General features: G+C 67.2%; 79 protein-coding genes and 3 tRNA genes (1 of these 82 cut by a window edge). 59 read left to right on the top strand and 23 right to left on the bottom strand.

Features of this window, described 5'->3' with window-relative positions:
• Positions 1 to 656 precede the first annotated feature (656 nt).
• The 3 genes from ACTCB7_RS11080 to ACTCB7_RS11070 all read left to right on the top strand — a co-directional run bounded on the left by ACTCB7_RS11080 (position 657) and on the right by ACTCB7_RS11070 (position 4264).
• The gene (locus ACTCB7_RS11080) at positions 657 to 1601 is read left to right on the top strand and encodes a cobyrinic acid a,c-diamide synthase (protein ID WP_463006718.1); all 945 of its coding nucleotides are present in this window, start codon (positions 657 to 659) and stop codon (positions 1599 to 1601) included.
• Between the two features lie 43 nt (positions 1602 to 1644).
• The gene (locus ACTCB7_RS11075; RefSeq protein WP_463006717.1) at positions 1645 to 2808 is read left to right on the top strand and encodes a toxic anion resistance protein; all 1164 of its coding nucleotides are present in this window, start codon (positions 1645 to 1647) and stop codon (positions 2806 to 2808) included.
• Positions 2809 to 2995: 187 nt separating this feature from the next.
• Positions 2996 to 4264 carry a malic enzyme-like NAD(P)-binding protein gene (locus tag ACTCB7_RS11070; protein ID WP_163649726.1) on the top strand — a complete coding sequence of 423 codons (1269 nt, stop codon included), beginning with the start codon at positions 2996 to 2998 and terminating at the stop codon, positions 4262 to 4264.
• Between the two features lie 62 nt (positions 4265 to 4326).
• Here the strand turns inward: ACTCB7_RS11070 and ACTCB7_RS11065 are convergent, their stop codons facing one another.
• Positions 4327 to 5097 carry a DUF481 domain-containing protein gene (locus ACTCB7_RS11065; RefSeq protein WP_463006716.1) on the bottom strand — a complete coding sequence of 257 codons (771 nt, stop codon included), beginning with the start codon at positions 5095 to 5097 and terminating at the stop codon, positions 4327 to 4329.
• A gap of 96 nt (positions 5098 to 5193) precedes the next feature.
• Positions 5194 to 7725, bottom strand: coding sequence for a penicillin-binding protein 1A (locus ACTCB7_RS11060; protein WP_463006715.1), 2532 nt, complete (start codon positions 7723 to 7725; stop codon positions 5194 to 5196).
• Between the two features lie 228 nt (positions 7726 to 7953).
• On the opposite strand from ACTCB7_RS11060, the gene pilM reads away from it, so the two are divergent.
• The 13 genes from pilM to eno all read left to right on the top strand — a co-directional run bounded on the left by pilM (position 7954) and on the right by eno (position 25540).
• A complete protein-coding gene (gene pilM / locus ACTCB7_RS11055) occupies positions 7954 to 9015 on the top strand; it encodes a type IV pilus assembly protein PilM (RefSeq protein ID WP_463006714.1) in 1062 nt (353 codons plus the stop codon).
• Positions 9012 to 9596 (top strand): PilN domain-containing protein, encoded by a 585-nt coding sequence (locus tag ACTCB7_RS11050; RefSeq protein WP_463006713.1) that lies wholly within the window; start codon positions 9012 to 9014, stop codon positions 9594 to 9596. The genes pilM and ACTCB7_RS11050 overlap by 4 nt, the downstream gene beginning before the upstream one ends.
• Complete coding sequence (locus tag ACTCB7_RS11045; RefSeq protein ID WP_463006712.1) at positions 9593 to 10240, top strand: type IV pilus inner membrane component PilO; 648 nt, start codon at positions 9593 to 9595, stop codon at positions 10238 to 10240. The genes ACTCB7_RS11050 and ACTCB7_RS11045 overlap by 4 nt, the downstream gene beginning before the upstream one ends.
• The gene (locus ACTCB7_RS11040; protein ID WP_463006711.1) at positions 10237 to 10827 is read left to right on the top strand and encodes a pilus assembly protein PilP; all 591 of its coding nucleotides are present in this window, start codon (positions 10237 to 10239) and stop codon (positions 10825 to 10827) included. The genes ACTCB7_RS11045 and ACTCB7_RS11040 overlap by 4 nt, the downstream gene beginning before the upstream one ends.
• The gene (locus tag ACTCB7_RS11035; protein WP_224416505.1) at positions 10824 to 12857 is read left to right on the top strand and encodes a type IV pilus secretin PilQ; all 2034 of its coding nucleotides are present in this window, start codon (positions 10824 to 10826) and stop codon (positions 12855 to 12857) included. Before ACTCB7_RS11040 ends, ACTCB7_RS11035 begins: the two co-directional genes overlap by 4 nt.
• The gene (gene aroK / locus ACTCB7_RS11030) at positions 12857 to 13399 is read left to right on the top strand and encodes a shikimate kinase AroK (protein WP_163649734.1); all 543 of its coding nucleotides are present in this window, start codon (positions 12857 to 12859) and stop codon (positions 13397 to 13399) included. The genes ACTCB7_RS11035 and aroK overlap by 1 nt, the downstream gene beginning before the upstream one ends.
• A 4-nt stretch (positions 13400 to 13403) precedes the next feature.
• A complete protein-coding gene (aroB, locus tag ACTCB7_RS11025; RefSeq protein ID WP_163649735.1) occupies positions 13404 to 14513 on the top strand; it encodes a 3-dehydroquinate synthase in 1110 nt (369 codons plus the stop codon).
• Positions 14514 to 14924: 411 nt separating this feature from the next.
• Positions 14925 to 19376: a glutamate synthase large subunit gene (gltB, locus tag ACTCB7_RS11020; RefSeq protein ID WP_463006710.1), complete on the top strand. Its 4452-nt coding sequence runs from the start codon at positions 14925 to 14927 to the stop codon at positions 19374 to 19376.
• Positions 19377 to 19414: 38 nt separating this feature from the next.
• On the top strand, positions 19415 to 20833 hold the full coding sequence (locus ACTCB7_RS11015) for an FAD-dependent oxidoreductase (RefSeq protein WP_463006709.1): 1419 nt from the start codon (positions 19415 to 19417) through the stop codon (positions 20831 to 20833).
• A 143-nt stretch (positions 20834 to 20976) separates the two neighbouring features.
• Entirely contained in the window at positions 20977 to 21525 is a 549-nt protein-coding gene (locus tag ACTCB7_RS11010; RefSeq protein WP_163649738.1) for a cupin domain-containing protein, read from the top strand.
• A gap of 124 nt (positions 21526 to 21649) precedes the next feature.
• Positions 21650 to 23305: a CTP synthase gene (locus ACTCB7_RS11005; RefSeq protein ID WP_163649739.1), complete on the top strand. Its 1656-nt coding sequence runs from the start codon at positions 21650 to 21652 to the stop codon at positions 23303 to 23305.
• A 7-nt stretch (positions 23306 to 23312) separates the two neighbouring features.
• Entirely contained in the window at positions 23313 to 24167 is an 855-nt protein-coding gene (gene kdsA / locus ACTCB7_RS11000) for a 3-deoxy-8-phosphooctulonate synthase (protein WP_163649740.1), read from the top strand.
• A 77-nt stretch (positions 24168 to 24244) separates the two neighbouring features.
• Entirely contained in the window at positions 24245 to 25540 is a 1296-nt protein-coding gene (gene eno, locus ACTCB7_RS10995; protein WP_163649741.1) for a phosphopyruvate hydratase, read from the top strand.
• A 488-nt stretch (positions 25541 to 26028) separates the two neighbouring features.
• Here the strand turns inward: eno and fdxA are convergent, their stop codons facing one another.
• Both fdxA and mutS read right to left on the bottom strand, forming a co-directional pair.
• On the bottom strand, positions 26029 to 26352 hold the full coding sequence (gene fdxA, locus ACTCB7_RS10990) for a ferredoxin FdxA (protein ID WP_163649742.1): 324 nt from the start codon (positions 26350 to 26352) through the stop codon (positions 26029 to 26031).
• A gap of 193 nt (positions 26353 to 26545) precedes the next feature.
• Positions 26546 to 29134 (bottom strand): DNA mismatch repair protein MutS, encoded by a 2589-nt coding sequence (gene mutS / locus ACTCB7_RS10985; protein ID WP_463006708.1) that lies wholly within the window; start codon positions 29132 to 29134, stop codon positions 26546 to 26548.
• Between the two features lie 163 nt (positions 29135 to 29297).
• Between mutS and ACTCB7_RS10980 the strand changes: the two genes are divergently transcribed.
• From ACTCB7_RS10980 to ACTCB7_RS10940, 9 genes are all read left to right on the top strand, one after another.
• The gene (locus ACTCB7_RS10980) at positions 29298 to 29837 is read left to right on the top strand and encodes a CinA family protein (RefSeq protein WP_463006707.1); all 540 of its coding nucleotides are present in this window, start codon (positions 29298 to 29300) and stop codon (positions 29835 to 29837) included.
• Between the two features lie 120 nt (positions 29838 to 29957).
• Positions 29958 to 31025, top strand: coding sequence for a recombinase RecA (gene recA / locus ACTCB7_RS10975; RefSeq protein ID WP_224420125.1), 1068 nt, complete (start codon positions 29958 to 29960; stop codon positions 31023 to 31025).
• A gap of 9 nt (positions 31026 to 31034) precedes the next feature.
• A complete protein-coding gene (locus ACTCB7_RS10970; protein WP_463006706.1) occupies positions 31035 to 31493 on the top strand; it encodes a regulatory protein RecX in 459 nt (152 codons plus the stop codon).
• A 283-nt stretch (positions 31494 to 31776) separates the two neighbouring features.
• Positions 31777 to 34386: an alanine--tRNA ligase gene (gene alaS, locus ACTCB7_RS10965; RefSeq protein ID WP_463006705.1), complete on the top strand. Its 2610-nt coding sequence runs from the start codon at positions 31777 to 31779 to the stop codon at positions 34384 to 34386.
• Between the two features lie 114 nt (positions 34387 to 34500).
• On the top strand, positions 34501 to 35751 hold the full coding sequence (locus ACTCB7_RS10960; RefSeq protein ID WP_224420123.1) for an aspartate kinase: 1251 nt from the start codon (positions 34501 to 34503) through the stop codon (positions 35749 to 35751).
• Between the two features lie 212 nt (positions 35752 to 35963).
• A complete protein-coding gene (gene csrA / locus ACTCB7_RS10955; protein WP_224420122.1) occupies positions 35964 to 36161 on the top strand; it encodes a carbon storage regulator CsrA in 198 nt (65 codons plus the stop codon).
• A gap of 175 nt (positions 36162 to 36336) precedes the next feature.
• Positions 36337 to 36429: transfer RNA gene (locus ACTCB7_RS10950), tRNA-Ser, on the top strand.
• Positions 36430 to 36453: 24 nt separating this feature from the next.
• A tRNA-Arg gene (locus ACTCB7_RS10945) sits at positions 36454 to 36530 on the top strand.
• Between the two features lie 111 nt (positions 36531 to 36641).
• Positions 36642 to 36718, top strand: a tRNA-Arg gene (locus ACTCB7_RS10940).
• A 174-nt stretch (positions 36719 to 36892) separates the two neighbouring features.
• On the opposite strand, the gene ACTCB7_RS10935 is transcribed toward ACTCB7_RS10940, so the two are convergent.
• The 3 genes from ACTCB7_RS10935 to ACTCB7_RS10925 form a co-directional block, all read right to left on the bottom strand.
• A complete protein-coding gene (locus ACTCB7_RS10935) occupies positions 36893 to 37870 on the bottom strand; it encodes a tRNA dihydrouridine synthase (RefSeq protein WP_463006719.1) in 978 nt (325 codons plus the stop codon).
• A gap of 124 nt (positions 37871 to 37994) precedes the next feature.
• Positions 37995 to 38615, bottom strand: coding sequence for an IMPACT family protein (locus tag ACTCB7_RS10930; protein WP_463006704.1), 621 nt, complete (start codon positions 38613 to 38615; stop codon positions 37995 to 37997).
• The gene (locus tag ACTCB7_RS10925; protein WP_463006703.1) at positions 38615 to 39088 is read right to left on the bottom strand and encodes a LexA family protein; all 474 of its coding nucleotides are present in this window, start codon (positions 39086 to 39088) and stop codon (positions 38615 to 38617) included. The genes ACTCB7_RS10930 and ACTCB7_RS10925 overlap by 1 nt, the downstream gene beginning before the upstream one ends.
• A 172-nt stretch (positions 39089 to 39260) precedes the next feature.
• Here ACTCB7_RS10925 and ccmA point away from each other — a divergent pair, with 172 nt between their 5' ends.
• The 14 genes from ccmA (at position 39261) to ACTCB7_RS10855 (ending at position 54769) form a co-directional block, all read left to right on the top strand.
• A complete protein-coding gene (gene ccmA / locus ACTCB7_RS10920) occupies positions 39261 to 39893 on the top strand; it encodes a cytochrome c biogenesis heme-transporting ATPase CcmA (protein ID WP_463006702.1) in 633 nt (210 codons plus the stop codon).
• Positions 39893 to 40591 carry a heme exporter protein CcmB gene (gene ccmB, locus ACTCB7_RS10915; RefSeq protein WP_463006701.1) on the top strand — a complete coding sequence of 233 codons (699 nt, stop codon included), beginning with the start codon at positions 39893 to 39895 and terminating at the stop codon, positions 40589 to 40591. Before ccmA ends, ccmB begins: the two co-directional genes overlap by 1 nt.
• A 76-nt stretch (positions 40592 to 40667) precedes the next feature.
• Positions 40668 to 41396 carry a c-type cytochrome gene (locus ACTCB7_RS10910; RefSeq protein ID WP_463006700.1) on the top strand — a complete coding sequence of 243 codons (729 nt, stop codon included), beginning with the start codon at positions 40668 to 40670 and terminating at the stop codon, positions 41394 to 41396.
• 50 nt (positions 41397 to 41446) lie between these two features.
• Positions 41447 to 42178: a heme ABC transporter permease gene (locus ACTCB7_RS10905; protein ID WP_463006699.1), complete on the top strand. Its 732-nt coding sequence runs from the start codon at positions 41447 to 41449 to the stop codon at positions 42176 to 42178.
• A gap of 237 nt (positions 42179 to 42415) precedes the next feature.
• Complete coding sequence (ccmD, locus tag ACTCB7_RS10900; protein WP_224416521.1) at positions 42416 to 42643, top strand: heme exporter protein CcmD; 228 nt, start codon at positions 42416 to 42418, stop codon at positions 42641 to 42643.
• Positions 42640 to 43095, top strand: a complete 456-nt coding sequence (gene ccmE, locus ACTCB7_RS10895; protein ID WP_224416522.1) for a cytochrome c maturation protein CcmE — start codon at positions 42640 to 42642, stop codon at positions 43093 to 43095. The genes ccmD and ccmE overlap by 4 nt, the downstream gene beginning before the upstream one ends.
• A gap of 14 nt (positions 43096 to 43109) precedes the next feature.
• Positions 43110 to 45092, top strand: a complete 1983-nt coding sequence (locus ACTCB7_RS10890) for a heme lyase CcmF/NrfE family subunit (RefSeq protein WP_463006698.1) — start codon at positions 43110 to 43112, stop codon at positions 45090 to 45092.
• Positions 45089 to 45622 carry a DsbE family thiol:disulfide interchange protein gene (locus tag ACTCB7_RS10885; protein WP_463006697.1) on the top strand — a complete coding sequence of 178 codons (534 nt, stop codon included), beginning with the start codon at positions 45089 to 45091 and terminating at the stop codon, positions 45620 to 45622. Before ACTCB7_RS10890 ends, ACTCB7_RS10885 begins: the two co-directional genes overlap by 4 nt.
• Positions 45607 to 46083 carry a cytochrome c-type biogenesis protein gene (locus tag ACTCB7_RS10880; RefSeq protein ID WP_463006696.1) on the top strand — a complete coding sequence of 159 codons (477 nt, stop codon included), beginning with the start codon at positions 45607 to 45609 and terminating at the stop codon, positions 46081 to 46083. Before ACTCB7_RS10885 ends, ACTCB7_RS10880 begins: the two co-directional genes overlap by 16 nt.
• A complete protein-coding gene (ccmI, locus tag ACTCB7_RS10875) occupies positions 46080 to 47300 on the top strand; it encodes a c-type cytochrome biogenesis protein CcmI (RefSeq protein WP_463006695.1) in 1221 nt (406 codons plus the stop codon). Before ACTCB7_RS10880 ends, ccmI begins: the two co-directional genes overlap by 4 nt.
• A gap of 92 nt (positions 47301 to 47392) precedes the next feature.
• A complete protein-coding gene (gene smc, locus ACTCB7_RS10870) occupies positions 47393 to 50887 on the top strand; it encodes a chromosome segregation protein SMC (RefSeq protein WP_463006694.1) in 3495 nt (1164 codons plus the stop codon).
• A 188-nt stretch (positions 50888 to 51075) separates the two neighbouring features.
• The gene (locus ACTCB7_RS10865; RefSeq protein WP_463006693.1) at positions 51076 to 52329 is read left to right on the top strand and encodes a cell division protein ZipA; all 1254 of its coding nucleotides are present in this window, start codon (positions 51076 to 51078) and stop codon (positions 52327 to 52329) included.
• Between the two features lie 125 nt (positions 52330 to 52454).
• Complete coding sequence (gene ligA / locus ACTCB7_RS10860) at positions 52455 to 54506, top strand: NAD-dependent DNA ligase LigA (RefSeq protein ID WP_463006692.1); 2052 nt, start codon at positions 52455 to 52457, stop codon at positions 54504 to 54506.
• Complete coding sequence (locus tag ACTCB7_RS10855; protein ID WP_463006691.1) at positions 54503 to 54769, top strand: YheU family protein; 267 nt, start codon at positions 54503 to 54505, stop codon at positions 54767 to 54769. The genes ligA and ACTCB7_RS10855 overlap by 4 nt, the downstream gene beginning before the upstream one ends.
• 219 nt (positions 54770 to 54988) lie before the next feature.
• Here ACTCB7_RS10855 and ACTCB7_RS10850 read toward each other — a convergent pair whose 3' ends face one another.
• The 3 genes from ACTCB7_RS10850 to ACTCB7_RS10840 are packed head-to-tail and all read right to left on the bottom strand — an operon-like array spanning position 54989 to position 57961.
• The gene (locus ACTCB7_RS10850) at positions 54989 to 56080 is read right to left on the bottom strand and encodes an ABC transporter permease (RefSeq protein ID WP_463006690.1); all 1092 of its coding nucleotides are present in this window, start codon (positions 56078 to 56080) and stop codon (positions 54989 to 54991) included.
• Positions 56077 to 57018, bottom strand: coding sequence for an ABC transporter ATP-binding protein (locus tag ACTCB7_RS10845; RefSeq protein ID WP_205596259.1), 942 nt, complete (start codon positions 57016 to 57018; stop codon positions 56077 to 56079). The genes ACTCB7_RS10850 and ACTCB7_RS10845 overlap by 4 nt, the downstream gene beginning before the upstream one ends.
• Positions 57008 to 57961, bottom strand: a complete 954-nt coding sequence (locus ACTCB7_RS10840; RefSeq protein ID WP_463006689.1) for an HlyD family secretion protein — start codon at positions 57959 to 57961, stop codon at positions 57008 to 57010. The genes ACTCB7_RS10845 and ACTCB7_RS10840 overlap by 11 nt, the downstream gene beginning before the upstream one ends.
• 272 nt (positions 57962 to 58233) lie before the next feature.
• Between ACTCB7_RS10840 and ACTCB7_RS10835 the strand changes: the two genes are divergently transcribed.
• Complete coding sequence (locus ACTCB7_RS10835; RefSeq protein WP_463006688.1) at positions 58234 to 59388, top strand: patatin-like phospholipase family protein; 1155 nt, start codon at positions 58234 to 58236, stop codon at positions 59386 to 59388.
• 46 nt (positions 59389 to 59434) lie between these two features.
• The gene (locus tag ACTCB7_RS10830; RefSeq protein WP_224416534.1) at positions 59435 to 60238 is read left to right on the top strand and encodes a 3-hydroxybutyrate dehydrogenase; all 804 of its coding nucleotides are present in this window, start codon (positions 59435 to 59437) and stop codon (positions 60236 to 60238) included.
• Between the two features lie 27 nt (positions 60239 to 60265).
• On the opposite strand, the gene mnmC is transcribed toward ACTCB7_RS10830, so the two are convergent.
• From mnmC to ACTCB7_RS10800, 6 genes are all read right to left on the bottom strand, one after another.
• Positions 60266 to 62293, bottom strand: coding sequence for a bifunctional tRNA (5-methylaminomethyl-2-thiouridine)(34)-methyltransferase MnmC2/FAD-dependent 5-carboxymethylaminomethyl-2-thiouridine(34) oxidoreductase MnmC1 (gene mnmC, locus ACTCB7_RS10825; protein ID WP_463006687.1), 2028 nt, complete (start codon positions 62291 to 62293; stop codon positions 60266 to 60268).
• Positions 62294 to 62466: 173 nt separating this feature from the next.
• Positions 62467 to 63501, bottom strand: coding sequence for a patatin-like phospholipase family protein (locus tag ACTCB7_RS10820; protein WP_163649769.1), 1035 nt, complete (start codon positions 63499 to 63501; stop codon positions 62467 to 62469).
• A complete protein-coding gene (locus ACTCB7_RS10815) occupies positions 63498 to 64634 on the bottom strand; it encodes an alpha/beta fold hydrolase (protein ID WP_163649835.1) in 1137 nt (378 codons plus the stop codon). The genes ACTCB7_RS10820 and ACTCB7_RS10815 overlap by 4 nt, the downstream gene beginning before the upstream one ends.
• Positions 64635 to 64649: 15 nt before the next feature.
• A complete protein-coding gene (locus ACTCB7_RS10810) occupies positions 64650 to 66488 on the bottom strand; it encodes a PHA/PHB synthase family protein (RefSeq protein ID WP_463006686.1) in 1839 nt (612 codons plus the stop codon).
• Positions 66489 to 66644: 156 nt separating this feature from the next.
• Entirely contained in the window at positions 66645 to 66944 is a 300-nt protein-coding gene (locus ACTCB7_RS10805) for a YciI family protein (RefSeq protein ID WP_163649771.1), read from the bottom strand.
• Positions 66945 to 66977: 33 nt separating this feature from the next.
• Positions 66978 to 67529, bottom strand: coding sequence for a septation protein A (locus tag ACTCB7_RS10800; RefSeq protein ID WP_163649772.1), 552 nt, complete (start codon positions 67527 to 67529; stop codon positions 66978 to 66980).
• An 88-nt stretch (positions 67530 to 67617) separates the two neighbouring features.
• Here ACTCB7_RS10800 and ACTCB7_RS10795 point away from each other — a divergent pair, with 88 nt between their 5' ends.
• Both ACTCB7_RS10795 and ACTCB7_RS10790 read left to right on the top strand, forming a co-directional pair.
• Entirely contained in the window at positions 67618 to 68517 is a 900-nt protein-coding gene (locus tag ACTCB7_RS10795; protein ID WP_463006685.1) for a PHP domain-containing protein, read from the top strand.
• A 69-nt stretch (positions 68518 to 68586) separates the two neighbouring features.
• Entirely contained in the window at positions 68587 to 69210 is a 624-nt protein-coding gene (locus ACTCB7_RS10790) for an L-threonylcarbamoyladenylate synthase (protein ID WP_463006684.1), read from the top strand.
• A 57-nt stretch (positions 69211 to 69267) separates the two neighbouring features.
• On the opposite strand, the gene ACTCB7_RS10785 is transcribed toward ACTCB7_RS10790, so the two are convergent.
• Together ACTCB7_RS10785 and ACTCB7_RS10780 are read right to left on the bottom strand one after the other, a co-directional pair.
• Positions 69268 to 70140: an ion transporter gene (locus ACTCB7_RS10785; RefSeq protein ID WP_463006683.1), complete on the bottom strand. Its 873-nt coding sequence runs from the start codon at positions 70138 to 70140 to the stop codon at positions 69268 to 69270.
• A 15-nt stretch (positions 70141 to 70155) separates the two neighbouring features.
• The gene (locus ACTCB7_RS10780; RefSeq protein WP_463006682.1) at positions 70156 to 71028 is read right to left on the bottom strand and encodes a CYTH domain-containing protein; all 873 of its coding nucleotides are present in this window, start codon (positions 71026 to 71028) and stop codon (positions 70156 to 70158) included.
• Between the two features lie 102 nt (positions 71029 to 71130).
• Here ACTCB7_RS10780 and ACTCB7_RS10775 point away from each other — a divergent pair, with 102 nt between their 5' ends.
• The 6 genes from ACTCB7_RS10775 (at position 71131) to glrR (ending at position 79075) form a co-directional block, all read left to right on the top strand.
• Entirely contained in the window at positions 71131 to 71811 is a 681-nt protein-coding gene (locus tag ACTCB7_RS10775; RefSeq protein ID WP_163649777.1) for a TIGR00153 family protein, read from the top strand.
• 52 nt (positions 71812 to 71863) lie between these two features.
• Positions 71864 to 73135 (top strand): inorganic phosphate transporter, encoded by a 1272-nt coding sequence (locus ACTCB7_RS10770; protein WP_224420102.1) that lies wholly within the window; start codon positions 71864 to 71866, stop codon positions 73133 to 73135.
• A gap of 323 nt (positions 73136 to 73458) precedes the next feature.
• Positions 73459 to 74772: an amino-acid N-acetyltransferase gene (argA, locus tag ACTCB7_RS10765; RefSeq protein ID WP_463006681.1), complete on the top strand. Its 1314-nt coding sequence runs from the start codon at positions 73459 to 73461 to the stop codon at positions 74770 to 74772.
• Positions 74773 to 75611: 839 nt separating this feature from the next.
• Positions 75612 to 77111: a sensor histidine kinase gene (locus ACTCB7_RS10760; protein WP_463006680.1), complete on the top strand. Its 1500-nt coding sequence runs from the start codon at positions 75612 to 75614 to the stop codon at positions 77109 to 77111.
• A gap of 4 nt (positions 77112 to 77115) precedes the next feature.
• Positions 77116 to 77640, top strand: coding sequence for a hypothetical protein (locus ACTCB7_RS10755; protein ID WP_163649781.1), 525 nt, complete (start codon positions 77116 to 77118; stop codon positions 77638 to 77640).
• A 52-nt stretch (positions 77641 to 77692) separates the two neighbouring features.
• Positions 77693 to 79075, top strand: a complete 1383-nt coding sequence (gene glrR, locus ACTCB7_RS10750; RefSeq protein WP_463006679.1) for a two-component system response regulator GlrR — start codon at positions 77693 to 77695, stop codon at positions 79073 to 79075.
• 11 nt (positions 79076 to 79086) lie between these two features.
• On the opposite strand, the gene xseA is transcribed toward glrR, so the two are convergent.
• Positions 79087 to 80412, bottom strand: a complete 1326-nt coding sequence (gene xseA, locus ACTCB7_RS10745) for an exodeoxyribonuclease VII large subunit (protein ID WP_463006678.1) — start codon at positions 80410 to 80412, stop codon at positions 79087 to 79089.
• Positions 80413 to 80668: 256 nt separating this feature from the next.
• Between xseA and guaB the strand changes: the two genes are divergently transcribed.
• The 5 genes from guaB (at position 80669) to ACTCB7_RS10720 (ending at position 89367) form a co-directional block, all read left to right on the top strand.
• The gene (gene guaB, locus ACTCB7_RS10740) at positions 80669 to 82138 is read left to right on the top strand and encodes an IMP dehydrogenase (protein WP_463006677.1); all 1470 of its coding nucleotides are present in this window, start codon (positions 80669 to 80671) and stop codon (positions 82136 to 82138) included.
• Positions 82139 to 82323: 185 nt separating this feature from the next.
• A complete protein-coding gene (gene guaA, locus ACTCB7_RS10735; RefSeq protein ID WP_463006676.1) occupies positions 82324 to 83898 on the top strand; it encodes a glutamine-hydrolyzing GMP synthase in 1575 nt (524 codons plus the stop codon).
• A gap of 75 nt (positions 83899 to 83973) precedes the next feature.
• Positions 83974 to 84978, top strand: a complete 1005-nt coding sequence (locus tag ACTCB7_RS10730) for a virulence RhuM family protein (protein ID WP_463006675.1) — start codon at positions 83974 to 83976, stop codon at positions 84976 to 84978.
• Between the two features lie 82 nt (positions 84979 to 85060).
• Positions 85061 to 86668: a site-specific DNA-methyltransferase gene (locus ACTCB7_RS10725; RefSeq protein ID WP_463006674.1), complete on the top strand. Its 1608-nt coding sequence runs from the start codon at positions 85061 to 85063 to the stop codon at positions 86666 to 86668.
• Between the two features lie 11 nt (positions 86669 to 86679).
• A complete protein-coding gene (locus ACTCB7_RS10720; protein ID WP_463006673.1) occupies positions 86680 to 89367 on the top strand; it encodes a DEAD/DEAH box helicase in 2688 nt (895 codons plus the stop codon).
• Positions 89368 to 89539: 172 nt separating this feature from the next.
• Here the strand turns inward: ACTCB7_RS10720 and ACTCB7_RS10715 are convergent, their stop codons facing one another.
• Together ACTCB7_RS10715 and ACTCB7_RS10710 are read right to left on the bottom strand one after the other, a co-directional pair.
• On the bottom strand, positions 89540 to 90781 hold the full coding sequence (locus tag ACTCB7_RS10715; RefSeq protein WP_463006672.1) for an NAD(P)/FAD-dependent oxidoreductase: 1242 nt from the start codon (positions 90779 to 90781) through the stop codon (positions 89540 to 89542).
• Positions 90782 to 91584: 803 nt separating this feature from the next.
• On the bottom strand, positions 91585 to 92136 hold the full coding sequence (locus tag ACTCB7_RS10710; protein ID WP_463006671.1) for a hypothetical protein: 552 nt from the start codon (positions 92134 to 92136) through the stop codon (positions 91585 to 91587).
• A gap of 423 nt (positions 92137 to 92559) precedes the next feature.
• On the opposite strand from ACTCB7_RS10710, the gene ACTCB7_RS10705 reads away from it, so the two are divergent.
• The 3 genes from ACTCB7_RS10705 (at position 92560) to tmpT (ending at position 95886) form a co-directional block, all read left to right on the top strand.
• Complete coding sequence (locus ACTCB7_RS10705; protein WP_163649788.1) at positions 92560 to 93132, top strand: cytochrome b/b6 domain-containing protein; 573 nt, start codon at positions 92560 to 92562, stop codon at positions 93130 to 93132.
• A 284-nt stretch (positions 93133 to 93416) separates the two neighbouring features.
• Positions 93417 to 95123 (top strand): mechanosensitive ion channel family protein, encoded by a 1707-nt coding sequence (locus tag ACTCB7_RS10700; protein WP_463006670.1) that lies wholly within the window; start codon positions 93417 to 93419, stop codon positions 95121 to 95123.
• A 91-nt stretch (positions 95124 to 95214) separates the two neighbouring features.
• On the top strand, positions 95215 to 95886 hold the full coding sequence (tmpT, locus tag ACTCB7_RS10695; RefSeq protein ID WP_463006669.1) for a thiopurine S-methyltransferase: 672 nt from the start codon (positions 95215 to 95217) through the stop codon (positions 95884 to 95886).
• Positions 95887 to 95927: 41 nt separating this feature from the next.
• Here the strand turns inward: tmpT and ACTCB7_RS10690 are convergent, their stop codons facing one another.
• Positions 95928 to 97916, bottom strand: coding sequence for a methyl-accepting chemotaxis protein (locus tag ACTCB7_RS10690; RefSeq protein WP_463006668.1), 1989 nt, complete (start codon positions 97914 to 97916; stop codon positions 95928 to 95930).
• Between the two features lie 313 nt (positions 97917 to 98229).
• On the opposite strand from ACTCB7_RS10690, the gene yghU reads away from it, so the two are divergent.
• Positions 98230 to 99099, top strand: coding sequence for a glutathione-dependent disulfide-bond oxidoreductase (gene yghU, locus ACTCB7_RS10685; protein WP_463006667.1), 870 nt, complete (start codon positions 98230 to 98232; stop codon positions 99097 to 99099).
• 63 nt (positions 99100 to 99162) lie between these two features.
• On the opposite strand, the gene ACTCB7_RS10680 is transcribed toward yghU, so the two are convergent.
• A complete protein-coding gene (locus ACTCB7_RS10680) occupies positions 99163 to 99933 on the bottom strand; it encodes an HAD-IIA family hydrolase (RefSeq protein ID WP_224416567.1) in 771 nt (256 codons plus the stop codon).
• Between the two features lie 187 nt (positions 99934 to 100120).
• On the opposite strand from ACTCB7_RS10680, the gene ACTCB7_RS10675 reads away from it, so the two are divergent.
• Positions 100121 to 100570: the start of a dicarboxylate/amino acid:cation symporter gene (locus ACTCB7_RS10675; protein ID WP_463006666.1), read on the top strand. 810 nt of this gene lie beyond the right edge of the window; 450 of the gene's 1260 nt are visible here — the first part of the coding sequence; its start codon is at positions 100121 to 100123; the stop codon falls past the right edge of the window.

Genomic DNA, 100570 nt, shown 5'->3' with positions numbered 1-100570 from the left:
GAAGCTGGCACGCATCGCCTTTTCACTGATGAAGCATGAGACGGGATATCGCCCTCCAAGCCCCATCAAGGCTTGACGGGCAACATAGAATCTCCCACAAAAGGGCCGGTTCTCCGGTGCAATCGGGCACCACCTTGTGGGAGGGGATTCATCCCCGACGACGGGTCCGGTGGCAGGTGCATCGCGACTGAAGTCGCTCCCACAAAAGGGCCGGTTCTCCGGTGCAAGCGGGCGCCACCTTGTGGGAGGGGGTTCATCCCCGACGGCGGGGTCCGGTGGCAGGTGCATCGCGACTGAAGTCGCTCCCACAAAAGGGCCGATTCTCCGGTGCAATCGGGCACCACCTTGTGGGAGGGGATTCATCCCCGACGGCGGGTCCGGTGGCGGGTGCATCGCGACTGAAGCCACTCCCACAAAAGGCCGGTTCTCCGGTGCAATCGGTCACCACCTTGTGGGAGGGGATTCATCCCCGACGGCGGGGTCCGGTGGCGGGGCCATAGCGACTGAAGTTGCGCCCACGGCTAGGCTCCGGATGATTCTACCGGGAGATCACAACTGGCTGCGATAGGCTCACGGACGACGCCGGGCGGCTTTATTGCGACCAGACGCTTCCTCTACAATCAGGATTCCTTCCCTTTTCGGCGGGCCCGCGGCGTATGCTGGCATTTCTTCAAGGTCTGGCCTACGGGCTGTTCGTGACCTGTCTACCCTGGTTTCTGATCGGCATGGTCGAGCCGCGCCTGGCGCTGGCGGAGCCCCATCCCAACCGCCTGCAGGTGATCCTGCGCTACTGGCTGCTGGTGCCGTTCATCGCCTTTCTGATCTGGCTGACCTCGCTGTGGGGCGGCTTCGGCCCGTCGCTGCTCGGCTGGCTGGCCGGGCTGGGGGCGATCGCCGTCGAGCTGCCGCTGGAGCGCCGCTGGCGCGGCTGGCTGGCTCGCCGCCGGGAGCGCCGGCGGGCAGCGCGGGAGGCGGCCGAGGCGGCGAATCGGCGCGCCGAGCAGGCCCGCCAGGCCCACGAGAAGGGCGTGCAGACCCTCGACCCCGACCACCCGCCGTCCGATGCCGACGACCTGGTGCTGGCACTGGCCGACGCCAAGCGGCAGCTGCAGACCGCCGGCCGCGACGACTTCGCCGTTCAGGCCGACCGGCTCTACAGCCGCTACCGGCATGTGCTGGACGTGCTGGGCGAGCGTTTCGCCGTCGAGGAGCTGACTTTCCAGCGTGCCCGCTCGCTGATCCGCGAGGTGTCGCTGGGCGCGGTGGACAACCTGACCGCCATGGCCTCCCAGGCGCGGGGCGTGTCCGAGGTCGACGGCGAGTTCGTGCGGCGGCGCCTGAGCGAGGAGAGCGTGCACTTGACGGTGGCCGAGCGGCTGGCCCTGAAGCGCCGCCTGGAGCTGCTCGAGCAGACCGAGCGTCATCTGCGTGAACTGGCCGCCCGCAACGAGTCGGCGCTGACTGCACTGGACGATGCCGCCGTGGCGCTGGCGCGCGTGGAGACGCAGCGCCCGCAGGCCTCGGTGGCCGCCGACCGGGCGCTGAACGAGCTGCGCCGCTTCGCCGCCGGGGCGGCGCGTTACGGACGCGGTGCGCAATGACGCCGTGCCCCCGTTCCCTGTTCCCTCGTGAAGGAGTTTCGCCATGACCGATGCGCGTCAGCCCGATGACCGTCCGCTGGCCCTGCCCGCGATCGAGACGCTGGAAAGTCGCTTCGCCCCCGATGAGGCCGCGGGGGCCGACGACCGACTGGCCGCCGAGGCCGAGGCCTTCGTCGCGGCGCTGATGACCCCGGAAAGCGGTGCGGCGGGCCAGCGCGAGGCGATCGACGCCCTGGGGCTCGAGCTGCAGCGCCAGGCGGCGCACCAGAGCGAGATGCTCAAGACGCCGCTGCGCCGGCTGGCCCATCAGGGCGACGAGGGCGGCCCGGTGGCCGCGTCGCTGCTGCAGTTGCGCGAGCGCATGACGGCGCTGGATCCGCAGCACCATTCGCTGGGCGGCGGGCGCTGGGACAAGCTGATGGCGCGGCTGCCCGGCGTGGGCAGCCGGCTGACCCGCTACTTCCAGAAGTTCGAGAACGCCCAGCAGGCGCTCGACGCCATCATCCACGACCTGGAGGGCGGGCGCGACATGCTGCGGCGCGACAACCTGACCCTCTCCGACGACCAGACGGCGCTGCGCGAGACCCTCGGGCAGCTCGACCAACAGGTCGCGCTGGGGCGGCTGATCGACGAACGCCTCGAGCGGCGAAGCCTGGCGCTGGACGAGGCCGACCCGCAGCGGGCCTTCATCGAGGAGGAGCTGCTGTTTCCGCTGCGCCAGCGGCTGGTCGACCTGCAGCAGCAGCGCGCGGTGAGCCAGCAGGGGGTGCTGGCGCTGGAGGTGGTGATCCGCAACAACCGCGAGCTGATGCGCGGCGTCGACCGGGCCATCAATGTCACCGTCGCCGCCCTCAACGTGGCGGTCACCGTGGCGCTGGCGCTGGCCAACCAGCGCCTGGTGCTGGACCGCGTCGAGGCGCTCAACAGCGCCACCTCGTCGATGATAGCCGGCACCGCCCGGGCGCTGCGCAGCCAGGGCGTGGAGATCCAGACCCGCGCCTCGTCGGCGATGCTCGACCAGCAGGCGCTGACGGAGGCCTTCAGCGACGTGATGGCGGCGCTCGACGATGTCGCCCGCTACCGGCGCGAGGCGCTGCCGCGGCTCGATACGCAGATCGATCGGCTCGAGGCCCTGGCGCAGCAGGGGGATGCGGCCATCGCCCGCCACGAGCAGGGCAATCGGCAGTCGCCCGATGCGACGATATAGGCTCGCCGGCCTTGAATAAGCTTCACGTTATGCCTGGCGAGTCAGGCATAACGCTTTTCGAATAACTGGAAACTATTTCAAACTATCGCTTAAATGCCTTTCATAACAGCAAGTTGCGTCGAGTTGTTCGATTAGACTTTTTTCTATATTCTGGCCGGCACATCCCATGACCGACCGGATACCGAGCATGACCGACGCCAAGAAGCAAGCGGCGCTTGACTATCACGCCCAACCGATCCCCGGAAAGCTGTCCGTCGAGATCACCAAGCCGACCGACTCCGCCAAGCACCTCGCCATGGCCTACAGCCCGGGCGTGGCGGAGCCGTGCCGCGAAATCGCCAGGGACCCCGAGAACGCCTACCGCTACACCGGCAAGGGCAACCTGGTGGCGGTCATCTCCGACGGCAGCGCGATTCTCGGCCTGGGCAATCTGGGGCCGCTGGCCAGCAAGCCGGTCATGGAGGGCAAGGGGGTGCTGTTCAAGCGCTTCGCCGGCATCAACTCGGTGGACATCGAGGTCGACGCCGAGAGCCCGCAGGCGTTCATCGACACCGTGACGCGCATCGCCGACACCTGGGGCGGCATCAACCTCGAGGACATCAAGGCGCCGGAATGCTTCGAGATCGAGCGCGCGCTGATCGAGCAGTGCAACATCCCGGTGTTCCACGACGACCAGCACGGCACCGCCATCGTCACCGCGGCGGGCATGCTCAATGCGCTGGACATCGCCGGCAAGTCGCTGGAGGAGGCGCGGATCGTCTGCCTGGGCGCCGGCTCGGCGGCCATCGCCTGCATGAAGCTGCTGGTCTCCTGCGGGGCGAAGGCCGAGAACATCTTCATGCTCGACCGCAAGGGCGTAATCCACAGCGGCCGTGACGATCTCAACCAGTACAAGGCGATGTTCGCCACCGAGACCGACAAGCGCACCCTGGACGAGGCGATCGACGGCGCCGACGTGTTCGTCGGCCTGTCCGGCCCCAACCTGCTCTCGCCCGATCAGCTGCGCCGGATGGCCGCCAATCCGGTGGTCTTCGCCTGCTCCAACCCCGATCCGGAGATCCATCCGGAGGTCGCCCATGAGACCCGCGACGACGTGATCATGGCCACCGGGCGTTCCGACTATCCCAACCAGGTCAACAACGTGCTGGGCTTCCCGTTCATCTTCCGCGGGGCGCTGGATGTTCGCGCGACCTGCATCAACGAGGCGATGAAGATCGCCGCGGTGAACGCCATCAAGGATCTGGCGCGCGAGCCGGTGCCGCAGGCGGTGCTCGACGCCTACGAGGTGGAGTCGCTGTCGTTCGGACGCGGTTACATCATCCCCACGCCGCTGGATGCGCGGCTGCTCGACCGGGTCTCCTCGGCGGTCGCCCAGGCGGCGGTGGATACCGGCGTGGCGCGGCGCTCCTACCCGGCGCACTATCCGCTGGAGAGCGTGGCCGACGTCTACGGCTGATCCCGCCGCGGCGCCTCGCCTGCCCCCTCCGACAGCCGGCCCTGTGCCGGCTGTCGGCGTTTCTACCAGCGGTAGAGCAGCGAGGCCGCGGTGGTCAGGTCGGTGTCGGAGGCACTGGCCTCGGGCGGGTTGGAGTTGTTCTTGATCTCGTGGGAGAGGCGCAGGGCCAGGTGGGCATTGAGCTGGGCGGTGATCGCCGAGAACACCCGCGTGGTGACGTTGGCGTCGGTGCCCTCGACGGAGAGTTCCTGCTGGAAGTTCGAGCCTTCGCTGAACTGCCACTGGTAGTCCAGTGCGCCGTAGCCCACGGCCAGGTCCTTGTCGGCGCCGTTTGCCAGTGCGTCGTGGCGGTAGCCGGGACCGGCCTCGAGCGACAGCGTGTGGGTCGGCCCCGCGAGCAGCTGCCGGCCGTAGCCGATGATGGTGGTGAACTGGTAGTCGTAGCCGCTGAAGCGGTCCTTTTCCCAGCGCGTGAAGCCGAACAGGTAGTGCGGGCCGTCGAGATCGTAGCGTTCACGGCCGGCCGCCAGGTACTGCTCGGCGCTGGCATTGCCGTTCTCCTTCACCTGGCGGGTCTCGCCGCGCAGGGTGTGGGTCAGCGTGCCGGTGATCCAGGTCAGCCGCCCCTTGGCGATCAGCGTCTCGCTGTCGGTGTTGCCGGAGAGATTGGTGTAGCCCAGCTCGGCCTGACCGCTGAAGTCGGGCGCATCGTCACCGGGCCGGGGCGGTGCGTAGAACAGCGATTCCTTCGCCAGTGCCGGCGGTATCGCCACCAGTAGTGCCAGCCCCACGCCCGGGAGCGCTGTGCGCCACAAGCGGGTTCGCCACGACATGTCGGGGCTCCTGTAGTTGCGACTGTGCCGCGGCGGCGTGAGTCACGCCGCCGCGGTGGAGAGGGGCAGGGCCCGGGCGGGCCCGCGACCCGCGTGTCAGAAGATGGCTTCGTAGGTACCGGTGCCCTGGGCGCCGCTGCTGTCTTCCAGCTGCTGGTCGATGCGACGCGGCGCGAAGTCGGGCAGGTTGTCCTTGCGGAAGAGTTCCTCGATGCCGCCGGGCTGGTCGTCATGCAGGCGCTGGCCGGTCTGCGGATCGATGCGGGCGGTGACGATGTCGTCGGGGCGCTCCGGCACGGTTTCCGGGGTGCCCTCGAGCGCCGGGCGCATGAACGCCTTCCAGATCGGCAGGGCGGCCTGGGAGCCGTACTCGCCGGTGCTGGAGTTGTCGTCCTTGCCGACCCACACGGTGGCCACCACCTGCATGTTGAAGCCCGAGAACCAGGCATCGCGCTGGTCGTTGGTGGTGCCGGTCTTGCCGACGATGTCGCTGCGGTCGAGGTCCAGGGCGCCGCGGCCGGTGCCCTTCTCGATCACGTCGCGCATGATGTCGCGCAGGATGTACAGCGCATCGGGGTCGACCACCCGCGGGGCGAGCGGATAGGTCTTGCCGTCGATCTGCGTCTGGGTGGCATCCTCGGCGCAGTCGCGGCAGGCCACCTGCGGGGTGGTCTCGAGAATCGGCTGGTCGGCGTCGGTCTTGTCGACGCGCTGGATGTACCAGGGCGAGACATTGAAGCCGCCGTTGGCGAGAATCGCGTAGGCGTTGGCCACCTCCAGCGGAGTCAGCGAGGCGCTGCCCAGCGCCAGCGACAGCCCCTGGGGCAGGCGCGCCTTGTCGAAGCCGAAGTTCTCGAGGAAGGTCAGGGCCTTCTCCAGGCCCAGCGACTGCAGGATGCGGATGGTCACCAGGTTGCGCGACTGGTACAGGCCGACGCGCAGCCGGGTCGGCCCGAGGAACTCGCCCTCGGCGTTCTCGGGCCGCCAGTCGTCGCCGCTGAACTGCTGCATGACCACCGGGGCGTCGTTGATGATGGTGGCGGCGGTCATGCCGCCCTCCTGGAGGGCGGCCAGGTAGACGAACGGCTTGAAGTTGGAACCCACCTGGCGCTGGGCCTGGGTCGCGCGGTTGAACTTGCTGGCGTTGAAGCTGAAGCCGCCCTGCAGGGCGCGGATGGCCCCGGTCTGCGGGTCGAGCACCACGATCGCCGCCTCGGCGCCGGGCTGCTGGGCCAGCCGCCAGTCGCCGCCGTCGGTCTGCATGATGCGCACCAGGGCGCCGCGCTTGGCGATTTCGCCGGCACTGGCGGGCACGTCGCCGCGCCACTTGGGGCTGTGGTATTCGCGCGCCCACTTCAGGCCGTCCCAGGGCAGGGTCCTGACCGTGCCGTCGCGGGTCAGCACGCGCATCTCGCGGTCCTCGCTGGCGACCACGATGGCCGGCTTCAGCGGGCCGTAGGCGGGCGTGCGCTCGAGCACCTTCAGCCAGTTGCTGACGTCGCCGTCCACGCCCTCGACCCGGGCCTGGCTGCTCTGGGCCGCCTGGCGGGCGGTCTTCCTGACCTCGGGGGAGGCCGCGAGCTCCTCCTCGAGCCCGCTCTTCTGGGTCTGGTCCTGGGCCTCGACGAGGCTGGGCGGGATGTCGGTCTGCTCGGGACCGCGCCAGCCGTGGCGGCGGTCATAGGCGATCAGCCCCTCGATCAGCGCCTGGCGGGCGTCCTGCTGCAGCGGGCCGTCGAGGGTGGTGGTGACAGTGTAGCCGCCGGAGTAGGCGTCCTCCTTGCCGAAGTGGTTGACCGCGAACTGGCGCGCCATCTCGGCGACATAGGGCGCCTGGACATCGACCTGGGTGTCATGCTGGCGTGCGCTGATCGGCTCCTTCACCGCCTGCTGGTAGGCGGACGGGTCGATGTAGCCCAGCTCGCGCATGCGATAGAGGATCCAGTTGCGGCGGATCAGCGAGCGCTCGGGGTTGGTCAACGGGTTGAGCGCGGAGGGCGCCTTGGGCAGCCCGGCGATCATCGCCTTCTCGGCCAGGGTGAGCTCGTCGAGCGGCTTGTCGTAGTAGGTCTTGGCGGCGGCGGCGATGCCGTAGGCGCCGTTGCCCAGATAGATCTTGTTGACGTAGAGCTCGAAGATCTGGTCCTTCGAGAGGATCTGCTCCATCTGCAGCGACAGCAGGATCTCGCGGATCTTGCGGGTGAAGGTGCGGTCGAGCGTCAGCAGGTAGTTGCGCGCCACCTGCATGGTGATGGTGCTGCCGCCGGACTGGATGGTGCCGCCGTGGGTGACGAGCTCCAGGGCGGCGCGGACGAGCCCCTTGGGATCGACGCCGGGGTGCTCGAAGAAGCTGGCGTCCTCGGCGGCCAGGAAGGCCTCGACCATGTCCTGGGGGATGGCGCTGTAGTCGACCGGGCGGCGGCGCTGCTCGCCGAATTCGCCGATCAGCTGGTGGTCCCGGGTGACGACGCGCAGCGGTGTCTGAAGCTCGTAGCCCTGCAGCTGGTGGACGTCGGGCAGGCCGGGCGCGAAGTAGAGCGCCGCGCCGATCACGGCGAGGAGGCTGGCGGCGCCGAGTGACACGAAGAACCACAGGGTCGAGGTCAGCAGGCGTTTGAGAAGCTTCATGAAAGGGCGATATCCATGGTGTACGGGTGGCGGTCGGCCGCGATGCGCGCGTTCAATCCCTTGAGCAGCGCATTATAGGAATCCGGCGAACGACCGGCCAGCGTTGAAGGGCGACCCCGCGAGCCGTGTGTAAATGGCCTGTATATCAGGTAGTCTCGTGGCCTCGGGCGAGACGCCTGATACTGCAGCATGACAACCATAATCACCGCATCGCGCAGAGGACCATCATTGTTCGGGTTGAGCCAGTCCGGCAAGGGGCTGATCGGTATCGATATCACCTCGGCCACGGTGAAGTTGCTCGAGCTCCGGCCGGGCCGCCAGCACTTCCGTGTCGACAGCTATGCCGTGCGCCCGCTCGCCGAAGGCGCGGTGGTCGAGCGCCGTATCCGCCGCATGGAGGATGTCGTCGAGGCGATCAAGCGCGCCGTCGATCATGCCCAGCCCCATTCGCGGCGGGTCGCGGTGGCGGTGCCCGCCAGCGCGGCCATCACCAAGACCCTGACCCTGCCGGCCTCGTTGAGCGACGACGAGATCGAGGCCCGCATTCAGCTGGAATCGGACAAGCACATTCCGTTTCCGTTCAATGAGGTGGCCTTCGATTTCCAGCGGCTGGGGCTGAACGAGCGGTTCGGCGACCAGCAGGACGTGCTGCTGGTGGCCTGTCGTCAGCAGGATGTCGGCCAGCTGACCGAGGCGGTGATGCAGGCGGGACTGGAGCCGGCGGCGGTGGACGTCGAGACCTTCGCCATGGAGCGCGCCTTCGGCGAGCTGCGCCACCAGCTGCCGGCGGTGGACGAGGAGCCCGCCGTGGCCCTGGTGGACATCGGCGCCAACATGAACGCCTTTCACGTGCTGCGCGGCGACCGCATCATCTTCAGCCGGGACACGGTGTTCGGCGGGCGTCAGCTGACCGAGGCGATTCGCGGCCGCTACGGGCTGAGCTTCGAGGAGGCGGGGCTGGCCAAGAAGCGCGGCGGGCTGCCCGAGGATTATCAGGGCGAGGTGCTGACGCCCTTCATCGAGACGCTGATCCAGCAGATCGGCCGCTCGCTGCAGCTCTACTATACCGCGGGCCGGCACCCGGCCGTGAGCCGGCTGATCCTGGCCGGCGGCTCGAGCGTGATTCCCGGGCTGCGCGAGCGTCTGGCCGAAGACAGCGGCCTGACCATCGAGGTCGCCAACCCCTTCGCGCGGATGGCGATCCATTCGCGCATCGACATTCAAGCCCTGGCCAGCGACGCGCCGGCGATGCTCACCGCCTGCGGGCTGGCGATGAGGGCCGGGACATGAGCATCGAGATCAACCTGCTGCCGTGGCGCGAGGCGCGCCGCGAGCGTCGCAATCGGCGCTTTCTGGTGATTCTCGGGCTGGTCACGCTGCTGGCCGTCGCCGGCGCCTGGGGCGTGGCCACGCTCTACCAGCAGCGTCTCGACAGCCAGCAGCGGCGCAACGACTACATCCAGGCGCAGTCCCGTCGGCTCGATCAGGATATCTCGACCCTGAGTGACTTTCGCAAGACGCGCGAGCAGATGCTGACCCAGATCGACCTGATTCGCCAGCTGCAGTTCAGCCGGCCGCAGACGGTGCGGGTCTTCAACCAGCTTGCCGCCAGCCTGCAGGACGGCGTCTACTACACCCGGCTCGAGCGCGAGGGCGACATGCTGCGCCTGGGCGGCAGGGCGCGCACCAACCGGCAGGTGTCCGCGCAGATGCGTGCGCTCGAGGCGAGGCCGGTCTTCGGCGTGCCGACGCTTTCGGAAGTGCAGGCCGACGAGGGCGGCTGGCGGGCGTTCAGCCTGAGCGTGGACGAGCGGCTCGTGGACAAGCGTCCGGCGTCCCGGAGCGCGGGCAAGCAGGAGGCATCCCCATGAGGCTGGCGGCGGAGTGGCGGCGGCTGCGCGAGGTGGACTGGCGCGAGCTGGACCTGCGCGAGGCGGGCAACTGGCCGGTATCGCTGCAGGTGTTGACCTGCCTGCTGGTGGGGCTGGTGCTGTTCTGGCTGGGCTATCATTTCGTGGCCGCGCCGCGGCTGGACCGCCTCGAGCAGGCCCGGCAGCAGGAGCATGCCCTGCTCGAGCAGTACGAGACCAAGGCCTATCAGGCGGCCAACCTGCCCGCCATGCGCAGCCAGATGCAGACCCTGGAAACACGCATGGACACGCTGCTGAAGATGCTGCCCACCGGCGCCGAGGTGCCGTCGCTGCTCGACGACATCAGCGACACGGCCCGGCAGCACCACCTGACCATCGACGTCATCCGCCTGCAGGCGCCGGTCGAGAAGGCCTACTACATCGAACAGCCGTTCTCCATCCAGGTGGAGGGCGACTACCATCGCATCGCCGCCTTCCTGTCCGGTGTCGCCGCCCTGCCGCGCATCGTCACGCTGCACGACTTCACCCTGACCCCGGTGGACGACCAGGGCACTCTCAAGCTCTCGATGCTGGCCAAGACCTACAACCACCGGGCGCAGACGGCGGCCGGGGATACGGCCGACACGGCGGAGGGCGGCTCATGACGATGTGGCGCCTCCTGTTGTCGGGTGTGCTGCTGGTCGTGCTGGCCGGCTGCGGCGACGCCCGACTCGACGCCCTGGACGCCAAGCTGGCCACGCTGCGCGACCGCCCCAGTGGCAAGCTGCCGGCATTGCCCGACACCCCGGCGTATCGTCCGGTGGCCTATGAGCAGGCGGATGCCCGCAGCCCGTTCCGTCCCGAACGGCCGGATACCCGCAGCGCCGCCTCCGGCAGCGGCGACCTGACGCCGGACCTGTCGCGGCCCAAGGAGGCGCTGGAGCGCTTTCCCCTGGATGCCCTGACCCTGGTCGGCACCCTGTCGATCGGCGACCGCCACGTCGCCCTGGTGCGCGACCCCGCCGGCGAGGTGCATTCGCTGGGCGTGGGCGCGCATCTGGGCACGGACTTCGGGCGCATCGTGGCGATCGACGCCGGCCGGGTGCGACTGGTGGAGCTGGTGTCCGACGGCGGGCAGGGCTGGGACGAGCGCTGGCAGACACTGTCGCTGGGCGGCGGCGACACGAACCACGACGACACGGCGTCGCCCCGGAGCGGGGCGGCGTCGCGAGGTGACGAGAGGATCCCATGAAGGCTTTGATTCGCGGACTGCTGAGCGCCGCTCTCGTGCTGCTGGCCCTGCCGGTCATGGCGGCGTCGACGCTCACCGACCTGTCGTTCGAGCAGCGCAGCGACGGCCAGCTCGACGTGCGGCTGCACTTCGACGACCAGGTGCCCGAGGTGCGCGGCTATCGGGTCGGCTCGCCGCCGCGTCTGGCCATCGATCTGATGGACACCGTCAGCCGGCTCGATCGGCGGCGCTTCGATCTGGGCATGGCAGGGGTCGATCATGTCGTCGCCCTGTCGGCGGGCGAGCGCACGCGGCTGGTCTTCAATCTCGATCAGCCGCTGCCCTACGCCACCCACGAACAGGGCAGGACGCTGGTGCTGACGCTGGGCAAGGACGCGGCGCGGCGAGCCGGGAGTGGTGCGTCCGGGGCGGACCGGCATGCGTCGGCCTCCGGGGCGCCGACGATCGACAATATCGACTTCCGGCGCGGCGAGGATGGGGCCGGCCGCCTGGTGGTGAGTTTCGACCGTGCCGGGGTGGCGACCGATGTCAGCGAGCAGAACGGCCGTATCATCGCGAAGCTGGGCCGTGTCGATCTGCCCGCCGAGTGGAACCAGGTGCTTGATGTCGGTGATTTCGGCACGCCGATGCAGCGCGTGGTGCCGGCCAGTGACGGCGACGGCACCCGACTGAGCATCGAGACGCGCGGGGACTACGCCATGCTGTCGACCCAGAGCGGCCGGCAGCTGACCATCGAGGCGCGGCCGGTCAACCAGGCGGCGCAGCGCGAGCAGCAGAAGCAGAAATTCCCCTACACCGGCAAGAAGATCACGCTCAACTTCCAGGACATCAAGGTGCGTGAGGTGCTGTCGATCATCGGCGAGTACACCGGGCTCAACGTGGTGGCCAGCGACAGCGTGCAGGGCAGTGTCACGCTCAACCTGCAGGACGTGCCCTGGGACCAGGCGCTGGATCTGGTGCTCAAGAGCCACGGCCTGGACAGCCGGCGCGTAGGCAACGTGCTGATGGTGGCGCCGGCCGACGAGCTGGCGGCCATGGAGCGTCAGGAGCTCGAGGCGCGCCAGCAGCAGCAGGAGCTGGCGCCGCTGACCACCGCCTACATTCCGGTGCGCTATGCCAAGGCCGCGCAGCTGGCCACGCTGCTGCGCGGCGACAACGGCCTGGGCCTGCTCTCGGAGCGGGGCCGGATCAGTGTCGACGAGCGCACCAATACCCTGATCGTCCAGGAGACTGCCGAGCAGATCGAGCAGATCCGCGACACCATCAATCAGCTGGATATCCCGGTGCGCCAGGTGCAGATCGAGGCACGCATCGTCATCGCCCGCGACAAGGCGGCCCGGGAGCTGGGGGTCAACTGGGGCGTGACCTCCAACAATCAGCCGTCCGGCACCGGCAACAATGTGGTCAACACCGCCTCGACCGGCACGGGGCGTGCCTATGGCGGCCTGGCCGTGGACCTGGGCAGCGCGGCCAATCCCGGTTCGTCGTTCAACTTCGGCTACCTGTCCGGCGACGTGCTGCTGGACCTGGAGCTGCGGGCCCTGGAGAGCGAGGGCAAGAGCCAGACCATCTCTCAGCCCAAGGTGATCACCGCCAACCAGCAGCCGGCGATGATCAAGCAGGGTCAGGAGATCCCCTATCAGGAAGCCACCTCGAGCGGGGCGACCAACGTCGAGTTCAAGGAGGCGGTGCTGTCGCTGGAGGTGACGCCGCAGATCACCCCCGATGATCGGATCATCATGGATCTGACCATCAACAACGACGATGTGGCCAACACCCAGTTCAACGGCGCACCGGCCATCGACACCAATCAGATCCAGACCCAGGTGCTGGTCAACAACGGCGAAACGGTGGTGCTGGGCGGCATTCTCACCACCGAACAGCTGCACAATCTCTACAAGACCCCCCTGCTCGGTGACCTGCCGGTGCTCGGCAAGCTGTTCCGCTATACCGAACAGAGCAATGAAAAGGTAGAATTGCTGATCTTCATCACCCCGAAGATCATCGAGGACAATCTGGCGATTCGCTGATGCAGGGTTTTCCCAATCTCTTTCTGGTCGGCCCCATGGGGGCCGGCAAAAGCACCATCGGCCGCCTTCTGGCGTCCGAGTTGCAGCGCGATTTCTACGACAGCGACCATGAAATACAGGCTCGCTGTGGCGCGGATATCCCCTGGATCTTCGATATCGAGGGCGAGGCCGGCTTTCGCGAACGCGAGGTGCAGATGATCGACGAGCTCACCGGGCTCGACGGCATTGTGCTGGCCACCGGTGGCGGCGCGGTCATGAACGAGGCCAACCGCCGGGCGCTGCGCGAGCGCGGCACCGTGATCTATCTGCAGACCAGCGTCGATCAGCAGCTCAAGCGCACCGCCAAGGACCGCAACCGGCCACTGCTGCGCAACAAGGACCCGCGGGCGGTGCTCGCCGAGCTGTTCGAGCGCCGCGATCCGCTGTATCGCGCCACCGCCGATCTGGTCATCCGCACCGACCGGCGCGGGCCGCGTTCGGTGGTCAATGAAATCCTCAAGCGCGTCGAGCGCCTCGTCGACCCGCTGCAGACCAAGGTGTGACTCCATGAGCCAAGACGGCGACTCCCGCGTGCGGACCCTGAACGTCGAGCTCGGCGAGCGGCGCTACCCGATCCACATCGGCGCCGGCCTGCTCGGTGAGCCGGGGCGGTTGTGCCCGCATCTGGCCGGCCGGCAGGTGATGATCGTCACCAACGAGACGGTCGCGCCGCTGTATCTCGAGACGCTCAAGCGCGGGCTCGACGCCGACCTCGAGGTCCGCGAGGTGGTGCTGCCCGATGGCGAGGCGACCAAGACCCTGGCCAGCGTGGAGCGCATCTGGGATGCCCTGCTGGCCGCCGGCTTCAATCGGCGCTGCACGCTGGTCGCGCTGGGTGGCGGGGTCATCGGCGACATGACCGGCTTCGCCGCCGCCTGCTACCAGCGCGGCGTGGCGTTCATCCAGGTGCCGACCACGCTGCTCTCCCAGGTCGACTCCTCGGTGGGCGGCAAGACCGGTGTCAATCACCCGCGCGGCAAGAACATGATCGGTGCCTTCTGGCAGCCGCGGGCGGTGCTGATCGACACTGCAACGCTGCGTACGCTGCCCGGGCGCGAGCTCTCGGCGGGGCTGGCCGAGGTGATCAAGTACGGGCTGATCCGCGATCGCGACTTCCTCGGCTGGCTCGAGGCGCAAATGCCGGCGCTGCGCGGGCTGGACGACACGGCCCTCGGCGAGGCGATCCGCCGCAGCTGTGCGATCAAGGCCGAGGTAGTGGCCGAGGACGAGACCGAGCAGGGCGTGCGCGCGCTGCTCAATCTGGGCCACACCTTCGGCCATGCCATCGAGGCGCACCAGGGCTACGGCGTCTGGCTGCACGGCGAGGCGGTGGGTGCCGGCATGGCCATGGCCGCCGCGCTGTCTCACCGGCTGGGCTGGCTCGAGGCGGACGACGTGGCGCGTGTCGAGGCCGTGCTCGACGCGGCCGGGCTGCCCGTGGCGGCGCCGGCGGCCATGGATGCCGAGGCGTTCATCGTCCGCATGCGCCTCGACAAGAAGAATCTCGACGATCGCATTCGCCTGGTGCTGCTGCAGGCATTGGGCGATGCCTGTCTGCACGATGCGACCCCGCCGGCCGAACTGGCCGCCTTCATCGACGCCTATCCGCGTGCCTGACTCGCACCGGCCCGGCGGCACCGCAAGCCCGCTCCTGGAGCGGGTTTTTTTGTGCCTGTCGGTCGGGGGGTTCTGTCAGCATTCGCATGACTCATGCAGGATTGGCATGGGGAAGATTGTCGACAGAACGGCTGGCAGCGAGGCGCGCCAGAGTTTTCGGGATTCGATTCTAAGCCTTTGACAGGGCTGGGGTTTTTTCGAAGCTGTGCGCTAAGGTCGCGTTTTTTCGGCGGTTTATGGGTGCGGAATGTCGGTGCGAGAATTGCGCCGGCAGGCGAGAGTGGCTATTCTGGTCGGCCTTTTCACGTCAGAAAGCGGCCCGTTTAGCGGGCCAAATAACAAGAAAATAACTTTTAAAAATATCATGCTTTCTGGATGGACACAAGATCTGGATTACTGCGAGGCACGCCCATGATGAGAGGTCTCCACCAGCCTGGCGAATTCCGCGACAACTGTGGCTTCGGCCTGATTGCGCACATGGAGGGCCAGGCCAGCCACGACCTGCTGAAAACCGCCATCGAATCGTTGACGTGCATGACGCACCGCGGCGGCATCGCCGCCGATGGCAAGACCGGTGACGGCTGCGGCCTGCTGTTCAAGATGCCGGTCGACTTCATGCGCGCCCTGGCGCGGGATTCGCTGGGCGTCGAACTCGGTGCGCGCTTCGCCGTGGGCTGCGTCTTCCTGCCCGACGATGATGACCGCGAGATGCATGCTCGCGAGGTGCTGGAAGCCGAGCTCGGCAAGCGCCACGTCCGTGTGCGCGGCTGGCGCGACGTGCCGGTCGACCCCGAGGTCTGCGGCCCGATGGCGCGGGAGTGCCTGCCGCGCATCCGCCAGATCTTCGTCGAGCCCAGCGACGACCGCCTCGACCAGGCGTTCAACGTCGACCTGTTCATGGCCCGCCGTCTGGCCGAGGAAGCCCTGCGCGGCGAGGAAGACTTCTACGTCTGCTCGCTGTCGTCGAAGGTGGTGTCCTACAAGGGCCTGATGATGCCCGTGGACCTGCCGACCTTCTATCACGACCTCGGCGACGAGCGCCTGGAGACCTCGATCTGCGTCTTCCACCAGCGCTTCTCCACCAACACCGCGCCGCGCTGGCCGCTGGCCCAGCCGTTCCGCTTCCTCGCCCACAACGGCGAGATCAACACCATCGAGGCCAACCGCGGCTGGGCTAACTCGCGCAAGGAAAATTTCGTCAGCGAGCTGCTGCCCGACCTCACCGAGCTCGACGAGATCGTCAACACCGTGGGGTCCGATTCCTCGAGCATGGACAACATGCTCGAGGTGCTGCTCACCGGCGGCATGGACCTCTACAACGCCATCCGCATGATGGTGCCGCCGGCCTGGCAGAACGTCGAGACCATGGACGGCGAGCTGCGTGCCTTCTATGAATACAACTCCATGCACATGGAGCCGTGGGACGGCCCGGCGGGCCTGGTGATGACCGACGGCCGCCACGCGGTGTGCATGCTCGACCGTAACGGCCTGCGTCCGGCGCGCTGGGTGATCACCGACAATGGCTACATCACGCTGTCCTCCGAGATCGGCGTGCATGACTATGCCCCGGAGAGCGTCGTCGCCAAGGGCCGCGTGGGCCCCGGCCAGGTGCTCGGCATCGACACCGAGACCGGCGAGGTGCTGCATACACCCGACGTCGACAACCGCCTCAAGTCGGCCTATCCCTACAAGCGCTGGCTCAAGGAGCATGCCCACTACCTGGAGTCCGCGCTCACCGAGCTGGCGCGCTTCCAGCCCTTCGATCGCGACGTCCTGAACGTCCATCAGAAGATGTTCCAGGTCACCTTCGAGGAGCGTGACCAGCTGCTGCGCCCGCTCGCCGAGAGTGGCCAGGAGGCGGTCGGGTCGATGGGCGACGACACGCCGATGGCGGTGCTGTCGCGCCAGAGCCGGTTGCTCACCGACCACTTCCGGCAGAAGTTCGCCCAGGTCACCAACCCGCCGATCGACCCGCTGCGCGAGGCGATCGTGATGTCGCTGGAGACCTGCATCGGCGCCGAGCTCAACGTCTTCGAGGCGACGCCCGAGCACGCCAACCGCATCATCCTGACCACGCCGGTCCTCTCGCCGCGCAAGTTCACCGCGCTGGTGACCCAGGAGGACCCGGCCTTCCGCAGCCAGACGCTGGCGCTGTCCTACGACCCCGAGCGGGCGACCCTCAAGCAGGCGCTGCTGGCGCTGTGCGAACAGGCCGAGCAGGCGGCGCGCGAGGGTGTCGTGCTGCTGGTGCTCTCCGACGCCGAGCTGGAGAAGGGCAGGCTGCCGATCCACGCGGCGCTGGCCACCGGGGCGGTACACCATCATCTCGGTCGTCTGGCGCTGCGCCCGCGGGTCAACCTGGTCGTCGAGACCGGCTACGCCCGCGACGCCCACCAGATGGCGGTGCTGTTCGGGGTCGGCGCCACGGCGATCTACCCCTACCTGGCCTACCAGGTGATGGCCGACATGCACCGCAGCGGCGAGCTCACCGGCAACCCGGCGGACACCCGCGAGAACTACCGCAAGGGGCTGCAGAAGGGGCTCTACAAGATCCTCTCCAAGATGGGGATCTCGACGCTGGCCTCGTATCGCGGCTCGCAGCTGTTCGAGGCGGTGGGGCTGTCCTCCGAGATCATGGACCTGTGCTTCCCGGGCATGATGTCGCGCATCGAGGGTACCGGCTTCGCCGAGCTGCAGCTCCAGCAGGAGATGCTGGCCCGCGACGCCTGGATTCCGCGCAAGGGCATCCATCAGGGCGGGCTGGTCAAGTACGTCCACAATCACGAGTACCACGCCTACAACCCGGACATCGTCAAGGCACTGCAGGAGGCGGTTCAGCAGGGCGACTACGCCAAGTGGAAGACGTTCGCGGCGCTGGTCAACGAGCGCCCGGTGGCGACCATCCGCGATCTCCTGACCCTCAAGCCGGCCCCCGAGCCGCTGCCGCTCGACGACATCGAGCCGGTCGAGGACCTGCTGCCGCGCTTCGACAGCGCCGGCATGAGTCTCGGCGCGCTGAGTCCGGAGGCCCACGAGGCGCTGGCCCAGGCGATGAACGAGACCGGCGGGCGCTCCAACTCCGGCGAGGGCGGCGAGGATCCGGCGCGCTACGGCACCATCCGCTCCTCCAAGATCAAGCAGATCGCCTCCGGGCGCTTTGGCGTCACGCCGGCCTATCTGGTCAACGCCGAGGTGCTGCAGATCAAGGTCGCCCAGGGCGCCAAGCCCGGCGAGGGCGGCCAGCTGCCCGGCGGCAAGGTCAACGAGCTGATCGCCCGGCTGCGCTACTCGGTGCCCGGCGTGACGCTGATCTCGCCGCCGCCGCACCACGACATCTACTCGATCGAGGACCTGGCGCAGCTGATCTTCGATCTCAAGCAGGTCAACCCGGACGCCCAGGTGTCGGTGAAGCTGGTCTCCGAGCCGGGCATCGGCACCATCGCCACCGGCGTGGCCAAGGCCTACGCCGACCTGATCACCGTCTCCGGCTATGACGGCGGCACCGCGGCCAGTCCGCTGACCTCGATCAAGCATGCCGGCTCGCCCTGGGAGCTGGGCCTGCCCGAGGTGCATCAGGCGCTGCGCATCAACGGCCTGCGCGACAAGATTCGCCTGCAGACCGACGGCGGCCTGAAGACCGGCCTCGACGTGATCAAGGCGGCGATCCTCGGCGCCGAGAGCTTCGGCTTCGGCACCGCACCGATGGTCGCGCTGGGCTGCAAGTACCTGCGCATCTGTCACCTCAACAACTGCGCGACCGGTGTTGCTACCCAGCACCAGTATCTGCGTGACGAGCACTTCCGCGGTACCGTCGACATGGTCAAGCACTACTTCCGCTTCATCGCCGAGGAAGTGCGCGAGCTGATGGCCATGCTGGGCGTGAGTCGGCTCACCGACCTGATCGGCCGCACCGACCTGCTCGAGATCCTCGAGGGCGAGACCGCCGCGCAGCGCAAGCTCGACCTGACGCCGCTGCTGACCAACGACTTCGTGCCCGCCGAGGCGCCGCAGTTCTGTCAGGTCAGCCGCAACGTGCCGCACGATCCGGGCGCCAAGAACCAGGAGGTGCTGGAGACCCTGATGCCGGCGATCGAGTCGCGCTCCGGCGGCGAGTTCGAGTTCACCATCACCAACTGCGACCGCAGCGTGGGCGCCCGCGCCTCGGGCGAGATCGCCCGGCGCTACGGCGAGGCCGGCCTCGAGGAGGCGCCGGTCGTCGCCCGCTTCACCGGCGTGGCGGGACAGAGCTTCGGGGTGTGGAACGCCCGCGGCCTGCACCTCTACCTGGAGGGGGATGCCAACGACTATGTCGGCAAGGGCATGAACGGCGGCAAGGTGGTGATCGTTCCGCCCCGCGCCAGCCGCTTCAAGTCCCACGAGACGGCGATCATCGGCAACACCTGCCTGTACGGCGCCACCGGCGGCAAGCTGTTCGCCGCGGGCACCGCGGGCGAACGCCTCGCGGTGCGCAACTCCGGCGTGCATGCCGTGGTCGAGGGGGCCGGCGATCACTGCTGCGAGTACATGACCGGCGGCCTGGTCGCCGTGCTCGGCGAGACCGGGGTCAACTTCGGTGCGGGCATGACCGGCGGCTTCGCCTACGTGCTCGACCAGGACCGCACCTTCGTCGACAAGTACAACCATGAGCTGGTGGAGATTCACCGCATCAATACCGAAGCCATGGAGGCCTACCGGCGCCACCTGCGCGAGGTGATCGAGGAGTATGTCGCCGAGACCGGCTCCGCCCGCGGTCGCGAGATTCTCGACGACTTCTCCGAGTTCATCCGCCATTTCTGGCTGGTCAAGCCCAAGGCGGCAAGCCTCAACGGCCTGCTCGCCGAATCCCGCCGGCGGCCCGAGTAGCGTGAGCTGCTCCATCGAATAGGAGAGGAGAGACGACCATGGCAAACCGTCTGAACAACGACTTCCAGTTCATCGATGTCGGCCGTCAGGATCCGCAGAAGAAGGACGCGCGCAAGCGCGCCCGGGAATTCGCCGAGATCTACGACCCGTTCAAGCCCGGCGAGGCGGCCAGTCAGGCACATCGCTGCCTGCACTGCGGCAACCCCTACTGCGAGTGGAAGTGCCCGGTCCACAACTACATCCCCAACTGGCTGAAGCTGGTCAGCGAGGGCAACATCCTCGAGGCCGCCGAGCTCTCGCACCAGACCAACACCCTGCCCGAGGTGTGCGGCCGGGTGTGCCCGCAGGACCGCCTGTGCGAGGGCGACTGCACCCTCAACGACGGCTTCGGCGCGGTGACCATCGGCTCGGTTGAGAAGTACATCACCGATACCGCCTTCGCCATGGGCTGGCGCCCCGACATGTCCAAGGTGGCCTGGACCGACAAGCGCGTGGCGGTGATCGGTGCCGGTCCGGCGGGGCTGGGCTGCGCCGACATCCTGGTGCGCAACGGCGTCAAGCCGGTGGTCTATGATCGCTACCCGGAGATCGGCGGCCTTTTGACCTTCGGCATTCCCGAGTTCAAGCTCGAGAAGCACGTCATGGAGCGCCGTCGCGCGGTGTTCGAGGAGATGGGCGTCGAGTTCCGCCTCAATACCGAGATCGGCAAGGACGTCGCCATCGACGATCTGCTCGCGCAGTACGATGCGGTGTTCATGGGCATGGGCACCTACAAGTACATGCAGGGCGGCTTCCCCGGCGAAGATCTGCCCGGTGTCTACAAGGCGCTCGACTACCTGGTGGCCAACGTCAACCACTGCCTGGGCTTCGAGAAGGACCCTGCCGACTATGTGTCGATGGAAGGCCAGCGCGTGGTGGTGCTGGGCGGTGGCGACACCGCCATGGACTGCAACCGCACGGCGATCCGCCAGGGCGCGACCGGCGTGACCTGTGCCTATCGCCGCGACGAGGAGAACATGCCCGGCTCCAAGCGCGAGGTGGCCAATGCGCGTGAGGAAGGCGTGGAGTTCCTGTTCAACCGTCAGCCGGTGGCGGTGGTCGGCGAGGAACGCGTCGAGGGCGTCAAGCTGGTGCGCACGCGCCTCGGCGAGCCGGACGAGAACGGCCGCCAGCGTCCCGAGGTGGTGCCCGGCTCCGAGGAAGTGGTGGCCTGTGACACGGTGATCATCGCCTTCGGCTTCCAGCCCAGCGACATTCCCTGGTTTGCCGATCAGGGCATCGAGATCGACGAACGCGGCCGGGTGACGGCGCCCGAACACGGCCGGTTCGCCTTTCAGACCAGCAACGAGAAGGTCTTCGCCGGCGGCGACATGGTGCGTGGCTCCGACCTGGTGGTTACCGCCATCCACGAAGGGCGCCAGGCCGGCGAGGGCATCCTCGACTACCTCGGCGTGTAACGCCTTCGTGCGCATCACGCCCTTCGCGACGCCCCCGCTCCGACGGGGGCGTCGTCGTTGTGGCGTTCTGCAGTCGCCGATTTGGGGGCGGCCGCCACGCCGGCATACACTGGTCGGGGCGACAATCACGGGAGGCCGGCGACATGGACGACACACTGGGAGCCCTGGGACTGGAGATTCCCGACTGCCTTCACTTCGCGGATGACGGCGCGATTCCCAACAGCCGTCTGGCCACGCTGGTGTTTCGCGCCCACCGCGTCCCTCGCTCGGAGGGTGGCGATCGCGAACGGCTGGCGGCCCGCTTCGGTGCGCGCTTCGCCGCCAGCGGCTGGCCCGCCAGCTGGCGCGGCGAGGTGTTTGACTATCACCATTACCATTCCACCGCGCACGAGGCGTTCGGGGTGCTCTCCGGCTGGGGGCTGCTGCGCTTGGGCGGCGAGGCGGGACGTGACGTCGAGGTGCGTCGCGGCGACGTGCTGGTGCTGCCCGCCGGCACCGGGCACTGCCAGCGCGACGCCAGCGAGGACTTCCTGCTGCTGGCCGCCTATCCCGAGGACCAGCCGACGCTCGACCTGATCGGTGCCGACCCGGCCCGGCACGACGCCGCGGTGGCGCGCATCGCCGAGGTGTCGCAACCGGCTCGCGACCCGCTGGGCGGCGAGATGGCGCGCTGGTGGCCTGCCCCGGAGTGATCGCCGGGGAGGGCGTGGCGGGTCGCGTGGGCAAATTGAGCGCGCCGGGCGAATCTGCTATTCTGGCGTCCCATCCGGGCCTCGTCCCTCCAGGCCATACTGATCACGTTTCAACAGGTTCTCCATGACACGATATATCTTCGTGACCGGCGGCGTTGTGTCCTCACTCGGCAAGGGCATCGCGTCGGCCTCGCTGGCGGCGATTCTCGAGGCGCGTGGCCTCAAGGCCACCATGCTCAAGCTGGATCCGTACATCAACGTCGATCCGGGCACCATGAGCCCGTTCCAGCACGGCGAGGTGTTCGTCACCGAAGACGGCGCGGAGACCGATCTCGACCTGGGCCATTACGAGCGCTTCATCCGCACCAAGATGACCCAGGGCAACAACTTCACCACCGGCCGGGTCTACGAGCACGTGCTGCGCAAGGAGCGCCGCGGCGACTATCTGGGTGGCACCGTGCAGGTGATTCCGCACATCACCGACGAGATCAAGCGCCGCGTCTACGAGGGCGGCAAGGACTTCGACGTGGCACTGGTGGAGATCGGCGGCACGGTGGGCGACATCGAGTCGCTGCCGTTCCTCGAGTCGATTCGCCAGATTCGCAGCGAAGTCGGTGCCAACCGCGCGCTATTCATGCACCTGACGCTGGTGCCCTACATCAAGACCGCCGGCGAGACCAAGACCAAGCCGACCCAGCATAGCGTCAAGGAGCTGCGCTCGATCGGCATCCAGCCGGACATCCTGATCTGCCGCAGCGAGGTCGAGCTCGAGGAGAGCGAGCGGCGCAAGATCGCGCTGTTCACCAACGTCGAGGAGCGCGCCGTGGTGCCGCTGCAGGATGCCGACACCATCTATCGCATCCCGCTGATGCTCCACGAGCACGGTCTCGACGAGATCGTCTGCGACAAGCTGCGTCTCGAGGCCGGCCCCGCCGATCTGGCCGAGTGGATCCACGTGCTCGACGCCAAGCTCAATCCGCTCAAGTCGATCAACATCGCCATGGTCGGCAAGTACATGGAGCTGCTCGACGCCTACAAGTCGCTCAACGAGGCGCTGATCCACGCCGGCATCCAGACCCGCATCAAGGTCAACATCGACTATATCGATTCCGAGGACATCGAGCGCCACGGTACCGAACGTCTGGCCGGCAAGGACGCGATCCTGGTGCCCGGTGGCTTCGGCGAGCGCGGCGTGGAAGGCAAGATCGCCACCGCCCGCTATGCCCGCGAGAACGGTGTGCCGTACCTCGGCATCTGTCTGGGCATGCAGGTGGCGGTGATCGAGTTCGCCCGCCACGTGGCCGGCTGGGACGACGCCAACTCCACCGAGTTCACCCACGATACGCGGCACCCGGTGGTCGGCCTGATCACCGAATGGGTCAACGCCGAGGGCAGGATCGAGCTGCGCGACGAGGCCTCCGATCTCGGCGGGACCATGCGCCTGGGCGGCCAGGTCTGCCATCTTCAGGCCGGCTCGAAGGCTCGCGAGGCCTACGGCATGGATGCGATCACCGAGCGCCATCGTCACCGCTTCGAGGTCAACAACCAGTTCGTCGAGCAGCTCGAACAGGCCGGGCTGGTGGTGTCCGGCAAGAGCGTCGACAACTCCCTGGTGGAGATGATCGAGCTGCCGGAACACCCGTGGTTCGTGGCCTGCCAGTTCCATCCGGAGTTCACCTCCACGCCGCGCGACGGCCACCCGCTGTTCACCGGCTTCGTCAACGCCGCGCTGGAGCAGAAGACCAAGCGCCAGCGCGCCCAGTCCCCGACCCAGGATTGAAGCGCCGATGTCCGACATCACGCCGAAGACCCTCGAATTTGCCGGCCTCAGGGCCGGCAATTCGTTGCCGCTGATGCTGTTCGGCGGCATGAACGTGCTGGAATCCCGCGAGCTGGCCCTCGAGGTCGCCGAAACCTATGTCGACGTGACCCGCCGGCTGGGCATGCCCTACGTCTTCAAGGCCAGTTTCGACAAGGCCAATCGCAGCTCGATCCACTCCTTTCGCGGTCCCGGGCTGGAAACCGGCCTTGCGTGGCTGGCCGAGATCAAGGCACGTTTCGGCGTGCCGGTGATTACCGACGTCCATGAGCCCTGGCAGGCCGAGCCGGCGGCCGAGGTTGCCGACGTCATCCAGCTGCCGGCCTTTCTGGCCCGCCAGACTGACCTGGTGGTGGCGATGGCGCGCACCGGCGCGGTGATCAATATCAAGAAGCCGCAGTTCCTGGCCCCGCACGAGATGCGCCACATCATCAACAAGTGCCGCGAGGCCGGCAACGATCGGGTGATTCTCTGCGAGCGTGGCTCGAGCTTCGGCTACAACAATCTGGTGGTCGACATGCTGGGCTTCGGTGACATGAAGCAGACCGGCCATCCGGTGTTCTTCGACGTCACTCACTCCCTGCAGCGACCCGGCGGTCGCGCCGACAGCGCCGACGGGCGTCGTGCCCAGGTCGCCGAGCTGGCGCGTGCCGGGGTCGCCGTGGGGCTGGCCGGGCTGTTCCTCGAGGCCCACCCCGATCCCGACAACGCCAAGTGCGACGGGCCCTGTGCATTGCCGCTCGACCGGCTCGAGCCCTTCCTCGCTCAGCTCAAGGCGCTCGATGAGCTGGTCAAGGGATTCGCGCCGCTGTCGATCGACTGAACCGCCTGCCGCGCGACAGGTCACCATCGCGGAGCCGTGAAACCGCTACTCTCAACGCTGACAAAGGACGATTCACGATGAGCAAGATTGTCGATATCCAGGCCCTCGAGGTCCTCGACTCCCGGGGTAACCCGACAGTGCAGGCCGAGGTGACGCTCGACGATGGCGCCCACGGCGTGGCCTGTGCCCCGAGCGGGGCCTCCACCGGCTCCCGCGAGGCCCTGGAGCTGCGTGACGGTGACAAGAGCCGCTACCTGGGCAAGGGCGTGCTCAAGGCGGTCGAGGCGGTCAACGGCCGCATCCGCGAGGCGCTCATCGGCATGGACGCGAGCGACCAGCGGGCGCTGGACAACGCCATGCTCGAGCTCGACGGCACCGACAACAAGGCGAACCTCGGTGCCAATGCCATCCTCGCCGTGTCACTGGCCGCGGCCCGCGCCGCGGCGGTGGACAAGGGCGTGCCGCTGTACGCGCACATCGCCGAGCTCTACGGCCAGCCGGGGCAGTACCTGATGCCGGTGCCGATGATGAATATCCTCAACGGCGGCGAGCATGCCGACAACAACGTCGACATCCAGGAGTTCATGATCCAGCCGGTGGGCGCGCCGAACTTCCGCGAGGCGCTGCGCATGGGCGCCGAGGTCTTCCATGCGCTGAAGAAGGTGCTCGCGGGTCGCGGCCTGTCCACCGCGGTAGGCGACGAAGGCGGCTTCGCGCCCAACCTGGCGTCCAACGCCGAGGCCCTGGCGGTGATCAAGGAGGCCGTCGAGCAGGCCGGTTATACCCTGGGCAAGGACATCACCCTGGCGCTCGACTGTGCCTCCAGCGAGTTCTATCAGGACGGCCAGTACAACCTGGCGGGCGAGGGCAAGTCCTACGACGCCGCCGGCTTCGCCGACTACCTGGCCGGGCTGTGCGACGATTACCCGATCGTCTCCATCGAGGACGGCATGGACGAGTCCGACTGGGACGGCTGGAAGGCGCTGACCGAGAAGCTCGGCGACAAGGTGCAGCTGGTCGGCGACGACCTCTTCGTCACCAACACGCGCATTCTCAAACGCGGTATCGACGAGCAGATCGGCAATTCCATCCTGATCAAGTTCAACCAGATCGGCTCGCTCTCCGAGACGCTCGACGCCATCCGCATGGCCCAGGACGCCGGTTTCACCGCGGTGATCTCGCATCGCAGCGGCGAGACCGAGGACACCACCATCGCCGACCTGGCAGTGGCGACCTCCGCCGGCCAGATCAAGACCGGCTCGCTGTGCCGCAGCGACCGTGTCGCCAAGTACAACCGCCTGCTGGTGATCGAGCAGCAGCTCGGTGACAAGGCCCGCTACCCCGGCCTCAAGGCCATCAAGGGCCAGGGCTGAACGCTCCATCAGGTCTCACCGCGCCGCCGGCCAGCCGGCGGCGCTTCCCGCCTGTCAGTCCTTATCCATGTCGCGTGTAAGCGATCTCCTACACGGCCTGTCCGCCGGGGTGGGCAATGTCGCATGCCCACGGACCTTGTGTGATTTAACTTATTGTTCTTAAGGCTTATTCCGTCCGGATTGCGGTTCATTCGCGCTGCCGCCGTCCGCTACCCCGGTTGTGGCAATCCTGCGATGCGGCAAAATGTCCGAGGGATACGGGAAAGCGAACTCGGTTCGCGAAGGCAGGACGCCGCGGGATACGGTGGAATGCCATGGGATGCACAACGGTCCGTCGCGCCTGGCAGGACGCCATGCGGGGCAGGGAAGGGGCCGAGGGAAGCGGGCAGAGGATGTTGCCCGAAAGGGATTGTTTCGGGATCAGGCGGCCAGCGGCCGCCTTTTTTCGTTGCCTGTCCGCCCCGAGGCGGGCCCGGGGCGGGAACCGATCAGCGCTCGAGAAGCGGCTTCTTGCCGGGCTTGCCGTCCCAGTCGGTCGCGTCGGCCGGCGGATCTTTCTTCTCGGTGATGTTGGGCCACTCCTCGGCGAGTTCGGCGTTGAGCGCGATGAACTCCTGCTGGTCGTCGGGCAGTTCATCCTCGGAGTAGATGGCCTCGGCCGGGCACTCCGGCTCGCACAGTGCACAGTCGATGCATTCGTCGGGGTGGATCACCAGAAAGTTCGGCCCTTCGTAGAAGCAGTCGACCGGACAGACCTCGACGCAGTCGGTGTATTTGCACTTGATGCAGTTTTCGGTGACGACGAATGTCATGGTGTCTCCCTCGGATCATGGCGGGTCGGAGGCGACCGACATGTCCGGTACAGTCGGTCATGGCTGGTTATAAATGACGGGGCTATTATAAGGCCCTATTCTAAGTTGGCTCATTCTAGTCGCGGCCCGCCGGGAGCGGCAAGCGGGGCGATCGAACGATTGCGCATGAGGTCATGCCCGCTCGCCGTGCCGCCTAGAGCCGCTCGCGCCAGCGATAGAGCAGCTCGAGCGCCTGCCGTGGCGAGAGCTCGTCCAGCGCCAGTTCACCGAGCTCGTCGACCAGCGGATGCCGGGCGCTGGCGAACAGGTCGGGCTGCTGCGGCGCCGGCGCCGTGTCGTCGGCCCGGATCGGGCGCTGGCTCTGGTCGATCTCCTGCTGCTCCAGCCCGGTGAGCTTCTCGCGGGCCCGGGCGACCACGGCGGCGGGCACCCCCGCTAGCTGGGCCACCTGCAGGCCGTAGCTCTGGCTGGCCGGGCCTTCCTCGACACGGTGCATGAAGACGATACCGTCGCCGTGTTCAGCGGCGGTCAGGTGCACATTGCTCACGCCGTCGATCTGCTCGGCCAGCGCGGTCATCTCGAAGTAATGGGTGGCGAACAGGGTCAGGGCGCGCACGCCCGCCAGATGTTCGGCGCTCGCCCAGGCCAGTGACAGGCCGTCGAAGGTGCTGGTGCCGCGGCCGATCTCGTCCATCAGAACCAGGCTCTCGGCGGTGGCGTTGTGCAGGATGCTGGCGGTCTCGGTCATCTCGACCATGAAGGTCGAGCGCCCGCCGGCCAGGTCGTCGCTGGAGCCGATGCGGGTGAAGATGCGGTCCAGCGGGCCGATCTCGGCGCTGTCCGCCGGCACGAAGCTGCCGCAGTGGGCGAGCAGGGCGATCAGCGCCGCCTGGCGCATGTAGGTCGACTTGCCGCCCATGTTGGGGCCGGTGATCACCAGCATGTGGCGCTCGCGATCGAGCTGCAGGTCGTTGGGCACGAAGGGGGCATCGCTAACGTGCTCGACCACCGGGTGGCGTCCGCCGTGGATGGTCAGGCCGGGCGTCTCGGCGAGCCGCGGACACACCAGGTCGAGCGCCAGGGCGCGTTCGGCGAAGGCCGCCAGCACGTCGAGCGCGGCCAGGGCGCGGCCGCTGGCCTGCAGGGCGTCCAGCTCGGCGCCCAGGGTGTCGAGCAGCCCCTCGTAGAGCAGCTTCTCGCGGGCCAGGGCGCGGGACTTCGCGGACAGCGCCTTGTCCTCGAACTCCTTGAGCTCGGGGATGATGAAGCGTTCGGCGTTCTTCAGCGTCTGGCGGCGGATGTAGTCGGCCGGCGCCTCGCGGGCCTGGGCGCGGGGAATCTCGATGTAGTAGCCGTGGACGCGGTTGTAGCCGACCTTGAGGCCGGCCAGCCCGGTGCGTTCGCGCTCGCGGGTCTCCAGCCGGACCAGGTAGTCGCCGGCGTGCTCGGCCAGGCCGCGGTGCTCGTCGAGCTCGGCGTCGAAGCCCTCGGCGATCACCCCGCCGTCGCGGATCACCACCGGCGGGCTCTCGACCAGGGCGCGCGTCAGGGTCTCGGCGAGTTCCGGGTAGGGGCGAATATGGCGCTTGAGCGCGTCCAGGGCGGAGCCCTCCTCGAGCGTGGCGAGGCTCGCCTGCAGCTCGGGCAGGGCGTTGAGCGCATCGCGCAGGCGGGCCAGGTCGCGCGGGCGGGCGCTGCGCAGCGCCACGCGGGCGAGGATGCGCTCGACGTCGCCGATGTGCTTTAGCGTCTCGCGCAGGTCGAGGTAGCGCTCGCTGTCGAGCAGGCGCTGCACGGCGCCCTGGCGCGCGACGACCTGGTCGCGGCCGCGCAGCGGGCGATTGAGCCAGCGCTTGAGCAGCCGCGAGCCCATCGCCGTGGCGGTGGTGTCGAGCACGCTGGCCAGGGTGTTCTCGCTGCCGCCGCCGAGGTTGGTGTCGATCTCCAGGTTGCGGCGGCTGGCGGCGTCGATCACCACCGATTCGTCGCGGCTCTCCACGCCCAGCGCGGTGACGTGGGGCAGGCGCGAGCGCTGGGTGTCGCGGGCATAGTCGACCAGTACCCCGGCGGCGGTGATCGCGCACTCCAGATGCGCGCAGCCGAAGCCGCGCAGGTCGGCGACGCCGAACTGGTCGCACAGCAGACGGGTCGCCGTGTCGTGATCGAACAGCCAGGGACTCTGGCGCGTCAGCCCGGGGCGCTCGGCGAGGGCCGGCGGCAGCTCGGTGCCGTCGGCCACCAGCAGTTCGGCGGGGGCCAGACGGTGAATCTCGGCGAGCATGTCGGCCTCGCCGTCGACCTCCAGCACGCTGAAGCGCCCGCTGGAGAGTTCCAGCCAGGCCAGCCCCCAGCGCTCGCCCTGCGCGTGCAGGGCCAGCAGCAGGTTGTCGCGCCGGGCGTCGAGCAGCGCCTCGTCGTGCAGGGTGCCGGGGGTGACGATGCGTACCACCTGGCGCTCCACCGGCCCCTTGCTGGTCGCCGGATCGCCCATCTGCTCGCAGATCGCCACCGATTCGCCGGCCTTGACCAGTCGCGCCAGATAGCCCTCGGCGCTGTGGTAGGGTACGCCGGCCATGGGGATCGGCGCGCCCGCCGACTGGCCGCGCGCGGTGAGCGTGATGTCGAGCAGCTGCGCGGCACGCCTGGCGTCGTCGTAGAACAGCTCGTAGAAATCGCCCATCCGGTAGAAGAGCAGCACGTCGGGGTGCTCGCGCTTGATCTTCAGGTACTGGGCCATCATCGGCGTATGGCTGGTCGATTGGCTGGCAACCGCGTCTGGCATGGCGTTGGAGGCTTCCCTGTGGCGTGGGCACATCCGTCGAAGACGGCGATCGTGGCCGGCCATTCTAGCGCAGTCGGCGCGCGGGTCGACAGACCGCCGGGGCGGCGCACGGGGGTGGCGGCATCTGCTAAGCTGACGGCGCATGCACGGGGGGAGAGATGCGGTGAATCGCGAGCAGACGTTGTCGCACCTGACGATCGGGGCGCTCGCCGAGCGCCTGCAGCGGTGCTGTCTGGAGCGGGGGGTGACGCTCACCACCGCCGAGTCCTGTACCGGCGGCGGGGTGGCCAGCGCCATCACCGATATCGCCGGCAGTTCGGCGTGCTTCGAGACCGGCTATGTCACCTATTCCAATGCCGCCAAGCAACGGCTGCTGGGAGTGCCGGCGGCGATCCTGGCCGAACGGGGCGCGGTCAGCCGCGAGACCGTCGAGGCGATGGTCGCCGGGGCCTGCCGGGAGAGCGGCGCCGACCTGGCGGTGGCGATCAGTGGCGTCGCCGGCCCCGGCGGCGGCAGTGCCGAAAAGCCGGTCGGCACGGTGTGGTTCGCGTGGGGCGACACCCGGGCCTGCCGCAGCGAATGCCGGCATTTCACGGGCGACCGCCGGGCCGTTCGCGAGCAGGCCGTGCACCGGGCGCTGAGCGGGCTGCTCGAGGCCCTGGGCGCGGCCGACAGCGGTGCGACGCGGGCGACGCAGGGATAGGCGAGCGCGGTTTTTTTCGTCATAATACTGGTCAATCATACAGTGTCGGCGGGCTGCGGTTCGCGGCTTGTCCCGCCCGGGTCGCCGGCGCTGCTTTCACGGGTTTTCAGGAGGCCTTTCATGGCACAGGACGACAATCGCACCAAGGCGCTCAACGCCGCGCTGTCCCAGATCGAGCGCCAGTTCGGCAAGGGTGCCGTGATGCGCATGGGCGACGCGCCCCGGGTGGCCATGCCGGCCGTTTCCACCGGCTCGCTGGGGCTGGACATCGCGCTGGGTATCGGCGGGCTGCCCTACGGTCGCGTGGTGGAAATCTACGGGCCGGAGTCCTCGGGCAAGACCACCCTGACGCTGTCGGTGATCGCCGAGGCGCAGAAGCAGGGCAAGACCTGCGCCTTCATCGACGCCGAGCACGCCCTCGACCCGAGCTATGCCGAGAAGCTCGGCGTCAACATCGACGACCTGCTGGTCTCGCAGCCGGACACCGGCGAGCAGGCCCTCGAGATCTGCGACATGCTGGTGCGCTCCGGCGGGGTCGACGTGATCATCGTCGACTCGGTGGCGGCCCTGACGCCGCGGGCCGAGATCGAGGGCGAGATGGGCGACTCCCACGTCGGCCTGCAGGCCCGCCTGATGTCCCAGGCGCTGCGCAAGATCACCGGCAACATCAAGAACGCCAACTGCATGGTGGTGTTCATCAACCAGATCCGCATGAAGATCGGCGTGATGTTCGGCAGCCCCGAGACCACCACCGGCGGCAACGCGCTGAAGTTCTACTCCAGTGTGCGTCTGGACATCCGCCGTACCGGCTCGGTCAAGCAGGGCGACGAGGTGACGGGCAACGAGACCCGCGTCAAGGTGGTCAAGAACAAGGTCTCGCCGCCGTTCCGCCAGGCCGAGTTCCAGATCCTCTACGGCAAGGGCATCTATCATGCCGGCGAGGTGGTCGATCTGGGCGTGCAGTGCAAGCTGATCGACAAGGCGGGCGCCTGGTACAGCTACCAGGGCAGCAAGATCGGCCAGGGCAAGGCCAATGCCGCCCAGTACCTCGAGGACAACCCGGCGGTGATGGAGGAGATCGAGAGCCAGATCCGCGCCCAGCTACTCAACACGCCGGAGCCCAAGGCCAAGGAAGGCGAGGCCGAAGCGGTCGAGACACCGCTCGAGGATCGTGACGAACTCATCTAGGCGGCCGTCATGACCCCGGATTCGCTTGCCACGCCGCGCGACGACGCCATCCGCCTGCTGGCGCGTCGCGAGTACGCCGCCGCCGAGCTGCGCACCCGCCTGACCGCCAGGGGCCATGAGCCGGCGGCGGTCGAGGCGGCCCTCGCCCGGCTGGCCGAGGAGGGGCTGCAGTCGGACGCGCGCTTCGTCGAGCACTTCGTGCGCAGCCGCATCCAGCGCGGCCAGGGGCCGGTCAAGATCCGCGCCGAACTCGGCCGGCGCGGCGTGGATGGCGCACTGATCGGCGCGGCCCTGGGCGACGCCGACTGCGACTGGCATGCACTGGCCTGCGAGGTGCTGGCCAAGCGCTTCGACGGTCCCGGTGACGGGGCCCGAGAGCGGGCGCGCCGCCAGCGCTTTTTGGCCGGGCGCGGCTTCGACGCCGACCAGGTTCACCACGCCTTGGCCCATGCCTGGCACGAAACCTGACTCCCTTCTTCGCCCGAGCCTGGGCGCCGGCCAACCCCGACGCCCCCTTTCTCACACGGGTCTCCTTCCCCGTCCCGATGCGACGCGGCATCGGCGCCCTCGCGCCGCCATTGACGGCGGCGTCTTTAGTCCCCCGCTGAACGCGTTATACTAGAGCGCCTTGCGACGGCTCAGGGCGGCCTGTTCCCGTCATCTTCCGGCTCGCTTCGCGCACGTTCGGTGTCGAGGCGTCGAGTGACTGCCATGGCCGCAGCGCCCTAACGCACATTGCCACGGATTTGCTATGAAAAGCGCAGATATCAGACAGGCCTTTCTGACCTTCTTCGAGGAGCAGGGCCACACCATCGTGCCGTCGAGCTCGCTGGTGCCGGAGAACGACCCGACCCTGCTGTTCACCAATGCCGGCATGGTGCCGTTCAAGGATGTCTTCCTTGGCCGTGATCCGCGCCCCTATGTCCGCGCGACCTCGGCCCAGCGCTGCGTGCGCGCCGGCGGCAAGCACAACGACCTGGACAATGTCGGCTACACCGCGCGCCACCACACCTTCTTCGAGATGCTGGGCAACTTCAGCTTCGGTGACTACTTCAAGCGCGAGGCGATCCGCTTCGCCTGGACCTTCCTCACCGAACGCCTGGGCCTGCCGGCCGACAAGCTGTGGGTCACCGTCCACGTCAGCGACGACGAGGCCGAGCGCATCTGGAAGGACGAGATCGGCGTCGATCCCGAGCGCTTCTCCAAACTCGACGAGGACAACTTCTGGCAGATGGGCGACACCGGCCCCTGCGGCCCGAGCTCGGAGATCTTCTTCGATCACGGCCCCGAGGTGTGGGGCGGCCCTCCCGGCAGCCCGGAAGAGGACGGCGACCGCTACATCGAGATCTGGAATCTGGTGTTCATGCAGTACGATCGCGATGCCTCGGGTACCCTGACGCCGCTGCCCAAGCCGTCGATCGACACCGGCATGGGACTCGAGCGCATCGCCGCGGTGATGCAGGGCGTGCACTCCAACTACGAGATCGACCTGTTCGCCAACCTGCTCAAGGCGGCGGCGGAGATCATCGGCCACGATGACATCACCACGCCCTCGCTGCGGGTGATCGCCGACCACATTCGCTCCTGTGCCTTCCTGATCGTCGACGGCGTGCTGCCCTCCAACGAGGGGCGCGGCTACGTGCTGCGCCGGATCATCCGCCGCGCGGTGCGCCATGGCCACAAGCTCGGCGCCCGCGAGCCGTTCTTCCACAAGCTGGTGGCGGCACTCGACGCCGAGATGGGCGGGGCCTACCCGGAGCTGAGCAAGGCTCGCGAGCAGATCGAGAAGGTCCTGCTCAAGGAGGAGGAGCAGTTCGCGCGCACCCTCGACCACGGCATGGGCCTGCTCGAGGCGGCGCTGGGGGAACTCGACGGCGAGGTGCTGGCCGGCGAGACCATCTTCAAGCTCTACGACACCTACGGCTTCCCGTTCGACCTGACCGCCGACATCTGCCGTGAGCGTGGCGTGACCCTCGACGAGGCGGGCTTCGAGCGCGAGCTCGAGGCCCAGCGCGAGCGGGCCCGGGCGGCCAGTCAGTTCGGTGCCGACTACAGCGCGGCGATCGAGGTGGAGGGTGAGACCGCCTTCACCGGCTACGACCGGCTCGAGGACGAGGCGCGGATCACCGCGCTGGTCGATGGCGAGGGCAATGCGCTGGCGGCGCTGGAGGCTGGACAGAAGGGGGTGGTGGTCCTCGATCGCACCCCCTTCTACGGCGAGTCGGGCGGCCAGGCCGGCGACACCGGTTATCTCGAGGCCGACGGTGCGCGCTTCCAGGTGACCGACACCCAGAAGCAGGCCGGGCATCATCTGCACCACGGGGTGATGGTCGAGGGCGTGCTCGAGGTCGGCGGTCACGTCGCCCCGCGGGTGGATGCCTCGCTGCGGGCGGCGACCATGCGCAACCACTCGGCCACCCACCTGCTCCACGAGGCGCTCAAGCGGGTGCTGGGTGACCACGTCCAGCAGAAGGGCTCGCTGGTCACCGCCGAACGGCTGCGCTTCGACTTCAGCCACTTCGAGGCGCTGAGCGCCGAGCAGCTGGCCGAGGTAGAGGCCATCGTCAATCGCGAGATCCTCGCCAATGCCGCGACGGGCATCGAGCACATGTCGCTCGACGAGGCGAAGGCGCGCGGTGCCGCGGCGCTGTTCGAGGCCAAGTACGGCGAGGATGTGCGGGTGCTGACCATCGGCAGTGACGGCTTCTCCGTCGAGTTGTGCGGCGGCACCCACGTGGCCCGCAGTGGCGACATCGGCGCCTTCCACATCCTCGCCGAGACCGGCATCGCCGCCGGTGTGCGTCGCATCGAGGCGGTCACCGGCGAAGGCGCGCTGGCCTACTTCCGCGATCAGGAGGCGCGTCTGGCGCGAATCGGCGAGCGCCTTCGCGCCAAGCCCGAGCAGGTGGAATCGCGCATCGATGCCCTGCTCGAGCGCAACCGGACGATGGAGAAGGAGCTCGAGCGGCTCAAGGCCAAGCTGGCCAGCGCGGCCAGCAACGACGTGCTCGCCGAGGCTCGTGAGGTGGCGGGCGTCAAGGTACTGGCCAAGCAGCTCGAGGGTGTCTCCGGCAAGGAATTGCGCACCCTCATGGACCAGCTCAAGAACAAGCTGGGCTCCGGCATCCTGGTGCTCGGCGTGGCCGATGCGGACGCCGGCAAGGTCAGCCTGATCGCCGGGGTCACCGATGACCTGACCGGACGGGTCAAGGCCGGGGCGTTGGTCAATCATGTCGCCGGGCAGGTCGGCGGCAAGGGCGGCGGGCGCGCCGACATGGCCCAGGCCGGGGGCAGTCGCCCCGAGGCCCTGCCGTCGGCCCTGGCCGGCGTGCCCGACTGGGTCGCCCAGCAACTGGGCTGAGTGTTTCGCAAGGGCCGCGTGGCAGGATGTCACCGGCCCTTTCTCATGGTCGGGGCCGTGCGCTCCGGCCGGCGAAGGGTTTTCCATTCATGTTCCAACACGGATAGGCAACTCATGGCGCTATACGTACAGAAATTCGGCGGTACCTCGGTGGGCTCGGTCGAGCGCATCAAGGCCGTGGCCGAGAAGGTCAAGCGGTTCCGTGACGAAGGCCATCAGGTGGTCGTCGTCGTCTCGGCGATGAGCGGCGAGACCAACCGGCTGGTCGGGCTGGCCAACGAGATCAACGACGAGCCCACGCCGCGCGAGATGGACATGCTGGTTTCCACCGGTGAGCAGGTCACCATCTCGTTGATGGCCCTGGCCCTGCACAAGCTGGGCGTGCCGGCGACCTCGTACACCGGTTCGCAGGTGGGCATCCTCACCGACAGCGCCCACACCAAGGCGCGGATCCAGCGCATCGAGACCGATGAGATGCGCGAGGACCTGAACGACGGCAAGGTGGTCGTGGTCGCCGGCTTCCAGGGCGTCGACGAGGAGGGCAACATCACCACGCTGGGTCGCGGCGGCTCCGACACCACCGGGGTGGCGCTGGCCGCGGCGCTCCAGGCCGATGAGTGCCAGATCTACACCGATGTCGACGGCGTCTACACTACCGACCCGCGGGTGTGCTCCCGGGCCCGGCGCCTCGAGCGCATCACCGTCGAGGAGATGCTCGAGCTGGCCAGCCTGGGCTCCAAGGTCCTGCAGATTCGCGCCGTCGAGTTCGCCGGCAAGTACAATGTGCCGCTGCGTGTGCTGTCCAGTTTCGAGGATGGCCCCGGCACCCTGATCGTCGCTGATTCAGATGAAGAAGAGGATTCCATGGAAGAACCGCTGATCTCCGGTATCGCCTTCACGGCCAATGAAGCCAAGCTCACCCTGCTCAACACGCCGGATATCCCGGGGGTGGCCTCGAAGATTCTCGGCCCGATCGCCGATGCCAATATCGAAGTGGACATGATCGTCCAGAACGTGGCGCCGACCGGCAATTACACCGACTTTACCTTCACCGTCGCCAAGAGTGACTTCAAGCAGACCCAGCGGATTCTCCAGAATGAGGTGATTCCGGCGCTGGGCGAAGGGGAGCTGCGCGCCGACGACAACATCGCCAAGGTCTCCCTGGTCGGGGTCGGCATGCGCTCCCACGCCGGTGTCGCCTCCAAGATGTTCCGCGTGCTGGCCGAGGAGAACGTCAACATTCGCATGGTGTCCACCTCGGAAATCAAGATCTCGGTGGTGATCGACGAGAAGCACATGGAGCTGGCGGTTCGTGCCCTGCATGAAGCCTTCGGACTCGACAAGGATCGCGTGGAAAGCGAGTGAGCCATGCATAGGACCCGCAAGTGGTTCTACGCTGTAGGGGTGTAAGGATACACACGGTCCATAGCAGGGCTTTCATTCAACGTGACGATGAGGTCTCATTGGCCGCGTTGTTGGCCCGCAAGGAGCGTTTGGCGCATAATCAGCGCCGCGCTTCTTCTATGGACCATAGCTGTTGCGCACCCCGTTGGAAGAAGTCTGAAAGGAGATCAGCCATGCTCATCCTGACCCGCCGAGTCGGCGAGACACTCATGATCGGTGACGAAATTACCGTCACCGTGCTGGGGGTCAAGGGGAACCAGGTCCGAATCGGCGTCAACGCACCGAAGAACGTTTCCGTGCATCGCGAGGAAATCTATCAGCGTATTCAGCGCGAGCGGACGGAAAGCGACAGCGGAGAGGTCGAAACCTGATCGAGGCGGGGGATCGCGAGTCAGTCAGCATGATCGGCGTTACCCCGCAATTTCGATCTCTCGGAGCAGCAGGGAGCCTGTCGCATGGCCCCACCGCCGGACCGCCGACAGAAAAATTGCCACAAGGGTGGACAAGGCCCAGTAAAATCGGTAATCTACGCGCCGTGTTGATGAGGGAGAGATGGCCGAGTGGCTGAAGGCGCTCCCCTGCTAAGGGAGTATAGGGTTTATAGCCCTATCGAGGGTTCGAATCCCTCTCTCTCCGCCATTCAACATGTGAAGACGGTAGTGAGCGCCCGTAGCTCAGCTGGATAGAGTACCTGACTACGAATCAGGTGGTCGGAGGTTCGAATCCTCCCGGGCGCGCCATCTTCTCCGGTCGAACGCATCCGTGATGCGGAACGTTCACCAAAGACGCCATGACGCCGTCACAGAAGTTGCGTCATCGACATCGCTGACTTGATGTCGACAATCTGTAAAGCGCCCGTAGCTCAGCTGGATAGAGTACCTGACTACGAATCAGGTGGTCGGAGGTTCGAATCCTCCCGGGCGCGCCAGAATTGCATCCGCCCTCCCTCCCGGGAGGGCGGATTTCGTTGGTAACCGCGTTTTTCCTTGGCAGCTGATGGTCTGCCGGCGTCGCGAGCCGGTACCCTGTAGCGGTCGTCTCGAGGCGCGTCGCATTCTGCGGCGCGCCTCTTTTTTTGCCACCGGCCGGGCCCGGGCGGGGTTCAGACGGCCAGCGTGGCGGCTTCGTGGTGCGCCTGGGGCGATTCGCGGCAGGGAGCCTGCAAGCCGGCGAGAAACGCATCCAGCCGCGTCTCGCGGCGCAGGGTCGCGAAGCGCCGGGCCGCCTCGGCATCGCGGCCACGCATGATGTTGAGCCACTGCTTGAGCAGCGACACCACCACCTTTTCCGGCAGGTTGCGGCGCTGGTAGTCGGCATAGCGGCACAGCACCTCGGCGCGGGCCTGCCAGGGCGTGGCGGGCAGGCACTCGCCGCTGCGCTGCCAGTGGCGGATGCGGCGCGGCAGCAGCGGGTCGGCGAGCACGGCCCGGCCCAGCATCACATCCTCGCAGCCCGACAGGCTGCGAGCCTTCCAGTAGTCGGCCAGGCTCCAGATATCGCCGTTGGCGATCACCGGGATCGTCAGCCGCGAGCGGATGCGGGCGATCCATTCCCAGTGGGCGGGCGGCCGGTAGCCTTCGTTGCGGGTGCGCGCATGCACCACCAGGTGGCGGGCGCCGCCGTCCTCCGCCGCCCGGGCGCAGGCCAGGCCCAGCTGCTTGTCGGCAAAGCCCAGGCGGATCTTGGCGGTCACCGGGATGGCGCCCTCCACGGCGCCGGCCACCGCGGCGACGGCGCGCTCGACCCGCCGCGGGTCGCGCAAGAGGCTGGCCCCGCCGTCATGGCGATTGACGGTCTTGGCCGGACAGCCGAAGTTCAGGTCGAGGCTGGTGGCGCCGAGCGCGAGGGCCTGGCGGGCGTTGGCGGCCAGGGCCTGCGGGTCCGAACCCAGCAGCTGCAGGTGGACGGGGACGCCGGCGGGGGTAACGACGCAGGACTGGCGCAGTTCGGGGCAGTGCTTGTAGAAGACCCGCGGCGGCAGGCGCGCGTCGACCACGCGTACGAATTCGGTGACCGTCCAGTCCAGCCCTTCCTCTCGGGTGAGCAGGTCGCGGGTGACGGCGTCGATCACGCCTTCCATGGGGGCCAGGCCGATCCGGCCCGGATAACGTAAAGCCTGCACCGGCGAGTGCCTCCTGCCGCAACATCGGGGCGCGCTAGTCTAGCAGGCGGCGCGCGCTTGGCGGGAGGGGCGAACGGGCTTTTCAGGGGACGTCGAGCAGGCTCAGGCGCCCCTTGAGGCGGGATTCGAGTTCGGCCAGCTCCACGGGCGACTCGCTGGGCCAGCCGACGGTGAGCACCACGCCGTCGGCGGCATAGTCCGCCTGCTCGACGGGAATGGCCTGTTCGCCGAGCCAGCCGCGTGCCTGGGCCTCGCCGGCGAAGTCGACGCGCAGGCGCAGCGGACGGCGCGCCGTGAAGGTTGCCAGCGGCAGGTCCGCCAGCGCCTGCTGTACCGCCTGGGAATAGGCGCGCACCAGCCCGCCGGTGCCGAGCTTGGTGCCGCCGAAATAGCGGGTGACCACGCAGCCGATCTGGCCGATGCCGCTGCCGTCGAGCACCTGGAACATCGGGCGGCCCGCGGTACCGCCGGGTTCGCCGTCGTCGGAAAACCCGATCGCCGTCTGCTCGCCGGGCGGGCCGGCGATGAAGGCGCTGCAGTGGTGACTGGCGTCGGGGTACTGCGCCCGGGCCGCGCCCAGCAGCCGCTCGAAGGCCGCGATGTCCGGGGCATGGCACAGCCAGGCGATGAAGCGGCTGCGTTCGGTCTCGATCTCGTGGCGGTGCACCGCGTCGGGCGCGAGGGCGGGAATCGGGTACGCCATCAGGCGGCGACCTCCGATCGGCGCATCACGCCCATCACCAGCCCCAGGACCTGGATATCATCGTTCTTCAGGTAGATCGGCGGCATGGTCGCGTTGGCCGGCTGCAGGCGCACCCCGCGCTTCTCGATATAGAGCTTCTTGAGCGTGACCTCCCGATCGTTGATCAGCACCACGGCGGTCTCGCCGTTCTCGGCGCTCTCCTGGCGCTCGATGATGATGATGTCGCCGTCGTGGATGTTGCAGTCGATCATCGAGTTGCCGCGCACCCGCAGGGCGTAGGTGTTGCGGCGCACCATGCGTGAGGGAATCGACACGCTGTCGCGATCGGGGCAGGCCTCGATCGGCAGCCCGGCGGCGACCTGGCCGAGCAGCGGCACCTCGACCAGGTCGGTGGCGTCGAGCGTTTCCCAGGCGGCATCGTTGAGGGGCAGGTTGGGCAGGCGTTGCAGGTAGTGTGGCTGAGCGGACTGCATGACCGTCTCCATCGGCTGCGACGTGGGGCCGGGCGAAGCGTCTTCTGGCGCTGCCGCCCGGTGGCCAGAGCATCATAGCAAGCGCGGCAGGGACGGCAAACGCCGCTTCGCGGCTGGCTGCCAACGGCGCTTTCGGGGTAAAGTGCCGGGCGAATTCGTGCGGGAGAACGTCGTGACATTTCGTCTCGAGGCCCGGGGGCTGGCCTGTGAACGCGATGATCGATGGCTGTTTCGTGATCTCGACATCGGCGTCGGCCCCGGGGATGTGGTTCGTGTCGAGGGGCCCAACGGCAGCGGCAAGACCACGCTGCTCAAGCTGCTCGCCGGCCAGCTGCCGCTGCAGGGCGGCGAGCTGTGCTGGAACGGCGACTCCCTGCGCCGGGCCCGTCCGGCCTTTCTCGCCAACCTGCTCTACCTGGGGCACGCCCCGGGCATCAAGCCGGCGTTGAACGCCCTCGAGAACCTCGCCTGGTATCAGGCCCTGCACGGCGAGCCCGGCAGCCACCGGGCGCGCCTGGCCGCGCTCGAGACCCTGGGGCTGGCCGGTTTCGAGGAGGTGCCGGCGGCCCAGCTTTCCGCCGGGCAGCAGCGGCGCATCGCCCTGGCGCGGCTGACGCTCTCGCCGCGCCTGCTGTGGATTCTCGACGAACCGTTCACGGCCATCGATCGCCAGGGCGTGGCGGCGCTCGAGGACGCCCTGTGGAACCATGCGGCGGCCGGCGGCGCGGTGCTGCTGACCACCCATCATGAACTGCACGCGCGCGGGGCGCTGACCCGCGTGGACCTGAGCAAGGCGGGCGACTGATGCAACCCCGAACCTCCGTCGCCGGCCTGGGGCCGGCCCTGCTGGCGACGCTGCGCCGGGACCTGACCGTGGCGCTGCGTCGCCGCGGTGACCTGGTCAATCCGCCGGCCTTCTTCGCCCTGGTCATCACGCTGTTTCCGCTGGGTATCTCGCCGGCGCCCGAGCAGCTCGCCGCCATCGCCCCCGGGCTGCTGTGGGTGGCGGCGCTGCTGGCCACCCAGCTCTCTCTGGATGCCCTGTTTCGCGGCGATCACGAGGACGGCAGCCTCGAGCAGCTGCTGCTCGCGCCCCAGCCGCTGGCGGCGCTGGTGCTGGCCAAGGTGGCGGTGCACTGGCTGCTGACCGGGCTGCCTCTGGCGCTGATGGCACCATTGCTGGGCTTGCTGCTGTCACTGCCGTCGGGCAGTTACGGCGTGCTGGCGGTCTCGCTGGCGCTGGGCAGTGCCACGCTCAGCCTGATCGGGGCGATTGGTGCGGCACTGACCGTGGGCCTGGCGCGGGGCAGCGTGCTACTGTCGCTGCTGGTGTTGCCGCTGACCATCCCGGTGCTGATCTTCGGCGCCGGCGCCGTCCAGGCCGCGGCGCTGGGCGGGGATTTCGCGCCGCCCCTGGCGATGCTGGGCGCGCAGCTGGCCCTGGCGTTGATGCTGGCGCCCTGGGCGATCGCCGGCGCACTGCGCATCAGTATTCACGGTTAGGCCGGTTGCCCGGGGCGAGGCAAGGGGAGCCGCCAGTCGAGTGACCCATCAGGAATCCGACGTACGAGGACAAGGCATGTCATATCGAACCCCCGCGCTGTGGCTGGCGGGTGCCGGCCTGGCCGTCGCTCTGGGAGGCGGCGCGCTGGTCGTCTTCGGCGGCTATTACAATGTTGCCGCCAGCGATGAGCATACAGCCCCCGTCGAGTGGCTGCTGCACACGACGATGGAGAATTCGGTGGCCCGGCGGGCCGAGGGGATCGACGTGCCCGATCTCGACGATCCCGAGTCCATCGCCCGCGGGGCCGCGTCCTACGAGGCCATGTGCAGTGCCTGCCACCTGCGGCCCGGCATGGAAGATACCGTGCTGCGTACCGGCATGAATCCGCTGCCGCCGGATCTGACGCAAGGCTCCCACCTGTCTCCCGCCGAGCAGTTCTGGGTCATCAAGAACGGTATCAAGATGTCGGGGATGCCGGCCTGGGGCGCTTCGCATGACGATGAAGCGCTGTGGGAGCTGACGGCCTTTCTGCAACAGCTTCCCGGCATGAGCGATGCGCGTTATGACACGCTGGTGAAGGGGCCGGAGCGGGAAAGCGATACGTCACACCCGGCGACCGGGGGCGACGGGCATGACCACGAGCATGGTGAAATGAGCGCCATGATGGGCGAGCCGGAAACCGGCACCGGAACGGATGACGGGCACGATCATACACATGGCGACGACAATCACACCGGCGAGAATGCCCCGATGCCCGACGAGGCCGCGACACACCACCAGGAGGATGAGCCGCACGCCCATTGAGCGGTCCCCGGCGTGATGGCCCGACGCGAGGGTTTCGATTGATGAATGCAATGATACGGTGGCTGCACGGCGTCACGTCGCCCAGAACCTTCTATGCCCTCGCCGGGCGCTGGCAGCCGTGGCTGTGGGCGCTGGCGATCCTGCTGCTGGGCGCGGGCGCCGTCTGGGCGCTGCTCTTCGCGCCCGCCGACTACCAGCAGGGCGACAGCTTTCGCATCCTTTACGTGCACGTGCCGGCGGCGATCCTCGCCCAGTCGTGCTTCGTGCTGATGGCCGTGGCCGGGGCGATCTTCCTGATCTGGCGCATCAAGCTCGCCGACATGGTGGCCACGGTGATCGCGCCGTTCGGCGCGGCCATGACCGGCGTGGCGCTGTTCTCCGGCTCGGTGTGGGGCGTGCCCACCTGGGGCACCTGGTGGGTGTGGGACGCGCGGCTGACCTCGATGCTGATCCAGCTGTTTCTCTATCTGGGGGTCATTGCGCTGCGCGGCGCCTTCGCCAGCCGCGACGGCGGCGCCCGGGCGGCGTCGCTGCTGACCCTGGTCGGCGTGATCAACATCCCGATCATCAAGTATTCGGTGGACTGGTGGAACACCCTTCACCAGCCGGCCACCTTCACCTTGACCGACCGCCCGGCGATGCCCGCCGAGATGTGGCTGCCGCTGGCGGTGATGGTGCTCGGCTTCTACGCCTACTTCGTCGCGCTGACGCTGACCCGCACGCGCAGCGAGATCCTGCGCCGCGAGGGACGCAAGCGCTGGGTGCTCGAGCTGGGGAGCTGATCGGGGCGGTCGCTGCCAGCCGCGGTCGGCCGGCAGGGCATCGCCGTTGGCTTTGACGAGGACGCCGTCGGCCCAGCCCGAGTCATGGTTCATCTATCGGCAATAGCCCCGAGTCGGCCTGGGCTTGATCAAAAATGGCGACAATGGTTGTATACACTTTAAAGCCGATAAATGTATACACTTGTGGTATTCGGTAGCCGTCACCCCTGACCCGCGCGGTCGCACCGCGAGACAACCATGGCCTTCGAGTCGCTGAACGCATTCCTGAACATGGGCGGTTATGCCCCCTACGTCTGGCCCGCCTGGGGCGTGACCCTGGCGGTGCTGGTCGGCGGCGGCCTGCAGGCCGTGATCGAGCATCGTCGCCGGCTGCGGGAGCTGCGCCGTCGGCAGCGGCGCGCGGCGGCGGACGCCGCCCCACGGGAGGCCGTGCCCACGGAAGGCCGTCCCACGAGGTTCCCATGACGCCCGCGCGTAGGCGCCGCCTGGGCGTGCTGCTGGCGCTGGTGGTGCTGGCGGCCGTGGCCGCCGGCCTGCTGGGCTACGCCCTGCGCAGCAACATCAATCTCTTCTTCAGCCCGTCGCAGGTCGCCGCGGGCGAGGCGCCGGTCGGCCGCCAGATCCGTGCCGGGGGCATGGTCGAGACGGGCAGCGTGGCGCGCGATGCCGACAGCCTGGCCGTGACCTTCACGGTGACCGACTTCCAGGCCTCGCTCGAGGTCGCCTATCAGGGCATCCTGCCCGACCTGTTCCGCGAGGGGCAGGGCGTGGTGGTGGTCGGCAGGCTGGCCGACGACGGCGTCCTGCAGGCCGATCAGGTGCTGGCCAAGCACGACGAGAACTACATGCCGCCGGAAGTCGCCGACGCGCTCGCGGCGGCCGGCAAGTCACCCGCCGACTATCGGCGCACCGAGTAGCCCGGAGCCGTCGCATGCTTCTCCCGTTCATCCCGGAAGTCGGCCATTTCGCCCTGATCCTGGCGCTGATGATGGCGCTGATCCAGGCCGGGGTGCCGCTGGCCGGGGCGGCGACCCGGCGTCCGCTGTGGATGGCCTACGCCCGGCCGATGGCGCTCGGCCAGTTCGCCTTCCTGCTGGTGGCATTCGCCAGCCTCATGGCGAGCTTCCTGCTCGACGACTTCAGCGTCGCCTATGTCGCCAACAACGCCAACTCGCAGTTGCCCTGGTACTACAAGGCCACCGCGGTATGGGGTAGCCACGAGGGCTCGATGCTGCTGTGGTGCCTGATGCTGGCCGGCTGGGGATGCGCCGTGGCGGGGCTGTCCCGGCGCCTGCCCGCGGCCCTGATGGCGCGCGTGCTGGGCGTGATGGGGCTGGTCGGCAGCGGCTTTTTGCTGTTCGTGCTGCTCACCTCCAATCCCTTCACGCGGCTGTTGCCCAACGTCCCCGGCGAGGGCGCCGACCTCAACCCGCTGCTCCAGGATGTCGGCCTGATCATCCACCCGCCGATGCTCTACATGGGCTACGTGGGCTTCTCGGTGGTCTTCGCCTTCGCCATTGCCGCACTGCTCGAGGGCCGCATCGATGCTGCCTGGACCCGCTGGGCGCGCCCCTGGACCAACGTCGCCTGGGCGTTTCTCACCGTGGGCATCGCGCTGGGCAGCTGGTGGGCCTACTACGAGCTGGGCTGGGGCGGCTGGTGGTTCTGGGACCCGGTGGAGAACGCCTCGCTGCTGCCCTGGCTGGCGGGTACCGCGCTGCTGCATTCGCTGGCGGTGACCGAGAAGCGCGGCAGCTTCAAGAGCTGGACGGTGCTGCTGGCGATCTTCACCTTCTCGCTGTCGCTGCTGGGCACCTTCCTGGTGCGCTCCGGGGTGCTGACCTCGGTGCACGCCTTCGCCAACGACCCGACACGCGGCGCCTTCATCCTGATCCTGCTGGGGCTGACCGTGGGCGGCGCGCTGACCCTGTTCGCCCTGCGTGCGCCGCGGGTCTCCCAGGCCGTCACCTTCGGCTGGCTGTCCCGCGATGCGCTGCTGCTGGTCAACAACATCCTGCTGGTGGTGATGACCGTCACGGTGCTGCTGGGCACGCTCTACCCGCTGATTCTCGACGCCCTGGGGCTGGGCAAGGTCAGCGTCGGTCCGCCGTACTTCAACGCCCTGTTCGTGCCGCTGACGGCACTGCTGTGCCTGTTCATGGGGCTGGGGCCGGTGGCGCGCTGGAAGCGCATGCCGGCTCGCGAGCTGTGGCGGCGGCTGGCCGGGGCGGCGCTGGGTGCGGTGGTGCTCGCCGCGCTGGCGCCGCTCGTCTATCACGGCCGCTGGAATCCCGGGGTGTCGCTGGGGCTGCTGCTGGCCCTGTGGCTGGTGCTGTCGCTGGCCCGCGACCTGGTCGACAAGCTGCGCCACGCCCGCTCGCTCGGCGCCGGGCTGCGTCGGCTGGCGCCGGCCTACTGGGGCATGCAGCTGGGTCACCTGGGGCTGGCGGTGACCATTGTCGGCGTGACCGTGGTCTCGAACTACAACGTCGAGCGCAATGTGCGAATGGCGGTGGGTGACCGGGTCGAGGTCGCCGGCTACACCTTCGCCCTGCGCTCGCTGGGCAAGCGGCGCGGGCCCAACTACGTCGCCGACGTCGCGACCCTCGACGTCAGTCGCGACGGCGAGTCGCGGTTCACCCTGCATCCCGAGAAGCGCCTCTACCTGGCGCGGCGCATGCCGATGACCGACGTCGCCCTGCGCCCGGGCCTGCTGCGGGATCTCTACGTGGCGATGGGCGAGGACCTGGGCGACGGCGCCTGGGCCCTGCGCATCCAGTACAAGCCGTTCGTGCGCTGGCTGTGGCTGGGTGCGGCGCTGATGGCCGCCGGGGGCGTGCTGGCGGTGGCGGATCGCCGCTATCGCCGCGGCCGCGAGGCGCTGCGGCGCAACGACGAGGTGACGGCATCATGAAACGACGCCTGGTTCGGCTGATCCCGCTGGCGCTGTTCGCGGGGCTGGCGGTCTTTCTCTATCGCGGGCTGGGGCACCATCCCGACGACCGCGAGTCGGCACTGATCGGCCGTGAATTTCCGGGCTTCTCGCTGGCCACCGTCGCCGACCCGGACGTTCGCCACGATGCCTCGCTGCTCGCCGGCGAGGTCACGCTGGTCAATGTCTGGGGGGCCTGGTGCCCGACCTGCCGCGAGGAGATGCCGCAGCTGCTGACGCTCGCCGAGCGGGGCGTGCGCCTGGTGGGGGTCGACTACAAGGACACCCGGGAGGCTGCCACGGACTTCTTGACCACCTTCGGCGATCCCTTTGCCGTCAACCTGTTCGACCCGGCGGGCTCGCTGGGCTTCGATCTCGGTGTCTACGGGGCGCCGGAGAGCTTCCTGGTCGATCGCGAGGGCATCATTCGCTACCACCACACGGGCTATATCCGGCCCGAGGACGTCGAGCAGGAAATCCTGCCCCGGGTGCAACGATGGCGCAACGACTGATCCGGGCGATGTGGCTGGTCGGGCTGGTGGTGCTGCTGGGCGTGGCCTCGGCGGCCTCGGCGACCATCGAGGTGCGCGACTTCGACGATCCGCAGCTCGCCCGGCGCTACACGACGCTGACCCACCAGCTGCGCTGCCCCAAGTGCCAGAACGAGACCATCGCCGCCTCCGCCTCGCCGATCGCCGCGGACATGCGTGAACGCGTCGCCGCGATGCTCGAGGCCGGGCGCAGCGACCGCGAGATCCAGGACTTCCTGGTGCAGCGCTTCGGCGAATACGTGCTCTACCGCCCGCGTCTGTCGCCGCGCACCTGGCTGCTGTGGGGCGGGCCCTTCGTGCTGCTGGGGCTGGGCGGCGCGATCCTGGCCTGGCGGGTGAGGCGCCGGACGACGCCCCGGACGCTCGATGCCGCGGAGCGCCGGCGGCTGAATTCGCTGCTCGACCGCGAGGAACGCCCATGATCGTGCTGTGGCTGCTGCTGAGCCTGATGCTGATGCCGGCGGTGTGGCTGGTGTGCCGGCCGCTGTGGCGTGCCCGCCTCGAGCGGGCGCCTGTCGACGAGCCCGTCCATACGGCCGAGAACGTGGCAGCCTATCGCCGGCGCCTGGCGCGGCTCGATGCGGCCCGACAGCGCGACGCGCTGGATGCCGAGCGCTACGCCGAGGAACGCCTGGCGCTCGAGCGCGGCCTGCTGGACGATACCGGCGAGCGCGCGCCGCCGCGCTGGCGTTCGCCGCTCAGCGGCCGCTGGCTGGTGCCCGTCCTGGCCGTGGCGCTGGTGGCCGGCAGCCTGGGCCTGTACCGCCAGCAGGGGGCCGTGGGCGACCTGGCGCTGTACACGGCCATCCAGTCGGTGCGCAATACACCCGGCGCCACGCCCGCCGAGCTCGTCGCCCGGCTGGAAGCCCAGGCCGAGCGCCAGCCCGACAACCCCAAGGTGTGGCTGACGCTGGCGCCGCTGTACCGCGATGCCGGGCGGCTCGACAAGGCGATCGACAGCCTGCGCCGGGCCATCGCGCTGACGGGACGGCGTCCCGCGCTGCTCGCCCGGCTGGCCCAGCTCGAGTTCTTCGCCGCCGGGCGCACCCTGACCGACGAGGTCCAGTCGCTGATCGACGAGACGCTGTCCCGGGACCCGCGCCAGCCGATCGTGCTGGGTCTGCTGGGCGTGGCGGCCTTCGATGGCCAGCACTACGACCGGGCCATCGACTACTGGCGCCGGGCCATCGCCGGCTACGACGATGACGCCGCGGTGGCGGCGCTCAAGCGCGGCATCGCCATCGCCCGGCAGCGCCAGGGCGAGCCGGGCAAGGCCCGCGAGGGCAGCGCCGCGAGCCTGCGGGTGCGCGTCAGCCTGGCTGACAGTCTGCGCGAGCGGGTCGGGCCCGACGACAGCGTGTTCGTGGTCGCGCGCGACATCGACGGCAAGCTGCCGCCGCTGGCCGTCGAGCGGCTGCGGGTGGCGGATCTGCCGCACACCGTCACCCTCGACGATGCGGACGCCATGACGCCCCGCGCACGCCTCTCCGCTGTCGAGCGGGTGCGCCTGGTGGTCAGGGTCTCGAAGCAGGGCCAGGCCGCCCCCCGTCCCGGCGACCTGGTCGGCCGGCTGGGGCCGGTGACACTGGCGGACGATACCCCCGAGCAGGCCCTGCGCATCGACCGCGTCGTCGAGTGAGCGCTCGCGAACGATCAGCGCTTGGGCCGTGCCGGCGGGTTGGGTAGACTCTGGCCACTTCGATCGTTGGCAACGAGGGCCTCCCGCAGCGCATGCGTCTCAAATCGATCAAGCTGGCCGGCTTCAAGTCGTTCGTCGACCCCGTGACCGTGCCTTTCGACGGCAACATGACGGCGATCGTCGGCCCCAACGGCTGCGGCAAGTCCAACGTCATCGATGCGGTGCGCTGGGTGATGGGCGAATCCTCGGCCAAGACCCTGCGCGGCGAGTCGATGACCGACGTCATCTTCAACGGCTCCACCGGGCGCAAGCCCGTCGGTCAGGCCTCCATCGAGCTGCTCTTCGACAACCGCGACGGCAGCATGGGCGGGCCCTACGCCCAGTACGCCGAGATTGCCGTCAAGCGCCAGGTCAATCGCGACAGCCAGTCCACCTACTTCTTCAACGGCCAGAAATGCCGTCGTCGCGATATCGCCGACCTGTTCCTGGGCACCGGCCTGGGGCCGCGTTCCTACGCGATCATCGGCCAGGGCATGATCTCGCGGCTGATCGAGGCACGTCCCGAGGAACTTCGCTCGACGCTCGAGGAGGCCGCGGGCATCTCCAAGTACAAGGAGCGCCGCCGCGAGACCGAGAACCGCATGCGCCGCACCCAGGAGAACCTCGAGCGCCTCGACGATATCCGCGAGGAGCTCGACAAGCAGCTCGAGCGACTCAAGCGTCAGGCCGAGGCGGCGCGCCGTTACCAGACCCTCAAGCAGGAGGAGCATCGCCTCAAGGGCGAACTGGCACTGCTGCGCGGCCGCGCCCTGCGCGCCCAGCAGACCGAGCAGGAAACCCGTGTCCGTGAGCTCGAGACCCAGGTCGAGCGCGAGATCCTCGGCCAGCGCGAGTGCGAGACCCGTCTGGAGGAGGCGCGCCTCGAGCACGACCGCCTGGCCGAGCAGCTCGAGGGCCATCAGGCGCGTTTCTACGAGACCGGGGCGGCCATCGCGCGGCTCGAGCAGCGCCTCGAGCACGCCCGCCATCAGGAGCAGCAGCTGGCCCGCGAGATCGAATCGGCGCGTCGCGAGCTGGCCGAGCTGGACCGCCTCGGCGAGTCCGACGGCGAGCGGCTGACCCAGCTCGACGCGCGGCTGGAGACCCTGGGGCCCGAGCAGGAGAGCGTGGCCGAGTCGCTGGCCGAGCTGGAGGCCGCCCTGGAGGAAGCCGAGGCCGCCCACGAGGCCGCCCAGGCGGAATGGCAGGACTTCCAGGAGCGCGACAGCCAGGCCACCCACGAGGCCGAACGCGCCCAGGACAGCGTGCGCCATCACGAGCAGTCGCTCGAGGCCCGGGGCCGGGAGATCGAGCGGCGGCGCCAGCAGCTGGCCGAGCTGCCCGACGACGCCGCACTGCGCGAACGCCGCGAGGAACTCGCCGAGCAACTCGCCGACATCGACCTCGAGCTCGAGACGCTGGAAACCCGACGCGATGCCCTGCAGGCCGAGCGTGACGAGGGCCGTGAGGCACTGCGCGCGGCCGAGACCGAGCGCGAGACCCAGCGCGAGAGCCGCAGTCGCCTGCAGGGCGAGATCGCCTCGCTGGACGCCCTGCTCGCCGCCGGCCTCGACGATCAGGACGCCGCGCTGAACGACTGGCTGGCCGATGCGGGGCTCGATCAGGCACCGCGCCTGGCCGAACGCCTGCAGGTGGCGCCGGGCTGGGAACGGCTGGTCGCCTGGGTGCTGGGGGCCTGGCTGCATGCCCGGCTGCTGCCCGAGCTGCCCCGTCAGGCGCTGGCCCGGGGGCTGGAGAGTGGCGAACTCAGCCTGGTGGCCGCCGACGCCGGGAGCGCGCCGCCGGGCACCCTGGCCGAGAAGACCGGAGGTGCCGGAGCGGCCGGTGCGCTGCTGGCGCGGGTGTACTGTGCCGACGACCTCGAGACCGCCTGGGCCCGCCTGCCCGCGCTGGCGCCCGACGAGAGCGTGATCACCGCCGACGGCCTGTGGCTGGGCGATGGCTGGGCGCGGCGTCTCGGCCTCGAGGACGGCGAGACCGGGGTGATCGCCCAGCGGCAGCGGCGCGAGGCGGCGGGCGAAGAGCTCGAGGCGGCCGCCGCACGGCTCGAGACCTGCGCGCAGCGGGTCGAGGCGCTGCAGGCCCGGGATGCCGAGCTCGAGCGGGCCCTGGAACAGGTGCGCGTCGGCGAGCGCGACCTGACCGAGCAGCGTCAGCAGGCGGCGCTGGCCGAGGCGAATCTGGGAGCCAAGCTGTCCCACATCGAGGGGCGGCATGGGGAACTCGCCGAGGAGATCGCGGGTCTTCAGGAGCAGCGCGAGACGCAGGCGCTCGAGCTGGAGAGCGCCCGGGAGCGCTGGCAGGCGGCCATGGAAACCCTCGAGGCCGGCAGCGAGCGGCGCGAGGCGCTCGACCGGCGTCGCCGCGAGGCCCAGGAGGCGCTGGCCGGGCGCCGCGCCCGGCTGCGGCCCCTGCAGGAGCGCTCACAGCAACTGGCGCTCGAGGATCAGCGGCTGCGTACCGAACGCGCCGGGCTGCTCGAGCAGCGCGGGCGGGGCGACGAGACCCGCACCCGGCTCGAGGACAAGTGCGCCGAGCTGGAGGCCAGCCGCGAGACGCTGCGCGAGCCGCAGGACGAGGATCGTGAGCAGCTCGAGGAACTCCTCGACCGCCGCACCCGCGAGGAGCGCGCGCTCAACGCCTGTCGCGACGAGGCGGCGCGGCTCGGCGAGACGCTGCGCGAGACCGAGCTGGCGCGCCAGCAGCACGAGCGCAACCTGGAGGGCATCCGCCAGCGGCTGGAAGAGGGGCGCATGCAGGTGCAGGCGCTCAAGCTCAAGGCCGACGCCCAGGACGAGGCGCTCGGCGAACTGGGGCATCGGGCGGCCGATCTCGAGGCCGAGCTCGATCCCGACGCCACCGAATCGGCCTGGCAGGGCCGGCTCGAGACGGTGGGCGAGCGGATTCGCCGGCTGGGTGCCATCAACCTCGCCGCCATCGAGGAGTACGACCAGCAGGCCGAACGACGCGACTATCTCGAGGCGCAGCATGCCGAGCTCAGCGAGGCACTGGACACCCTGGAGCGGGCGATCCGCAAGATCGACCAGGAAACCCGCACCCGTTTCAAGGAAACTTTCGAGCGGGTCAACGCCGGTTTCGGCGAGCTTTTTCCACGGGTTTTCGGCGGCGGAACGGCGTGGCTGACGCTGACCGGCGAGGATTTGCTGGAGACGGGCGTGGCGATCATGGCGCGTCCGCCGGGCAAGAAAAACAGCACCATTCATCTGCTTTCCGGTGGGGAAAAGGCGCTGACGGCTCTGTCGCTGGTGTTCGCGATCTTCCAGCTGAACCCGGCGCCGTTCTGCATGCTCGACGAGGTCGATGCGCCACTGGATGATGCCAATGTCGGCCGCTATGCCAAACTGGTCAGGGACATGGCCGAGAGCGTGCAGTTCATCTATATAACGCACAACAAGATCGCCATGGAGGCCGCCGATCGGCTGATGGGGGTCACCATGCAGGAGCCGGGGGTGTCGCGCCTGGTGGCCGTCGGTGTCGAGGAAGCCGCCGAGTTGGCCGAGGCGTGAATCCGATGATCCGGCGCCCGGCGTTCGACAATCGTGTTTCGCCGGCAGGGAAAAGAAGGGCGATTGAGAGGGCTCCGGGGAAAGGCTTGACTTTCCCGCGCAAGTGGCCTTTTTTTTGTCAATCGCGCTATGCTAGTGACGAGGTGAATACCTAGGCATTGCGCCTTATCAAACAGGCAAGACGACCCATGGAACTAAGAGAGTGGTTGATCATCCTGGGGCTGGTTCTGGTGGCGATCATCGTCGTCGATGGCGTGCGCCGCCTACAGCGCCAGCGCAAGGTGCCCCGGCTCGACGAAGTCGAGGACGACGAACGGGAGAGCGTGGATCCCGAAGAGGCTGCACGCCGGGCCGAAGTCAACTGGGAGCTGCCCAATGGAGGGGCGCGGGTCGTCAGTCCGGCATCGAAGACGACCGTCGAGCCCAAGCCCGATCTCGAACGTCAGGAGCACCCCGGGCCGTCGCGGGTGTTCGCGCGCATGAAGCGCGAGACCGCCGACGCTCGCAAGCCCGGCGCCGAACGACCGGAACAGGCGCCGCGTGCCCGGCGCGACGAGGCGGCCGACGTGGAGGCGGGCGACGCGCCTTCGGTGACCATGCCGCTGCATGCCGAACGGGATGACGCCCCGCATCGCGAGGACGCGCCGAAGCGGGCTGGCGAGCCGGCAGACGGGGAGGCCTCGCCCCGGGCCGGCCGCGACGTGGCCGGCGGCCTGACACGCTCCATGAAGCGTGTGTTCCAGCGCCGCGAGCGGGACGAGGAGGTTCATGAGTCCGCCGCGGCTGCGGAGCCGGCCTTCGAGATGCCCGAGGCGATGCCAGAAAGCGAATCGGCCCCCGAGCCCGAGGTCGCGCCGTCCGAGCCCGAGACGCCGGTGGCCGCCAGCGAAGCCGCCGAGGATGCCCCGTTGCGCGATGACGTGGTCACGCCGCACCCGGTGGTCGAGAAGGCGCGCCGTCATCCGGTGAGCGCCCAGCGGGCCCGGGAGGCCCTGGGCCGTGCCGAGGATGTCATCGTCATCAGCGTGATGGCCCGCGACGACGAGGGCTTCGCGGGTACCGACCTGCTGCGGCTGATGCTGGCCTGCGGGCTGCGTTACAGCGACATGGGCATCTTCCTGCGCAACGAGACGGAAGATGCCGACAGCGCGCTGCAGTTCGCCATGGTCGACGTGGTCAAGCCCGGCACCTTCGCGCTCGAGACGATGGACGACTACGCCACGCCCGGCATCACCTTCCTGATGCCGCTGCCCGGGGCCCGGGACTCCGCCGCCGCCTTCGAGGCGATGGTCGAGACGGCGATGGTGGTGGTGCGCAACCTCGGCGGTGAGCTCAAGGACGAGAACCACAGCGTGATGACCGCGCAGACCGTGGAGTTCGCCCGCCAGCAGGTGCAGGAGTTCGAGCGTCGCCACCGGTTGCACCGTTCCCAGGCCACCTGACGCCGTGCGCCACCGCAACCCGACCCCGTGAGCGATCACGGGGTTTTTCGTTGCCGGATTGCTAGAATGGCGTGCCAGCGGCCCCTTGGCCCTGTTCTTTCGCCATCGACCGGGAATCACCACGCATGACCCAGCCCGACCCGTCACTGCGCGACGAAGTGAACCGTCTGCGCGCTGAACTCGACGATGCCAACTACCGTTACTACGTGCTCGACGCGCCGGAGCTGACCGATGCCGACTACGATCGCCGGCTGCGCCGCCTGCAGGCGATCGAGGCCGATCACCCCGAGCTGGTGACGCCCGATTCGCCCACCCAGCGGGTCGGGGCCAGGCCCGCCGAGGGTTTCCCCGAGGTGCGCCACGCGGTGCCCATGCTGTCGCTGGACAACGCCTTCGACGAGGAGGAGCTGGCGGCCTTCGTCAAGCGGGCCGCCGACCGCCTGGAAACCGATCCCGAGGTGCTGGCGTTCTGCTGCGAGCCCAAGCTCGACGGCGCGGCGGTGTCGCTGGTCTACGAGCATGGCGAACTGACCACCGGCGTCACCCGGGGTGACGGCCGCACCGGCGAGGGCATCACCTCCAACCTGCGCACGCTCCGCTCGGTACCGCTGAAGCTGCGCGGCCAGGGCTGGCCCGAGCGGCTGGAGGTGCGTGGGGAAGTCACCATGCGTCACGCCGCCTTCGAGGCGATGAACGACCGGGCGCGGGAATCGGGCGACAAGGTGTTCGCCAATCCGCGCAACGCCGCTGCCGGCAGCCTGCGCCAGCTCGACCCCCGGATCACCGCCACCCGGCCGCTGGAGTTCACCGCCTACCAGCTCGTGCAGCCGACGGAGCGCCTCGCCGATATCGACATTCCCGCCCACAGCGAACAGATGGCGCAGCTGCGTGACTGGGGCTTCCGGGTCAACGATCAGCTCAAGGTGGTCCACGGCGCCGAGGGCGTCATCGACTACTGCCGACGGCTCGGCGAGACGCGTGACGGGCTCGGCTACGATATCGACGGCGCGGTGATCAAGGTCGACGACCTGCGCCTGCAGCGCGAGCTGGGTTTCGTCGCCCGGGCGCCGCGCTGGGCGATCGCCTTCAAGTTCCCCGCCCAGGAGCAGACCACGCGGCTCAACGATGTCGAGTTCCAGGTCGGTCGTACCGGCGCCATCACGCCGGTGGCACGCCTCGAGCCGGTCAGCGTGGCCGGGGTCACGGTGTCCAACGCCACGTTGCACAATGCCGACGAGATCGCGCGCCTGGGGGTGATGATCGGCGACACCGTGGCCATCCGTCGCGCCGGGGACGTGATCCCGCAGGTGGTGCGGGTAATCGAGAGCGAGCGCCCCGCCGATGCCCGCGAGATCGTCTTCCCCGAACGCTGCCCGGTCTGCGACTCGCAGATCGAGCGGTTCGAAGGCGAGGCGGTGGCGCGCTGCTCGGGTGGTCTCTACTGCGCCGCCCAGCGCAAGGAGGCGCTCAAGCATTTCGCCTCGCGCCGGGCGCTGGATATCGAAGGGCTGGGCGAGAAGCTGATCGATCAGTTGGTCGAGCGCGACTGGGTCGAGACCCCGGCGGGCCTGTTCGCCCTCGAGGCCGAGGCGCTGGCCGAACTGCCGCGCATGGGCCGAAAATCCTCGGAGAACCTGGTCGCCGCCCTGGAGAAGGCCAAGGCGACGACGCTGCCGCGCTTCATCTTCGCGCTGGGCATCCGCGAGGTGGGCGAGGCCACCGCCGCCGGCCTGGCCCGCCACTTCGGCACCCTCGAGGCGCTGATGGCGGCGGACCGCGCGGCGCTCGAGGCGGTGGAGGACGTCGGCCCCATCGTCGCCGCCCATGTGCACACCTTCTTCCGCCAGCCCCACAACCGCGAGACGATCCAGGCGCTGATCGACGCCGGCGTGCACTGGGAGGAGGCCGAGGTCGAGGCCCGGCCCACGCCGCTGGCCGGGCAGACCTGGGTGCTTACCGGCACCCTGGAGAGCATGACCCGCGACGAGGGCAAGGCGCGCCTGCAGGCGCTGGGCGCGAAGGTCGCCGGCAGCGTGTCGAAGAAGACCGCGGCGCTGGTGGCCGGCGAGGCCGCCGGCAGCAAGCTCAGGAAGGCCGAGGAACTGGGCGTCGAGGTGCTCGACGAGGCGACCTTTCTGACGCGCCTCGCCGCCTGGGAAAACGGGGAGGAGCCATGAGCGGACGTTTCGTCGAAGTGCCCCATCGCCTGCTGCCGGGCGAGACGCTGGACGCCCTGCTCGAGGCGTTCGTCACCCGGCAGGGCTACGACACCACCGACACCGGCGAGGGCATGCGCGGCTGGGTGGTCGAGCTCCGGCGCCAGCTGGAGCGCGGCGAGCTGGTCATCGCCCACGACCTGCGCACCGAGACCACCGAGGTGATGACACTGGCCCAGTGGCGCCGCTTCGGCCGCGACCTGGCCGACGACGAGGAGGAATAGGCTTTGTACGAAAACTGCCTGCGCTCGGCAATACGGCGTTAAAAATCGGCTCAAAATACTCATTTACACCCCGTAAACTCCGCTTTTTCGCCGATTTTTGCCTTGTCTTGCCTTCGCTCGCCGACTTTTCGTACGAACCCTAGACTCGGGCTGCGGGCTATATCGCGACTGACGTCGCTTCCACCGGCAGCCTGACTCTCGCTCCTTGCCGGCTGCCGTTCAATCCAGCCGCTTGCGCAGCCGTGACACGGTCAGCCCCAGCATCAGCAGGGTGAACACGCCGAGCGCCGCCAGCGACGGCCACAGTTCGGCGAGGCCGGCGCCGCGCAGCATGATGCCGCGAATCAGCCGCAGGAAGTGGGTCAGCGGCAGCAGTTCGGCAAACCAGCGGGCCGCCCGGGGCATGCCGGCGAAGGGGAACATGAAGCCCGAGAGCAGGATCTGCGGCAGGAAGGTGAACACCGCCAGCTGCATGGCCTGGAACTGGCTGCGCGCCAGCGTCGACAGGAAGATGCCCAGCGCCAGGTTGGCGACGATGAATACCAGCGCCGCCGCGTAGAGCGCCGCCGTCGAGCCGCGGATCGGCACCGCGAACAGCACATCGCCGAGGAGCAGCACCAGGGTGACCTGCACCAGGCCGATGGCGATGAAGGGCACGACCTTGCCCAGGGTCAGTTCCCAGCGTGACAGGGGCGTGGCGATCAGCAGTTCCAGGTTGCCGTTCTCGCGCTCGCGGACCAGGGCGATGGCGGTGAACATCACCAGCGTCATGGTCAGGATGACGCCGATCAGCCCCGGCACGGTGTTGATCGGCGCCCGCCGTTCCGGATTGTAGTAGTTGACCACTTCCACGGGATCGACCCGCCGCGTCCAGCCGGCGTCGCCGGCCACCGGGAAACGGGCCAGCTGGCGGGCGGCGGCCTGCACCACCTGGTCGGCCCCGTCCACCACCAGCTGCAGCGCCGGCCGGTCGCCGCGGGCCAGGCGCACCTCGAGATCGGCGGGCACCACCAGGGCGGCGCTGATGCGCCCCGCGCGCAGCAGCGCCTCGGCGGCCCGGGGCGTGGCGACCCGGTAGCGCAGGTCGAGCACCTGGCTGGCGCCGATCGCGTCGATGATTTCGCGGGAGTGGGCCGTGCCGGCCTGATCGACGACCGCCGCATCCAGCCCGCGCACATCGAGGTTGATGGCGTAGCCGAACAGAATCAGCTGCATCACCGGAATCCCCACGATCATCGCGAAGGTCAGCCGGTCGCGGCGCAGCTGGCGCAGCTCCTTGACGATCACTGCGAGAAGGCGGCGCAGGCTCACGGCGCCGCCCCAGTGGCCGGTGCGCGGCGGGTGGCGGCGACGAACACGTCCTCGAGGCTCGGCGTGTCGGCCCGGGCGCTCGCGCTCAGGCCGGCCTGCTTCAGCGCCCGGGTCAGGGTCTCGGGGGCGGTGCCGGGCACCACCAGCACGCGCAGGGCGGTGCCGATCTGCGCCACCGCGATCACCTCGGGCAGTGCCAGCAGCCGTTGCTGGGCCTGGCGCGGCCGGTCGGTGACCACGCGCAGCGGGCTTTCCGGCAGGGCCTCCATCAGCGCCCGGGGGCTGCCGTCGGCGACCAGGCGGCCGTGATCGAGAATCGCCAGCCGCGTGCAGCGTTCCGCCTCGTCCATGTAATGGGTCGAGACCAGCAGCGTGGTGCCGGCGTCGGCCAGCTCGAACAGCGCCTCCCAGAAGTCGCGCCGCGACTGCGGGTCGACGGCGCTGGTGGGCTCGTCGAGCAGCAGCAGCGCCGGGGCGTGCATGACCGTGGCGGCCAGCGCCAGGCGCTGCTGCTGGCCGCCGCTCAGGGTGCCGGCCAGGCGGTGGCGCAGCTCGCCCAGCGTGTAGCGTGCCATCAGGGCATCGAGACGCCGTCCGAGGCCCGCCGTCGGCAGGTCGTGCAGCGCCGCCAGGAAGCGCAGGTTCTCGAGCACCGTCAGGTCGCGATACAGCGCAAAGCGCTGGGTCATGTAGCCCAGCTCTCGCTTGAGCCGTTCCGCCGCACCGGGCAGGGCGTGGCCGAGGACCGTGATCTCGCCGGCACTGGGGGTCAGCAGGCCGCAGAGCATGCGCAGCGTGGTCGACTTGCCGGAACCGTTGGGCCCCAGGAAGCCGTAGACCTCGCCGCGCGTCACCTCCAGCGATAGATCGTCGACGGCCAGGGTCGCGCCGAAGCGCTTGCTCAGGCCGCGGGTGCGGATCACCGTCTCAGCGCTCACCGTCGAGCTCCACGCGGACCGGCAGGCCCGCCACCAGCCGCTCTGCCGCCGTATCGGTCAGGCGCGCCCGGGCAAGGTAGACCAGGCGGCTGGCGTCGTCGCCCGCCAGGGCATAGTAGGGCGTGAAGGCCGGCTCGCGGGCCAGGCGCTCCACGCGGGCGGCGAAGGGGCGCGCGATGCCCGTGACGTGCACCGTGACCGGGTCGCCCACGGCGAGCGTCGCGCGCCGGTCGGCGGGCACGTAGAAGCGCGCGTAGGGGGCCTCGCCCACCAGCAGGCTGACCAGGGGGGCGCCCGCCGGCGGCTGGTCGCCGGGGCGAAAGGGCAGGTCGTCGACCCGGCCGTCGCGGGGCGCGGTGACCACCAGGCGGTCGCGATCGACCCGCAGGTCGTCGACATGGGCCCGGGCGGCGTCCACCGCGGCGACGGCGGCGGCGATGCGTTCCGGTCGCTCGCCGCGGAGCAGTTCCTCGAGCCGGGCGGCGAGGGCGTCGGCCTCGGCCCGGCGCTGGTCACGCAGGGCCAGGGCCTGATCCAGCTCGGCCGTGGCCAGCGCCCGGCGCTGGAACAGGCGCTGGCTGCGCCGGTAGTCAGCCTCGGCCAGCGTCTGCGCAGCCCTGGCGCGGGCGAGATCCGCCCGGGCCGCGGCGATCGTCTCGCGGCGTGGCCCCTGCCGGGCTTCCGCCAGGGCGGCGCGGGCCCCGTCGAGTTCGCCCTCGGCCCGGGCCAGGCGGGCGTCCAGGCGTCGCGGGTCCAGCGTCAGCAGGGGCTGGCCGGCGGTCACCCGGTCGCCCTCGGCGACCCGCCAGCGCTGCACGGGCTCCGAGACCTCCGCCACTAGGGTGATGCGATCCCACTCCAGGGTGCCGGGCAGGCCCGGTGCGGACTCGCCACAGCCGCCGAGAAGAAGCATCGCGAGGCCGACCCGCACGAGACGCCACACGCCCCGGCTCGCGCGCGGCCGGGGGCGGAAAGGCGGACAGGAACGACGAGCGGTAGGCGTGTGCATGGGGCGACTCTACCCCAGCCGTGTCCCCGCGGTCTTGACGTCAATCACGCGGGAAGGACGGGGCCGGCATGTTGCGGCGCAATACGCGACTCCCTAGAGTGAAGGGGAGAGGCCGTCGCCATGACGGAACGCATCGCGAGTCGCGGGGTCGATTCGAAGGTGTCTCTCGATCCGAGAGTCTCTCGCGAAGGGCCGCAGGGGGTGAAATGTCACGACCCATGAACATCCTGGTACTGCAGGGCGGTGGCGCCCTGGGGGCCTATCAGGCGGGTGTCTATCAGGCGCTCAGCGAAGCCGACATCGAGCCCGACTGGGTGGTGGGCACCTCGATCGGTGCCATCAACGCCGCGCTGATCGCCGGCAACCGCCGTCGCGACGTGCTCGCCCGGCTGGAGGACTTCTGGACCCGAGTCGCCCAGCCGTCGTCGAGCAGCAGCGTGGCGCTCGAGCACTACGAAACCGAACTGGCCAAGTTCCTGGCGCTGACCACCGGTGTGCCGGGGTTCTTTCACCCGCGCCCGCCCTGGGAAATCCCGCTGACCCACAACTGGTGGGGCACGCCGCCGAGCTTCTACGACGTCACCCCGCTCGAGCGGACCCTGGAGGCGCTGGTCGACTTCGAGCGGCTCGGTACCCGCAACCTTCAGGACGGCAAGCGGCTGAGCGTCGGTGCGGTCAACATCAGCCGCGGCGCGATGCGCTACTTCGACAGCCACGACGAGCCGCTCTCGGCACGCCACGTGATGGCCAGCGGCGCGTTGCCGCCGGCCTTCCCGCCGGTCTGGATCGACGGCGAGGCCTACTGGGACGGCGGCCTGTGTTCCAACACGCCGATCGACTACGTGCTCGAGAGTGAACGGCCGGGCAGTGACATGCCGATCAACTGCTACGTGATCGACCTGTGGAGTCCGCGCGGCCCGGTGCCCGAGACCATCAGCGATGCCATGCATCGCGAGAAGGACATCCAGTACGCCACCCGGGCCGGACACAATCTGCACTTTCTCAAGGAAATCAATCGTCTGCGCGAGGCGTTGCGCAAGCTGGGCAAGCATCTGCCCGACGCCGTCCGCGATGACGATGACGTCGCCGCGCTGCTGGAGCTCGCCCGCCAGTCACCGGTCAACATCGTGCGGCTATTGGCGCCGGCCCGCGAGGCGGAGACCGCGCAGAAGGATATCGACTTCTCCTATTCGACTATCATGGAGCGCTGGCGCGCCGGGTATCATGACATGAAGGGCGCGCTGGCGATCTGCCCCTGTCGGCGCGATCCGGTCAGCGACGAGATCGGCGCCAACGTCTGCAGCTATCGCAGCAATCTGGACGGCCACCTCGAGGACCTGACCGATGTGCCGTTCGAGTGACGCGGCCGGCCGCGTCCCGATGGATCAACCGAGGAGAAAAGCCAGCATGTCATCGCATCCCGCGCAGAATCGACTCCAGAATCAGGTCGCCTTGATCACCGGCGCCGCCAGCGGCATCGGCAAGCAGATCGCCACGCTGTTCGCCGAGCAGGGCGCCCGGGTGGTGATCCTCGATCTCGACCGCGAGGCGGCCCGGGCCACGGCCCGCGAGCTGACCGAACAGGGCGGCACGGCGCTGGGAGTGGGCGCCGATGTCACCGACGAGCAGCAGGTCGAGGCCGCCTTCAAGGAGGCCATCGACGCCTACGGGCGGCTCGACGTGATGATCGCCAACGCCGGCTCGCAGCATGTCGAGCCGATCCACAAGCTGTCCTACGATAACTGGAAGAAGGTCACCAATATCCAGCTCGACGGCAGCTTCCTGTCGACCCGTGCGGCCTTCCGCCAGATGATGACCCAGGATGGCGGCGGCTGCCTGATCTACATGGGTTCGGTGCACTCCCATGAAGCCTCGGCGATGAAGTCGCCCTACGTCACCGCCAAGCATGGCCTGCTGGGCCTGTGCCGGACCATGGCCAAGGAGGGCGCCGAGTACGGCATCCGCGCCAACACCATCTGCCCGGGCTACGTGAAGACCCCGCTGGTGGAGAAGCAGATTCCCGACCAGGCCCGCGAGCACGGCATGAGCGAGGACGAGGTGGTCGAGAAGGTGTTCCTCAAGGACACCGTCGACAAGCAGTTCACCACCGTCGAGGACGTCGCCGAGACGGCGCTCTACCTGGCGACCTTCCCCTCCAGCGCACTGACCGGCCAGTCGATCGTGGTCAGCCACGGCTGGTTCATGCAGTAGGCATCACGCCTGCCCCGGCGGCCCGTCTCAGCGGGCCGCGCCACGAATCAGCTCGGCGATCAGCCGCCGCCCGGGATGCAGGTGATCGGCCAGTACCCGGGGCAGCGGCAGCGGCTCGTCGCAGATCCGCGAGGCGATCAGCTCGGCGCACAGCGGCGTGCTGGCCAGCCCCCGCGAGCCGTGGGCGGCGCTGATCCACAGCCCCGGATGATGCCGCCCGGGCGTCTCCGGCACCCGGCGCCGGGCATCCTTGCTCAATGCGGCATAGTCGCGGCGCCAGGCCGCGGCATCGGGCACCGGCCCGGCATAGGGCGTCTTGTCGGGGCTGGCGGCGCGCACCGCCGCGCGGCCTTCCAGCCGCGCCGGGTCGAGATCGATCCCGGCCTCGCGCAGCGCCGCGACATAGCCCGGCAGGGTGCGCTCCAGTTCGGCCAGGTTGGCGGCGTGGTCGGCCTCGCGCACGGCCGTGTCGGCCACGTTGGGGTGAAAGGTGGCACCGAAGGTCAGGGCGTCGCCCACGGGCGGCGGCAGGTAGCCGCCGGCACACACCACCTGGCGCGGTCGCGGTGCCGACGCGGGCAGCGTCAGGTGGGTGACCTGGCCGCGAATCGCCTGCAACGGCAGGTCGGCGGTCTGGGCCAGGCGTGTGCCCTCGGCGGCGGTGGCGATCACCACCTGATCGGCCGCGAGAGTGGTGCCGTCGGCGAACCCCAGCGACCAGCCGTCATCCGCGGCGTTCAGCGTCGCCACCTCGCCGTGACGGAAGGCGATGCCCGGCGTGTCGGCCAGCCGCCGGCACAGCGCCGCCGGGTCCACCCAGCCCGCCTGTGGATAGTCCAGCCCGCCCGTCTCCAGCGGCCAGCCGATGGCCCGGCTGGCGGCTTCGGCATCGAGCCCCGTGACCACCGCCCCGGGCAGCGGATGATTGTCGAGAAAGCGCCGCTGACGCCGTGTCTCGCGCTCGCCGGTGGCGCGCTGCAGCACGCCGCAGTCCTGCCACAGGGTGCGGTCGGGATCGAGGGCGGCGAGCCAGCGCCGGGTGTGCAGCAGCCCGGCGAGATAGAAGCGGCTCTGCCGATTGGTCTCGGCGGCGAGCTTGACGTAGAGCGCGCCCTGGCGATTGCCGGAGGCGCCGGCGGCCGGCCCCTCGCGGTCGATCAATGTCACCGCCACGCCGCGCCGGGCCAGGGCATGAGCGACACCGGCACCCGCCAGCCCGGCGCCGATCACCGCCACGTGCTCGGCCTTCCGGGGGGCGGGGGGCTGGAACCAGGGCGTGGCCCGGCGGGCGCAATCCCTCGGCGGGTCGGCCAGTTCGGCGACGAGCATCTCGCGCTTGCGGCCGAACCCGGGCACCTTGCGCCAGACGAAGCCCGCGGCCTCGAGGCCGCGCTTGACCACCCCCGCGCAGGTGAAGGTGGCCACGCTCGCCCCCGGGCGGCTGGCCGCGGCCATGGCGGTAAACAGCGCCGGGTGCCACATTTCGGGGTTCTTGCTGGGCGCGAAGCCATCCAGAAACCAGGCGTCCACCCGCCCGTCGAGCTGGGCAAGCGCCGCGGTGCTGTCGCCGAAGTGCAGGTCGAGCACGACGCGCGCGTCCAGCCACAGCCGGTGCACGCCGGGCACCGGCTCGGGCCACTGGGCGATCAGCCGGGCGGCCAGCGGTGCGAGGCCGGGCCAGGCGGCCAGTGCCCGGGCCAGGTCGTCGCGGGCCAGCGGAAAGCGCTCGGTGGAGACGATATGCAGTCGTGCGTCGGGCGGGGCATGCTCGGTGAAGCAGGCCCAGGCACAGAGCACGTTGAGCCCGGTGCCGAAGCCGGTCTCGCCGATCACGAAGGGGCGCGTCTCGTGCCAGGCGGCGAATCGTTCGGGCAGGCGATTGGCACGGATGAACACATGCTCGGTCTCGGCGCGGCCGTCGTGGCGCGAGAAGTAGACGTCGTCGAAGGCGGTCGAGTGTGGCGAGAGCCGGTCGGTCTCGTCGCGGCGCCAGTCGAGGGCGGGCGTGTCGAGACCGGTCAGGGGCGGCAGGGCCGAATTGGACGGGGTAGACAATGATGAAGCTCCGGCGGCGTCAGGATATTGATCAAATTTTACCCGATCGTGGCAGGGCAGCGAACGCCATGGGGTGGCGCAAGGCGTCCGCGGGGTTTTCACAGAGTTTTCCACAGCTCCTGTGCATGAACGCCGGCTGTGGACGAGCAGCGAGAACCGACTGACCGTCGCGGCTATTCAGCTCGGCGGGGCCGGCGGGACGACGCCGTGGGCCTTCGGGCCTGGCGGCCGTCGCGATAGCCATTGGCGATGCGCCGCTGGATCGCTCCGGGAGAGAAGTCGGCCGGCCCGCCGCCGTCATTGGCATCATGATTGCCGATCACCCACAGCCGGTCGATATGACGGTAGGCGAGCAGGCGGCGATAGGCGGAGCGCCGGCGTAGCGGGCTGTCCGCGGGCAGGGCGGCTTCCATCTCCTCGACGAGCTCGATCAGGTCGTTGATCCGGCGCAGCAGCTTCAGGTCCAGCTTGAGCTTGCTGGCGAAGTTGATCTCGAACGCGCGCTCCACGACGTCGAGGAACTGTTCGGGCGCCGGGGCTCGTTGGCGGAAGGCATCGATGACGATCAGCTCGCGCTGTACCTCGGCATCGCCGGGCGCCAGTGATTCGAGGGCATCGATCGCCGAGCGCAGCGGGGTATTGGAAACCAGGCCACCGTCCCAGTAGCCATGGCCGTGGAGCCGTGTCGCCGGGAAGCCGGGCGGCAGGCTGGCGCTGGCCAGGATATGTTCCAGCATCAGGCCGTGGCGGTTGTCGAACTCGACGAGCTCGCCGCTTTCCACGTCCACCGCGGTGACGGTCACCCGGATACGACTGGCGTTCAGGCGCTCCAGGTCGATCCAGCGTGCCAACGACTCGCGTAGTGGTGTGGTGTCATAGACGTGGGTGGCGAGCCAGGGCGCGGTCAGCCAGGCAGGATCGAGCCGATACATGGCCGGGTTGCCGAACAGGCCCTGGTTGGCCTGGAGCGTGTCGGGCACCAGCGGCGCCGGGGTCAACGACAGCTGGTCCCACATTGCCTGCAGCGTGGTGATCGGCTCGCCACGGGCGCCCACCAGCACCGCTGCGGTAATGGCGCCGATCGACACGCCCGAGACGGCGTCCAGCCGGAAGTCCTGACGTTCGTGGAGCGCCTTGAGGACGCCGAACTCATAGGCACCCAGCGCGCCGCCGCCCTGCAGGGCGAGCGCCGTCAGGCGACGGCTCATGAGGTGCCGCCGGCGGCGATCCAGCGGGCGATCGGCGGCCAGTACTCGCTGAGCGTGCGGTGACCCATGAACAGGCCGATGTGGCCGCCCGGGGCGAGTGCCCGGGTCACCGCGCCGGGGGCGCTGCCGAGCAGGGTCTCGGCGGCGAACACCTGCTCGCGGGTGGTGATGTCGTCTTCCTCGCCGGCCAGCAGGTAGGCGGGGCAGGTGACGTCGGCGAGCGCCAGGCGTCGGCCCAGCCCGACGAAGCGGCCGCGGGCCAGGCGGTTTTCCTTGAACAGCTCGGTGATCGCCTGCAGGTACCAGCGCCCGGGCAGATCGAGCGGATTTTCATACCAGCGCGAGAAGGCCTCCTGCTTGGCCAGGTAGACGGGGTCCTCGATGTGCTCGTAGAGCTCCAGGTACTTGTCGATGTACTGCCTGTCCGGGTGCATGTTCTTCCAGCCCTGGAGCATGAACTCGCCGCGCATCAGCCCGTCGCCGAGCGCCACCAGATGCTCGTAGAAGGCGAGCGGCAGCTGTTCGACCATGCGCTTGATGGGGCCGTCGCCGGCGGCGGTGTCGATCGGCGAACCGGCCAGCACCAGGGTAGCGACGCGGGACGGGTAGCGGGCGGCGTACATCGCCGCCATCCAGCCACCCTGGCACAGCCCGACCAGATTGACCCGGCCGCCCAGCTCGTCGATGCAGACGTTGAGTTCGGCCAGGTAGATGTCGATGTCGTAGTCCTTCATTGCCGGCGTGGCGCTGTGCCAGTCGGTCACCAGCACTCGCGACAGGCCGCTGTCCAGCAGCGTCTCGACCAGGCTCTGGCCAGGTTGGTAGTCGGCGATGGTGGCGTGGTGGCCGGCGTAGGGAGCGATGACCAGGGTGGGCGTCTCGTCCGCGTCGGCCTCGTCGGGCGAGAAGTCGCGCAGCGTCAGGGTGTGCAACACCAGGCGCGGGCGATTCGGCGTGACGAACTCCGGCGGCGGGCCGTGATCGATCGCCGCGGTCTCGGCGAGGAACTTGAGGTTGTCATTGAACAGTCGCCACTCCTCCTCGGCCAGCGTCGCCGCGGCAGTGAACGGCCAGAAGAGGGGAACGCTGTTCTCGGCGAGCGCGTGGTGGCTGGTCTTGGTGGATCGAGTCATCATGTTTCCCGGTAATCAGGCCTGACGGACGTAGCAGCCCGGGGCATCGGCCAGCGGTGGATAACCCTCGGCGCCGAGGGTCGGCGGAGCGACGTCACCGGTGGAGCGTGCCGCCAGCCAGGCCTGCCAGGCCGGCCACCACGAGCCTTCCCGAGTGGCGACGGTCTGCCGCCAGGTGTCCGGGTCGACGTAGGGCTCGTCGTCGCGATAGGTGTGCATCTGGTAGCGCCGGTGCGGGTGCCCGGGTTCGCTGATGATGCCGGCGTTGTGCCCGCCGCTGGTGAGCAGGAAGGTGACCTCGCTGGCATCGCCCAGCAGATGGATCTTGTACACCGAGTGCCAGGGGGCGACGTGGTCCTTGCGGGTGCCCACGGCGAAGATCGGCACACGGATGTCGCTGATCGCCACCGGCCGGCCGCCCACCGTGTAGCGCCCGGCGGCCAGTTCGTTGCCCAGGAACAGCCGGCGCAGGTACTCCGAATGCATGCGGTAGGGCATGCGGGTGAGGTCGGCGTTCCAGGCCATCAGGTCGCTCATCGGCTGGCGCTCGCCGAGCAGGTAGTCGTGCACCACCCGCGACCAGATCAGGTCGTTGGAGCGCAGCAGCTGGAAGGCGCCGGCCATCTGGTCGCCGGCCAGGTAGCCCTGGTCCCACATCATGTTCTCGAGGTAGGCGACCTCGCTGTCGCTGATGAACAGCATCAGCTCGCCGGCCTCGGTGAAGTCGACCTGGGTGGCCAGGGTGGTCAGCGAGGCCAGCCGCTCGTCGCCGTCGCGGGCCATCGCCGCCGCGGCGATCGACATCAGGGTGCCGCCCAGGCAGTAGCCCACCGCATGCACACGCCGCTCGGGCACGATGGCGCCGATCACGTCCAGCGCGGCCATCGGCCCCAGGCGCCGGTAGTCCTCCATGCTCAGGTCGCGATCCGCCGAGGTCGGATTGCGCCAGGAGATCATGAACACCGTGTGTCCCTGGTCGACCAGGTAGCGCACCAGCGAGTTGTCCGACGACAGGTCGAGGATGTAGTACTTCATGATCCAGGCGGGCACGAACAGCACGGGTTCGGCCTTCACGGTTTTCGTGGTCGGGGTGTACTGGATCAGCTCGATCAGGTGGTTGCGATAGACCACCTTGCCGGGGGTGATCGCCAGGTTCTCGCCGACGCGGAAGTCCTCGGCACCCACCGGGGGCCGGGTGCTGAAGCGGCGCTCGGCATCCTCGACGGCATTCTGCCAGCCACGCACCAGGTTCATGCCACCCTGTTCGAGGGTGGTACGGGTGATTTCGGGGTTGATCCACGGCAGGTTGGAGGGTGACCAGCGGTCGAGCATCTGCCGGGCGATGAACGACACCACCCGCTCGGTGTGGGGCGAGAGGCCGTCGATGTCGGTGGTGGCGTTGTGCCAGAACTGCTGGTTGAGCAGGAAGCCCTGATAGATCAGCGTGTAGGGCCACTGCCCCCAGGCCGGGTCATCGAAGCGGTGGTCCTGGGACAGCGGCTCGATGCAGGGCGCGGTGGGGCCCTTCGAGGCCAGCTGGCCGGCGTGGACCGCCAGGCGCAGCCACTTGCGCATCGCCTTTTCCTGCAGCTCGAGCTGCTTGCCCGGCGACAGCACGAGATGGCTGAGCCACTCGACGTAACTGCTGGCCAGCCCCGCGGGGCTGATGCCCAGCGTCACCCGCGCCAGATTGGCCTTGAAGGCCCGGTCCAGCGCCCGCGCCGTGTAGTACCCGGGCAGCGGCGGCAGGGCCAGAGGCGAGAAGGGGGCGACCGGGTGGCGGGGCGGCTCGGCGTGGCTGTTGCCGAGGTCGAGCGTTTCGGGGGGCGTGTCATCGGGACGGGCTTCGGCCATGACGGTCTCCGGCGGGTGGCGGGCGGGACTGTCAGCATAGTGGCGGGAGCGGGTGGGCGCCCAGTGGCGGGAAGGGCGATATCGCCAAAGCCTGATCTCGGTCAGGCACGGCCGGTCAGGCACGGCCGGCCGGGGCGGCCGGCCGGGGTCGCTCGGTCAGGGCAGGACCTTCTTGAACGGCTTGACGGTGACCCGGGTGTAGACGCCGGCGATCATGTATGGATCGGCATCGGCCCAGGCCTGGGCGTCGGCGAGGCTGTCGAACTCGGCGACCACCAGGCTGCCGGTGAAGCCGGCGTCGGCCGGGTCCTCGGCGTCGACCGCCGGATGCGGGCCGGCCAGCACCAGGCGGCCTTCGTCGCGCAGCTTCTCGAGGCGCGCGAGGTGGTCGGGGCGGGCGGCCTTGCGCTTTTCCAGGCTGTCCTTGACGTCTTCACTGAGGATGGCGTAGAGCATGATTGGCTTGTCTCCTTGGGAATGACGGGCGCCTCAGCGGTCCTGACCGCCGGGCGCGGCCTCGGCATGGCGGCTCAGGTACACCCCCTGGGCGAGAATGAACGCCAGGGTCAGGCCGAGCATGCCGAACAGCTTGAAGTCGACCCAGGTGGCCTCGTCGAAGGTCTTGAAGACCACGACGTTGAGTACCGCCATGGCGATGAAGAATACCACCCAGGCCAGGTTGAGGCGCTGCCAGATCGCCGCGGGCAGGGCGATGGCGCGCCCCATCATGCGCTGGACCAGCGGCTGGCCGCCGAAATACGGTGACACCAGGAAGGCCACCGCGAACAGGGCGTTGACCACGGTCGGCTTCCACTGGATGAAGGCGGCGTTCTTGAACACCACCGTGGCGCCGCCGAGCACCACGATCAGCCCCAGGGTGACCAGCTGCATGGTCTCGAGCCGGCGGGTGCGCCACCACTGGAAGCCCACCTGGGCGAGACTCGCCGGAATCAGCACCAGCGTGGCCAGCACGATGTCGCCGCTGAGCTGGTAGACCACGAAGAACAGCGCGATGGGCAAAAATTCGAAGAGCAGTTTCATGGCAGGGTCCTGACGGGCGCGGCGTTGACCCGCGGGGTGCGGGGCCGCAACATGAGACTCCATTCTGACAAAGACGCCCGACGGCGTCATGCCGATGATCCCGCTTCCCGATACTCTCGCCGCCCCCGGCGTCGATCTGCACATGCACTCCACCGCCTCCGACGGCGCGCTGTCGCCCGAGGCGCTGATGAGCCTGTGCCGGTCGCGCGGGCTGACCCACGTGGCCCTCACCGACCACGACAGCGTGGCCGGCGTGGCCGAAGCCGCGGCGGCCGCCGAGCGGCTGGGCCTGACCCTGCTGCCCGGCGCCGAGCTGTCCGTGCAGTGGCGGGGCCTCACCGTGCACGTGCTGGGCTATCTGCCCGAGGGCGCACTGGCGCCCATGTGCGAGGGGCTGGCCGCCCAGGCCGAGGCCCGCGAGGCGCGCAATCTCGAGATCGCCCGGCGGCTCGAGGCGGTGGGGCTCGACGACGCCCTGGCGCGGGCCCGGGCCGGGGTGACCGAGCAGCGTCCGCTGGGGCGGCCGGACTTCGCCCGGGCGCTGGTCGAGGCCGGTGTGGTGCCGGATATCGCCGCCGCCTTCAAGCGCTACCTGGGCGCCGGCAAGCGCGGCGACGTCAAGATGCACTGGCCCTATCTCGGCGAGGCACTGGGCTGGATCCGCGCCTCGCGCGGCGTCGCGGTGCTGGCGCATCCGCTACGCTACAAGCTGACCCGACGCAAGCGCGGCCTGCTGCTCGACGACTTCGCCACGGCCGGCGGCGAAGGGGCGGAGCTGCTCAGTGGCTTCCAGAACCCCGACGAGACCCGCGACCTGGCCCGCCAGCTCGCCGAGCGCGGCCTGCTGGCGTCCCGGGGCAGCGACTTCCACTTTCCCGGCGGCCATCTCGCGCCGGGCACGGTGAGCGACGTCCCGCGTACGCCGGTCACGCCGCTGTGGCATCATCCGTCACTGGCGGCCTTCGCCGGGCGGGCAGTGCCAAGCTGACGCCCGAGACGTCGTCGGCCGCTGCGTCCCCGTGCCGAGGGGCGCCGATTACCACCGCAAGGAGGGGCCATGACTCAATTCTTCCAGATTCATCCGGAAAACCCGCAGAAGCGCCTGATCGATCAGGCGCTGAAGATCATCCGCGACGGTGGCGTCATCGCCTATCCGACGGATTCCGGCTATGCCCTGGGCTGTCATCTGGGGGACAAGAAGGCGATCGAGACGATCAAGTGGCTGCGTTCGCTGGACGACAAGCACAACTTCACCCTGGTGTGCTCGGACCTTTCCGAGATCGGCACCTACGCCAAGGTCGACAACGCCGTCTTCCGCCTGCTGAAGAGTCACACGCCCGGACCCTACACCTTCATCCTCAACGCCACCAGCGAGGTGCCGCGCCTGCTGCTGCATCCCAAGCGGCGCTCGATCGGCGTGCGCGTGCCCGACCATCGCATCACCCACGCCCTGCTCCAGGCACTGGGCGAGCCGCTGATGAGCGTGACCCTGATCCCGGTCGGCGAGGAACTGCCGATGACCGACCCGGAGGCGATTCGCGAGCGCTTCGGCGCCCACCTCGACCTGGTCATCGACGGCGGGGCCTGCTCGCTGGAGCCGACCACGGTGGTCGACCTGCGCGATCTGCCGCCGACCATCGTCCGCGAAGGCCGCGGCGATACCACGCCCTTCACCGAATAGTCCTCGCCCGCCGCAACGGCGGCCCCGGCGGTGAAGATGCCGGGGCCTGAATGACGTTCAGTGGTCTCGGCCCCGTTCGTGGTGGCGCGGGTCCTCGGTTTCCTCGTCGAGCCAGGTGCCGCAGCGCCGGCAGTAGCGTGCATCGCGTTCGTGCCCCTCGTGGCCGCAGCCCGGGCAGGCCTCGTCGGAGTAATGCTGTTCGCGGATCGAGCGGATCATCTCCGCCGAGAACACCCCGGTGGGCACGGCGAGGATCGCGTAGCCCATCACCATCACCATCGCCGAGATGAACTGGCCGATCGGCGTGATCGGCGTGATGTCGCCGTAGCCCACCGTGGTCAGGGTGACGATCGCCCAGTACAACGCCTTGGGAATGCTGGTGAAGCCGGCCTCGGCGGGCTCGATCAGGTAGATCAGCGAGCCGAAGATGGTCACCAGCATCAGCACCGTGGAGAAGAACAGCAGGATCTTGCGGCTGCTGCGCCTAAGCGCCTGGACCAGCAGCGTGCCCTCGCCGAGGAACTCCATCAGCCGCAGCACCCGCAGCAGGCGCAGGACGCGCAGGATGCGCACCACCAGCAGCGACTGCGCGCCGGGGATCAGCAGGCTCAGCCAGGTGGGCAGGATCGACAGCAGGTCGATGACCCCGTAGAAGCTCCTGAGATAGCGCAGCGGGCGCTCGAGACAGTACAGGCGCAGCCCCAGCTCTGTGGTGAAGGCCAGGGTGAACCCCCACTCGAGCAGGTGGAACAGCTCGCCGTAACGCGCGCGCAGGGCGGCCACGCTGTCGAGCATCACCACCGCCACGCTGATCAGGATCAGGCCGATCAGCAGCAGGTCGAAGCCCTTGGCGAGCCGCGTGTCGGACTCGAAGATGATCTGGAACAGCCGGGTACGCAGGCCGACGCCGGCCGGACGAAGTGAAGGCACGCGGGTCTCCTCGAGTCAGCGGCGGTGCAGGGCGGCGAGCAGGGCCAGGCTGCGGCGGCCGAAGGCCGGGGTCAGCCAGGGCGTGGCGTCGAGTGCCGTGGCGAGCTCCCGGGCCGCGTCGCGCTGGCCAGCGGGCAGCGAGTTATCGTCGGCCAGGCTCTGCAGTGCCGTGCGGGCCACGCCGAGGAAGCGCTTCTCGCCGCTGTCGGCCAGGGCGTCGAGGGCGGTGATGGCCCGGTCGAAGCGCGCTGCCGCCTCACCGGGCAGCGGGCCATCCTCGAGCGGCCAGCGGCCGTCGCGCAGGGCGGCGCCACGGGCGGCCTTGCTGGTATTGGCCGGGCGCAGCGCCAGGGTGTCGGCGATGTCCTCGGCGAGGCGCCACAGGGCTGTTGGCTCCCCCGCCTTGAGTTCCAGTTCAAGCTCCTCGATGGGCGCGCGGCGCTCGCCGGCGCGGACCTCGCCGCGGTCCAGCGCGACCTCGATGGTGGCCTCGGGGCCCTCCAGCCACCAGCTCGTGCGCTCGAAGTCGGTGGTGAAGCCGGGCTCCAGCGCCTGGCGTATCTCCTCGCCCAGCGCCTGCATCGGTTCCAGCGTCGCCAGCCCCTCGCGGTCCAGGGCCGGGCCGGGGATCTCCCACTCCCACTCGCCACGGGTGGAAAGCCCGCCGGAGCCCTGGCCGGCGGTCTTCAGGGTCTGCAGCCAGCGGTCGGGCGTGCGCCGGGTGCGCAGGGCCACCCGGGCGCGTTCCAGATCCCCCGCGGGCGCATCGTAGTAGGTGTTGGCGAGGTGCTCGCGCACGGGGGCGAGCCCGGCCAGCCGCGGGTGCGCGGGCAGCGCCTCGGCGGCACCGGGGCCGAGGGCCAGCTTGAGTTCGATTTCCTGCGGCATCGTGCTATCTCCATGATTCGGCAAAGATGAATTTTTCATGACGCTGGGATGGCGAGTCACTATACTGGGCGCGCCATTACCCAATCGACGAATGATGCCTTCATGGTGACATCCAACCCGTTTTCCGCGTTGTTCGGGCGATCGCCTTTTCAACCGCTGCTGGCGCACATCGTCAAGACCAGCGAGTGTGCCGCTCAGCTGCTGCCGTTCTTCGACGCCGCCCAGGCCGGTGACTGGGAATCGGCAGCCCGGTGTCGCGAGGCGGTCACCGACCTCGAGCACGAGGCCGATGTGCTCAAGACCCAGCTGCGCCTCAACCTGCCGAACACGCTCTTTCTGCCCGTCTCGCGCTCCGATCTGCTGGAGCTGATCAGCGTACAGGACAAGATCGCCAACAAGGCCCGCGACATCACCGGCATCATGCTGGGGCGCCGCATGCAGGTACCCGAGTCGCTGGCCGTGCCGATGCGCGAGTATCTGGTCACGGCGGTGGCCACCGTGAATCAGGCGCGCAAGGCGCTGGAGGAACTCGAGGATCTGCTCGAGTCCGGTTTCGGTCGCAATGTGTCGGATCTGATGCAGAACCTGATCCGCGAGCTGCACGAGCTCGAGCATCAGGCCGACGATCAGGAAATCACCATTCGCCGCCAGCTGTTCGATCTCGAAAGTCAGCTGCCGCCGGTGGATGTGATGTTCCTCTACAAGATCATCGACTGGATCGGCGATCTGGCCGATCGCGCCGAACGCGTCGGCAGTCGTCTGCAGATTCTCACCGCACGCTGAGCCCGGGCGTTCGCCCCGGGCTTTGACACGTCACTCAAGAACAGTCCTGCCTATGTCCATCATTGCGCAATACGGCGACGTATTCATCATTCTCGCCTGTGTCTTCGGTTTCTTCATGGCCTGGGGCGTCGGTGCCAACGACGTGGCCAACGCCATGGGGACCTCGGTCGGTTCCAAGGCCATCACCATCCGACAGGCGATCATCATCGCGGTGGTCTTCGAGTTCCTGGGCGCCTGGCTGGCCGGCGGCCAGGTCACCGAAACCATCCGCAAGGGGATCATCGACCCCTCCCTGCTGACCGGAAGCCCCGAGTTGCTGGTCTACGGCATGCTGGCCTCGCTGCTGGCTGCCGGGTTGTGGCTGCTGATCGCCTCGGCCCGGGGCTGGCCGGTGTCCACCACCCATTCCATCGTCGGGGCGATCGTCGGTTTCGCCGTCGCCGGCCTCGGCGTCGACTCGGTCGGCTGGGGCAAGGTGGGGCAGATCGCCGCCAGCTGGGTGGTGTCGCCGCTGCTGGCCGGGTCCATCGCCTATGTGCTGTTCCGCTCGGTGCAGGTACTGATCTTCGAGAATCGCGATCCTTTCGCCGCCGCCAAGCGTTACGTGCCGGCCTACATCTTCCTGGTGGGCTTCGTGATTTCCATGGTCACCCTGGTCAAGGGGCTCTCCCACGTGGGGCTCGACCTGAGCTTCGGCCAGAGTCTGCTGATCGCCGCGGCCATCGGGGTGGTGATCATGGTGCTGGGCATCCTGCTGGAGAATCGCGTCAACCGCGAGAAGAAGCGTGCCGGCGACAGCTTCGGCTACTCCAGCGTCGAGCGGGTGTTCGGCGTGCTGATGATGTTCACCGCCTGTGCCATGGCCTTCGCCCACGGTTCCAACGACGTCGCCAACGCCGTCGGCCCGCTGGCCGCGGTGATCAGCGTGGTCGGCTCCAATGGCGATATCGGCGGGGCCGCGGCCCTGCCCTGGTGGGTGCTGGTGCTGGGCGGTGGCGGCATCGTCGTCGGCCTGGTGACCTACGGCCACAAGGTGATCGCCACCGTGGGCACCGGCATCACCGAGCTCACGCCCAGTCGCGGCTTCGCCGCCACCCTGGCCGCCGCCACCACGGTGGTGCTGGCCTCGGGGACCGGGCTGCCGATCTCCACGACCCATACCCTGGTCGGCGCGGTACTCGGCGTGGGACTGGCCCGCGGCATGGCGGCGCTCAACCTGCGCGTGCTGAGCACCATCGTGCTGTCGTGGCTGATCACGCTGCCGGCCGGCGCGCTGCTGGCGATCCTGTTCTTCTTCATGCTCAAGGGCATGTTCGGCGTCTGACGGCTTTCAGCGAGTTGGCAATGCAGACAGCTCCCTCAGAACGATCGCAGATAGGCGCAGCACACGGGGCTGATCCGTCGCCAGGTCTGCGAGGGGGCGCTGTGGACCCTTCCCTGGGCGCTACCTACGCCATCCATGGCGTAGGACCCCCTCTTCGACCTGTCCCCGGCGCACCTCGTCATGGCAACGACAATTGCCCTGTGGGGCTCCCTCCGGGGAGTCCCGCCTTTTCATGGGCTCTGATATAGTCAGGGACCGGGCCCGTGCCACTACCGGCGGCCCACTCTTCCTGCCACTCATCTTCCGTCGGAGCTCCCCTGGCCGTGCAGACGCGCTTTCCCTTCGTCGACTGGTTCCGCAATTCCTCGCCCTACATCAACGCACATCGCGGCCGAACCTTCGTCATCCTCATCGAGGGTGAGGCGGTAGCCAACGGGCGCGGTGAGCAACTGATCCAGGATCTGGCGCTGCTGCATACCCTGGGGGTGCGGCTGGTGGTGGTCTACGGCATCCGCCCGCAGGTCGGCGCGGCGCTGGCCGAGGCGGGGATCGAACCGGTGCGCCACGACGGGCGCTGGGTCGCCGATGCCCCGATCATGCGCTGCGTCGAGCGCGTGGCCGCCGAGCAGCGGCTGTGGCTCGAGGCCCGGCTGTCGCTGGGGCTGCCCAACACGCCGATGCATGGCGTCGAGCTGACCGCAGTCTCCGGCAACCTGGTGATGGCCAAGCCGCTGGGCGTGCGCGAGGGCGTCGACTTCGACCACAGCGGCGAGGTGCGCCGGGTGCGCGCCGCCGCCGTTGAGGCGCTGCTCGAGCGGGGGTCGCTGGTCATCCTGCCGCCGCTGGGCTTTTCCAGCACCGGCGAGGTCTTCGATCTCGACGCCGCGGAGGTGGCCCAGCAGGCGGCCGTGGCGCTGAAGGCCGACAAGCTGATCCTGCTCGGCGAGGCCGAGGGCCTGCACGATGAAAGCGGTGCCCTGTTGCGGCAACTGACGCCGGACGAAGCCACCTCGCTACGGCGTGCCGCGGCGCCGGGCAGCGAGATGGCCCGCCATCTGACCGCGGCCTGCGAGGCCGCCCGCCACGGCGTGGCGCGCACGCACCTGGTTTCCTGGCACGACCACGACGCCCTGATCGGTGAACTGTTCACTCGCGACGGGGTGGGCACCATGATCACCCAGCACCGCTATGAACAGCTGCGCCCCGCCGAACTCGGCGATATCGCCGGGCTGCTCGAGCTGCTGCGCCCGCTGGAGGAGCGCGGCATGCTGGTGGCACGCTCCCGCGAGCGCCTGGAGCACGAAATCGACGATTATCTGGTGATCGATCGCGACGGCATGATCATCGGCTGCGCGGCGCTGCACCCGTTCGCCGACGCGGCCATGGCCGAGCTGGCCTGCGTCGCCGTGCACGGCGACTACCGGGGCGGGGCGCGGGGGGCGCTGCTGCTGGCCGAGGTCGAGCGTCGCGCCCGTCGCAAGGGCATCCAGGCATTGTTTGCCCTGACCACCCATACCGCCCACTGGTTCTTCGAACATGGCTTTCGCCTGGCCGACATCGACGCGCTGCCGCCGTTGCGTCGTGAAGCCTACAACCACGCACGCAAGTCCAAGATCCTCCTCAAGCCCCTTGATTGACGGCTCTCGCCGGCCCCGTCAGCCGGGGCTTCTGATCGGGGCCACGGCCCCGGTGTCGCCTGAGAGTGACTGCCTTTCCTGGAATGTTGCCAGAAGACGACACTCTAAATTATTGAATTAATTGGTATTTTTTAAGGGCCTCGAAATCGTGTCGCCAAGTGGCAACATTTTTCGATGCCAGTGGCGGGCCAACAGGCCGGTTTTTGGGGCGAATCATGCCGTGCCAGTTTTTTGCAGAATTTAAGTTTTTGATTTTATTGACTTTGTCAAAAAAGTGGCACGGCCTTCGCTATCTATAGGGTGAGCAACGGGAAGCGGTTCAAACGGCTCGATTCGCTTCCCGGCTGAGCCCAACGAGAGCTTATCTCCGTCAGCTCAGCAGCGTCTGCTCCACGCGATGTGTGACTTAGGTTGCGATGAGACGGTACCGCCGATTTGGCAAGGATAGGTACCTAGAGGGCAAGGACGCCCCACGGCAAGGAAGCCGCTCCCCCGTCACGGGGGACCCAATTACGGCGCGCCGCTCCGGCGACGCGCCACCGGACGAAACCGGGCGGTTCGCCGCCCCTGTGGAACCATTGTCCCTGGCAGACGCAAGAGCGGTTTCACGGTTTCGGGACTCCTTGGGAGTCCGATCGGAGTGTTCGCGAAGGTCCGGCCAGGCGGCCCTTGGTGAGGACTCACTTGACCCTTCAGTTCCCTGCGTACCTTGGGCCGGCTCTGCCGGCCCTCTTTTTTTGCAGGTCGAAGGCCCGGACCAGCTTATCGAAGCGCAAGTCTGTTATGCTGTGCGGAGAGAATGAATGACTTTAGCCCTCTTTCTGCATAGAACGGTTTCCATGACCTCTCAGGTCTCTCGCCGCTGGCGTCCCAGATCCCTGCTACAGCTGGTATTGCTGGCCTTCGTGGTCGTGATGCTGCCGATTGCCGTGCTGATGTTTCAGGCGGGCGAGGGGATGTCGGAGCTGTCGCAGCTGGCCAATGTCAGCGCCCGCGAGGCGGTCGACCAGACGCGTCGCGCTCGCACCCTGTCCAATCTGGCCGTGGAGATGGAGCGCAGCGCCCGCCAGTACGCCGTGGTGGAACAGCCCGGCCTGATGGAGATCTTCGCCGACAAGGCCGACGAGTACGCCCGGCTGCTCGAGGCCCAGCGACGGCTTTTGCCCGACAACCCCGACATCGCCGCCCTGCAGGATCAGATTCAGACGCTGGCCGAACTGCCCGGCAAGACGCCGCAGGAAGTCCGCGACAGTCTCGACGAGTTCGCCAGCTTCGCCGATCGCACCGACGCGGTCCGCGAGGCCACCAACCTCCAGATCGACGCGCGCATCGACGCCATCAGCGACCAGGCCGACGAAGTCCAGCAGCGCCTGTGGCTGCAGACGGCGGCGCTGGTCTCGGCCAGCCTGGCGCTGATGCTGCTGTTCACCTGGCTGATCATTCGCCCCATCCGCCAGCTGGAGCGGCGTATCCTCAGCCTGGGCAGTGGCCTCGAGCCGCCCTCCGCCCAGCTGATCCAGGGGCCGGCCGAGCTGGTGCGCCTGGGAGACCGCCTCGACTGGCTGTCCCAGCGGCTCAACGAACTGGAAGCGCAGAAGCAGCAGTTCCTGCGCCACATGTCCCACGAGCTCAAGACGCCGCTGGCCAGCGTGCGCGAAGGCACCGGGCTGCTCTGCGACGACATCGCCGGCGAGCTGACGCCACGCCAGCGGGAAATCGTCGAGCTGATCGACGCCAGCGGCGAGGAGCTGCAGACCCTGATCGAGCAGCTGCTCGACTATAACCTTCTGCAGCACAATCAGGGGGCGAGCAACGAGCGCTTCGACGTCGCCACGGTGATCAAGGAAGTGCTCGCCAAGCACCAGCTGGCGCTGGAGAAGAAGGGTATGCGGGTGAGTGCCTTCCAGGAACCGCTGGACTGGTCCGCCGATCGCGAGCGGACCCTGCGCATTCTTGATAATCTGGTCTCCAATGCCATCGCCTATGGCGAGAATGGTGGCGAGCTGGAGCTGCGCGCCTTTCGCCAGGGGCGATCGCTGATTCTCGAGGTGGCCAACAGTGGCGAGCCGATCGCCGACGACGATCGGGCGCGGCTGTTCGATGCCTTCTATCAGGGACGGGCGCGGCGCAAGGGCGCGCTCAAGGGGTCAGGCATCGGCCTGTCGGTGGCTCAGGACTGCGCCCGGGCGCAGCACGGCCAGCTGATACTTGCCGACACTGACCCGCTGGCCGTGTGCTTTCGCCTGACCCTGCCCTGGAGCGCCGAGACGCTCGCCGATAACGATAAAGAAGAGTTGCCGCCGCCCCTGACGGCTGCTGCCGAATCTGCAAGGAACTGACTACATGAAGCATCCCGTTCTCGTGGCCGGCCTGCTGGCCTTCACGCTTGTCGCGTCGGGCTGTCAGTGGCTGCCGCAGCGCACCACTGCCTTCGCCAGCGATGATGCCCAGTGCCTGTCCGACATCCCCACTCTCGAGGAGCAGGCCTGCCTGCTGGACGCCTGGGTCGCCTTCGGCCTGGCCGCCCAGCGTGGCGGACCCGAGTGGCGCCGCCAGACCCTCGAGAAGGTCGACGGCGACACGACCCGGGACCGCCTGGCGCGTGCCGTGGTGTTCTCCTGGAGTGGCCGGGGCGACTGGAAGGCGGCCTCCGAGCTCTACAAGGCCGACCTGGCCATGGCGCCGAGCCGCCTGCAGCCGCTGCTGCGCCAGTGGCTCAACGGGCTCGAGGCGCGTCGCTCGCTGGTCGAGGAGATCGACGACAGCGAGCATCAGCGTCAGGCCCTGGCCAGGGAGCGGGACTCGCTGGCCAAGAAGCTCGATGCCCTGACCGAGATCGAGGAAAGTATCAATTCGCGCCAGCAGTGAACCGCGTCCCGACCACGAAAAGCGACGATAGCGGGGCGGGCTGGCGCCGCGAATGCCGAGGAGTGACGACGTGAAGCATGCGGCTCATGTTCTGCTGGTCGACGATGACGCCAGCCTGTTGAGGCTGCTGGGAATGCGCCTGGAAAGCCGGGGGTACCGGGTCACCACCGCGGAAAGCGGCCGCCAGGCGCTGGAGTGCCTTGAGCATGCTCGGCCCGACCTGGTGCTGTCGGACCTGCGCATGGACGAGATGGACGGCATGGCGCTCTTTCAGCAGTTGCAGAAGCGCATGCCGGGGCTGCCGGTGATCATCCTCACCGCTCACGGCTCGATTCCCGACGCGGTGAGCGCCACCCGTCAGGGCGTATTCAGCTTCCTGACCAAGCCGGTGGACCGTGACGAGCTGTTCAAGGCGATCGACGATGCTCTGAGCCAGACCCCCGGCCCGGCGGCCGAGGGCGACGATGCCTGGCGCTCGGCGATCATCACCCGCAGCCCGCAGATGGAAACGGTGCTCGAGCAGGCGCGGATGGTCGCCGGCTCCGACGTCAGCGTGCTGGTCACCGGGCCCAGCGGCTCGGGCAAGGAGCTGCTGGCCAACGCCATTCACAAGGCCAGCAGCCGGGCCGACAAGCCCTTCGTCGCCATCAACTGTGGCGCGCTGCCCGAGCAGCTGCTGGAAAGCGAGCTGTTCGGCCATGCCAAGGGCGCCTTCACCGGCGCGGTCAGCCAGCACCAGGGGCTGTTCCAGTCGGCCGACGGCGGCACACTGTTTCTCGACGAGATCGGCGACATGCCGCTGCCGCTGCAGGTCAAGCTGCTGCGCGCGCTGCAGGAGCGCCAGATCCGCCCGCTGGGCTCCACCACCTCGGTGCCCATCGACGTGCGCATCATCTCGGCGACCCATCGCGATCTGGACCGGGCGATGGCCGACGGCGACTTCCGCGAGGATCTCTACTATCGCCTCAACGTCGTCAACCTGCGCCTGCCGCCGCTCAAGGAGCGCGCCGAGGACGTGCCGCTGCTCGCCAAGCACCTGGTCACCCAGGCCGCCGAGCGCCACAAGCCGTTCGTCAAGGGCTTCTCCTCCGAGGCGCTCAACCTGCTCGCCTCCTGTGCCTGGCCGGGCAACGTCCGCCAGCTGGTCAACGTGGTCGAGCAGTGCGTGGCGCTGACCAGCGCGCCGATCATCCCCGAAGCGCTGGTCGCCCAGGCGCTGGCCGCCGAGGAGAACGCGCTGCCCTCGTTCAACGAGGCGCGCGCCGGCTTCGAGCGCAGCTATCTGGTCAAGGTGCTCAAGATCACCGAGGGCAACGTCACCCAGGCGGCGCGCATCGCCGGGCGCAACCGCACCGACTTCTACAAGCTGCTCGGCCGCCACTCGCTGGAGCCCAGCGCCTTCAAGCCCGGCGCCGAGCCCGCCAGTCGCGCCTGAACGCCGGCGCGTCAGCGATAGCGCCGCTTGACCTCCACACTCAGCCGCCCCTCGCCGAGCCGCGCCTTGAGCCGCTCGCCGGGGCGGGTGTCCTGCGAGCGCCGGATCACTTCGCCCTCGGCGTTCTCGAGAATCGCATAGCCGCGTCCCAGCACCGCCAGCGGGCTGACCGCCTGGAGTTCGCGCACCCGTGCGGCCAGCTGCTCGCGGCGGCGTTCCAGCTGCCGTGGCATCACGGCATGCAGACGCGCCTCCAGCGTGGCGAGCCGCTGCCGTGCCTGGGCCACGTCGCGTGATGGGTCGGCCGCGCCCAGCCGGCGGTGCAGCATTGCCAGTCGCCGGCGCTCCTCGGTGAGGCGCCGGGCCAGGGCACGCTGCAGGCGGGTGTCGAGCGCCTCGAGGCGCTGACGCTGGCCCGCCAGTCGTTCGCCGGGATGGCGCAGTCGCGCGCGAAGATGATCGAGACGCTGGGCCTCGGCCTCGAGGCGGCGCTGCTGGGCGTGAGCCAGGCGCCGGGCCAGGGTGGCCAGCCGCCGGCGCAGATCGTGCTGGTCCGGTACCAACTGCTCGGCCGCCGCCGACGGGGTGGGGGCGCGCATGTCGGCGGCGAAGTCGGCGAGCGTGACATCGACTTCATGCCCGACTGCGGCCATCACCGGCAGCCGCGAATGAAAGATCGCCCGGGCCAGATGCTCGTCGTTGAACGCCCACAGGTCTTCCAGGCTGCCGCCGCCGCGGGTCACCAGGATGGCATCGAAGCGCGGGTCGGCATTGGCCAGGGCCAGGGCGCGGATGATCGCCGGCGCCGCCGCCTTGCCCTGCACCGGCACCGGCAGCACGCTGATCCGTGCCAGTGGCCAGCGTGCCGCCATCACCGCCAGCACGTCGCGGATCGCCGCGCCGGTGGGCGAGGTGATCGCCACCAGATGCCGCGGCGGGCAGGGCAGCGGGCGCTGGTTGGCGAACACGCCCTCGGCGGCGAGCCGGTGCTTGAGGCGTTCGAAGGCGGCGAGCAGATCCCCCTGGCCGGCGGGTTGCGCCGCCTCGACGATGAGCTGGTAGTCGCCGCGCGGCTCGAACAGCGAGACCTTGCCGCGCAGGCGCACGCGGTCGCCGTTGTTCAGCGCTGGGGTGAAGCGGGCGCGGTTGCGGAACAGCGCGCACTTCACCTGGGCGCGGTCATCCTTCAGAGTGAAGTAGACATGCCCCGAGGCCGGCCGCGCCAGGCTCGAGACCTCGCCCTCCACCCAGCATTCGCCGAAGCCGCGCTCCAGCAGCATCCGCGCGCGGCGGTTGAGTTCGCTGACCGACAGGGTCTCGGGGGCGGTCTCCGGCATGGCGGCCTCGCTGACGATGAAACGGGAAGGGCAGTCTAGCATTCCGGGGGAGGGCAGCGTGCCGCGGGAGAATGCAGTGTCCGTCATGTCACCTTCGCCGCATCACAGCGCCCCCTTGCAGACTTGTCCCCGGATCGGCCCCTGGCGACAGCACTGTGCCAAGTCAAGGCTACATTGAGAGGAGAATGGGGCAGCGTTATAATGGTCGATTAACTTCTCTCCCCTCCCCACAATCTGCTCATTGGGTGATTCCGATATGCTACGTATGGCGCAAGAAGCTCTTACGTTCGACGACGTATTACTCGTACCCGGCTACTCGGATGTCCTGCCCAAGGACGTCAGCCTCAAATCCCGCCTGACCCGCAACCTCACGCTCAACATCCCGCTCGTCTCTTCCGCCATGGACACCGTCACCGAAGGCCGCCTGGCCATCGCCATGGCCCAGGAAGGCGGCATCGGCATCATCCACAAGAACATGACCATCACCGCGCAGGCCGCCGAGGTGCGCAAGGTCAAGAAGCACGAGAGCGTCATCGTCAAGGACCCGGTCACCGTCAGCCCCGAAGCCAAGCTCAAGGACCTGCTGGCGATGGCCGACGAGTACGGCTACTCCGGCTTCCCGGTGGTGGAAGGGGAGACCCTGGTCGGCATCGTCACCGGGCGCGACATGCGCTTCCAGCCCGACCACAGCGACGACGTCGCGGCGATCATGACCCCGCGCGAGAAGCTGGTCACCGTGCCCGAGGGCACGCCGCTCGACGCCATCAAGGCCAAGCTGCAGGAAAACCGCATCGAGAAGATCCTGATCGTCGATGACGCCTTCCGCCTGCGCGGCCTGGTCACCGTGCGCGACATCGAGAAGGCGCGCACCTACCCGCATGCCGCCAAGGACGCCGACGGCCGCCTGCTGGTTGGCGCCGCGGTGGGTACCGGCCCGGAGACCGCCGAGCGCATCGCCGCACTGGCCGAGGCCGGCGTCGACGTGGTGGTGGTGGATACCGCCCACGGCCACTCCCGCGGCGTGATCGAGCGGGTGCGCTGGGTGAAGGAACACTTCCCCGCGGTGCAGGTGATCGGCGGCAACATCGCTACCGCCGAAGCCGCCCGGGATCTGGCCGAGGCCGGCGCGGACGCCGTCAAGGTGGGCATCGGCCCCGGCTCGATCTGCACCACGCGCATCGTCGCCGGTGTCGGCGTGCCGCAGATCACCGCCGTCTCCAACGTCGCCGAGGCGCTCAAGCCGTTTGATATCCCGCTGATCGCCGACGGCGGCATCCGCTTCTCCGGCGACCTGGCCAAGGCGATCGCCGCCGGCGCCAGCACGGTGATGATCGGCGGCCTGCTGGCCGGCACCGAGGAAGCCCCGGGCGAGGTCGAGCTCTACCAGGGCCGCACCTACAAGGCCTATCGCGGCATGGGCTCGATGGGCGCCATGTCCCAGAGCCAGGGCAGTGCCGACCGCTACTTCCAGGACAAGTCCGAAGGCGCCGAGAAGCTGGTGCCGGAAGGCATCGAAGGCCGCGTGCCCTACAAGGGCCTGATGAGCGCCATCGTCCACCAGCTGATGGGCGGGCTGCGTGCCTCGATGGGCTACACCGGCTGCCACGACGTCGAGGAGATGCGCACCAAGCCGCAGTTCGTGCAGATCACCGGCGCCGGTTTCGCCGAGTCGCATGTCCACGACGTGCAGATTACGAAAGAAGCCCCCAACTACCGCGCCGGCTGACCGACGCCACTGGACTGGCGCCATGCGTTGTTGAAAACGGCCTCGGCATGCTCATTGACCCCCCCAAGTCAACTGCGCTGCCTCGGCCGTTTTCGCCTAGCCTGGCACTCAGCCAGTGTCGCCGGTGCCAAGCACATTCTTTCCGCTTTCATCCTCGCTTCGCCGCGCTTCAACGAGATGCTTTCATGACCGACATTCACGCCCACAAGATCCTGATCCTCGACTTCGGCTCCCAGTACACTCAGCTGATCGCCCGTCGCGTGCGCGAGATCGGCGTCTACTCCGAGGTTCGCGCCTTCGACATCACCGAAGCCGAGATCCGCGAGTACAACCCCAACGGCATCATCCTCTCCGGGGGGCCGGAGTCGGTCTCCGAGCTGGGCTCGCCGCGCGCCCCCGAGTGCGTGTTCGAGCTGGGCCTGCCGGTGCTGGGCATCTGCTACGGCATGCAGACCATGGCCGAACAGTTGGGCGGCGCCACCGAGGGCTCCAACAAGCGCGAGTTCGGTTACGCGCAGATCAAGGTGGCGGGCGACGACGACCTGCTCGGCGGCATCAAGGATCATGTCGACCACGATGGCAGCGCGCTGCTCGACGTGTGGATGAGCCACGGCGACAAGGTCGCCCGGGCGCCCGAGGCGTTCAGCGTCACCGCCTCCACGCCGAGCTGCCCGATCGCCGCCATGACCTGGGCCGAGAAGCGCTTCTACGGCGTGCAGTTCCACCCCGAGGTGACCCATACCCTGCAGGGTCAACGCATCCTCGAGCGCTTCGTGCTGGAGATCTGCCAGGCCGAGCGGCTGTGGACCCCGGCGCAGATCATCGAGGATCTGTCCGAGCGGGTGCGCGAACAGGTCGGCGACCGCCACGTGCTGCTGGGCCTTTCCGGCGGCGTGGACTCCTCGGTGGTCGCGGCGCTGCTGCACAAGGCGATCGGCGACCAGCTGACCTGCGTGTTCGTCGACAACGGCCTGCTGCGCAAGGACGAGGGCGACCACGTGATGGAAACCTTCGCCCGCCATATGGGCGTGCGGGTGATCCGCGTCGACGCCGAGGACGAATTCCTTGGCAAGCTCGAAGGCGAAAACGACCCCGAAGCCAAGCGCAAGATCATCGGCAACACCTTCATCGACGTGTTCGACCGCGAAGCCGCCAAGATCGACGGCGTGGACTTCCTCGCCCAGGGCACCATCTACCCGGACGTGATCGAATCCGCCGCCAGCAAGACCGGCAAGGCCCACGTCATCAAGTCGCACCACAACGTCGGCGGCCTGCCCGAGACCATGAAGCTCAAGCTGGTCGAGCCGCTGCGTGAACTGTTCAAGGACGAGGTGCGCAAGCTCGGCCTGGAACTCGGCCTGCCCTACGACATGGTCTACCGCCACCCCTTCCCGGGGCCGGGCCTGGGCGTGCGCATCCTCGGCGAGGTGAAGAAGGAATACGCCGACATCCTCCGCGAGGCCGACGCCATCTTCATCGAGGAACTGCACAACGCCGACTGGTACCACAAGACCAGCCAGGCCTTCGCCGTGTTCCTGCCGGTGAAATCGGTCGGCGTGGTCGGCGACGGCCGCCGCTACGAATGGGTCATCGCCCTGCGCGCCGTGGAGACCATCGACTTCATGACCGCCCGCTGGGCGCACCTGCCCTACGAGCTGCTGGAGAAGGTCTCGAACCGGATCATCAATGAAATCAGCGGCGTATCGCGCGTGACCTATGACGTGAGCAGCAAGCCGCCAGCGACGATCGAGTGGGAGTGATAGCCAGGCTTTGCTAATCTATCAAGCCCGCCAAATAAGGCGGGCTTTTGGTATCTACCTCAATAGGGCGGGCTCATGGGTAACAGTGAACTGATCCTCTACCGAACCGATGATGGGCGTAGTGCGGTACATCTACACGCCGAGGACGGGAGCGTATGGCTGACCCAGGCTGAGCTGGCCGAACTGTTTGCGACGTCGAAGCAGAATGTAAGCTTGCACGTTCGTAACATATTGAAAGAAGGCGAGTTATCTCGAGAGGCAGTTGTCAAGGAATCCTTGACAACTGCCTCTGATGGGAAGCGTTATAAAGTCAACTGGTATAGCCTGCCGATGATCTTGGCAGTGGGGTATCGGGTGCGCTCGCCGCGAGGAACGCAATTCCGTCAATGGGCCACAGCCAACCTCAGCGAATACCTGATCAAGGGCTTCGTCATGGATGATGAGCGTTTGAAAGAGCCGGGTGGTTGGGATTATTTCGATGAATTGTTGGCACGTATACGCGATATCCGTGCCTCGGAAAAGCGCTTTTATCAGAAGGTTCGCGATCTATTCACCCTGAGCAGTGACTATCACACCGATGATAGTGATGCTCATCGCTTCTTTGCTGAAGTGCAGAATAAGCTGCTGTATGCCGTCACTGAGCAGACCGCGGCCGAAATCGTCGTGAATCGTGCCAATCCAGAAGAGCCCAACATGGCGCTGACCTCTTGGCAAGGCGCGCGGGTGCGCAAACAGGACGTGACAATAGCCAAAAACTATCTGACCGCTGATGAGGTGGATACGCTTAACCGGCTGGTGGTGATCTTCTTGGAGCAGGCTGAGTTGCGTGCCAAGGAACGTAAAGATCTCACACTGGATTACTGGCGCCGTAATGTTGACCGCCTGTTGAACTTTAGTGAACGGCCTATATTGGTCGGGGCCGGCACTATCAGTGCCCAAAGAGCCAAGGTTATCGTCCATGAACGCTATGGCCAGTTTGATGCTCACCGCCGCCAGGCAGAAGCTTTGGAAGCGGATGCAGAAGACCTAGAAGACCTGGAAGCGCTTGAGAAACATATTAAACGCAATCGTGACAAATAAAGCTATTTGTCATGTGTTGGCGAGTCGCTGTTTAGAGATGCAGGGCCGCCTTTTGTAGTCTATTTTGAAACACAGGTAATCCATGCCCACGCTCAACTGGATCGGCAAAGATGCCGTTGTCACTCATCATAAGAAGGTGCCATATCGCCTGCTGGAACCTGTACCCGAGTTGGATGGTGGCGACGCGGACAACGGTAACCTGATCGTCCAAGGGGATAATCTTCATGCCCTCAGGGCGTTGTTGCCACGCTATGCGGGTAAGATCAAATGTATCTATATTGATCCGCCTTATAATACTGGAAATGAAGGCTGGATTTACAATGATAATGTCAATAGCCCAGAAATTAGACAGTGGTTGCACGAGGCGGTAGGAAAAGAGGGTGAAGACCTTTCAAGGCATGATAAATGGCTGTGTATGATGTATCCGCGCCTCAAGCTGCTAAGAGAGTTTCTGAGTGACGATGGAGCTATTTTTATTTCGGTTGATGATGTTGAAGTGGGGAATGTTAGGCTTCTGTTAGACGAGCTGTTTGGTGCTAATAATTTTATAGCAAATGTGATATGGGAAAAAGCAGATTCACCAAGAAATTCGGCTCGTTTTTTCTCAACTGATCACGACTACGTCCTTGTTTATGCTAAAAGCGATAAATGGGTTCCTAAACGCCTTCCGAGAACAGAGGAGGCGGATTCAATTTATAAAAATCCAGACAATGACCCTAAAGGTCCTTGGTTGCCAGGCGACCCTTATGCAAATAAGCCGTATTCAAAAGGTGAGTATGAATATACTGGGCCAACAGGGCGTGTTTTTTGTCCTCCAAAAGGAAGATATTGGCGTGTATCGAAGGAGAAGCTGGAGTCTTTAGATTCTGAAGGTAGGGTTTGGTGGGGGCCAAAAGGGAATGCTCGTCCGAGTATAAAAAGATATTTGAATGAAGTTTCAGATCTTGTTCCAAGAACCATTTGGACGAAAAAGGAGGTTGGAAGCAATAGGACGTCAAAAAATGAGATGAGGTCTATATTTCCAAATGAGTCCTCGTTTGATACACCAAAGCCTAGGGCATTTATCCAGAGGATAGTACAGATTTCTACAGGAAAAGATTCCATTGTTATGGATTCTTTTTCAGGTTCTGGAACCACTGCCCATGCAGTGCTGAAACAGAACGCAGAGGATGGCGGGAATAGAAAATTTATCCTTGTCGAAATGGATAAAAATATCGCAAAAAACGTCACAGCGGAACGTGTCCGCCGGGTTTCGGAAGGCTACGCTGATAATAAGGGCAATGCCATCGAGGGGCTTGGCGGTGGTTTTCGCTATTACCGCCTGAGTGATGAGCCGATGTTCGATGCCTTCGGCCAGGTACGTGATGACGTCACGTTCGAGCAACTAGCAGAATTCGTCTGGTTCAAGGAAACTGGCACCGGATTGCCACCCCAGAAAACGGGGGAGAAACGTTTCACCTCGCCTTTGCTCGGTATTCATGAAGGGCAGGCCATTTATCTACTGTTCAACGGTATTCTGGGCGACAAAAGCGTCAATGGAGGTAATGTGCTGACGAGCCCGGTGCTGGATAGCCTGCCAGCTTATGATGGCCCCAAGACTCTCTATGCGGCGGCCTGTCGTCTGGGAGCCTCGCGCCTGCGCCGTGAACAGATCGTCTTCAAGCAAACGCCCTACGCCCTCGATCAATAAACAGGTGGACCATGGCCGGATTCGTTGCAAAATCCTATCAGCAGCAGGCACTCGATTCACTGCTGGCCTACTTGAAGGCTTGTCGGGAACTGGGGGATGCGGATACCGCGTTTTATCAGACAACGAGAGCGCTTTGGGCACAAGGAGTTCCCTATCGTCCTCTAGCGGGTTTTAACCCCGCGATGCCGTATTTTTGCCTACGTATTCCGACTGGTGGCGGCAAGACGTGGCTAGCGGCACGATCGATTAGCATGGTGAATGCTCATTTGCTTCATGTTTCCCACAGCGTAGTGCTGTGGTTAGTGCCTTCCAATGCCATTCGTGAGCAGACTCTCAAGGCACTCAAGGACCCTCGGCATCCCTACCATGCTGCCCTGAGTGATGCTGGACCGGTCACGGTCATGGATATTGATGAAGCGAAGAGCGTGATGCCCGGTACCCTTTCCAGCAATACGGTGGTCATTGTTTGTACGCGGCAGGCCTTCCAAGTTGAAGAAACTGAAAGCCGCAAGGTCTATGAGTCGAGCGGCGCGTTGATGGGGCATTTCGACAATCTGGCGGTTGAGCAGAAGGAAAAGTTGCTCCGTAGCGAGGATGGCACCACGGTGCCATATTCTCTAGCCAATGTGCTGCGCCTACACCGTCCATTCGTGATCGTTGATGAGGCGCACAACAATCGCACCACGTTGGGGTTCGAAACGCTTCGCCGCCTGAACCCTTCCGGTATTTTGGAACTCACCGCGACGCCGGATACCACGCACACGCCCAGTAATGTGCTGCATAGTGTATGGGCCGCCGAGCTGAAAGCCGAGGAAATGATCAAGCTGCCAATCCGCCTGGAAACCCAGCCGGAATGGCAAAAGTGTCTTAGTCAAGCTATTGCCTGGCGTGATGAGTTGCAAGGGCGAGCCGATGCCGAACGGCGCAAGGGGGCGTCTCCCATTCGCCCGATCGTATTGATTCAGGCTGAGCCACGCCGTTCGGGGCATGAGACGTTGGATGTCGAAACACTATGGCAAGAGTTGCAGGACAACCATCAGATCCCGGTTGAATGCATCGCACGAGCGACTAGCGAATATAAGGAACTGGAGGCGCTGGAACAGACCTATGAAAAAGGCATCATGGATCCTGATTGCCCAGTGACATTCGTTATTACGCAACGGGCCTTGGCCGAAGGGTGGGACTGCCCATGGGCGTATATCTTGGTGAGTATGGCGGAACTGCATTCCTCGACGGCGGTGGAGCAGCTTCTAGGGCGTGTGCTACGTCAGCCAGAGGCGAAGGCCAGGCCGGATGGCGCGCTGAACCAGTCCTATGCCTACGTCGTGTCGCGCAGCTTCCGCGATACTGCCGATAGCCTGCGTGATAGTTTGGTCAAAGGGGCAGGGTTCGAGCGCCGGGAAGCGCGGGAGTTCGTCGAAGCCACACAGCCGCAACAGGCATCGCTCGATTTTGAGCGTTTCAAGGCACGTTTCTCTTTCACGCCGATCCCTGTGAAGCTGACGAGTAAGCCCGCCAAGCGTGATCTCAACAAGTTGGGCGATAAAGTGGCATGGGAGCCCAAGACCAAGACGCTCACTATCCAGCAACCGTTGGACGACGCCGATGCAGAAACGGCGACACAGGCGGTAGCCTCGGACAAAGATCGTGAAGCGGTAGTGCAGGCAGTCGAAGAGAGTCGAACACAAGCTAGTGTCGAGCATTTTCAGACTCCTTCGGAATTGGGTAAGCCGTTAGTCGTGCCGCAAATGGGGTTGCGCGTTCAGGGAGAATTGCAGCTCTTCGATGACCCTGAAGTGTTGAGCTATCCGTGGGATATTTCACTATACGATGCCGATCCGACGTCGGCTCAGAAGAAAAGTCTTGAAGGCAAAGGTGTTGCAGAGGTCGGCAAGATTGACGCCGACGACAAGGCGGGACGTCTAAATGTCGACTTCATGAAAGGGGTGATACATGACCTAGCGATGAGCTATCAGCCAGAGCATTTCAATGATGTCGACCTAGCTGCTTGGTTGTGTCGCAATTTACCCGACCAAACGCTAACGCATGAAAGCAAGCGTGCCTTTGTCACTCGCTGGGTCCAAGGGCTTTTGAAACTTGATACCCTGAATCTTGCGTATCTGAATTCACATAAGTTCTCGCTGCGTGAGATGCTTGAGCAACGTATTGGTGAGTTGCGTCAACGTGCAGTGAAACAGGCGTATCAAGAATCACTTTTCGATAGCGATAAAAATGTCGATGTCGTTGTCGGTGGGTCGGGGATGGAATTTGAATTCCCTCCCTATGGCTATGCACCTAATCGGGTTTACGATAACCGCTTTGGCCATATAAATTTTCGCCGCCATTACTATGGTCAAATTGGAGACTTTGATAGTAAGGAAGAGTTTGAATGTGCCGTCTGGCTAGATGATCAAGCTCGAAAAGGTAATATTGAGTTCTGGGTTCGCAATCTGGATCGTAAGCCTGCATGTGCCTTCTTTCTACAAAAAGCCGATGGGAAGTTCTGGCCAGATTTTATCTGCAAACTACCCGACGACACCATTCTAGTTATTGAGTATAAGGGCGGTGACCGTTACTCAACGGACAAGGCCAAGGAAGACCGGATGATCGGTGAGTTATGGGCTAAGGAAAGTCAAGGCCGAGCAAGATTTGTCATGGTCACCAATCGTGATTGGGACTCTATTGTTTCTCTTATGTAAGTGAGCATGGCTGGGGGTGTGAGTTATGTAATGCCCCTCCCCCCCTAGTTTCTGCACCCTGAGCGGCTAATGCTGGGTGTTCTCGGCTCGAGTGCTCGTACAGGCACCGTTACCCAAGCTATCTTTTGAAGCGGGCGCCTCAAGGGCGCCCGCTTTCGTTATAACTTCACCTTCAAAACCGATCGACGCGGAACGGGGCCATATCCACCGCGGGTTTTTCGCCATCCATCATCTGGGCGAGCAGTTCGCCGGTGGCCGGGCCCAGGGTAAAGCCCTGATGGCCGTGGCCAAAGGCGAGCCACAGCCCTGCCTTGTCGGGGGCTGGGCCGATCACCGGTTTCATGTCGGGCAGGCAGGGGCGGGCGCCTTTCCAGGGCTGGCTGTCGCGACGCTTGCCCAGCGGGAACAGCTTGCGTGCCACCTTCTCGGCGGCGGCCAGCTGCTTGTACTGGGGCGGCGAGTTCAGGTCGGCCAGCTCGGCGCCGGTGGTCAGGCGAATTCCGGCGCGCATCGGTTCGAGCAGGAATCCCTTCTCGGCGTCCATCACCCAGTGGTTGAGCTTGGCCTCGTTTTCGGCGGAGTAGTGCATGTGGTAGCCGCGTTTCACGAACAGCGGCACCTTCATGCCCAGCCTCGCCAGCAGTTCACCGGTCCAGGGGCCCATGGCCACCACGATTTCCTCCGCCTCCAGATCCCCCTCGCTGGTCTTGACCTGCCAGCCGCCCTCGGTCTGGAGCACGTCCTCGACGCTGGCCTGCTTCACCTGGCCGCCCTGGTCGGCAAAGCTGCGGGCGTAGGCCTGCACCAGGCCGCCGGGGTCCGAGACCATCCAGGGCTGCGTCCAGTAAATCGCCCCGATCAGCCCCTTGCCCAGGTGCGGCTCCTTGGCGTAGAGCGCCTCGGCGTCCAGCACCTCGTACTCGACCCCGAAGCGCTCGTGATTCTCCTGGGCCACTTGCTGGCGTTCCTCGAACGCCTTGCGGGTGCGGTAAAGCTCCAGCCAGCCGCCCTTGCGTACCAGCGCCTCGGCGCCGGCGGCTTCGATCATCGGCGCGTGGGCCTCCTGGCAGCGCATGATCAGCGAGGCCCACTCGCGCACGATGCGCGCGTAGCGCTCACCGCTCGAGTTCAGCCAGTAGTCCAGCAGCGGGCCCGCCGCGCTCATCATGCCGGTGGGGCGATAGCGGATGTCCACCTGGCGGTTGGGCAGCACCCGCAGCAGGGTGCCGATATCCTTGGGGAAGGCGTAGGGGCGCACGGCCTCGCGCTGGATGATGCCGGCATTGCCGAAGGAGGTCTCGAGCCCCGGCTCGCGGCGGTCCACCAGCGTGACGTCATGGCCGCGACGCACCAGGTGCCAGGCCACGGATACGCCGACCATGCCGGCACCCAGAACGATGATATTGCGAGCCATGAAAGTCTCCCTGCCGATAGTTGTAGATAGCTTCGCCGCGGGGCGGAGCCTGTCAAACCAGCGAGTTTATCAATACTTTCCAAAAAATCGGCTAGGTGCTGATAATTAATATGTTAATCCTGTTTTATGGGGATAGTGCCGAGTATTTTCCCAGGATAATGGCGGTGGAAAGGCGTTGTTTCCGTAACGGGTTCCTGGGCCTGCACGCGGCGGCATTACCGGGTCTGTGACGCCCTCCAGATGGCCTTGTGGCACCGGAAGTTGCCCCAAGGGGTAAACGTGCACACCGGCCGTGGCAGCCAGTACGGCTCGATCCTGATCTACGAGGATGCCGAGAAGGCGGTCGAGGTGCGTCTGGACGAAGGCCGCGAGACGGTATGGCTGATCCAGCGGCAGATGTCCGAACCTTTTGACAAGGGTATTCGGACGATCAATGAGCACGTTCTGAACGTCTACGACGAAGGTGAGCTGGTGCGAGAACCAACTATCCGGAAATTCCGGGTCGTTCGTCAGGAGGGTTCACGTCAGGTCGATCGAGGCCTATACCCTCGGTCACGGCGCGATGGGCATCCTGCATATCTGCGGTCGTTCGCATTTCCCGAGCCCCTGGTAGCAACACGAATCGCTCGAATGTCATCGCGGGGTCAACCTCGGCGTCGCGATCAACAGGCTCGTCGCATTCGCCTTGAATACATCGGAAAACCGTGGCGAGTTTTCTTGGGCGCAAATTGGGCGCGAACACCCCAGTCGTTTGGGGTGTTCGCTCCCAATCGGGTCACTTCACGATCATGGTTCGTTTCCGATCAGAAGTTGATACCCATGCCGATGGTGTAGGCCCAGGCGCCATCGTCGATGTTGTCCTGGGCGCTGTTGCTGCTGTCGAACAGGAACTGGTACTCGGCCCTGCCCTGAATGAAGGTACTCGGCAGCATGTAGTACTTGAGGCCGGTTTCCAGGCCGGCGATGCCGGTGTCCTTCACGCCGTCGCCATAAATGCCGCCGAGCGAGGCGCCCACGAAGGGACGGGCTGCGCCGCGGCCGAAGTGGTAATCGGCAAAGCCCCGCGTGCTGCCATTCCAGGTGTTGTCGCTATCGCCTTGCACGTCGGCAAAGTTCACGCTCTGACGAACGCCCACCAGCGTCTGACCGGACAGGTACCAGCCGTAGTCACCGGAAACGCCAAAGCTGCCGTTGTCGAAGTCCTTGTTGCTGGTACCGGTACCGGAGATGGAGAATTCCCTGTCACCCGTCTTCGGGCCTACCGTTGAGCCCATCCCTTGGGCCATGGCAGAGGAGGCAAACAGAAGAGAAGCCCCAACCAGCACGGGCAGAGAAGCGTTTACAAACTTTTTCATAATAACACCCCTTGATAACGTCCGTATTTGATTCAGTCTGTTGTCCTCGGGTGGGACCGGGTAGCCAAGCCCCCTGTCATCCACACCATGCTGCCGACAACGGCCACGATGTTTCTGCGATCGATTCCTTTTTGTTGAATGTTGCCGGAGAGCCTTGCGGTCACTCCCCAGTGTAGAAGGCGTCGGTATTTTGCAAATAACAATTTTAGCTCTTCGCGGGTCAGCGTGAGTCGTTCGGGATGGGGGCGAGGGCGGATGGAGGAACGACGGTCAAGCCGATCTGTCTCCCCCATTCCCTTAAGCTAAAGCTAAGATAGCGGTGGTATCACTACATTCGGCGAGTCGTGGATCGCCGGAGCGCGCCACGCCGGCAGGCCCGGAAACAGGGTCGTCGGCTCGATACGTAACGTGGGGGAAGGGCGAATGAACGTAGTGGGCACCACCATGGGGTATTTCCGGGAGCGCCAGACACCGCTCGTGCTGGCGTTTCACCTGACCGTGCTGTCGATGGTGATCGGCCAGATCATCCTCAGCAATTTCATGGGATTCACCCGGACGGGCGAGGTGGCTAGCCAGCTCCCCGAGCGCTATGGCACCTGGCTGCATATCGGCATGGGGCTGCTGCTGGTGCCGATCTCGCTGATCTTCCTGTTCGCGGTGATCCGGCATCGCGGCCTGCGTTACTACTTTCCCTGGCTGGTGGGCAATGTCGCGCCGTTGATGGCTGATCTGCGCACGCTGCTGCGGCTGCGCATGCCGGAGCCGGGCCCCGGCGGGCTGGCGGCCATCATGCACGGCCTGGGGCTGGGGGCGCTGCTGCTTGTGGTGTTCTCGGGCTTCACCTGGTTCATTTCCTGGAGCTATCACCTGCCCTGGGCGCCTCAGGCGGGATCGGTCCATGCCCTGCTGACCGGGCTGATCGAGGCCTACATCATTGGCCACGGGGCCATGGGCATCCTGCATATCTTCTTCCGTTCACGTTTCCCCAGCCCGTAACAGGCGCTGCTGCCGGCGTCCCGTCCGACATGTCCTCGCTGCCCTCCGCCTCTGGCCGGAGGGCTTTTTTGTGCCTGCCCGCATGACGAACCTGGTGTCACTCAGCCTGACCTCAATCGTCAGTATTTGCTGACTCATGTTGTGGACGCCCCGCCAGCCGGTGGGCTGTACTTGAACGGTGACCGGCCCGGAAGGCCGGTCGGCAGGCGCGGCCCGCCGGACCGGGATTGGCTCGGCGGGCGGTGGATGACACGGATGACCCACTGAATATCGGTAAGGGACGCATGACGAAAAACGATTCGTGGCGGCTGTGGCTGGTCGCTGCAGTGGCGCTGGTATTTTCCAGCCTGTGCATGGCGCAACCTCAGGACGAGGAGGATAAGTCGGAGCTCTGGTTCTCCGTCGATTCGCTGAATGCGGGCCTGGGCGAGGCGCCCAAGGTGGTCAAGCGGTCGACCCCGCGGGAAGCGATCCGGAGTTTTCTGGAGTTGACGAAACAGGAGGATTTCGGCGCGGCGGCGCATATCCTCAACCTTTCCGAGCTGGAACCGGCGGAGCAGCGCAAGCGCGGCGGCACGCTCGCCATGCAATTGGCCGAGGTGCTCAGGCGGGGCGAGTGGCTCGAGGTGTCCAGCCTGCCCGGTCGCCAGGATGCCGCCAACGAGCACCCGGCGGACAAGCGCCCCCATGCGGGCAAGCCGCGTCGCAACATCAAGCTGGCCTCGCTCACCGCCCAGGGGGAAGCCTACGACATCCGGCTGGGCCGGTACCGGGTGGGCGACCAGGAGCCGGTATGGCTGGTCATGCCGGACAGTGTCTCGTCGGTGCCGCTGCTCTACGAGAAATACGGCCCGTCGTTTCTGGAATCCTATATCCCCCAACCGCTGAAGAAGTCGTTCGGGCTGCTCAAGATCTGGGAGTGGATCGCCATTCCCCTCGTGCTGGTGGCGGTCGGCCTGACGGGCTGGTGGATCTACCGGCTGGTCGGCCTGATCAAGCGTTTCCTGCCCGCCGGGGCGCCCAGCATCTTCGCCAGCCAGATCCGCATGCCGGTGGCGCTCATCGTCATGTCGCTGGTGACCCAAGCGCTGCTGGACTACGTGGTGTCCTTCTCGGCGGTGGTCACCACGTCCTTTCGGGTGCTGCTGATCGCGATTCTGGCCTGGGGCGCGGGGACCATCGCGATCCGTCTCGTCGATACCGTCATGCTGCGGATGACGCGGCGCCTGATGGGGCAGATCGACGACACCAAGCACAAGGATGACCGCAAGCTGCTGACCACGCTCTACGCGCTGCGCCGGCTGATCATTCTGGTCACGGTCACCGCCGTATCGGTCTACGTGCTGAGCCAGATCCAGCTCTTCGAGACGCTGGGCATGTCGCTGCTCGCTTCCGCCAGTGTGCTGACGGTGCTGGTAGGTATCGCCGGCCAGGCCGTGCTGGGCAATATCCTGTCGTCGTTTCAGCTGTCGCTGGCGAAGTCCATCCGTATCGGCGATCTGGTGATGTTCGAGGGCCAGTGGTGCCATGTGGAGGGCATCTTCTATACCTTCATCCGGCTGCGGTCGTGGAACGAGCGCCGCGTGATCGTGCCGGTCACCTATTTCGTCTCCAAGCCCTTCGAGAACCTCTCGGTCAAGAACGCCAAGGAGTACCGCAGCCTGGAGATGAGCGTGCACCTGAGCGCGGATATCCAGTGCCTGCGGGAGAAGTTCATGGAGTACGCCCAGGAGGAGGACAACGTCATCGAGCATCACAAGCTGTGCTGTTACGTGACGGGGCAGACCGACATGGCGCAGACGTTCATCTGCTATCTGATGACCTCGGACCCCTTCGCCGGCTGGGTGGCGGAGATGAACATCCGGGAACGCATGATGGCCTTCATACGGGACCATCACCCGGAGTGGTGGCCGCGCGAGGTGATGGTCGTCAGCCGCGAGGATGTCGCGCGTGGGGAGGCCCGGACCGAGCCGGATGATCGGCATCGTTGACGTCTCTGGGGCGCACCCGCCGGGGCGGCGGGTGTCATCCCCGGGGACATGCGGCATACTCGGACCCCCTGTCGTCAACCGGAGCATCCCGATGGAAGCCGACTTCTGGCGATCCCGCTGGCAGAACGCCCAGCTGGGCTTTCACCTGCCCTTCGTCCACCCGATTCTCGAGCGCTACCTGCCCGGCTTCGGCCTGCCGGCCGGGGCGCGGGTCTTCGTGCCGCTGTGCGGCAAGACGCGGGACATCGGCTGGCTGCTGTCGCAAGGGTACGAGGTAGTGGGCGCGGAGCTCAGCGAGCTGGCGGTCGGCCAGCTGTTCGAGGAGCTGGGCGTCGAGCCGACGATCGATGACTGGGAGGGTGGCCGACGCTGGCGCCACGGTGGGCTGACCGTCTTCCAGGGCGATATCTTTGCACTGCCGGCCGGCGCGCTGGGGCGCGTGGACCTGGTCTACGACCGGGCGGCGCTGGTAGCGCTGCCGGAAGCGATGCGCAAGACCTACGTGGCCCAGGTGCTGACCCTGTCGGGCGAGGCGCCGCAGCTGCTGATCGCCTTCGAGTACGACCACCGGGAGATGCCGGGGCCGCCGTTCCCGGTGCTGCCGGACGAACTGCAACGCCTCTATGGCGACGCTCACGCTCTCACCGAACTGTCGCGCAAGGACGTGATCGCCCATCAGGCGCGTTTTCGCGAAGCCGGGGTGACGCGCTTCGAGGAGATCGCCTGGCGGCTGGAGCGGGAGGCTGTCCGGGCGCTGGTGTGACTCGGGGCCGGGAAGCCGGGCTTCCCGGCCGGCCGGTGGCGTCAGGCGATTTCGGTTGCCCGACGACGGGACTCCCGGGAGGGCGTGTGCGTCAGCGAAGCGGGCGTTGAAACCGGCTGATCGCTGACCCTGAGATGCTCGACCCGGGACACCATGTCACTGGCCTGCTCGTTGAGTGAACGGCTGGCGGCGGCAACCTGTTCGACCAGCGCGGCGTTCTGCTGGGTCACCTCGTCGAGCTGGGCCACGGCCTGATTGATCTGCTCGATTCCTGACGACTGTTCTGTGGAAGCGTTGGCAATGTCCGTGACCAGCGTCGACACCTGCTCGATGCGTGTGGCGATCTCGGCGAGGGTCGCGTGAGTATCGCTGACCAGTGTGTTGCCCCGGTCGATGGTGGTGACGTTGCGGTTGATGTGCTCGCGGATTCGGCTGGCCTCGCCGGCACTGCGACTGGCCAGCTTGCGAACTTCCTCGGCCACCACGGCGAAGCCCTTGCCGTGCTCACCGGCACGGGCGGCCTCCACCGAGGCATTGAGCGCCAGCAGGTTGGTCTGGAACGCAATGCTGTCGATGGTGCCGACGATGGTGGTGACCTCCTGGTTGGCAGCCTCGATATTATGCATGGCGTCACGCGCCTGATCCGCCACCCCTTGTGCCTGAAGTGCCTGTTCACTGACGTCCCGGGCCAGGGTGCGCGCCTGGCTGGCATGCTGGGCGGTGTTGTGCACAGTCGAGGTCATCTGCTCCATGCTGGAGGCCGTTTCCACCAGAGAGGCTGACTGTTCTTCGGTACGCTGGGCCAGGTCCTGGTTACCCTGAGCGATTTCGCCACTGGCCAGGTCGATGGATTGCGCATTGCGACGAATCCGTGCCACCAGCGTTTCGGTATCTTCGGTAGCCTGATTGAAGGCTTGGTAAAGACGGGCCAGTTCATCGCTCCCTGCGGCGTCGAGCCGTTGTGTCAGGTCGCCGCCGCGGGTCTGGATGGCCTGCAGGTTGCGATTCAGGGGCAGGAGAATGCTGCGCACGATGAGCAGGGCCAGTGCCAGAGTCAGCAATAGAACACCCAGAGCCACGGCAATATAGGTCCACAGGGCGGTATTGGCCGAATGCCGCAGGTTCCTGGCCTCGTCCAGAATGCTGTCGGCGGCGGCATCCTCGATGCCTTTCAGGCGCTCGAGCTTGGTGGTCTGCCAGTCGAACCACTGTTGTGGGTCCACGCCGAAGTGGCCCTGATCGGCCCGTTCGATGGCCAGCTTGCGCAGGTCATCCAGGCGTGCCATCTCGGGGCCGGAGAGGGCCTGCGTGTAGCGTTCGACAAGGCCGGGGTCGGCCAGCACCTTGAAACTGTCCAGGGCGGCGGTTTCGGTGCCCAGCAGGCGCAGGAAGCGACGGTATGTGTCCGCTGTCATCTGATCGGCAGCGAAGGTATTGGCCAGCAGGGCGCGTTCAATGCCGGCCAGATCCTTGGCCTTCAGCAGCTCGTGGTAAGCGGTCAGGCGCCGTGCGATATCGGCATTGCCGGTCCGGTGGCTGAGTTGACCGGCGAGCGTCACCAGGGCGTTGTCGATCCCGGTGTAATAGGCCAGGGCGTCATGGAGAGGCAGGCTCAGCGAATCCACCTGACGACGCACGGCCTGAATGTTACCCAGATCCTTCCTGGCCCTGGCGATGCTGGCGCCGGCCGCCTGGCCGAGTTGCCGTACGTCGATAGTATCCAGCGTACTCAGCAAGCGCGACACGCGTTGATCGGACGACTGTCTCTGTTCACTCAGGCGCTCCTTGAAGCGTTTTCCCTGGCTGCCGAGAAAGCCGGCCGTCATGCCCCGTTCGCGCTGAAGTTCATGAACCAGATTACCCGCCTGCTTTGCCAGCGACGTGAAGGTATAAAGCCGGGACATCCCCGCCGCGACCTGCTGACGCTCGATGGCACCGCTGATGGCGAAGTAGAGCATGGCTAGTATGGGAAGCGCGAGTACGAGCAGAAACTTGCGCTTCATCGAGAGGTGCTGCATGACATGCCTCATGTGAGGGCTTCCCTTTATGATCCGTGTTCGTGTAGGGCAGTCAGGAGAGGCGTGTCATTGTTTTCGTTGGATGGTCGTCTGCCGGTAACGATTATCGGCCAGCTTATGGGAAAATTAAGTGGATTGAGGCCTGATTTCCAGACTGGTCTCGTTCGGAAGCTGGCGGTGTTGCAGCACGATCCCCTGAGCCCCCGACAACGCAAGACTTGAAGCCCCCGAGCCGCGCCCCAATGATTAACAGACTACCTTTTCAGGCGGCGGCCATCAGGCTGTTCGCCAGGGTCCGAGTTCATCAATCGACGCAGGAGGCCGCATGAGCCAAGGCACCGAGTACACACCGCCGAAGGTCTGGACGTGGGAGAAGGCCAGTGGCGGCAAGTTCGCCAGCATCAACCGCCCTGTCGCGGGGCCGACCCACGACAAGGAGCTGCCTGTCGGTGAACACCCGTTCCAGCTCTATTCGCTGGCCACGCCCAACGGCGTGAAGGCCGGGGTGATGTTCGAGGAGCTGCTGGCTCTCGGTCATGACGCCGAATACGACGCCTGGCTGATCGATATCGGCGAGGGCGAGCAGTTCGGAAGCGGCTTCGTCGCGGCCAATCCCAACTCGAAGATCCCCGCGCTGATGGACCACACCACCCAGCCGCCGACCCGGGTGTTCGAGTCCGGCTCGATCCTGCTGTATCTGGCCGAGAAATTCGGCACCCTGCTGCCCACGGATCACGGCGCGCGCACCGAGGCGCTCAACTGGCTGTTCTGGCAGATGGGCAGCGCGCCCTTCCTGGGCGGCGGTTTCGGGCACTTCTATGCCTACGCCCCGGAGAAGCTCGAATACCCCATTGACCGCTATGCGATGGAGGCCAAGCGCCAGCTCGACGTGCTCGACCGGCGCCTGGCCGAGAGCCGCTATCTGGCCGGCGATGACTACACCATTGCCGATATCGCCAACTGGGCCTGGTACGGCCAGCTGGCGCTGGGGCGGCTCTACGATGCGGCGGAGTTCCTGCAGGTGCAGGAGTACACCCACGTGGTGCGCTGGGCGAAGGAGATCGATGCCCGCCCGGCGGTGCAGCGCGGGCGCATGGTCAACCGTACCTTCGGCGAGCCGGAAACCCAGCTCCACGAGCGCCACGACGCCAGCGACTTCGAGACGCGCACGCAGGACAAGCTGCAGTCCTCGTGAACGGGCCGCGTGCCCGACGGCGACGCCCGGCCCCGTAAGGGGTCGGGCGTCCGTGCTTGGGGCTCAGGGCAGCAGGTCGGCCACCGAGTCGAGGATCTCCCGCGGGCGGTAGGGGTAGCGCTCCACGTCGTCGCGGGTGGCGATGCCGCTGAGCACCAGCACGGTGTGCAGCCCCGCCTCGATGCCCGCCACCACGTCGGTGTCCATGCGATCGCCGATCATCCCGGTGCGTTCGGAGTGGGCGCCGAGGCGGTTGAGCGCCGAGCGGAACATCATCGGGTTGGGTTTGCCGACGTAGTAGGGCTGGCGCTGGGTGGCGGCGGTGATGAGGGCCGCCACCGAGCCGGTGGCCGGCATCGGCCCTTCGGGGCTGGGACCGGTGACATCGGGATTGGTGGCGATGAAGCGCGCGCCGTCCTCGATCAGGCGGATCGCCCGGGTGATCGCCTCGAAGGAGTAGGTGCGCGTCTCGCCCAGCACCACGAAGTCCGGGGCCACGTCGGTCATCACGAAGCCGGCCTCGTGGATCGCCGTGGTCAGGCCGGCCTCGCCGATCACGAACGCCGAGCCGCCGGGGCACTGGTCACGCAGGAAAGCGGCGGTGGCCAGCGCCGAGGTCCAGATGCGCTCTTCCGGTACCTCGAGGCCGATTCGTGCCAGGCGGGCACTCAAATCCCGCGGGGTATAGATGGAGTTGTTGGTAAGCACCAGAAAGGGCGTGCCCTGACTGCGCCAGTGGTCGATCAGCTCGGCCGCGCCGGGCAGGGCGCGATCCTCGTGGATCAGGACGCCGTCCATATCGGTCAGCCAGCAGTCCAGGGTGCGTTGCGTCATCGCCGAAGGTCCTTGTGCTCGTGACTGCTGCCAGCATACGAAGAATCGCACCGGGACGCAGCCTTCGACGTGCGCTGCTGTACTGGATGGGCCGAGTGGCGCCACGCTGCTCGCAGGGGCACGGCGAACAAGGGACATGACATCACGACCCGCGACGGGTATCGGTCGCGGCAGAGGAGGCATTATTGTGAAGGCATTGTGGCGAGGCTATCTGAATGCGTCGCTGATCCTGCGGGTCAGCATCGCGCTGGTACTGGGCGTGATCGTCGGCCTGGTCGGCGGACAGACGGCCGCCGACTGGCTGGCGCCATTCGGTGATCTGCTGCTGCGGCTGCTGAAGTTCCTGATCGTGCCGATCGTGCTGTTCACGCTGATGGTCGGCATCAACCAGGGCGAACGCGGCAGCTTGGGGCGCACGGGGCGCAAGCTGCTGGCGTACTACGTCGTCACCTCGGCGCTGGCGATCATCGTGGGGCTGGCCGTGGCCACCCTGTTCGAGCCGGGCAGCGGCATGACGCTGGACCAGAACGCCCGGATCGATGTGCCCGAAAACCCGGGCTTCGTGCATGTGCTGCTGAGCATCGTGCCCGACAACATCGTCTCGGCCTTCGCCGAGGTGAATCTGCTGGGCATCATC

The sequence above is a fragment of the Modicisalibacter sp. genome, assembly GCF_055145905.1.
Note: the sequence above shows the minus strand (reverse complement) of the source record. Positions and strands in the feature narration are given on the sequence as shown.

Bases quoted from the DNA above. Each gene is read 5' to 3' on its own strand.
- ACTCB7_RS11080 (WP_463006718.1), top strand. From the start codon at position 657: ATGCTGGCATTTCTTCAAGGTCTGGCCTACGGGCTGTTCGTGACCTGT.
- aroK (WP_163649734.1), top strand. From the start codon at position 12,857: ATGCAGGGTTTTCCCAATCTCTTTCTGGTCGGCCCCATGGGGGCCGGC.
- ACTCB7_RS10705 (WP_163649788.1), top strand. From the start codon at position 92,560: ATGAACGTAGTGGGCACCACCATGGGGTATTTCCGGGAGCGCCAGACA.
- ACTCB7_RS10885 (WP_463006697.1), top strand. From the start codon at position 45,089: ATGAAACGACGCCTGGTTCGGCTGATCCCGCTGGCGCTGTTCGCGGGG.
- ACTCB7_RS10795 (WP_463006685.1), top strand. From the start codon at position 67,618: ATGCCGATGATCCCGCTTCCCGATACTCTCGCCGCCCCCGGCGTCGAT.
- ACTCB7_RS10905 (WP_463006699.1), top strand. From the start codon at position 41,447: ATGATACGGTGGCTGCACGGCGTCACGTCGCCCAGAACCTTCTATGCC.
- ACTCB7_RS10815 (WP_163649835.1), bottom strand. From the start codon at position 64,634: ATGACTCGATCCACCAAGACCAGCCACCACGCGCTCGCCGAGAACAGC.
- mutS (WP_463006708.1), bottom strand. From the start codon at position 29,134: ATGCCAGACGCGGTTGCCAGCCAATCGACCAGCCATACGCCGATGATG.
- ACTCB7_RS10835 (WP_463006688.1), top strand. From the start codon at position 58,234: ATGTCACGACCCATGAACATCCTGGTACTGCAGGGCGGTGGCGCCCTG.
- ACTCB7_RS10790 (WP_463006684.1), top strand. From the start codon at position 68,587: ATGACTCAATTCTTCCAGATTCATCCGGAAAACCCGCAGAAGCGCCTG.
- ACTCB7_RS10775 (WP_163649777.1), top strand. From the start codon at position 71,131: ATGGTGACATCCAACCCGTTTTCCGCGTTGTTCGGGCGATCGCCTTTT.
- ACTCB7_RS10680 (WP_224416567.1), bottom strand. From the start codon at position 99,933: ATGACGCAACGCACCCTGGACTGCTGGCTGACCGATATGGACGGCGTC.
- yghU (WP_463006667.1), top strand. From the start codon at position 98,230: ATGAGCCAAGGCACCGAGTACACACCGCCGAAGGTCTGGACGTGGGAG.
- recA (WP_224420125.1), top strand. From the start codon at position 29,958: ATGGCACAGGACGACAATCGCACCAAGGCGCTCAACGCCGCGCTGTCC.
- ccmI (WP_463006695.1), top strand. From the start codon at position 46,080: ATGATCGTGCTGTGGCTGCTGCTGAGCCTGATGCTGATGCCGGCGGTG.
- ACTCB7_RS10810 (WP_463006686.1), bottom strand. From the start codon at position 66,488: ATGGCCGAAGCCCGTCCCGATGACACGCCCCCCGAAACGCTCGACCTC.
- ACTCB7_RS10855 (WP_463006691.1), top strand. From the start codon at position 54,503: ATGAGCGGACGTTTCGTCGAAGTGCCCCATCGCCTGCTGCCGGGCGAG.
- ccmD (WP_224416521.1), top strand. From the start codon at position 42,416: ATGGCCTTCGAGTCGCTGAACGCATTCCTGAACATGGGCGGTTATGCC.
- ACTCB7_RS11015 (WP_463006709.1), top strand. From the start codon at position 19,415: ATGGCAAACCGTCTGAACAACGACTTCCAGTTCATCGATGTCGGCCGT.
- ACTCB7_RS10710 (WP_463006671.1), bottom strand. From the start codon at position 92,136: ATGAAAAAGTTTGTAAACGCTTCTCTGCCCGTGCTGGTTGGGGCTTCT.
- ACTCB7_RS10770 (WP_224420102.1), top strand. From the start codon at position 71,864: ATGTCCATCATTGCGCAATACGGCGACGTATTCATCATTCTCGCCTGT.
- csrA (WP_224420122.1), top strand. From the start codon at position 35,964: ATGCTCATCCTGACCCGCCGAGTCGGCGAGACACTCATGATCGGTGAC.
- ACTCB7_RS11010 (WP_163649738.1), top strand. From the start codon at position 20,977: ATGGACGACACACTGGGAGCCCTGGGACTGGAGATTCCCGACTGCCTT.
- ACTCB7_RS10700 (WP_463006670.1), top strand. From the start codon at position 93,417: ATGACGAAAAACGATTCGTGGCGGCTGTGGCTGGTCGCTGCAGTGGCG.
- tmpT (WP_463006669.1), top strand. From the start codon at position 95,215: ATGGAAGCCGACTTCTGGCGATCCCGCTGGCAGAACGCCCAGCTGGGC.
- fdxA (WP_163649742.1), bottom strand. From the start codon at position 26,352: ATGACATTCGTCGTCACCGAAAACTGCATCAAGTGCAAATACACCGAC.
- ccmE (WP_224416522.1), top strand. From the start codon at position 42,640: ATGACGCCCGCGCGTAGGCGCCGCCTGGGCGTGCTGCTGGCGCTGGTG.
- ACTCB7_RS10780 (WP_463006682.1), bottom strand. From the start codon at position 71,028: ATGCCGCAGGAAATCGAACTCAAGCTGGCCCTCGGCCCCGGTGCCGCC.
- guaA (WP_463006676.1), top strand. From the start codon at position 82,324: ATGACCGACATTCACGCCCACAAGATCCTGATCCTCGACTTCGGCTCC.
- ACTCB7_RS10820 (WP_163649769.1), bottom strand. From the start codon at position 63,501: ATGAGCCGTCGCCTGACGGCGCTCGCCCTGCAGGGCGGCGGCGCGCTG.
- ACTCB7_RS11005 (WP_163649739.1), top strand. From the start codon at position 21,650: ATGACACGATATATCTTCGTGACCGGCGGCGTTGTGTCCTCACTCGGC.
- ACTCB7_RS10690 (WP_463006668.1), bottom strand. From the start codon at position 97,916: ATGAGGCATGTCATGCAGCACCTCTCGATGAAGCGCAAGTTTCTGCTC.
- ACTCB7_RS11035 (WP_224416505.1), top strand. From the start codon at position 10,824: ATGAAGGCTTTGATTCGCGGACTGCTGAGCGCCGCTCTCGTGCTGCTG.
- smc (WP_463006694.1), top strand. From the start codon at position 47,393: ATGCGTCTCAAATCGATCAAGCTGGCCGGCTTCAAGTCGTTCGTCGAC.
- ACTCB7_RS10805 (WP_163649771.1), bottom strand. From the start codon at position 66,944: ATGCTCTACGCCATCCTCAGTGAAGACGTCAAGGACAGCCTGGAAAAG.
- ACTCB7_RS10930 (WP_463006704.1), bottom strand. From the start codon at position 38,615: ATGGCGTACCCGATTCCCGCCCTCGCGCCCGACGCGGTGCACCGCCAC.
- ACTCB7_RS10910 (WP_463006700.1), top strand. From the start codon at position 40,668: ATGTCATATCGAACCCCCGCGCTGTGGCTGGCGGGTGCCGGCCTGGCC.
- ccmB (WP_463006701.1), top strand. From the start codon at position 39,893: ATGCAACCCCGAACCTCCGTCGCCGGCCTGGGGCCGGCCCTGCTGGCG.
- ACTCB7_RS10725 (WP_463006674.1), top strand. From the start codon at position 85,061: ATGCCCACGCTCAACTGGATCGGCAAAGATGCCGTTGTCACTCATCAT.
- ACTCB7_RS10760 (WP_463006680.1), top strand. From the start codon at position 75,612: ATGACCTCTCAGGTCTCTCGCCGCTGGCGTCCCAGATCCCTGCTACAG.
- ACTCB7_RS11070 (WP_163649726.1), top strand. From the start codon at position 2,996: ATGACCGACGCCAAGAAGCAAGCGGCGCTTGACTATCACGCCCAACCG.
- eno (WP_163649741.1), top strand. From the start codon at position 24,245: ATGAGCAAGATTGTCGATATCCAGGCCCTCGAGGTCCTCGACTCCCGG.
- ACTCB7_RS10890 (WP_463006698.1), top strand. From the start codon at position 43,110: ATGCTTCTCCCGTTCATCCCGGAAGTCGGCCATTTCGCCCTGATCCTG.
- ACTCB7_RS10865 (WP_463006693.1), top strand. From the start codon at position 51,076: ATGGAACTAAGAGAGTGGTTGATCATCCTGGGGCTGGTTCTGGTGGCG.
- ACTCB7_RS10830 (WP_224416534.1), top strand. From the start codon at position 59,435: ATGTCATCGCATCCCGCGCAGAATCGACTCCAGAATCAGGTCGCCTTG.
- ACTCB7_RS11060 (WP_463006715.1), bottom strand. From the start codon at position 7,725: ATGAAGCTTCTCAAACGCCTGCTGACCTCGACCCTGTGGTTCTTCGTG.
- ACTCB7_RS11065 (WP_463006716.1), bottom strand. From the start codon at position 5,097: ATGTCGTGGCGAACCCGCTTGTGGCGCACAGCGCTCCCGGGCGTGGGG.
- ACTCB7_RS10800 (WP_163649772.1), bottom strand. From the start codon at position 67,529: ATGAAACTGCTCTTCGAATTTTTGCCCATCGCGCTGTTCTTCGTGGTC.
- ACTCB7_RS11040 (WP_463006711.1), top strand. From the start codon at position 10,237: ATGACGATGTGGCGCCTCCTGTTGTCGGGTGTGCTGCTGGTCGTGCTG.
- ACTCB7_RS10960 (WP_224420123.1), top strand. From the start codon at position 34,501: ATGGCGCTATACGTACAGAAATTCGGCGGTACCTCGGTGGGCTCGGTC.
- xseA (WP_463006678.1), bottom strand. From the start codon at position 80,412: ATGCCGGAGACCGCCCCCGAGACCCTGTCGGTCAGCGAACTCAACCGC.
- ACTCB7_RS11050 (WP_463006713.1), top strand. From the start codon at position 9,012: ATGAGCATCGAGATCAACCTGCTGCCGTGGCGCGAGGCGCGCCGCGAG.
- ACTCB7_RS11045 (WP_463006712.1), top strand. From the start codon at position 9,593: ATGAGGCTGGCGGCGGAGTGGCGGCGGCTGCGCGAGGTGGACTGGCGC.
- gltB (WP_463006710.1), top strand. From the start codon at position 14,925: ATGATGAGAGGTCTCCACCAGCCTGGCGAATTCCGCGACAACTGTGGC.
- ACTCB7_RS11075 (WP_463006717.1), top strand. From the start codon at position 1,645: ATGACCGATGCGCGTCAGCCCGATGACCGTCCGCTGGCCCTGCCCGCG.
- ACTCB7_RS10935 (WP_463006719.1), bottom strand. From the start codon at position 37,870: ATGGAAGGCGTGATCGACGCCGTCACCCGCGACCTGCTCACCCGAGAG.
- alaS (WP_463006705.1), top strand. From the start codon at position 31,777: ATGAAAAGCGCAGATATCAGACAGGCCTTTCTGACCTTCTTCGAGGAG.
- glrR (WP_463006679.1), top strand. From the start codon at position 77,693: ATGCCGAGGAGTGACGACGTGAAGCATGCGGCTCATGTTCTGCTGGTC.
- ACTCB7_RS10755 (WP_163649781.1), top strand. From the start codon at position 77,116: ATGAAGCATCCCGTTCTCGTGGCCGGCCTGCTGGCCTTCACGCTTGTC.
- ACTCB7_RS10880 (WP_463006696.1), top strand. From the start codon at position 45,607: ATGGCGCAACGACTGATCCGGGCGATGTGGCTGGTCGGGCTGGTGGTG.
- ACTCB7_RS10970 (WP_463006706.1), top strand. From the start codon at position 31,035: ATGACCCCGGATTCGCTTGCCACGCCGCGCGACGACGCCATCCGCCTG.
- ACTCB7_RS10720 (WP_463006673.1), top strand. From the start codon at position 86,680: ATGGCCGGATTCGTTGCAAAATCCTATCAGCAGCAGGCACTCGATTCA.
- aroB (WP_163649735.1), top strand. From the start codon at position 13,404: ATGAGCCAAGACGGCGACTCCCGCGTGCGGACCCTGAACGTCGAGCTC.
- kdsA (WP_163649740.1), top strand. From the start codon at position 23,313: ATGTCCGACATCACGCCGAAGACCCTCGAATTTGCCGGCCTCAGGGCC.
- ACTCB7_RS10925 (WP_463006703.1), bottom strand. From the start codon at position 39,088: ATGCAGTCCGCTCAGCCACACTACCTGCAACGCCTGCCCAACCTGCCC.
- ACTCB7_RS10715 (WP_463006672.1), bottom strand. From the start codon at position 90,781: ATGGCTCGCAATATCATCGTTCTGGGTGCCGGCATGGTCGGCGTATCC.
- ACTCB7_RS10730 (WP_463006675.1), top strand. From the start codon at position 83,974: ATGGGTAACAGTGAACTGATCCTCTACCGAACCGATGATGGGCGTAGT.
- guaB (WP_463006677.1), top strand. From the start codon at position 80,669: ATGCTACGTATGGCGCAAGAAGCTCTTACGTTCGACGACGTATTACTC.
- ligA (WP_463006692.1), top strand. From the start codon at position 52,455: ATGACCCAGCCCGACCCGTCACTGCGCGACGAAGTGAACCGTCTGCGC.